Here is a 109,665-nt window from a genome sequence, read left to right as displayed (position 1 = left end):
CGTGGCCCTTTTGTTTTAATCTGAGACCCTCTGGGGGCCCTTCACGGACGCAGGGATGCGATCAGACGATGAGCAGCCGAGCGGTCCGCCGCGGCGTGAATTCCTGGCATTGTGCTTCAGACCGGGTCCGGCTCCCCCATCTCCGCGACCGGCCCGTCCAGCTCCTCGTGCCGCGAGGCGAGCGTCCCCGCCAGGTGCACCAGCTTCACGTTCAGCTGCTGCGAAGTCCGGCGCAGCAGGTCGAACGCCTCCTCCGCGTCCAGTCCCCGGCGCGCCATGATGATGCCCTTCGCCTGGCCGATCACGTCCCGGCTGTCCAGCGCGCGCCGCAGCTGCGCCTGGTTCAGCTCGCTGCGGGTCACCGCGTCCGTTTCGGCCACCGCGAGGCTCGCGTGGCTGGCCAGGAGGAGCACGACCTCGCGGTCGGCGTCGCTCAGCCCGCCGGGAACGCGGGAGTAGAGGTTGAGCGCACCGGAGAAGCGGGGCACGGCGTCGTCGACCAGTGCCGTGGCCAGCACCGCGCGCCAGCCCAGCTCGGCCGCCGCCGGGGACCATTGCGGCCACTGGCCGTCGCTGCGCAGGTCGGGGCATTCGAGGAATTCGGGGCGGTCCGGCAGCGCGGCGTCGTGGCACGGGCCTTCGCCCAGCTTGTACTGCAGCACGTCCAGCCCGGCGGCCTTCGGATCGGTGTAGGCGGCGGTGTGGAAGTTCCCGTCCGGGCCGCGCAGCGTGATCGACACCAGTTCGGCGGCGGGCACCAGCGACGCGGTCGCGTCCACGATCAGCTGCAGGACCTCGCCGACGGTCTGCGCGGCCAGGAGCATCTCGGTGAGCGACCGGAACCGCCCGCCGGACAGCCTCCGCGACTCGTCCTCGAACGCCATCGCGGCGGACGCGGAATCGGCGACCGGCACGCCCTCCTCTTCGAGCACCTGGCGGGCCACCCCGCCTTCCCGGCAGGCGAACACCGCTTCGCTCGGCTTGGCCGTCTCGCGCAGCGCGGCGAGGTCCTCGCTCGAGAACGAGGTCAGCTCGCTCACCTCGAAAACCACCATCCGCGGTTCCGCGGACAGCACCTCGCCCACTTCGGAGCGCAACTCGCCCGGGTCTCCGCTCAGCCGCACCACAGCCGAATAGTCGACCGACGCTCCGCTTCCTCTTTCCACGATTCCCTCCCCGCCAGCACGGCCACCCGGCAGGCGCGCCTGCCAAAATACCCGGGTCGCGGACCGGACGCGCACCCCTCCGCCGGTGCGCGCGGCCGGACGACCGGAGCCGTGACTCCCAGTGCCGGCCACGTCGCGTTTCACGGACTTCCGGGCACGGATCCGGCCCCTCCGGAAAACCGGAGGGGCCGGACCGGGCCGGTACGGCTAACCGACCTCAGCGGCGAGGTCGCGCGCGGCGGCGCCCGCTCCGACGGCGTCGGCGAGGCGTTCGACCACCCGCAGCTCCTTGTCGAGGCCGAGAACCCGCAGCGGCCGCAGCACCGCGCGCTGGCTGGCCACCAGAACGAACGGGACTCCCGCCGCCCCGGCCGCCCGCGCGGCGCGCATCAGCACTTCGAGCCCGCTGACCGAGCAGAACGTCACACTGGTGACGTCGACGATCAATGCGCGCGGCCTCAGGGCGGTTTCGTCGGACAACGCGTCGCGAAGCCGGGTGGTGGAGCGAAGATCCAGTTCCGCGGACACCGTGACGACAGTTTCGCCGGCGGTGGCGGTGATCAGGGTGCCCGCCGGTTTCCCCGGCAGGTAAGCAAGCGTTTCGTGCATCGAGCCCTCCTCGCAGATGCGAGACCGGGCCGATGTGCACGGCCCGGCCCTGGACCCGGGACAACGGGCCACATCGGGACAGGCGACGGCACGTGGGCTGAACCGCTCCTGCTCCGACCGTACCGCAGCGCACTGCCCGCGACCACCCGGTGCGTGGATCCAGCCGAAGACACTGTGGACGATCCGGGCGGTTCCGGACGCCGCTTTCGCCGCCAGCTTCGGAGCGGCGTCACCCTGGAATCGTCCCTTGCCAGCGATTCCGCATGGTCCACAATGGACTTCACTATAACCGCCGCACCGGCGCGGCTGCCGGTTTCCTTGCCGCGAGCGTTTCAGCCGGACCGGCCCGGGTACCCGAACAACATGGCGACCACCCATGCGACCGCGAGCCCGGACTTGTCCGAACTGCCCCCGGCCGACGTCCGCCCCCAGCGGGCGTCGGCCCGCGACACCGGGCGCGTCGTCGCGCGGGTGGTCGCCCCCACGGTCGGGATCGGAGTGATCAAACGCCGCCCCGGCGCGATGGCCGCGGCGCAGAAACTGCGGCTCGACCGCTCGGCGATCCGGCTGCTGCGCGATCTGCGCGCCCGCTACGGCCCCGGCCCGCTCGATCTGCCGGTGCCCGGCCGGTCGTTCCGCCTCGTGCTCGACGCGGAGCACGTCGGCGCGCTGCTGGCCGGCACCCCCTCGCCGTTCAGCCCGGACACCACGGAAAAAGCCGCGGCCCTGCGCCACTTCCAGCCGCACGGCGTGCTGATCTCCAGCGGCGCCACTCGCGCCCGGAGGCGGAAACTCAACGAAACCGTCCTCGAACCCGGCCGCGCCGCACACGACCTCGCCGGGTACTGGGCGGAAACGATCCGCACCGAAGCGCACGAAATGCTTTCCGGTTTCCCCGACCTGGACGCGACGCAGTTCACCGAACATTTCTGGACCATCATCCGCAAGATCGTGCTCGGCGGCGACACCACCGCCGACCGGCGCGTGACCGCTCTTCTCGACCAGCTGCGGCTCGACGCGAACTGGGCGTTCGCGCATCCGCGCCGGGACGAGCAGCGCCGCCAGTTCCAGGCCCTGCTCGACCGTCAGCTCGGCCTGGACCGCCCGGGCAGCCTCGGCGCGGCGATGGCGAACCAGCCGGCCGACCCGGAAGCCGACCCGACCGGACAGGTTCCGCACTGGCTGTTCGCTTTCGACGCCGCCGCGATCGCCACCCTCCGCACCCTTGCTTTGCTGGCAACGCATCCCGACGAACTGGCCGAGGCTCGCCGGGAAGTCGCCGAAGCAGATCTCTCGCAGCCCCAAGAACTTCCGTATCTGCGTGCCTGCGTCCTGGAGTCCATCCGGCTCTGGCCCACCACGCCCGCGCTGCTGCGGCAAAGCGACGAAGACACCGTTTGGGGCCCGGCGGGAACGACTTTTCTGATCTACACGCCGTTCTTCCACCGCGACCCGGAAACCTTGCCGTACGCCGATTCCTTCGTCCCGGACATTTGGACGGACGGCCGGGCCCAAGCCAATCCGGCGCTCGTGCCGTTCAGCGCCGGGCCCGGCGTGTGCCCGGGCCGCGACGTCGTCCTCTTCACCGCCTCGACGTTGCTCGCCAATTTGCTGCGCCTAACGGGCTTCGCGCCGCGAGGCACCGCCGCCGACCTGCAGCCGGGGCGGCTCCCCGCGACGCTCAACCACTTCGGTATCCGATTCGCGCTGTCCTGAGGCTTACTTCAGCCGTTCGAGCAGCGCGTCACAGAACGCGGGCAAGTCGTCCGGATTGCGCGACGTGATCACGCCGTCGTCCGTCACGACTTCACGGTCCACCCATTCCGCACCGGCATTGCGCAGGTCGGTCTGCAACGACGGCCACGACGTCACGGTCCGGCCGCGAGCCAGCCCGGATTCGGCCAGCAGCCACGGGCCGTGGCACACCGCCGCGACCGGCTTGCCCGCGGCGGCCGTTTCCCGGACCAGCGCCACCATCGGCTCGCTGGTGCGGATCTTGTCCGGCGAATACCCGCCGGGCACCACGACCGCGTCGAAGTCCGCCGCAGCCACGTCGTCCACGGCTTGCTCGGTGGTGATTTCGGTGCCGTGCAAGGCGGTGAGCTTCTTGCCCCGCGCCAAACCGACCACCACCGGCTCGTGCCCGGCCAAGCGCAACCGCTCGCACGGCACCAGGAATTCGTCGTCCTCGGTCATCTCGTCCACAAGCACTGCCACGCGGGCCATGCTGGTCTCCTCTCTGAACGGGGTTCGCTCCCGCCCGGTTACCCGCCGTCCGGCCGGGCCATGCCGGCCTGTGCGGTGTCCCACGACGCCCGCGGTTCCGCGATGCCCATTCCCGCGCGTCATCGCGGAACCGCGGGAAAGCCGCGTCAGCTGGGCCGGTCGACGTCGCCGCGCCACGACCCCGTTTCGCGTCCGCGCTGTTCGATGAACTGCTTGAACCGCAGCATGTCCCCCTTCACGCGCCGGTCCAGGATGCCGAGCTTGTCGGCGGCGTTCTCGGCGAAGCCCTCCGGGTCGATCTCCATCTGCGCGGTGACCCGTGTCTTGGTGTCGGCCAGCCGGTGGAAGGTGATCACCCCGGCGTGGTCCGGCCCGGAATCCGAGCGCCACGCGACCCGCTCGTCCGGGTGCTGTTCGGTGATGGTCGCGTCGAATTCCCGGCCGACGCCGCCGAAGCGGGTGACCCAGTGCGTGTGCGTCGCGTCGAGCTGGCGGATCTCCTCGACGCCCTCCATGAACTCGGGGAACGATTCGAACTGCGTCCACTGGTTGTACGCGGTGGACACCGGGACGTCCACGTCCACGATTTCGGTGATCGTGCTGCTCATGCAGTCCTCCTCGCGATCGGGTACCGGGCCCGGGTGCCCGGGACGCGGCGGGGCGAAACCGGCGCGATTGCCCGGCCGCGCTCCGGGTACCCGTTCAGCGGAAAGGAGGCGCCCATGCGAGTCGTGATCGTCGGCGGCGGGTTCGCCGGATACCACGCGGCGCACAAGCTGCTGCGGACTCTCGGCGACCGCGCCGAGATCGTCGTGCTGAACCCCACCGACTATTTCCTGTACCTGCCGCTGCTGCCGGAGGTGGGCAGCGGGATCGTCGACCCCCGGCACGTCGCGGTGTCCATTCCGGACACTTTGCGCGGCGTGCGGCTGGTGCTGGGCACCGCGGAGTCGGTCGACTTCGCTTCCCGTACCGTGAAGTTCACCGATCCGGAGGACCGCGAGGGGAAACTGCACTACGACCGGCTGATCCTCGCCGCGGGGAGTGTCAACAAGCTGCTGCCGATCCCCGGTGTCGCCGAATGCGCGCACGGTTTCCGCGGCCTGCCCGAAGCCCTGTATCTCCGCGACCACGTCACCCGGCAGATCGAACTGGCCGCCGCGACCGACGACCAGGCCGAGCGCGACGCCCGGTGCACGTTCGTGGTCGTCGGCGCGGGCTACACCGGAACCGAGGTCGCCGCGCAAGGCCCGCAGTTCACCGCCGCCCTCGCGCGCCGCCACCCGGAACTCGACGGGCAGCCGATCCGCTGGCTGCTGCTGGACATCGCCGACCGCGTGCTGCCCGAATTGGACCCCCGGCTCGGCGCCACCGCCGACCGGGTGCTGCGCGAGCGCGGCGTCGAGGTCCGAATGAAGACCTCGGTGGACCAGGCGGACGTCGAAGGCGTCACACTGACCACCGGCGACGAGGTGCCGACGCACACCCTCGTGTGGTGCGTGGGCGTCCGTCCCGATCCGCTGGTCTCCAGCCTGGGCCTGGAAACCGTGAAGGGCAGGCTGGTCGTCACTCCGGAACTGAACGTGCCGGGCCGCGACGACGTGTTCGCCTGCGGCGACGCGGCGGCGGTTCCGGATCTGACGCGTCCCGGCGAAACCACCCCGATGACCGCGCAACACGCGCAGCGGCAAGGAAAACTGGCCGGGCACAACGTCGCCGCGTCGCTCGGCGTCGGCCACCGACGCCGGTACCGGCACCACGACCTCGGCTTCGCCGTCGACCTCGGCTCGGGCCAGGGAGCGGCCAATCCGCTGCACATCCCGCTGGCCGGCCTTCCCGCCCGGCTGGTGACCCGCGGCTACCACCTGCTCTCCCTGCCGGGAAACCGCCTGCGCACAGCCGCCGACTGGGCGCTGGAAGCGCTCGACCGGCGGCAGACCGTGCAACTGGGCCTCGTCCGTTCCGGCGCGGTGCCGCTGGACACGGCCTCGCCCGAGCTGCCCCGGACCCGGTGACGCCGCCCCGAACGACGGGAGGAAGAAATGGACACCCACGAACTGCGCACGCTGCTGACCGACGGACCGTTCGTCTCGGTGCACTTCGACGAATCGCACGACACCGAGGACGCGGCGAAGCAATTGCGGTTGCGGCTCAAGGAAATCGAAGCCGCGCTCGAAGACCAGGGCGCCGACCGGCCGACCGTCGAGGCGGTCCTCCGCGCCGCGGAGGAAAGTTCCCCGCCGGTCGGCCGGGCCGGGCGCACCATCGTGGCCGCACACGGCTCCGTGCTGCTCGACCGGCGGCTCGCGGCTCCGCCGCCGGCGCAGGAGGCGCGCTACTCCGACCTGCCGTACTTCCTGCCGACGGTGAGCCATCTCGACGAAATCCCCGCGCATCTGGTGGTGCTCGTCGACCGGACCGGCGCCGACATCGAGGTGCACCGGCCGGACGGGAGCGTGGAAACCGAGACCGTGCGAGGGCAGGACCATCCGGTGCACAAGGTGCGCGGCGGCGGTCCGGCGCACCGCGACATCCAGTCGCACGCCGAACAGACCGCTCACCGCAACCTCACGGAAGTCGCCGAGCACGTCGCGAAGGCCGCCGAACGCGTCGGGCCGCGAGCGATCGTCCTGGCCGGCGAAGTCCAGGCCCGCACCGAATTGCACGAGCGGCTGCCGGAACCGGCCCGCTCGCTCAGCGCGGAGGTCGACGCGGGCGGCCGCGCGTCCGGTGCGGATCGGTCCGAACTGGACCGGGCGATCCATGAACTGCTTACCGGGCAACGGCTCCGCGAACTGGACGACCTGGCCGAACGCTTCCGCGCCGAAGCGAACCGGGAATCGGCGCTGGCGGTCAGCGGATTGTCCGCCGTCACCGCCGCGCTCGCGGAGGCGAACGTGGCGACGCTGCTGGTCGGCGACTCCGGCGAGGCCAGCGTGTACGCCGGGGCGGAACCGGCTCAGGTAGGCGTGGCCAAGCCCCGGCTGGACGCGCTCGGGGTACCCGATCCGGCCCGCCGGCGCGCGGACGAGGCTCTGCCTTACGCGGCCGTGGCGGTCGGCGCGGACGTCGTGGTGATGGACGAGCGGCTCGACTTGACGGACGGATTCGGGGCGTTGCTGCGCCATCCGTGACGGCGCGGCCGCGAACACGGCCGGGCCCGGGTGTCGAGGCACCCGGGCCCGGCTTTCTCTTGTGCCCAGCGGGAAATCAGCGCAACGCGGGCAGCAGCTCCCGCTGCGCGAACTTCGCGAACTCCGGCTGGTGCTCCGCGCCGCCGATCTGCACCAGCGCCAGGTCGGTGAACCCGGCCTGCGCGAACTGCTTCGCCGCCTCCACGATCGGCCCCGCGTCCGGACCGCACGGGATCCCCGCCGCCACGTCGTCCTCGCGCACGTACTGGGTCGCCGCGTCGAACGCCCGCGTGCCCGGCAGCTCGGCGTTCACCGGCCAGCCCGAGCCGAACCAGCGGAACTGCTCGTGCGCCCGCCGGATCGCCGCTCCCCGGTCCAGGTCCCAGCAGACCGGCAGCTGGCCGATCTTGCGCGTCGGCGGCCCGGGCCGGGCGTGGTCCCAATCCGTGCACAGGTCCGCATCCGGCTCGACCGCCACCATCGCGTCGGCCACCGGCGCGAACCGCTGCACCGACTTCGGGCCGGACACCGCGATCGCGATCGGCACCCGCGTCGGCGACAAGTCCCAGAGTTTCGCCCCGTCGGCCCGGTAATGCTGTCCCGTGTAGGTGAACGTGCCGCCGTCGAACAGCCCGCCGATGATCTGCACGGCCTCGGCGAGCCGGTCGTGCCGCACCGACACCGACGGCCAGCCCATGCCGACGACGTGCTCGTTCAGGTTCTCCCCCGAGCCGAGCCCGAGGGTGAACCGGCCGTCGGACAGCAGCTGCACGGTCGCCGCTTTCTGCGCGACCACCACCGGGTGGTACCGCATCGTCGGGCAGGTGACGAGCGTCATGAGTTCGATCTGCTCGGTCGCCTGGGCCACCGCGCCGAGCACGCTCCACGCGTAGGGCGCGTGCCCCTGTTCGGCCAGCCACGGCGAATAGTGGTCGCTGCAGGCCGCGAAGTCGAATCCGGCCTGCTCCGCGGCGGTCGCGCAGGCGACCAGCTCGCGCGGCCCGGTCTGTTCAGTCATCAAGGTGTAGCCGATGCGCATGTTCTCCCCGTTCGACGGGCTCTGCTTCACGGGGCGCCAGCGCTTGCCGGACAGGCGCGACCGCCCCGGAACCTCTTTCCGCCGCCCGGATACCCGGTCTCGGCCGGGTTCACCCGCGCCGTCTGTCCGAAAGAGACGCGCGGGTCAGGAAGCGGCCAGCGCCGCCTCGACCGTCGGGTACAGCGGCAGGCTCTGTTCCAGCCCGGTGAGCTGGATGGGCCGCAGGGTCGCCCGGCCGGAGGCGACGATCCGCAGGACGGCTCCGGCCGCCCGGTCCTGGGTCATGGTCACCAGCGCGGTCAGCCCGGCCGAGGCCAGGAACTCCACCGCGGCGAGGTCGACCACCAGCACCGGCGGGGCGGCAGCCAGCGCCTCGTCGACCGCGGCGGTCAGCAGCGGCGCGGTGACCATGTCGACCTCGCCGCGGACCGTCAGCACCGCGGCCGGGGGCCGGTCGTCCCGCTCGACGCGGAACGCGGGCGCAGGATCGCCGCGGGGGTCGGTCGGCTCGTCCATCGTCATGGTCCCGTCGTCGTTCGCCCCTGCCCTGCCGGCAGGCCAGCCACTACCCCATGATGCCCGTCCCGCCACGGCGGCGCAGGCGCGCGGGGATCGGTCCGCTTCGTCCGGTTCCGCGGCCGCATTCCCGGCCGCGCGCTTCCTTACGCCATTTGCCTTACCCGTTGCCTTCGAAGCGATCAATTCAGTGACAAATTCACCGTCGGGCTCGGAAATACGCGTGGTTCCGGATTTCCCTGCCGTTCCGATGTTTCACTCGTCCGAGTGAGGGTATCCAGGCAGTGAGCACGACCAACGCCCTCATTCCCCACCGAGAGAAGAAAGACGAGGTTCTCCCCGTGATTGTTCTCGGCGTCATTTTGCTGGTGATCGGGTTCATCACCTCGATCCAGATTTTGTGGACCATCGGGATCGCCTTGGTGGTGATCGGAGCGATACTCGCGGTACTCGGCGGGACCGGGCGCCGGATCGGCGGCCGCGCGCATTGGTACTGATCCCGCGAAAGCGATAAGGCGGGTCAGGGCTCCGGGCTTCGGAGCCCTGACCCGCTTCGTTCAGCCGAGCGCCGCCATCTCCCGCGCGGCCTGCACCGTCGTCAGCCCTCGCTCGCGGGCGCGCGCCAGGACCGCCTTTGTCGTGTCGGCGATCGCGTCGATCTTCGCGTTCGCCGCCGCTTCGTCCATTCCGAGTTCCTCGCGGCCGACTGCGTGAATGATTCCTCCGGCACTCGCGACGACATCCGGAATCCACGTGATTCCCCGGTCCCGCAACACCATCGCGGCTTCGTCGGCCACGAGCTGGTTGTTCGCCGGCCCCACGATCAGCGACGCGCCGCAAACCGCCGCCGACTTCGCCGTCAGCAACCCGCCCGTCGCGGCGGGCACGAGCACGTCCAGCCGTTCCCGCACCAGGTCCGCCGTCGTCCAGGCAGCGCCGAGACGCTCCGCGACCGGCCGGAGCCCGCTGTCGACGTCCGTCACGACGACCTCCGCGCCGCGTTCGAGCAGCGACTGGCAGACAAGCCGCCCGACGCTCCCGAACCCGATCACGCCCACGCGCTTCCCGGCGACCGAGCCCGGCTCGACACCGGCCTGAAGCGCCGCCAAGACTCCTCGCGCGGTCGCCGCGCTCGACGTTCCGCTTCCGCCTTGCGCCTCCGGACGGCAGAACGCCCAGCCGTGCGCGAGACGGTGAATCTCCGCCATGTCCTCGGACGTCGACCCGATGTCCGGCCCCGCGCGGTAGCGCCCGCCCAGCGCGGCTATCGCCTCGGCGATGTCGTGGATCAGGTCGCGCCTCCGCACCGAGGCCATCCCCTCAGCGGGCAGCGCAGCCACAGTTTTGCCGCCGCCGTAAGGAAGTCCGGCCAGCGCACACTTCATCGTCATGGCCGCCGACAAGCGCAGTGCGTCGTCCGCCCCGTCCCGCCACGAGCGATACGGCTTGATCCGGCACCCGCCGATCGCGGGCCCCCGCGCCGTCGAATGGATCGACACGGAGATCGCGACTCCGGACCGTGCGCCGCGGACGACCCGCAAGGCCTCGCCAGTGAAACTCTCTGTTCGGTTCACGAACGCCACCCTGCCTCTTCCGCCGCCCTGCACGGTGTCGTGACGGTGATATGTTCGGCAAATGCCGGAACTTCCGAACCTGGATCGGATCGACAGCCGCATCGTCCACGAACTCCAGCAGGACGCCCGCATCCCGATGCGCGACCTGGCCGACCGCGTGGGCGTCGCCGCCTCCACCTGCTCCGACCGGATCGGCAGGCTGCAGGCCCGCGGGGTGCTGACCGGTTTCCACGCCGAGGTCGACCTGCCCGCGCTCGGCAGGTCGGTGCAGGCCATGGTGTTCGCCCAGATCCGCCCGCTCAGCCAGCCGATCATCGACCGGTTCCGCCGCGACGCGCTGGCCATGCCGGAGGTGATGGCCGTCTTCGTCCTGGCCGGCGGCGACGATTTCCTGCTGCACGTCGCGGTCCCGGACGTCTCGCGGCTGCACACGTTCCTCGTCGAGGATCTCAGCAGCCGCAAGGAAGTCGTGCAGTTCCGCAGTTCGATCGTGTTCGACCACAGCCGGAAGCGGGCGATCGAAAACCTCGCTGAGGAACAGTGACGTCCGGCTCGCGCACAGTCAGGAGCATTGGAATTCGACCGCGACGGGGCGGTCCGGGCAATGCGGGCATACGAAGAGGTACACGTCCCCGCAGTCGCCCAGCATCAGATCCAGCCGGCCGGACGTGCTCCGGTCAGCAGGGAGGACCCTCTCCTTCACCGTTTCCGGCGCCACCGCCACCTTCGCGCCGTCGTAAAGGCTGTAATAGGCCTCAGCGGTGTCGAACTCTTCGTCGAGCCCGATCTCCCGGCTCGTGGTCACCCCGGTGACCAGTGCGAAGCGCACCTGCTTCACGAAGGTCGCGACCGCCTGTTCCTCAAGCGGCATCCAGGTCTCCCACCCCGCGCTGCTGCTCTCGCAAGAGGAGACGGTGAGCAGGTGGTCCATGCGATGCCCGCGCTCGCAGTCCGGCCAGTACGGGGACTGCACCCAGCCGATCCAGCCGCCGACCTTCGAACCCGGCGCGACCGACAGATGCTCGAAGTACGTCCAGTCCTTGTCTTTTTCCCACTCCTCGATCCGGGCCCGCACCCCGGCGGAGGGCAGATCGTCCCAATGCGGGAATTCCGTCACCCGCTCCGGCGAGATCCGGCACGGCGACGGCAGGCTTTCCTCGTCGCTGAGCTCGAGATCCGGCTTCGCCGCCGCGCTGACCTCGGTCACGCTCGCCGAGTCCCGCCACCGCACCAGCGGCCTCGGACCGTAGTGCGGCTCGTGGTCGGTTGGGCACCACAGCACCTGGCACACGTCAGTCCCGTCCGGAAACGGCAGCTCCGGGATGTCCCGTGCGTAGAACTGCGCGACCGGCACCATCGGCAGCGAGGCGGCCGGGTCGTCGGCGAACTCCGTGCGGCGCAGCTCGCGAACGGCCGTTTCCAGTCTGGCGAATTCGTCGTGGAGATCGCGCGACCCAGGATGCTCGTACATCTCCGCCCGGACTTCCCCAGCCGCTCCTGCAGCCGCTCGCCCTCGGCGCTGGTCAGCGGCCGCGGGTCGGGATGGTCGATCGAGCACACCGGCCACGCCTCGTCCGCGGGCCACAGCAGCGGACCGCCCAGCGACGAATCCCGCACTGTCACGGTGTCCTGCCACGGATGCAGCCGCACCGTCGTCCGCTCCAGCCCGGCGAGTTCCGGAAACACCTTCGCGACGTCCACCGGTTTGCGCGGCGTCGTAAACCCCGTCACCCTGACCTCCCCTGTCAGTCCCGCGCCGAGCCTAGCGGCCATTGGGCTGACTGGGCCGCAGAGACCTTCGTCTCCGAAACGCTGGGGCGCTGAGGGGGGGTTTCCCGCCGCGTGCGTCCGAACAGCCTAATCGCGGCCTCCCGCCGTAACACCGGGTCCTCGACGCCCGACTCCGGTCGCGGCGGCAACGTTCCGGGCGGAAAGGCCAAGCAATGCCACAGATACGGCACAGCGCACAAGTTCTGATCTCAGCGGCGCTCGTTGCCGCACTAGCCGGATGTTCTGGGACGGCACCGACGACCGCAGCCCCTCCGCCCGCGACGAGTCCGGCCGCCGGATCGACCGCAGCTCCTCCGACGACCACGAAACCGGCCGCGCCTGGCGTCTTGTCGGGGATCGTCGTCGCGAGTTGCGGCGAAGCCACCACTTCGGGCGCGACGCTGACAGTCGCCGGTTATCAACCGGACAGCGGACAGACGACCGCAAGCTCGGCCTTTCACCTGGACGTGCCGGGAACGCCAGGCCCGTCGCCGCGAACTTCCTGTTCGAGCCTCACGCTCCGCCCCGACCTTTTCGCGGAAAACGGCACCGCCCAGCGGAACGGGTTCGACCACGACTTCACCCGGCTCCTGGCGACGCAGCAGGACGCGGCGAAGAACACCAGTCTGGGCTGGCTGGACGCGCACGGCGCCTACACCCAGCTTTCCCCCGCCGCGTCCGCGGACGATCTCGTCACCACATCGGACGAGTTCCCGAACTACCACGCCGCCAGCAACCGCGTCTACTTCTGGCACACGACCAAGAACACCTCGACGCTGACGTCGGTCGACCCGGACGGGAAGAACTCCCGCGACGAGTCCGCGCTCGCGAAGAAGTTCGACCAGGAAGGACTGACCGCCGAGTCGCTGGGCGGCCCCGGCAAAGCGAAAGCCAACCTGGCCGCCAGCACCGCGCCCGTGCTGACCGTGCACCGCACCGTCAACCGGGCCGGGACGCTGGGCGCCCTCGTCACCCCGCGCCCCGGACTCGTCCTGGTGGCCCCCGAACATCTCAGCGACTACAACAACTCCACCGACGGCGGGCTCTTGATCACCGGAGACGCGGCCAGCCAGATCAGGGCCGACACGTTCGTCACCGACACTGTCCTGATCGGACACGCCGGCAAGCAGCTCTACCGCCTCGACGTGACCGCCGGGACGGTGAAGCCGACCCTGCTGTTCGAGAACGACAAACTCGAGATCGGCGACGCGACTCCAGCACCGGACGGCACCACGATCGCCTTCCTCGGCCGGACCGAAACCGGCTCAGCCCTGTACACGGTTCCGCTTACCGGCGGCACGCCGAAGAAGCTCGCCTCGTTCGGTTACCAGGCAGCCATCCTCGACTATCGGCCGTGACCGACCGGCTCGCGGTCAGCCCAGGTCCGCCTCCGGGCGGATTTCGATCGCCGTCCCGGGCTGGTGCAGTTCCAGCACCACCAGTTCGTTCTTGCCCTTCCGCCACAACGACTTAGGTGCGTACAGCGTCTTCTGCGGTCCGATCTTCCAATACCGGCCGAGGTTGAAGCCGTTCAGCCACACGACGCCCTTCTCCCAGCCGGGCAGGGCCACGAAACCGTCCGCCGGGGCGTCGACCATCGCGATGGCGCGGTGGAAAACCGGGCCGGCTCCGGGTTTCGCGGAGGAGAACCGCAGCCGGGAAAGGTCGTCCAGCGGCAGCGGCCGGATCTCCCAGCCGAACAGTTTCTGCTGGGTGTTCATCGCGACCCAGCCGTCGATGCCCTTGCGGTCCGCGAGGTACGGCCCGTAGTTCACCCGGCCCATGGTGTCGACCAGGATGTCCAGCCGCGTCCGCGGTTTCTCCAGTTTCAGGTCCAGTGTCGCGTCCGGACGGTTGCGGTCCAGCACGCCCAGCTGCACCCCGTCGGCGAACACCAGCGCCCGGTCCGCCAGGCCGTGGATGTTCAGCGGGCCGGAATGCGGGCCTTGCACGGTGGTGCGGTAGTGGATCAGGCCGGTCGACTGGCCCAGCCGTTCCATGGACACCGGTTGCGCCGAGCGAACCACAGTGGACAGTGCGGGCAGCGAGTCCAAAAGAGACACCGAGCCGGAGGGAGTCGCTGTTTGCGCCGGCAGCCGCGGCGAGCGCGCGGGCGGAGGAACGACAGGTTGCTTGGTGTACTTGGCAAGGACGGCTTGCAGCGCGGTGAACTTCGCACCCGTGTCGCCTGCCTCGCCGACCGGGGAATCGTAGTCGTAGCTGGTCACGGTGGGCTGGTATTGCAGGCCGGAGGTGTTGGCGCCAGCAGTGAAGCCGTAGTTGGTGCCGCCGCAGGCCATGTACAGGTTCACGGACGCGCCCGTGGCCAGCAGCTGGTCGATGTGCGCGGCGGTTTGCCGGGGATCGGTGGTGTGGTGCGCTTCGCCCCAGTGGTCGAACCAGCCGTCCCAGTATTCCGCCATCATCACCGGGGCTCCGGGACGGAACGCTTTCAGCGCGGCGACGCTCGGAGCCGGATCGCCGTCGCCGGTTCCGACCTCCAAGGTGCCCGGCAGCTCGCCGAAGCGCATGAAGAACTCGGACGCGCCGTCGGCGACGAAAAGAAGGCTCGTTATGCCGCGCGACCGGAGGCTGTCCCGCAGGTGCGCGAGATAGCTCGTATCGTTGCCGTAGCTGCCGTACTCGTTTTCGATCTGCACGGCCACAACCGGCCCGCCGTGCTGCGCCTCCAGCGGGGCGAGCTGCGGGATCAGCTGGTCGTACCACGCGTCGACAGCCCGGAGATAAGCCGGGTCGGCGCACCGCAGTTCCATGTTCCGATCCGCGAGCAGCCAGGCGGGCAGGCCGCCGAATTCCCATTCCGCGCAGATGTACGGGCTCGGGCGGACGATGACCTGGAAGCCGAGTTCCCCGGCGAGCCGGATGAACGCCGCGAGATCGCGGGGACCGCGGAAATCGGCCCGGCCCGGCGTCGGCTGGTGGAAATTCCAGGCCACATACGTTTCGACGGTGTTGAGGCCGAGCGCTTTGAGCCGCGACAGCCGGTCGCGCCACTGGTCCGGGCGCAACCGGAAGTAGTGGATCGCGCCGGACACGATCTGGAACGGCTTGCCGTCCAGCAAAAACTGGTCTCCGGACACGCTCAGCCCGCGCCGTCCGGCCGCGCCCGCCGGTCCGGCGAACACCGTGCTCGCGGCGACCGCGGCCGCGCCGCCGAGAAAGCTCCTCCTGCTCACGTCCATCCCTCCCCCGCTCAGCCGACCGTCGCCGCGCGGGCCTGGACGAGGAACGTGTCGAGCACGCCGTCGCCGACGAGCGCCTGCCGCACGCCCCACCGGTTGCTGTTGCCCGTTTTCACCGCCTCCGCCCGCCTTACCAGATCATCCGCGGCTGCGGTAAGACGCTGAGCCGTGACGTCGTCACCGCGGGCCGCCGCGGCGAGCGCGTCCAGCCGGGTCACCATCGCGTCGCCCCACAGCGCTGTCGCGTCGAGCCACGGGCCTGCTTCGCTCACGAACGCGCTCTGCACCTGTCCGCCCCGGATCACCTGGGGAGCGTTGCGGATCTGTTCCGCGTACGAACGCAGTTTGCCCAGCGCACGGTGGTCGCCGGCGTTCCAGCGCTGCCAGAATTCGGCGGTCTTCGCGGCGAGCACAGGCGCCTGCGGCTGCCACGGCGTGGGACCGAAGACCGGTGCCAGGTGTTCGAGGTCCGCGAACACCTTCAACGCCGCCGTCGCGCGCTGATCGCCGCCCGCGAGCCGGGCCAGCGCCTGCGGCCACGACCGCTCCGGCGAGTAGCCCGCGTCGTTCCAGGAGAAATCGGCGACCCCGAACTCGGCGACCTCGCTGGCCGCTTCCTGGTTCATCGGATTCGAGACGATCCCGTTGAGATATTTCGACAGCCCCGCTTCACGATGCGCGTACGGCGCGAGCAGCAGCCGTCCGGCGGACTGCTCGTAGTCGTTGACCGGGTAGTTGTCCCAGAGGAACACTTTCCGCCCGTACACAGTGGACACCTGCTGGGCTTCGTCGTTCGTCACGCTCGGCGGCACCACCGCGGTGCCGGTCCATTGCACGACCACGGACGGATCGAGGTTCTCCCGCAGCTGCGTCTTGTACGGCGAATCCTTGAGGTCGCTGTACTCCGTCGGCACGGTCTGCAAAGGACGGACGCCGTCGTGGTTCTTCACGAAATTCTTGGTGATCTCGTTGAGAAGCGAAACCTGGGCCTTGCCCGCGGCGGCCTGGCCGGGAGCACCGAACGCCGTCTGGTCGCCAGCGCAATTCCACTTGGTGTAGGAGATGTCGTCGAACGGCAGCGAGAACGACCGCACACCCAGGTCGTACACAGCCTGGAATTTCGCCTTCACCGCCGCGACGTCTTGCGGCGAGGAGAAGCAGATCGAGACGCCGGGCGACAAAGCGTAGGTGAAGTCGACGTGGTTCGCGTTCGCCGTCCGCACCAGCTCGCGGAGTGTGTCCAGTTCCTGTTGAGGATACGGATCCCGCCACTGCGCACGCAGATACGCGTCGTCTTTCGCGCTGTAGATGTAGGTGTTCGCCTTGGTCTCGCCAAGGAACTTGATCTGCCGCACGCGGTCGTCGTTCGTCCACGGTGGACCGTAGAAGCCTTCGATCGACCCGCGCAGCGCCATGTTCGGCCAGTCCCGCACCGCGACGCCGCTCACCGCCCAGCCGTGTCCACTTCGGACGAACAACTGCCGCAGTGTCTGTACGCCGTAGTATTGCCCAGCGCCGTCCCGGCCGTTGATCGTCACCCCTTCGCGCCGCACGGCGAGCGAATAGCCCTCCGCTTGCGTCGGCGCGTCCCCGCCGTTGCCGAGCCGGATGACGAACCCGCGCTGCGAACCCGCGCTGATCTTCTTGACCCCGTGTTGTTTCAACAGGGAAATCAGCAGGTCCTTGGCCGGGCCGTCCGTGCTGCCGTCCGTGACGAGCCCGACCGAGGACGGCAATGGCACGTCGGCGGTGTCGCGGCTGATTTGCTGCGGCGTCGGGGAAACGACCGGTACCGAACCTGGCTTGGCGGCAGCCGGCTGGACGATCGTGAGAGCACTCGTGGCGACGACAGCGGCGAGCCAAGCTCTGCGGCGTAGAGTCATGACTTCCTCTCAGGCGGCGGGAACAGTGCGGTACAACGCGAAGGTAGCCAGGTACGGCGTCGCCCGCGACTGCGTGACGACCACACGCAGGTGGCGGGCGGTGACCGGCGACGAGAGGGTTGCGAGACGGTTGGCTCCGACAGTGGTGACGGTCGCGATCGTGCGCCAGGCACCGTCCACTTCAGCCTGTACGGTCGCGCCCTCGACGTGCTGGCCGCGGGTGATGTCCTCTCCCAGCCGGATCTGGTCGAAGGTGACCGCCTTCGGCAGCACGACATCCATCGTCCCGGCGAGCGCACCGCGCAGCGGCGACCACGACGTCGTGAGCGAGGAATCCGTGACCGCGCTCAACCCTCGCGCGCCGACGGCGAGATTCTGAGCTTGTGTCCGCGCGATAGCTTGCCCGAAGGACGCCAACGCGGCGCTGTCCGCCGGAGCGATCCGGCCGTCCGGACCTGGCGGAACGTTCAGCAGCAGCGAGGCGTTGCGCCCCACCGACGCACGGTAGAGGTCGACGAGCTGCGCGGGCGTCTTCGGCTGTTCGTCCGGGTGGTAGAACCAGCCCGGCCGGATTGATACGTCAGCTTCGGCCGGTGCCCATTCCAGGTACCGCACCGACGGATCGGCGAGCACTTGCCGCGAGCCGAGGTCGGCGCCCTCCGCACCGCCGACGAACAACTCCTCGTTGTGCGCGGTGTTCGGGTCGCCCGTGGTCGGTAGCGCGCTCCACTCGGTCTGACGGGCCTGGCCCTTCTCGTTGCCGACCCAGCGGACCCCCGCGGGCCCGGCGAACGTGACCGTGTCCGGCGACAGCGCGTGGATCATCCGGAACCACGTCGTGAAATCGTAGGTTTCGCTGATTCCGTTGCCGCGCCAGGGATTCGCGCCGTCCAGCCACAGCTCGTCGATGGGGCCGTACTGCGTGAACAACTCGTATATCTGATTCAGGTAGTAAGTATTGTAATCGTCCTCGGTGACGGTGAACTTCGGCAGCTTCCCGGCCGCGAGCGCCGCGGCGCGGTCGTCGTTCGGGACCAGCGACGGGATCGTGCGCACCTTCGCCGCGCTGCCAGTGCCGTACCGTCCCTGACCGGCAGGTGTGTTCGTACGGTCGTCGTAGGTCGCCTGCTCCTCGATGCTCAACGGCTGTCCCGCCGCGACCTTCGCCTCGACCCGCTTCACCTGGTCCGCGAAGAACTGCGCAGGCAACTCGGCACCGTCCGCCGGCGACAGGTAGACGCCGACTTTCAGCCCGGCTTTCCGCGCTGAATCAACGTAATCGCGTAAGATATCACCGCGCGGATTGACGCAACCAGCGGCGCGGACCTGCCAGTACGCAGAGGGATCCTGCGCCCGGCCGTTCTGCGCAGCCGCGCGAGCCTTCGGCACCGTCTCGTCAGTGCACCCAGGCGTGACCCACCACGGGCTCGCGACGACAGAGTGGTTCGTGTACCGCGTCGGATAGAGGACAAACCCGTCGTGATGCTTCGCGGTCAGCATCACCTGCGTCACGCCGGCCGCCTTCATCGAGCGCATCCACTGCTCGGTGTCGACTACCGCGGGCGCGAACGTCGACTCCTTTTCTGCGCCGGAACCCCATTCCCGGTCGGTGAAAGTGTTCATGCCGAAATGCGTGAACGCGGTGACCGGCCGCTGCTGCCAGGCGACCTGCCCGGCGCGCGGCACCGTCGCGGCGGCTTTGGCGAGGATCCGGTCCATGCCGTCGCACGACTGCACAGTCTGGATCGCGGCCGGGCGGATCGGCCCGTGACAGCCAGCTGTTTCCGCAGTACTGATGGCAGTGGGCACCATGCCTCCTGCCGTCAATACCGCGGCAAGCGCCAGGCTCGCGGGAATCGACACGGTGGTCCTCCTGCCGGATCCGTGACCGAACGGTGACGGCGGGGAGCGTAAGACGGGCATCCATCGGATGTCTAGACCTAATCGGCGGAGACGGTCCTGCTTTCACCCAGGCGCCGAGGCTTGGATCAGCGCTGTTCCAAGCCTCGCGCTCGCCTCTCTGCCGATTCAGCGGCGGAGGCCCAGTGATCTGATGGATCGCCGTGTAGTACCACGGTCATCTAGGTAAGGGGTAACCCATGACAACCACCTCGGATGAGATACCAGTTCCGGCGGCACTGACCAGCACCGTCCAGCGCTGGCAGGAACAGGGCTCGCCAGCCCAACCGCCTGTCCGCTGGTCCCTCGCCGCCTGGCGCAAGCACTTCCCGAACCAGCACGCGTTCCTCGACGCCCTGCCCGAGCGCATCGACCGGACCGAAGCCACCCGCCACGCGGCGCACGCGGCGACCCCGGAGGGTGCCGAACAGGCTTTCCTGACCGCGATGATCTGGGGCTACGGCCGGGTCGGCTACGGCCCTTGGCGCACGGCCCGCGTGCTCACCGAGAACCCGCACGCCGTCGACCGGCTGGCCGAGGTCGCGCTCGTCGCGCGGGAACACGGCGGGTTGGCGGCCTTCCGCGACCTGGCGGACAAACCGCTGCGTTACCTCGGGGTGGCTTTCGGCACGAAGTACCTGCGCTTCGTCACGGCCGCGCAATCCGCGGACAGCGCCCCGATCCTGGACGCCGTGGTGCGCCGCTGGCTGTCGACACACACCGGCCTGCGCCTGATGATCGACGAGTGGCGGCCCGCCGTCTACGAAAAGTACGTGGCGCTGCTGGGATCGTGGTCCGCGCAACTCGGCCTGACCGCGGATACCGTGGAGGAACTGATCTTCCGATCCGCGGTCAGCCGAGAGGGTTCAGGCCAGTGGAGCGAGCCATGGGCGAGTTCGCCCGAGCCGCCGGATTCGGCCGAGGCGCAGGCACAGGCCGCCCTCCTCGACCTGGAGCGGTTGTTCGACACCGCCGATCCCGGTCCGGCGCGGGAGGCGCGGCCGCATCTGGACGAGCTGGAACGCATCATCCGGCAGGGCTGGACCAGTTGAGGAGAACACCAGGCGGGCAGCTCGAACTTCTGCCTCGCCTGGTGTCTCAACGTCCTCGTTTCGCCGTGCCAGATCAGCCGTTCAGAAAGCGCTCCAACTCCCCCGCCACGAACTGCGGATTCTCCTCGACCAGCCAATGCCCCGCGTGCGGCACATCCGCAGCCTGGACAATGTCGGTCAGCCGCGGCGCCACCGTCCCCCGGATAGCGTCAAGCTGGCCTTGGGCGGCCAGAAGCAGCGTCGGCACCTTCACCGGTGCCGCCGCCACGGTGTCGCGGACATCCTTGTCCAGCGCCCGGTAAAGCTCGAACCCGCCGGACAGCACCGTGGGACGGCTGTAGGTCCGGGTGTACTCGTTGACCTCGGCTTCGGTGAACGGGGACCGCTCCGAGGTGCCGCCGAATGCTGTCCCGCCGAAAGAGACCTGCGGGTAGAACAGCGCGAGATATTCCCGGACGTCATCGCCGACAACTGCTTCAGGAACACGGCGCTGAGAGTGGAAAGCGATGTGCCAGCTCAAGGTCCGGTAAGTCGCCGCGTTGATCGCGGGCCCGGGCAGCGGCAGATCGAAATAGCCGAGACGGGCGGTGTCGCCGGGGAATTGGCTCGCGTACTGGAACGCGACCGCCGCACCGAAATCGTGCCCGATGACTGCGGCGTTCTTGATCTTGAGCCGTTCGGCGACCAGGGTGTGCACGTAGCGTGCCAGGGTGGCTTTGTCGTATCCGCTCGGTGATCCGGTGCTGTCGCCCAGTCCGGGAAGGTCGATCGCGTAGACGGTGTGGTGCTTCGCGAGAGCAGGCATGACCGGCCACCAGCCGTACCAGGTCTGGGGCCAGCCGTGGATCAGCACGACCGGGGTTCCGCTGCCACCGGCGACGTAGTGCATCCGAACGCCGTCGACGTCGGCGAACTCGTGTCGGAAGGTGTTCTGGAACGCCGGATCGTTCTGGGTGGCGGCGGCATAGGAAGGAACCTCAGCGGAGGTCGGCGTGGAACAGGCCGCGGTGCCGATCGCGAGCACGACGGAGAGAGCAAGCGCCGCGATCGAGCGAAACAGCGGCCGGGATGCGGTGATCATGCGGCCCAGTTTCGCCAGCCCGGCCCGGCGATGGCACGGAAACTTGCCGTTCCGGCAAGGTCGCGTCCGATGCCCGTTCGATCAATTCCTTTCAGTCGAACAGGCAAGGAGCGATTCAGCGCGTTTCGGCCCGGGTAGCGATCTTGCAGAGACGATCGTCAGCCCGCACGATCGCCGGAACCGGAGGGATTGTTCCATGAACATGCGGAAATTCGCGGCCACCGCGGCGGTGTGCGTCGCCACCACCGGCGCTTCGCTGCTGCTCAGCGGCACCGCGTTCGCCAGCCACCTCGAGTACAAGGGACCGTACGAAACCCCGGACGACTGCGTCCACGCCCTGCGCGCGCTTCCGCCGGACCCCACAGTGGACGGTGCCGAGTGCATTCCCATGAACGGCAAGCATTACATCGAAATCTCGCATACGAACTGAGTTTTCCTTGGTGTCCCCGGCTTTTGAGCCGGGGACACCCGTTCGGTCATAAGTCCGTGAACCCGGGCACCGCGCTCGATCCTCTCCGCGCCCCAGCCCGCGCCGCGCTCCCCCGCGACCGCGGAGCCGATCCAGTCCGGCGCGGGAATGCCGCAAAGCCGCGAGTTTGAACGTCAGGATTTCCAGCGCCACAAGGACTTCCTGCAGATCCGCGACGTCGCTAGCGGTGAACTCCCGCACCGCCGCCCGGACCGTCCACTATGGCTAGTGCACGCTCAGCGCGGATTCGTCTTCCGCCACGCGGCGTAATCCTTCACCGCCGCCCGAACATCGAACTCCGGCGCGAAGCCCGTTTCCTCCTGGAGCCGGGAAATATCCAGGTACGGCCCCGTTTCCCCTCCAGGCTGCAACTGGTCCGGAACACCTGGCACCACTTCCGCCAGCGCCTCCGCGAACTCCCGGTTGGTCACCGGCCGTCCGCTCGACACGTTGTACGTGTGATATCTCAACGAAGGCGCCGTGGTCAGCAAAGCGATCGCGCGGCCGGCGTCCGGTGCGTAGCAGCAGTCGAAGCCCTCATCGGCGACCAGCGGGCGCGGGGTGGCGCCGCACAGGCCGGCGTTGAGATACGACGGGATCGGGAAGAACGGCGATTCCGGGTCCACCAGCGGTCCCCAGACCGTCCCGATCCGCAGCACCACCGGCTCCACGCCGCTCCCCTGCAGACTGTGCGTCGTCAGCGGTTCGACGGCTTTCTTGAACGCCACGATCAGATGCGGCAGGTCCGCGGTCGGCAGTGGCAGATCCTCGTGCCAGCACGGCTCGTCGCGTCCGATGTACACGCCCAGGCTGCTCGCCACGGCGAACCGCCGCACCTGCCATGCCCGGGCGGCGTCGAGGGCGTTGGTCAGCCCGGCCAGGTCCGTCCGGAAGAACGCGACCGGGTCGTCGCCCGGGATGCTGCCCGCCAGGTGGACGATCGCGCTGATGTCGTACCGGTCGCCGAGGGCGAGGAACGCGTCCCGGTCGGTCACGTCGAGCGTTTCCACGGCGACCCGGCCGGCCAGGAACGACGGGACGTCCGTCCGCCGGTGCCCGGTGACCAGCACGTCTTGCCCGAGATCGGCCAGCGCCCGGGCCGTGTGCGCGCCGATCATGCCGAGTCCGCCAGTCACGAGGATCACCGCGGCACCCCGCACTGGGCGGTCGAGAACTTTGTCATGCCGCGACGCTACGACCCGGCCGTCCTCCGGTTCTTGAACAAAACGCGCATCAGAAGTGCGTGCCGCCGTCGATGCGGACCTCGGTGCCGGTGATGAACGCGGCGTCCTCGCTGGCGAGCATCGCGACCACCGAAGCGACCGTCTCCGGACCGGCGAAACCCTGGCCCAGAGCGGGAAGCAGCTTGCCGAGCAGGGTGAAATCGGCGTCCTCGGGGAAGCCGGGGCCGACGCTCTGCTTGCTCTCGCCGCTGCCGTCGGTCATGCCTGAGGAGATCGAACCGGGCTGCACGGCGGTGAACCGGATGCCGTCCTTCGCGTATTCGGACGCGAGCGCGTGCGTCATCGACTGGATGCCGCCCTTGCTCGCCGCGTACGCCGCCATGTACGGGTGCGCGAACATCGCTGACGTCGAGCTGAAGTTCACCACCGCCGGGCCGTTGCCTTCGCGCAGCGCCGGGATCGACTCGCGGATCACCAGGAACGTGCCGACCAGGTTGACGCGCAGCACCTGCTCGAACGCCTCGACCGGCATCTCGTGGGTGTGCGCCGACCGCAGGATGCCAGCGGCGTTGACGACCGCGTCCAGCCCGCCGAGCTGCTCGACCGCCGACGCGACCCCGGCCTTGACCGACGCCTCGTCAGCGACGTTCACGACCACAGTGCGCAGCCGGTCCGCCGCGTCGCCCGCCTTCTCGACAGTGTCCGCCAGGCCCGCTTCGCTGATGTCCGCGGCGACGACGCGGCCGCCCTCGGCCAGCATCCGCAGGACCGTCGCCTGTCCGATGCCCGAGCCTCCTCCGGTGACCAGCACGCGGCGTCCTTCGTAACGGTTCATGGTCCGCTCCCTTCTCCTGCCGTCAGTCTACGCCTAAGTGGCAGACTGTGCCACCTTGGCGAGTCGTGCACTATTGACAGTCTTCGAGTAGCGTTGTCGCGGTGAGCGGAAAGACCCCGACCCTGACCGAACGGCGCAAAGCGGCGACACAACTCGACATCGCCCGCGCCGCCGCGCGCCTGTTCACCGAACACGGCGCCCAGGGGACGACCGCCGAAGCGATCGCTGCCGCGGCGGGCGTCGCGCCGCGCACCTTCTACCGCTACTTCCGGACCAAAGAGGACGCGGTCGCACCGCTGCTGGTCGTCGGAGCCGATTCGTGGCGGGAGCATCTCGCGGCCACCACGGAAGGAACCCCGCTGCTGAAGGCGGTCGAGGACGCGATCCGCAAGACGATCTCCGCCGCCGACGCCACCCCGGAGTTCACCTGGACGCGCGGGCTGCTGCGGGCCGCGAGCGGGGACGACTCGGCTCTGGCGGCCGTGTGGCACCGGGTGAACGGCGAATCCGAGACCCGGCTCCGGCCCGTGCTGGCACGGCTGGCTCCGGAGACGGACGAGGTGACTGTGCACCTGGTCGCGGCCGCGGCGACGGACGCGATCCGGATTTCGCTCGAGATCTGGGCTGGAACCGACGAGAAGGCCGCGCCGGCGGAGTTGGCGGTGCGGTGTTTCCGCAGGTTGTCCGGCGGGCTCGACGTTTCGTGAGCGCTGATCCTTCAGCCGCCCCGCGGCGCAGGTGAGTCATAGGTTCAGCTCAGGCACCTGATCGACGAGTCCCACGGTCGGCTGCCCGCCGCCGATCGGCATCGCCGGGAATGGCCTCGCTTGGCCGCGGACGTGCAGACCCTGCCGCCGGCTGACCCGGGATGCTGCGCGGCAGCGGATCCTCGGTGACCTTGCACCAAGCCCGCAGGTTCGCCGGTTCGGTCCATCGCCGGAGGGCCTCGGCGACCTGCCGATGGACATAGCCCGCGTGGCTGCACGTCTCGTGCCAGGAACTCCGGCGTTGGTCCGCCGTCAGCGGCCGCCCGAACAACTCGTCCCGCAGCGCGAGCTGACGATCAACGTCGTGCTGGACAGCCGAAGAACCGTCGAGGCCGGCCGGGGTGCGGTCCGCGCAGAGCGGGCACGGGCATGTCCACAGCTGTCCGATCTCCGGTGTCTCGCCGAATATCTTCGCGCAGGTCTCGATCCGGTGATAGCTGAGCAGGCGGGGCACGAACACCGAAGGACCGCCGAGGCGGCCTCCGGAGCCCGGGTAAAGGTGCCGCAGCGAACTCCTCGTGCCCACTGCGGCTGCATACGCGCCATGGCACAAAAGGCCTACAGCAGAGATGTCGCAGCGCAGCACCAGCACCGGAACCGCGCAGTCGGCCAGGAAACGCAGAAATGCGCGCAGCACGCGTTGAACCCCGAACGGATCGGCCCGGTGCTCAAGAACGACAGCAACGGGAACGCCGTGCCGGTTGATTTCCCTCGCCAGTGCGGCGGCGATCGGCCCGCTGTCGAACCACCAGGCAGAGAGAGGCAGCAGCGCGACCGCCGACGTCTCCCTCGCCGCAGCCTTCAGGATCCCGCGAAGGCCCGGCCAGTCGCGCGCTGCGACATAGCCGGAATCAGTCAGCGGCAGCAACCCGAGATTCCGCTGCGTCTGACACCACGCAGGATGCGTCCCAGTTCCGGCAAGGACACGCCGCTTTCCGGCGTAGCGCTCGGCATCGCACAGAACCGGCCCGTCGAATCCTTCCTTGCGGAGCGCCTTCACCGCGTCCGCCGCCGACCTCCCCGTCAAGACGAGCCCGGTGTCATGCGCGGCGCAGACACCAAGCAGCGTCCTGGACTGCGCGGGCCGACACTGGATCAGGAGCTTCCCAGCGAGCCCTGCCAGCGTCGTGTCCATCCGTCCACGGTGACGCAAGCCGGCCCTCGCGGTCACTCGCCGTCGCCTGCCTGCCGACCTCAACCACCCCGGAGGCGCACACCGCCCTCACCCAGCGCAGACCCCTGCCGCCCTGTGAGTGATCCCGAAGAGCCTGCCACTGTGCCGCCGCCGGAGCGGATTCGTGCACGACCTCGATCTCGCCGACCAGGTGCGCGTTGAACTCCGTCAGTTCCTCGGCAGGAACCCGCAGCTACAGGATCGTCTCGCCGCCCGCCTGCCGCACCGGGCAGAAGATCGGCTGCTCCGGTAGCCGCGCGCGCCAGCCGGACCGGCGCGCCAACTCCAGTTCAGCCTGGCCGGTCGGCCACCACCAGCTCCGTGGTCGGGCTGTCCATCGTGCCCCTGTCGACGGCACGGATATCCGCCGGGCAAGAGCACCGGCAACTGGTTTTGCCTCGGCCAAGGCGAGTGATCCGGTCTACCAAACCGCGACCCGGTCACCCCAGCTCGATCCGCAACGTCCAAATCGGACAAACAACCACCGTCCAGACCCGACGTCTCAACGGACGCCGCAAGTTCAGCCGCAAGGGACAGCCGCGAGCCCGCATCGTTCCCGCCCGCACCCTTGACAACCCGCCACCCGCCGCGCTTATGGTATACCAAACAACGAAGGGTGTGCGCGATGAAGCGTTCCGCAGTGGTGGCCGCGGTGGCCTTCACCCCCTACGTGGCGATGATCGCCGGGCTGCCCTGGTTCAGCGGCGGCGGCCGGATCTGGTTCCTGCCCGAGATCGGGTTCTGGATCCTGCTCTGGGTGGCCCTCACGCCCGTGTTCCTCGGCGTCGCCGACCGCATCCGGCGCCCGAGCGCCGCCGAAACCGAGCAGGAGCAGCGATGAACGCGGGCGCGGCGGTCGCGCTGGCCGTGGTGGCGCTGGCGGTGGTCATCGGACTGGCCGCGCGCGGCCGGAAGCAGATGGACCTCGAACAGTGGACGGTCGCCGGCCGGTCCTACGGGACGCTGTTGTTCTGGGTGCTCGCCGCGGGCGAGACCTATTCGACCTTCACCTATCTCGGCGCCTCCGGGTTCGCCTACGCCAACGGCGGCGCGGCGTTCTACATCGCCGGCTATGGCACGTGCGCCTTTGTCCTCTCCTACTTCTTCCTCCCTCCATTGTGGAGGTACGCGAAGAAGCACAACCTTGTCACGCAAGCGGATTTCTTCACCCACCGGTTCCGCAGCCCGTGGTTCGGCGCGCTCACCGCGATCGTCGGCGTGGCGTTCATGATTCCCTACATCGAGGCGCAGCTGCTCGGCCTCGGCCAGATCGTCGAGACGACGACCGGCATCAACCGGGTCACCAGCATGGTGCTCGCGGTGGTGCTGATCGCGGTGTTCGTCTACGCGTCCGGCATGAAGGCCGCCGCGTGGGTGTCGGTGCTCAAGGACATCCTGCTGATCGGCACCGTGCTGGTCGTCGGCATCGCCATTCCGGTGCACTACTTCGGCGGCTTCGGACATCTCATCGACACCGTGCAGGCACAGCACCCCGGCTTCCTTGGCGTACCAGCTCCGGGCAGCCCGCTCGGCGTGCCGTGGATGATGTCGACCCTGCTCGTCACGAGCGCGGCGTTCTTCATGTTCCCGCACGCGCTGGCCGCGATGTACACCGCGAAGTCCGAGCAGACTATCCGCCGCAACGCGATTTACCTTCCGCTGTACCAGATCCTCATCGCGCTGACGCTGTTCGTCGGCTTCGCGGCGATGCTGGTCGTGCCCGGGCTGAAGGGCAGCGCCACCAACGGCGCGCTGCTTTCGCTGACGGTGAAGACCATGCCGTCGTGGGTGGTCGGCCTCGTCGGCGGGGCGGGTGCGCTCGCCGCGATCGTGCCGATCAGCCTGCTGCTCCTGCAGTCCGCGACGCTGCTGGCCCGCAACGTCTACCAGGGCGTCCTGCGTCCGAAGACGAGCGAACTGGGCGTGTTCCGGCTGTCGCGCGGCCTGGTCGTCGTGGTGACCGCGGTGGCGCTGGTGTTCGCGGTCTTCCAGCCGGCGCTGCTGGTGAACCTGCTGCTGACCGGCCAGAACGGCGTGTCCCAGTTCTTCCCGGCGATCGTGCTGGGGCTGGTGTGGCGGCGGCTGACCAAGGCAGGCGCGGCGACCGGGCTCGTGGTCGGCGTGGCGATCGTGGCGTGGACGGTCCTTGCCTCGAAGAACACCTTGTGGGGCCTCAATCCGGGGCTGCTCGCGATCGTCGTCAACGTCGTGCTCACGGTCGGCGTCAGCCTCGCCACCTCCGAGCGGCGCGAACCCGCAGTCCGCGCCGAGGCTGCGGAGGGAGTGGCGTGAACCTGTTGCTGCGCAACGTCCGGCCCGGCGGCAGCGATCCGACGGACGTACTGGTGCGCGACGGCCGGATCACCGGGTTCGGACCGACGAACGCGGAGATCCCAGCCGATTTCCCGGTCGAGGACGGCGGCGGCGCACTGCTGCTGCCCGGCCTCGTCGACGCGCACTGTCACCTCGACAAAACGCTCTGGGGCCTCCCCTGGGTGCCGAACACTTCGGGCTCGGCCCTCGCCGACCGGATCTCGAACGAACAGCGCCGCCGCAAGGAATTCGGGCTCCCCTCGCCCGAACCCGCGGCCGCGCTGCTCGGCGCGATGATCGCGAACGGCACCTCCTTCGTCCGCACGCACACCGATGTCGACCCCGAACTGGGGCTGTCCGGCATCGAGGCGGTGCGGGAGGCGGCGGCGCGGCATCGCGGCCGGGTCACCGTCGAGCAGGTCGCCTTCCCCCAGGGCGGCCTGCTCACCCGGCCCGGCACGCTGGCTCTGCTGGAGCGGGCGGTGGCGTCCGGCGTGGAGAACGTCGGCGGCATCGACCCGGCGGGCTACGACCGCGATCCGCGCGGGCATCTCGACGCGATCTTCGACATCGCCGCGCGGCACGGCTGCGGCGTCGACCTGCATCTGCACGACGAAGGTCCGCTCGGGGCCTGGGAAATCGAGCTGATCATCGAGCGGACGAAGGCGCTCGGGCTCGCCGGAAAGGTCGCGATCGGGCACGCGTTCGGCATCTGCGGCATCCCGGACGCGCAGCAGGACCGGCTGCTCGAGGGCCTCGCCGAACAGCGGATCACGCTGACCACCGCGGCGGTCTACGACCGTCCGGTGCCGCCGCTGGCCAAAATGCGGGCCGCGGGAGCGAACGCCGCGTGCGGCAACGACGGCATCCGCGATTTGTGGGGTCCGTACGGCGACGGGGACATGCTGACCCGCACGATGCACCTGGCGTACCGCAGCTCGTTCCGGACCGACGCGGAAATCGAACTCGCGCTGCACGCGGCGACGTACGGCGGCGCGAAAGCGTTACGGCTCAAGGATTACGGCCTGCGGATCGGCGACCACGCTGATTTCTTCCTGGTAGACGCAACGTACCCGGCCGAAGCCGTCGTATCCCATCCTCCGCGGCGGCTCGTGGTGAAGCGCGGGGTTATCGTCTCTCGGCGATAGCCCCTGCTACTCCTGGAACGCCGGGAAGGTCGGAGGGAACAACTCCCCCGCCTCCCGGCGTTCGACGTCCCGCTCTGAATACGCGGCGCGCATCTTCTCGAACAACGCCTGCGCGCGACGGCGGAGGTCCTGCTCGTCGACTCCGGGTACACGTCCGTCCACCAGCACCGGCCTGCCCGCGACGACGGAATGTGTTGCCTGGCGGGCGGTTCCGCTGAGCAGGAAAGTGCGGATCGGATCGTCCCGCACACCGTCGCGCAGGTCGCCGACGTGGAACGCGACGAGGTCCGCCTGCGCGCCCGGAGCAAGCCTGCCGAGATCGTCGCGGCGCAGCGCGCGGGCGCCGCCGAGCGTCGCCGCTTCGACGTACCACTCGGCCGGAGCCGCGTCGGCTCGGTCGGCCATCACCTTCGCCAGGTGTACGCCGACGTCCATGCCGCGCACCAGGTCCGGAGGGAAGGAATCCGTGCCCAGACAGAGGTTTACGCCTGCTTCGCGGTAGTCGCGGAACGAGCGCAGAGCGTGGCCGTAGCGGAAGGACGTGAGCGGGCAATGGATCACCGACGCGCCAGTCGCGGCCAAGGTCGCGACGTCGCCGCGGTCCTCGCCGTGGACGTCGGGATGGCGGTCGAGCACTTGGCCGTGCGGGATCAGCAACCGGTCATTGAGCAGGCCGGTGCGTTTGAGCAGGTCCAGCGGCGTTATGCCGTAGCGGTCCAGGATCAGTTCCCGCTCCAGCATGCCTTGCAGGCAGTGAAGGCGCACCAGGACGTCGCGCTGCCGCGCCGCGTCCGCAGTGGCGCGCATGAGGTCTTCGGTGAGCGTCTCGATGCGACACGGCAGCAGCGCGCCATTGACGAGCGGATCCCACAGTTCCTTTGCATGGTCGAGGAACCGCAGCGCGTCGGCGAACCCTTCCTCGCCGCGGCGTTCGTCGAAGGCCACTGTGCGCGTACCGTCCACAGTGGCCACATTGACGCCGGAACGGTATGCAGGGCCCAGGTATCCGCGTAGCCCGAGATTTCGCGAGAAGTCCGCCATCGCGACGAGTTCCTCGTACGGCTCAGCCCACGACGAATGGATCTCCGACGCGATCGGCATGAACGTCGTGATGCCGTGCAGCGCCAGTTGAATGAGCGCGTACTCGCGAATGGTCTGCCGTTCTTCCGGCGTGAAGACGTCGCGGCGGCGGTGCGCGAAGTAGTCTTCGGACCACTGCAAGCCTGGTGCCCGGTCGGCTGTGGCCCAGGAATCGAGGACGAGATGGTCCACATCGGTCAGCGCGTCGAGGTCGATCAGACCCGGGAGCACGAGTGATTCGCCAAGGTCGACGTCCCGGTCGGTCGTTCCGGCATACCGCGGGCCGACGTAGGCGACGACGTCGTCCTCCCAGACGACCTCGCCGTTCTCCAGCAGGACGTGCCGCCCGTTCTGGTGGGCCAGCACATGGCGCGCACGCCAGCGAGTACGCATCGGATTCCTTCCGGTCGGTGCATTTAGGTATACCAAAAGGCGGAACCTGGCGGCCAGGCCTTGCCGGGCACCGGTTTTTCCGGGAGCCTGGGGGAAGGTTCGCCGATACTGTCGGTGACGACAGCGGGAGGGATCGGATGGAGCCGGGGTTCGCGTCGGAGTCGGAGCGCGTGACGGAACAGCTGCGCGACGAGATCCTCGACGGCACGCGGGCTCCCGGAAGCAAGCTGGTCGAACGGGATCTGGCCGCGGAGATGGGCGTGAGCCGGGTGCCAGTGCGGGATGCGTTGCGCGCGCTGGGAAACGAGGGTCTGGTGACGCCGCGGCCGCGGTCGTGGTCGGTGGTGCGGGAGTTCACCGCGTCGGATGTCGCGGACCTCAACGAGGTGCGCACGGCCTTCGAGGGCCTGACTTTCCGGCTCGCCGCACAGCGCCGCACACGCGAGGGCCTGGCGCGACTGCGGGAGGTGCTGGACGAGGAGCTGCGCGCCGCCCGCGCCGGCGACGCGGTCGCGGCCCGCCGTGCGGCCGCGGACTTCCACGAGGTCGTGACGTCGCTGTCGGCGAACGAACTGCTCGGCGAACTGGAGCGGACGCTGCGCAGCCGGATGCGCTGGCTGCTCGGCCAGCACGACGACCTGGAGGCCATGGCGGCGGAACACGAACTCCTCTACGAGGCGATCGTGGACCGGGATGTCGAGCGGGTGGAACGGCTGGTGCTGGCCCATCTCGCGACGGGAAGAAGCGAGGCGGCGCGGCGGCTTCCGGCGGAGGAATCCGCTTCGACGGGGTGAGCTGCGGGGGTTGTCGCGGTTCGGAGAATCCGGGCTTCGCAGTTTGACGAGCCGCGGCGGCCCCCGGGCGGCGGGGCCGGACTGGGCGAGGTGCCCGCGTTCCAGGGCGCACGTTGCCGGGACACCGGCGAGGCAAGACAAATCGCAGCGGGGTCCTTGCCGCGCGTGATTCTCCGCGAACTGGGGATCGCATCCTGGCGGAATCCGTCCGAGGCCGCCGTACCGGCTTCGGCGGAACCCCCGGTCGAGCTTCCTTGCCTGGTCCCGGCGAGGCTCTCGGCCCCGCCGGGACCCCGCCGCGTTCAGAGGTCTACGACCGCCAGGCCGTCCGCTACCACGACGCCGTCGTGCAGCACCGTGCGGTCCTTCCCCCGGTCCATCACCGCGCTCGTCGGGGTTTCGCCGTCCACCAGGACGAGATCCGCGCGGTCGCCGACCGCCACGCCCGGCCGGTCGGAGATGCCCGCCAGCCGGGGGACGTCGTGGCTCATGATCGACGCTCCGCCCATCGTCGCGACCACCAGCGCCATCTCGATCAGCTCGTCGCGACGGAAGCCGTGGGTGAAGGCCAGCTGCCAGGTGCGGTCGAGAAGGTCGCAGTTGCCGTACGGGCTCCAGTAATCCCGCTGGCCGTCCTCCCCCAGCCCCACGCGCACGCCCGCGGTCGTCAAGTCCGCCAGCGACAACTGCCGGTCGACGGACGGCGCGACGGTCGCCATCGCGATGTCCAGTTCCGCGAACGTGTCGATCAGGCGGCGGCTCACCGCTTCCGAAACCGAGCCCAGCTCGTACGCGTGCGACATGGTCACCTTGCCGCGCATGTCCAGCGCGCGGACCCGCTCGATCACCAGGTCGGTCGAAAACACGCCGAGATGCCCCGGCTCGTGCAGGTGGATGTCCACTTCGACGCCGTATTTCTCGGCCAGCCCGAACACGACGTCCAAGTGCCCCTTGGGATCTTTGTCGAGCGAGCAGGGATCGATCCCGCCGACCACCGACGCGCCCGAACGCAGCGCGGCCTCCAGCACGTCGGCCGTACCGGGTTCGCGCAGGATGCCCGCCTGCGGGAACGCCATCACCTCGACGTCGGCGTGCCCGGCGAAGCGTTCCTTGGCAGCGAGCACGGCGTCGAGTTTCTCGAGCTGACAGTCGACGTCGACCTGTGCGTACGTGCGCACGCGGGTGGTGCCGTTCGCGATCATCCGCTCCAGCGTGCCCGCGACGCGTTCCGGCAGCGGTACCTCGGCGTCGCGCCAGTTCTCGCGGTCGTTCAGCATCATCCCCCACACGCCCGGCGCCCCGGTGTGCGGCCGGAACGGCAGGCCGATCCGCGTCGAGTCGAGGTGGACGTGCACGTCGCTGAACGACGGGAACAGCAGCCGCCCGCGCCCCTCGACCGTGTCCGGGCTCGGTGCCGCCGCCGGGTCGTGCGGGCGGACCGCGGCGATCCGGTCGCCGATCACCTCGACGTCGCTGCGCTGACCGCCCCAGGGGCGGACGTCACGGATCAACACGGAGAGCACCTTTCTCAGCGGGGGCGCTTTTGGTATACCAAGGATACAAGACCCGGACCCGGCGCGTCCGGCGCATAAGATCATCGGCATCAGCACGCAGCCGGAGGACCGCCGATGAACGAGACGCCGCCCGTGGACGATCGGTACCGGCTGGATCCGGACTGGGCGTGGCTGGTCTCCCCCGCAGGCGTCGTCCTCGACGGCGGTGCCCTGACCTTCGTGCGCCAGATGAGCACGACGGAGGTATTCCGCGTGTTCGACCTCGACCCGGGCTCGGCGCGAATGCTGACCGCACGGGAAGCGCTGACCGACCCAGTCCTGCAAACCGCCGGGTTCCTCGACGGTCCGCAATGGATTCGCGTGGCCGAGTCCGGCGACTGGACGGTCGTGATCGAGTATTTCCAGCAGAAGACGCACGTCGACGGCATCTCGAGCCACCTGGCCCGGCACACCGATGTCGTCTTCATCGCCGCCAACGAATTCGATCCCGCAGTGGTCACTTACCGCTCGCACGGCGAGTTCGTCTTCACGTTCATGTGCGGCGAGCCATACGACTCCCGAGGCGGGACTCGCGCGCACATGTTCGACGACGAGATGTCCGAGGCCGGTCTCCTCAATTTCGGGTCGTGCCCGCCGGTCGGCGACGCGTCGATCGCGATGATGGCGATCCTGAGCAGGCACCTCGGATTCGGCTTGAGGCCGGAAACAGTCACCGGCCCGCTCCCCACCGCCTATCGCAGGTACCGCTACGCGCCGCCGCACCCGGCAGCACCGCTCAACCGGCAAGCAGCCGCAAAAGCCGAGCAGTCTCCGAAGCCACCGCGGTCCGCCCGAGCCGGACGTACTTCCGCGGATCCACCGCCTCCGGCTGCTCCGCCAGGAACTGCCGGACCGACCGCGTGAACAGACCATTGAGATGAGTTGAGATATTAACCTTCGTCATCCCGCTCACCACCGCACCGCGCAGTTCTTCGTCGGACAGCCCCGAAGAACCGTGCAATACCAACGGAACCGGCACGGCCTCGCGCAACCGGGCCACCAGTGACCGATCCACCTGGGCGGTCCGCTCCACCATCGCATGGGACGTGCCCACTGCGACCGCCAGCGCGTCCACTCCGGTCGCGGCGACGAAATCCACCGCCTCGCCGGGGTCGGTGCGAGCACCGGGTGCGTGCACGCCGTCTTTTCCGCCGACCTCGCCCAGTTCCGCCTCCACCGCCACGCCCGCCGCGTGGCACCGGTCGGCGATTTCGCGGGTCGTGCGCAGGTTTTCCTCGTATGGCAGGTGCGATCCGTCGTACATCACGCTGTCGACGCCCAGTGCGATGCCCTCGCGGATCAACTCGGGGTCTTCGATGTGGTCAAGGTGCACCAGCACGTCGACGGAGGCGCGGCGGGCGATTTCCCTTGACGCCACGGTGATCGGGGCCAGGCCGCCGTGGTAGCGGACGCAGTTTTCGCTGATCTGCAGTATCACCGGCAAGCCGGCTTGTTCCGCGCCCGCGGCGATGGCCTCGGCGTGTTCCAGCATGATCACGTTGAACGCGCCCACGCCGGCACCGCGCTCGCGGGCGGCGGTGAGCATCCGGGGCAGGTCGGGGCGGGTGATCATGCGGGGGCTCCGTTCAGGAATCGGCGGTAGGCGGACAGATCGACCTCGCCCGCGACGGGGCGGAGGACGGCCGCGGCACCCAGGGCGGCGGCAGTGCGCAGGGCTTCGATCAGGGGACGACCGTCGGCGAGGGCGGCGGCCAGACCGGCGGTTGCTGCGTCCCCGGCGCCGGTGGGGTTGCCGTGCACGCCGGGGATGGCGGGAACGGCCAGGACATCACCAGCGGCGGCTGAGTCGCTGGCATCGGCTGGGTTGCGGTGCTCGCCGGGGACGGCAGAGATATCACCTACGGCCGTTGAGCGCGCAGCAGCGGTCGGGCTGCCGTGCACATCAGGGACAACAGAGATATCACCAGCAGCCGAGCGCCCGACACCAGTCGAGTTGCCGTGCACGCCAGGGGCCATTGAGATATCACCAGCCGCCGCAGAGCGTCCAGCGCTGGTCGGGTCGCCGCGCGAGCCGGGGACAGCAGAGATATCACCCGCCACCGCTGAGCGCTCAGCACCGGCCAGGTTGCCATCCACCCCAGAGACAGCAGAGATATCACCAACACCGCCGCCATAGTGATTGCCGCGCGCACCAGGCACGGCAGGAACCATCCGGGCCCCACTCGGCGTATAGGCGGCGATACCGTCGACCCCGCGCGAGACCACAACCAACCGCGCACCAAGGCGCAGAAGCGTTGCCGCACCGGAAACTTCGTCCGCAGCGGAAGTCGCCGCGAGCAGTTCGGCCCGGTTCGGCTTCACCACCGCACCGGCCCGCGCGGCAGCCAGCAGCGCCGGTCCGGACGCATCGACCAGCGTCCGCACTCCGGCGTCCCGGGCGATGCGGACCCAATCGGCCACCAGGTCCGGCGAAGCACCCCGAGGGAAAGAGCCGGAAATCACCAGGAATCCGGCCCCAGCCAAGTTTTCGGCCAGGCGCTCGCCGAAAGCGCTCCATTCCGCTTCGGACACTTCCGGCCCGGGCTCGGCATAGACGGTCGGGTGACCATCTCCGGTCACCGTTACGGTCGTGCGAGTCTCGCCGGAAATGGGGACGGCGTCGAAAGGCACGTCCAGCGCGGTACGGAGCCACCGCCCCGCATCCCCGCCCAGCGGGAGCACTGCCCGGACGGGAACGTCCAGCGCGGCGAGCACACGGGCGACGTTCACACCCTTGCCGCCCGGGCGTCGCTGCACCTCCAGCACCCGGTTCGTGTCGCCGGGCGCGTGGACGCCGATCCGGTAGGTGACGTCGACGGCCGGGTTCGGTGTGAGGGCGACGATCATCAGGCGAGGATGACCGAGCGCGTCAGCGAACGCGGGCGGTCCGGGTCGAGGCCGCGCCGGGCGGCGAGTGCGACGGCGAAGCGTTGCGCCACCACGAGGGCGGCGAGCGGGTCGAGGTCGTGGTGCACGAAGCGCGCGCCGGTGCGGGCGACGTCCTCGGCGAGTCCGGCGGGGGCCGGGCCCAGCGACCAGACGAGACGGCCTGGTTGCGCGATCGCGATCGGGCCGTGGCGGTAGTCCATCGCGGGGTAGGACTCGGCCCAGAATTGGGCGGCCTCGCGGGTTTTCAGCGCGGCCTCGCAAGCCAGGCCGACTGCGGCGCCGCGGCCGACGAAGGTGACCTGTTCAGCGTCGAGGAGATCGTCAATGGGTTCGGTCAGCGCTTGCGCACAAGCTGTAGCGAGCTGGTCGATGTCGTCGCCGAGACCGGCGCGCAGCAAGGCGAGCGCGGTGGTGGCGAACCGCGTCTGCACGACGGATTGTTCGTCGGCAAAGGAAAGTTCGACCACCTCGTCCGCGAGCGCGGCGGCGGGGCTGTCGCCGACCGCGGTGATCAGCACGGTGCGCTGCTCGGACATGGCGGTGAGCAGGTCGATGATCTCGGTCGTGGTGCCGGAGCGGGAAATCGCCACGACGCGGTCGTACTCGCGCGACGCCGGGTATTCGGAACCGGCGAAGGCGTCGGTGATCCCGTGACCGCGTTGCTCGCGGGCGACGGCATAGCTCATCGCGATGAACCAGCTGGTGCCGCAGCCGACGACCGCCACGCGTTCGCCCGGCTCAGGCAGGACTGCGGACGGGGCGAGGGCGGCTGCCGCGCGCCACATCTCGGGCTGGGAAGCCAGTTCGGCGGCCACGAAGGAGCCGGGGGCATCCGGAAGGGAGGACACGGGATGGAGGCCTTTCGATCCAGGGCGGGAGCGCGATCGCAGCCGTCACCCTACTTGAGTGTTTTTGATTGGTCTATGCGTTATAGCGCAGATTCAATCATCCAGTCGAGCGGTCCGCGATCTAGGATGAGCGGCGACCCGCCTCCGACCAGGAACGAGAGACCGGCATGACGCCCCAGCAACGCCTGAACGCCCTGCTCGAATTGGTGAGCGAACGGGGCAACGTCACGATCGCGGAGATCGGCGGCGCGCTCGGCATCTCCGCCGCGACCGCGCGGCGGGACCTCTCGATCCTCGCCGACCAGCGGCTGGTCACCCGCACCCACGGCGGGGCCGCCGCGCTGGGCACCGGCTACGAACTGCCGCTGCAGTACAAGATCGCCCGGCAGGCCGAGGCGAAGACCGCGATCGCCGCCCGCGCCGCGGACCTCGTGCGCCCCGGCGAAACCGTCGGGCTCAACGGCGGCACCACGACCACCGAAGTCGCCCGCGCGCTAGGCAAGAGCGAGCGGTTCGTGCGCGCCGACGGCGAAACCGGGCTCACCGTCGTCACCAATGCGCTCAACATCGCTTACGAGCTGTCCGTGCGCGCACAGGTCAAGATCGTCGTGACCGGCGGCGTCGCCCGGCGGCAGTCCTACGAACTGGTCGGCTCGCTCGTCTCGGAAGCGCTCTCCGCGTTCGCCCTGGACACCGTCATTCTCGGCGTCGACGGCCTGAGTTCCCAGTACGGCGCGACCACCCTGCACGAGGGAGAAGCCGACGTCAGCAGGCATTTCAGCCAGGTCGCGCGGCGCGTGATCGTGGTGGCCGACGCGACCAAGCTGACCAAGGCGACATTCGCCCGCATCTGCCGGCTCGACGCGATCGACGCACTGGTCACCGACGCCGAGCCGCCCGCTTCGTTCGCCGCCGACCTGGCCGCGGCCTCGGTGGAGCTGGTCGTCGCGCGGTGAGCGGACCCGCCGCCCATTGCGCATTTCTGATTGATTTGCCATCATACAGATCAATATCACGCAGAGGTGAGGTGGCGACGTGGTGAACCGCGGAGTGCTGCGGGTCGGCGTGGCCGGTGTCGGCCTGCGGGCCGGGATCGCCCGGCACGTAGCGGAATCCGGGGTCGCGGCGAAGCTCGTGGCCGCTTCGGATCCCGACGAACGGGGCCGGGCGCGAGCGCGCGAAATGTTCGGCGCGGTCGAGATCGTGCACGGACACCAGGACCTCGCGAATCTGGTCGACGCCGTGATCGTCACGTCGCCGGACTGGACGCACGCCGAGATCGCCGTCGACCTGCTCCGCGCCGGAGTGGCGGTGTACCTCGAAAAGCCGCTCGCCACCACGCTTCCGGACGCGGACGCCGTCCTCGCCGCCGCACAAGAAACCGGCACCCCGCTCTACATCGGACACAACTTCCGGCACGCCGCCGTCGTCCGCACCCTGCACGACGTTGTGACGCGCGGCGAGATCGGCGAGGTGAAAGCCGTGTGGTGCCGCCATTTCGTCGGCAACGGCGGCGACTACTACTTCAAAGACTGGCACGCCGACCGCAGCCGCGTGAATTCGCTGCTGCTGCAGAAAGCCAGCCACGACATCGACGTCATCCACTATCTCGCGGGCGGTTTCACCCGTCGCGTCACCGCGATGGGCGACCTGGCCGTCTACGGCGGGATCACCGACAGAAGCGGCCAGGGCGACCGGCTCGCCGACGACTGGTTCTCCTTCGAAAACTGGCCCCCCGCCGCGCAAACCGGCCTCAACCCGGTCGTCGACGTCGAAGACCTGTCGATGGTCCACATGCGACTCGACAACGGCGTCCTCGCGAGCTACGAACAGTGCCATTTCACGCCGGACTACTGGCGCAATTACACCGTGATCGGTACCGAAGGCCGCGCGGAAAACTTCGGCGACACCGGCGGCGGCGTGGTGAAAGTGTGGAATCGCCGCCGCGAATGGTCGTCCGCCGGAGACCGCGAATACCCCATCGACGGTGTCGCATCAGGACATTCCGACGCGGATCTCCGTACCATGACTGAGTTCCTGCGCTACGTGGTGCACGGCGAACCGCCGGAACTGTCGCCGATCGCCGCGCGCGAGGCCGTGGCGACCGGCGCGCTCGCCACGCAATCCCTGCGTTCCGGCTCCGTGCCGATCGACATCCCGCCGCTGCCCGCCCAGGTGGCCGCCCACTTCTCCCCCGCTCCCCCACCGGAAGGAACCCGCAGATGACCCCGCCCGCCCGCCAGCCCCGACCGCACAGCTAGCGCAGGGAAGAAAGGAATCCCATGCGCGTGCGAACACTGACCCGCCGCGGATTTCTCCGCGGCGCGGCAGCCATGGCCCTGGTGCCCGCCGCGGCGGCGTGCGCCCCGGCTCCCGCCGCCACGTCCGGACCGGTGACGGTCGAAATGTGGCACGGCCAGAACGACACCGGCCTCAAAGTCCTCAAGCAACTGGTCGCCGCGTTCCAGCGCGAGCACCCCGACATCCGGATCGACCTCGGCGGCGGCGTGCTCGCCGACGCCATGCTGCAGAAGGTGACCGCGGCGCTCGCGTCCGGTTCCTATCCGGACATCGCCTACATCTTCGGCTCCGACCTCGCCAGCATCGCCCGCAGCCCGCGAGTGGCCGACATGGACGACGTCGTGCGCGGCGGGGCCCAGTTCTGGAAGCCCGCCCTCGAAGCGGTCACGGTGAACGAGCGGGTCCGCGCGGTGCCCGCGATGCTGGATTCGCTGGCCGTCGCCTGCAACAAGAAACTGTTCCAGCAGCACGGGGTTCCGCTTCCGGACGGCTCCTGGCGCTGGCAGGACTTCGTGGACACCGCGAAGAAACTGACCGACCGGAACCAAGGACAGTTCGGCACTGCCTGGCCCGGCGCGGGCGACGAGGACACCGTCTGGCGGTTGTGGCCGATGATCTGGGACCTCGGCGGCACCATCGTCGGGCAGGACGGCCGCAGCATCGGTTTCGCCGACAGCGGGGTGCAGGCGCTCGAAGTGATCCGGAAGCTGGCCGCCGACCGCAGCGTCTACGTCGACCCGAAGCCCGGCTCGGAGCAGATGTACCAGGCCTTCGCCTCGGGCCGGATCGCGATGGTGCCGACCGGGCCGTGGCAGCTGCCCGACATCGCCGACGCGGGACTGGACTACCAGATCGTTTCGCTGCCCACGTTCACCGGGAAGCCGATCACCATCTCCGGGCCGGACACCTGGACGGTGTTCGACAACGGCGAGCGGCGCCTCGCCGCGGCCAAGACGTTCCTGCGGTGGCTGACCGCGCCCTCCCAGGACGTCGTCTGGGACGTCGGAGCCGGCAGCCTCCCGCTGAGCGCCGAATCGCAGCGGCTTCCGGAGTGGCAGCGGAAAACCCAGGACACCGCGGGGCTTTCCGTGTTCGTCGAGGCGCTCGACAACTCGCACGTCCGCGCCAACCACCCCGCCTATCCGCAGGTTTCGCAGGCCGTCGCCGCGGCGATCGTCTCCGTGCTGCTCGGGCGCGCCACCCCCGCCGACGCCATGCGCGACTGCGCTTCCGCGGCCAACGCCGCCCTCGTCATCCCCCGTTAGGACCCGCTCATGTCCGTACATCCCGGCCCGATCACCGTCGCTCCGGCCGCCGCGGCGAAGAAGACCCGGCGCCGCCGCGAGACCGCCGCCGCCTGGGCCTACCTGAGCCCCTCGGTGATCGTCATCATCGGCCTCGGGCTGATTCCCGTGGTGTGGTCGCTGATCCTGTCGTTCCAGGCCGACGACCTCGTCACCCCGTCCCGGTTCGTCGGCGTCGACAACTACGCCGCGCTCGCCCAGGACCCGCACTTCGGCCAAGCGGTCGGCAACACGCTGCTGTACACGGCGTTATACGTCCCGCTGAGCATCGTGCTCGGCCTCGCGCTCGCGCTCGCCTTGAACCGGCGGGTGCGGTTCATCGGCGCGTACCGGACGTTGATGTTCGTCCCGTTCGTGCTGTCGGCCACCGCGCAGGGCGTCCTGTTCTCGTTCATCCTCGACCCCGAATTCGGCGTCGCGAACTCGCTGCTGCACCGGATCGGCCTGAGCCCGCAAGGGTTTCTCACCGACCCGTCGCAGGCGCTGCTGATCCTGGTGGCCATCACGCTGTGGAGCGGCACCGGGTTCTGCATGGTGGTTTTCCTCGCCGCGCTGCAGGACGTGCCGCCGTCGCTCGTCGAAGCCGCGCGGCTGGACGGCGCCGGCCCGTTCCGGATCCTCCGGCACGTGACGCTGCCCGCGGTGCTGCCGGTGACCACGTTCCTGACGCTGTGGCAGCTGATCAATTCGCTGCAGGTGTTCGACCTGACCTACGTCACCACGAAGGGCGGGCCGCTCGGTTCGACCACGGTGATCGTCTACTTCATCTGGCAGCAGGCGTTCCAGAACTTCACCGCCGGGTACGGCGCCGCCGCGGCCTACGTGCTCGCCGTCGTGCTGCTGGCGCTCGGGCTGGGCGTCCGGTTGCTGCGCCGCAACAAGGAGGTCCGATGACGACGCGCGCGCACGCCGCTCCGGTTTCCGCGTCTCAACTGCCCGGCGTGATCCGCGAACGCAGGCGCTGGCGGCTTCCGTTCAGCCCCTGGCATCTGCTGCTCGCCCCGCTGGCCCTGCTCTTCGCGGCTCCGCTGGTGTGGCTGCTGCTCAGTTCGGTGATGAGCAACGCGGAGATCAACCGGTTCCCGCCGTCGCTGTGGCCGTCCGGGATCGACTTCTCCGGCTACCGGTACGTGCTGGAGAACGCGCTTTTCCTGCGCTGGTTCACCAACTCGCTGATCGTGTCGGTCGTGACCGTGGCGGCCAACCTCGTCTTCGGCTCGCTCGGCGGCTACGCGTTCGCGCGCATGCGGTTCCGCGGGTCGAAGGCGATGCTCGGCCTGATGATGGCGACGATGGCGGTGCCGTTCCAGCTCACCATGATCCCGACGTTCCTGGTGATGAAGAAGCTCGGCCTCATCGACTCGCTCGGCGCGCTGATCGTGCCGTCGCTGGTCACCCCGTTCGCGGTGTTCCTGCTGCGGCAGTTCTTCCTGTCGCTGCCGCGCGAACTGGAGGAGGCGGCCTGGATCGACGGCTGCTCGCGGCTGCGGGTGCTGGTCCGGATCGTGCTCCCGCTGTCGCGGCCGGCGCTGAGCACCGTCGCCGTGCTGACCTTCCTCACCACCTGGAACGACCTGACCTGGCCGTTGATCGCGATCAACCACGACACCCAGTACACCCTGCAATTGGGCCTGACCACCTTCCAGGGACAGCACCACACCAACTGGGCCGCGGTGATGGCCGGGAACGTCATCACCGTGCTGCCGGTGCTGCTGGCCTTCCTGGGCGCGCAGAAGACGTTCATCCAGTCCATCACCTCCAGCGGTCTCAAAGGCTGAACCGAGACATAGAGGAACCACGCATGCCGCACCATTTCGACCTGCTCGTGCTCGGCGACGCCAACCCCGACGTCGTCCTCGGGCCGCTGACCGGGGAGCTCGACTTCCGGCAACGGGAGAACCTCGTCGGCCACGGCTCGCTTACGCTCGGCGGGTCCGCCGCGATCACCGCCGCCGGGGCCGCCCGGCTCGGGCTGAAGGTCGCTTTCGCCGGGCGGATCGGCGACGACGCCGCCGGACGTCTCGTTCGCGACCTTCTCGACGAGCGAGGCGTCGACACTCAGGCGCTCACGATGGATCCGTCGCTGCCGACCCCGCTCACCGCGATCCTCACCCGCGACGACAGCCGGGCCATCGTCACCAGTTCCGGAGTGCTGGACGCGATCTCGGCGGCGGACGTCCCCGCGCACCTGCTCGCGAGCGCCCGGCATGTCCACGCCTCGTCGTACTTCCTGATGCCCGCGCTGGCCGCCGGGCTGCCGGAGCTGTTCCGCACTGCCCGGGCGCACGGCGCGACCACCTCTTTGGACACCAATGACGACCCGGCGCGGCAGTGGGATCCCACCGGCATCAAGCTGGTGCTTCAGGAGACCGACTTCCTCCTGCCCAATGCCGCCGAAGCCCAGCAGCTGTCCGGAAAATCGAGCCTGCCCGATGCCGCGGAACACCTCGCGGCGCACGGTTCGACCGTCGTCGTCAAGAACGGCGCCGACGGCGCGCTCGCCCACTGTCGCGGCGAAACCGTCACGGTTCCCGCGTCCCCGATCACCCCGCTCGACACCGTCGGTGCCGGCGACAGCTTCAACGCCGCGTTCCTCGCCGCGACGCTGCGCGGGCTGTCGCTGTCCGACGCGCTGCGGGCCGGGGTCGCGGGAGGCGGCCGTTCGACGCTCGCGCGCGGCGGGATCGACGGCCAGCCGACCTGGAACGACCTGCTCCACCTCGCTGAACTCACTGAAACGGAAAGCGCATGACCACCAAGATCACCTTCATCGGCGCCGGCAGCGTCGTGTTCACGCAGGGCCTGCTCGCGGACCTGTTCGCCTATCCCGAACTGGCGCAGGTGCACGTCGCGCTGCACGACATCGACCCGGAACGCCTGCGCACCGCGCACGCGGCGGCCGGGCGCATCGCCGAAGCCCGCGGGGCCAAGCCCGTCCTCACCGCGCACACTGATCGCCGCGAAGCCCTTGCGGGCGCGGATTTCGTCATCAACATGGTCCAAATCGGAATGGGCGAAGCGACCCGCGTCGACTTCGACATTCCCGCTCGCTTCGGAGTGAAGCAGACCATCGGCGACACCCTCGGCGTCGGCGGGATTTTCCGCGCCCTGCGGACTTTCCCGTTCCTGCGCGAACTCGGCGCGGACATCGCCGAGGTCTGCCCGCAAGCATGGCTGCTGAACTACACGAACCCGATGGCGATGAACGTGCAGTACCTCTCCGAAACGCTCGGCTCGGACCGCGTGGTCGGCCTGTGCCATTCGGTGTACTGGACGGTGCACGACCTGGCCGCGCTGCTGGAAGTGCCGCTGTCCGAGGTCACCTACCACGCCGCGGGCATCAACCACCAGGCCTGGATCCTGCGGCTGGAGCACCAGGGCGCCGACCTGTACCCGCGGCTCGCCGAACTCGCCGAGGACCCGCAGCTGCGGCGGCGCGTCCGGTTCGACATGTTCCGCAGGCTCGGCTACTACCCCACCGAAACCAGCGAGCACTCCTCCGAGTACGTGCCCTGGTATCTCGGCCACGCCAGCGAAATCGAGCGGCTGCGGCTGCCGATCGGCGCGTATCTGGACGTCGTCGCGGAGAACGAAGCCGAATACGAGCGCACCCGCCAGGCCGTCGAGCGCGACGAACCGCTGACCGTCGAAGGCACCAACGAATACGCGCCGCAGATCATCCACAGTGTCGTCACCGGGACACCGCGCACCGTTTACGGCAACGTGCTCAACCGGGGCCTGATCCCGAATCTCCCCGAGACCGGAGCCGTCGAGGTGCCGTGCCTCGTCGACGCCACCGGGATCCGTCCCACGCGGGTCGCCGCGCTGCCCCCGCAACTGGCCGCGCTCAACCGCACTTACCTGAGCACCACCGAACTCGTGGTGCGCGCGGCGATCGAGAACGATCCGCGGCACATCCGCCACGCGGCGATGACCGATCCCGCCACCGCGGCCGCGCTTCCGGTCGAGCGGATCTGGGAGCTGTGCGACGAAATGGTGCTCGCGCACGGCGACGCGCTGCAGCCAGGATTGCGCGAAACACTGAGCAGCTAACGAGTCTTGACGGCCCGGCGCGGTGATCCGCTAAACTTCTGGTGCCTGCCGGACGGGCAGGCGCCAGAAGTACGCCCAGCCGGTAATGCAGGTTCACTGCGAGCCCGGACCCAGTCGCCAGGATGCCTTCGCCCGCATCCGAGGCGGGGCCGTACTCACCATCGCTGGAGTCACCAGATGCCTTCGCTTCCTGGTCGGATTTCTCGCGGTACCGCGGCGGCCGCCCTGCTGATCGGCAGTTCGGCGTGCACCCTCGGAGCCAGCGGCACGGCGGAAAGCGCGCCGCTGCCCTCGCCGCAGAGCCAGGTCTCCGACGTTCCGCTTCCGGCCCCGCACGCCGGGTTCGACTACCAGATCGGCGGCCCGTACCAGCCCCCGGCCGGCGTCCAGGTCGTCAGCCGGGACCACAGCGCCCCGGCGGCGGCCGGGCTGTACAACATCTGCTACGTCAACGCTTTCCAGGCCCAGCCCGATGCCGAAAAGGAATGGGGCGACCTGGTCCTGCGCGACGGCGACGGCAACGTCGTCAAGGATCCCGACTGGAACGAGGCGCTGCTCGACCTGCGCACCGAGGACAAGCGGGGCCGGATCGCGGACAAGGTCGGCGGGTGGATCGACGAATGCGCGGGCAAGGGCTACCAAGCCGTCGAGCCGGACAACTACGACAGCTTCACCCGGTCCCAAGGCCTGCTCAGCGCGCGGAACGCCCAGGACCTCGCCAAGCTGCTTTCCGCGCACGCGCACGGAAAGGGCCTCGCGATCGCCCAGAAGAACACGTCGGAACTCGCCTCGTCGCGGGCGGACAACGGGCTTGACTTCGCCGTCGCCGAGGAATGCGGCGAGCAGGACAATTGCGCGGAGTACACCGAGCATTTCGGCAACCAGGTGATCGTCATCGAATACACCGCGGACGGCTTGCGCAACGCGTGTGCCAAGTGGGGCAGCACTCTCAGCGTCGTCCGCCGCGACCGGGACGTCACGCCGAAGGGCGATTCCGCCTACGTCCGCGAAACCTGCTGAGACTTCCGCCACCCTGCCAGCGCCGCCGCGCGGCTGCTGGCAGGGTGGCGGAATGGACGACGAGTATCCGTTCGACAACGCGAGCGCCCCGGCGACCGACCGGATGTCCGCGCTGGAAGCCAGCTACGACGCGACGACCGTGGAGCACCTGGGAAATCTCGGGGTCGGCGCGGGCTGGTCCTGCTGGGAGATCGGCGCGGGCGGCGGGTCGATCGCGCGATGGCTCGCCGGACAGGCCGGGCCGGACGGCCACGTGCTGGCCACCGACCTCGACACGCGGCTGCTCGCCGATCTCCCCGCGAACGCCTCGGCGGTGCGCCACGACGTGCGCGCGGAACCGCTGCCGGACCGGAAATTCGACCTGATCCACGCCCGGCTGGTGCTGATCCACTTCCCGGAACGCGACGAACTGGTGGCGAAGCTCGCCGGCGCGCTCGCGCCCGGCGGCTGGCTGGTGCTCGAAGAGATCGAGCCGCGCGGGCAGACCGTGCTCGAAACGCCCGGCGAGGCGAGTGCGAGGGTGTTCGGTTCCGTGCAGGGCCGGATCCTGGACCTGCTCGAACAGGCGGGCAGCGACGTCGAGTGGGCCGGACGGCTGCCGGACGTGCTCGCCGGGGCCGGATTGCGCGAGGTCGGCAGCGCGCGGGTGACGACGCGGTGGCCGGGCGGCGGGCCGGAAATCCGGTTGCTGGCCGCGAATTCGGTGGAGCTGGCCGAAAAGCTGGCCGCGGACGGCGTGGCGCCCGAAGAACTTGAGCAGTTCCGGCGGGTGCTCGCCGATCCGCGGTTCACCGTGTCGTCCTATCCCCTGGTGTCGGCCTGGGGCCGCCGCTAACGACGGCGCGAGATCGCCACGCCGGCCAAGCACAGCGCCCCGCCGACGAGTCCGTACGCGGTCGGGGCCTCGGCGAGTAGCAGCCACGACAGCAGCACGGCCACCGCCGGAACGGCGTAGCTCACCATGGTCAGCCGTCCGGCGTCGGTGCGGCGCAGCGCGTACGCCCACGCGGTGAAGCCGACCGCGGTGGGGAACACTCCTAAGTAGACGCTGCCGAGCACCGCACCGGACGGTGCCACCTGCAGTTCGTCGACCAGCTGCGGCGTCCAGGGCAGCAAGACGACGGTGCCGACGACGCAGCCGAGCCAGATCGCGGTCAGCCCGTCGACGTGGCGCAACGTCACCTTCTGGACCATGACTCCGGCGGCGTACAGCACGGCGGCCAGCAAGCACAGCAGCACGCCTGCCCAGTCGTTGCTTCCGGTGGCTCCGGTCGCGATCAGCGCGGCCCCGCCCAGCGCGACGATCGAGCCGACGACGAGCGAGCGCGAGAAACCTTCGCCGAGGAACTTCCCCGCCGCGACCGCGACCATCAGCGGCGCGAGGTTCACCAGCAACGCTGCCGTCCCGGCGTCCACGTGCCGCTCCCCCGCGTTGAGCACGACGGTGTACGCGGCCAGCCACAGCACGGCGTACGCCGCGACCAGCAGGAATGCCTTGCGGGACAGCCGAACGCGAACCGCGCCCTTCGCCACGACGAAGACAGTGAGCGCGACAGCCGCGACGCCGAGCCGCAGCAGTGCCAGCGGCGCCGGGGACAGCGCGTGGCCCACGCTGCGGATGGCGACGAACGACGAAGCCCACAGCATCACGGCGAGCCCGGCGGCGGCCGCGATCTTGCCGAAGTCGGTCTTGCCGGCGGGCTGGACAGTTTCCACGAGATCGGTCACCTGACCATCGTCGCCGCGCTCCGCTGTACAGCACAAGCGATGAGTTCTGTACGTCCGTTAAGAAGAGCTGTACGCTCGGAGCATGCTGGACCTCCCCCGGCTCCGCGTGCTGCGCGCAGTCGTCGCGTCAGGATCGATCCGCGCGAGCGCCTCCGCGCTCGGCTACACGCCGTCCGCGGTGAGCCAGCAAATCACCACGCTGCAACGGGAGACCGGGCTGCAGCTGTTCGAACGCTCCGGCCGCGGCATCGAGCCCACCGAGGCCGGGCGGACCCTCGCCGCCGAGGCCGAGGCGCTGTTCGAGGCCTTCAGCCGGGTCGAGCAGGTGGTCAGCGAACTGCGCGCCGGACGCGTCGGCCGGTTGTCGATCGGCTACTTCGGCTCGGCCGGATCGACGTGGCTGGCCCCGACCGTCGCCGCGCTGCGCGCCGAATTCCCCGGCCTGCGGCTGGACCTGATGCTGACCGAGTTCACGCCGGGCGATCCGGACATCGACATCTTCGTGGAGGAAACCGGGGCCGAGCACCCCGGGTCCGTCGTCGTGCACCGGCTCGCCGAGGACCCGTACCTGGCGGTCGTCCGCCGCGACGACCCGCTCGCCGGGCTGCCGGAGGCGCCGCTGGCCGCGCTCGCCGAACGGCACTGGGTCGACAACGACCTGCGCGAGGGCCCGTGCCGGCAGGTGCTGCTCAACGCCTGCACCCAGGCCGGGTTCTCGCCGGGTTTCGTCGTCGAAACCCACGACTACCGGACCGCGATGTCTTTCGTGGCAACGGGAATCGGGCTGACCGTGGTGCCGGAACTGGGGATCGGCGAACTGCCGGACGGCCTGACGACCGTTCCGCTCGTCTCGCCCACGCCGGTCCGGCACCTCAGTCTCGCGGTGAAGAAACCGATCGCCGAGCATCCCGCTGCCCGGCGCGCGGTGGAACTGCTGGAAAGCCTGGTGTGCACGGGGAGAACCACCGTCGACGCGTAACCGTGGGGGCAATCAGAGTCCACGAAGGACTCCTTCACGGACTTTCCGGCGCGATCCTCGGCGAAAAAACAGCTTTCCCCGGTAACGAATCCGCCACATTCGCGGCGCGAATGCGCGACCGCCGCCCGAACGGACCAGCCGGGTCCGGGTTCGCGCCGGACGAGGGGTGGAAGACGGCTCACCGGAACGGGTTGATGGCCTTCCGCCAATTTCCCCGGCCGTTTCCGCGCCGACCTGGGCGGCCGACCGGAAACCGACTTCGTTACACCCCGAACGGGTAGGGGTGACTCACGCGCAGTCCTCGTTTTTCCACCCCGAACCCGCCGCTGTCACCCTGACGAGGAGCGGCGAACCCCCGGGTTGGCGGATTGGCCGGGGCACCCCCCTCGTGCGGGAATGGTGTCACCGTCCGACATCGCAGTCGCCCGGTTTTTTCCCGGGGAAAGGGAAGGGTTCGCTTTCATGGACGTCCGGTACGAGGCTTTTTGCTTCGCCGATCCGCTGTTCTTCGACGAACCGCGGGAAACCCCGGGCGCGGCCGGCGACCTGGCCGCGGGCCTGCCGGAGCCGGGGCCCGGGTGGACGGCCGAGGCCAGGGGGATCTGGCGCTCGCTGCGCCCCGCCGGGCTCGAACTTCCCGCCCAGGGCTGGAAAATCCACGTCTCCGCAGGTCTGGACAACGCGGCGGGCGTGCTGGCCCGGGTGCATCGGTACTGTGTGGAGCATCGGGTCGCGTACAAGCACCTGCGCTCCCGGACGATCCTGCTGAGCCGCAATTCGAAATACGCGCCGCGCGAGGGAAGCGGCAAGCTGATCACGATTTATCCGGACTCCGGCGAGGCTTTCGCCCGGATACTGCACGACCTTTCCGCCGAGCTGGAAGGCGAGCACGGGGCGTATATTCTGAGCGATCTCCGCTACCGCGAAGGCCCGCTTTACGTCCGGTACGGCGGATTCGCCGAACAGTGGACCGAACACGCCGGGACCCGGGTGCTCGCGATCCGCCGCCCGGACGGCACGCTGGTGCCCGACCGGCGGGAACCGTCCTTTTCCGTGCCGGACTGGGTGCCGATTCCGGCCTGTCTGTCCGAAAGCCTGGCCGCGCGCAAGAACGGGGCCCGTTTCCCGTACCGGGTGACCGGTTCCCTGCACTTTTCCAACGGCGGCGGCGTCTATCTGGCCGAACGGGAGGCCGACCGGAAGACCGTCGTGCTGAAGGAGGCCCGGCCGCACGCCGGGCTGGACCGCAGCGGCTCCGACGCGGTCGCCCGGCTGAACCGCGAACGCGAGGTGCTCGAACGGCTGGCGGACGTCCCGGGCATCCCGCGGGTGTACGAGCAGTTCACCGTGTGGGAGCACCATTACCTGGCGATGGAGCACCTGCCCGGCATCTCGCTGAGCAACTGGCTCGCCCGGCATTACCCGCTCACCAGCGGCTTCCGCGGGGAGGCGGATCTCGCCGCCTACCGCGACCGCGCGCTGGCCGTGCTGGCCCAGGTCGAACGCATCGTCGCGGACATCCACCGGCACGGGATCGTGTTCGGCGACCTGCACGGCAAGAACATCCTGGTGGACGAGCACGACCAGGTCTCGCTGATCGACTTCGAACTCGCCGCCGGCGCCGGGTCCGGCGACCGTCCCGGGCTCGGCGCGCCGGGCTTCCGCGCTCCCGCCGACCGGCACGGTTTCGAGATCGACGAGCACGCGCTCGCCGCGCTGCGGCTCTGGCTTTTCCTTCCGCTGGTGATGCTCCTGGAACTCGCTCCGGGAAAACTGCGCGGGATCGCGGACTTCGCCGAGCAGCGGTTCGCCCTGCCGGACGGATACGCCGACCGCGTGGTGTCCGTGCTCGCCCCGCGCACCGGAGCACCCGCCGCCGCGCACACCGCGCTGGACGAGCCGCGGCCGGACTGGTCGCTGGTGCGCAAGCAGATCGCGGAAGCCATCCTCGCGAGCGCCACGCCGGACCGCGCCGACCGGCTGTTCCCCGGCGACATCGAGCAGTTCCGCTCCGGCGGCGCGGGTTTCGGCGTCGGAGCCGCGGGCGTGCTGCACTCCCTGCACATCGCCGGGGCCGGCCGTTATCCCGAATACGAGCAGTGGCTGCTGGCCTCGGTGCGCCGGCAACCGCCCTCGCGGCCCGGCTTCTTCGACGGCAGTCACGGCATCGCGTACGTCCTGGAGGAATTCGGCTACGCGGAGGAAGCGGACGAACTGCTCGCCGCCTCGCAGCCGCTGGTCGGCCAGACCACCGAGCACGGGCTGGAAGGCGGGCTGGCCGGGATCGGCCTCACTCGCCTGCACTTCGCGACGGCCCGCGGCGACAACGAGTTCGGCCGCCAGGCCCTGGACACCGCCGTACGGCTCGCGGAAGCGCTGGAAACCGCCGCGCCTCCGGGCCGCTTCGCCAGGGCCGGGCTGATGAGCGGCTGGTCCGGCCCGGCCTTGCTGTTCCTGCGGCTGTACGAGCACACCGGCGAGGCGTCCTGGCTGGCCCTCGCCGACCGCGCGCTCGAACGCGATCTGGAGGAATGCGTCCCGGCGTCCGACGGATCGCTGCAGGTCCGCGACGGCACCCTGCGGACGTTGCCGTACGCCGCCATCGGCAGCGCCGGCATCCTGCTGGTCGCCGAGCAGGTCGCCCGGCAGCTCCCGGAGTCGGCGGCGGCCCGGAGCCTGCCCGGGCTGCGGGCGGCGTGCCGCGGGGAGTTCGTGATCCACCCCGGCCTGCTGTACGGCCGGTGCGGGCTCGCCGCCGCGCTGGCCTTCGCCGACCGGCCGGACAGCGAGGCCGTCGACCTGCACCTGGCGCGGCTGTCCTGGCACGGCGTCCCGTACCACGGCGGGCTGGCCTTCCCCGGCAACCAGCTGCTTCGCCTGTCGACCGATGTCAGCACCGGCAGCGCGGGGGTCCTCCGCACGCTCGCCGCACTACTGGACGGCGCGGAACTGCTGCCCTTCCTGGGCTCCGCACCGTCCCCGCACACCTCCGGCCGATGAGCGCCGGCGGACCCCGAGAGAAGGGAACACCCATGGAAAACGTCCTGGAACTGCAGGCGCTGGAGGCCCCGGAAGCCCTCGAAGGCCAGGGACTGGACCACCACGGCCACAGCCACTACAGCGCGTGGTGCGGCGACAGCACGCTCAGCCTGCTTCTCTGCTACTGACCGCGCGGGCGGGGCGGGAACGGCGCAGGCCAAGTGCGCCGTTCCCGCCCTGTTCATTCTGCCCCGGCGGCCCGCGCCGGGGCGAGCGCGCCGCCCGACAACCACGCGAGGAATGCGCCATGGCCGGATCCGCCGATCGCCTGCTGGTTTCGGCCGCGCTGCTGGACCGTCCCCGGCTGGCCGCGGTCGTCGTCCTGTCGCTGATCTCCGCCGGCGCCGGGCTGCTGCTGCCGGGCGCCCTCGCTGCCGCCACCGACGCGGTGCTCAGCGGGCGAAGCAGCACCGGCGCGGTGGTATGGCTGCTCGCCGTGGGCGCCGCGGAGATCGCCGCGGACGCCCTGATGACGATCTTTCCCGCCCGGCTGACCAGCAACGCGAGCGCATGGCTCCGCCGCGGGGTCACCGACCGGCTGCTCGCGCTGGGCACCCGCTCGCCGTTCGCCCCCGGCGACGCGGTCAGCCGGGTGAGCGGAGACTGCGCGGCCGCCGGGGGCGTCGCCGCGGTCGTCGTGCAGCTGGTCGCGACCGGGCTGATGTCCTCCGGCGCGGTGGTCCTGCTCGCTCTTCTGGACTGGCGGCTGGCGCTGGTGTTCCTCGGCAGCCTCCCGTTCGCGCTGCTGCTGGCGCGGTCGCACCTGCGCGGCACTGCTAAAGATGTGCTTACCTACCAACAGGTTTCCGGCGAACTGTCCGCCAGGCTGCTCGACGCGGTCACCGGACTGCGGACGATCGCCGCGTCCGGCACCGCCGACGCCGAAGCCGCCCGGGTGCTGCGTCCGCTGCCGCGGCTGAACCTCGCCGGCCAGGGCATGTGGCGCACCCAGGCGCGGATGGTGTGGCGAGCCGGTCTCTTGCTCCCGACCGTGGAAATCCTCACCCTCGCCGCCGCCGGTTTCGGCGTTCTCGCCGGACGTTTGAGCGCCGGAGACGTCCTCGCCGCCCTCGGCTACGTCGCGCTCGGGCTCGGCCTGGTCACGCAGATCCCCTTGCTCACCACGCTTTCCCGGATCCGCTCGGCCGCCTGCCGCATCACCGAAGTCCTCGACACCGAGCCGCCGCCGCGCGGTGTTCTCGGGCTGGTGCCCGGAAACGGCACCCTGGAACTCCGCGGCGCCACCGTGCCCGGCGCGCTGGCTGAGATCGACCTCACCATCCCCGGCGGTTGTTTTGCCGCTCTGGTGGGCAGTTCCGGTTCGGGAAAGTCCACTGTGGTCTCTCTGCTGGCCGGACTCCGCAGCCCCGACGCCGGACAGGTGCTGCTGGACGGCCGCGACCTCGCCGTGCTGCGCCCGGAGGAACTCCGCGCCGTGGTCGGGTATGCGTCGGCCGAACCCGCGCTGCTCGGCGACACTGTCGCCGACGCTGTCGCTTACGGTTCCTGGGCCAGCGTCCCGGCGGTGGACGAAGCCTGCCGGACCGCGCGCATTCACGACGTCCTCGTGCGGTTGCCGCGAGGTTACGACACTGCGCTCGCCGAAACTCCGTTGTCCGGCGGGGAAAGCGCCCGGGTCGGCCTCGCTCGCACGCTCGCGCGGAACCCTCGGGTGCTCCTGCTCGACGACGCCACCGCCAGCCTGGACACGGTCACCGAACGCGCGGTGACGGCCGGACTGGGCCGCCGGACCCGGGTGGTCGTCACGCACCGGGCCGCGATGGCCGCGCGGGCGGACATGGTGGTGTGGCTCGCGGCGGGACAGGTCCGGGCGGTCGGGCCGCACGCGCGGTTGTGGCAGATGCCGGGTTATCGCGCGGTCTTTACGGAGGAGACGTGACCGGCTCGCTGTGCTCGGGGGAGTTTCTTGCCGGGCGACGGTTCGACGAGGCTGGGCCGCGCGCTCGGGCTGTGGCTGAGTTGATGTACTGGGCTGATGGGGCGGGCATGGGTGTTGTGTGGCGCAGCACAGCACACCCGCACCGCGCACACGACGCAACCACCCCCGTCGGACCACGGCACACCTCCACGCCGCGGCTGGACACGAGGCGAACCCGTCCCTCAGTGCGCACGGAGCGGCCATGAGCGTCGGTCGCCTCTACTGGAACGCCCTCGCCGGGCAATGGCGCGGCGGGCTGGTGCTCCTGGCCTGCTCCGTCCTCGAAGGACTGCCCGCCTTTTTCTCCGGACGGCTCGTCGAACTGGCCGTCAACAGCGGATTCGCCGCGGGCAAACCAGGCGTCGGCCTCGGCTGGCTCGGCGTGTTCGGCCTCGCCGCCCTCGCCGGTGCGTTCGGGTCCCGGCTGGTGTGGCGGCAGCTCGGCAAGGTGGTCGAACCGTTGCGCGACGCGCTGGTGACCGCCGTCGTCCGCGGGGTGCTGCACGATCCCGCGCCGCCGCGCAGCGGGCCGGATGCTCGCGGCGTCGCCCGGATCACCCAGCACGTCGAGGTCGTGCGCGACGCGACCGGCGGGCTTCTGGTGCAGGCCCGCGGCATGCTCGTCACGACGGCGGCGGCGATCGCCGGACTGGTCACCGTCGCGGGGGCGCTGGCGTTGCCGGTCGTAGTGCCGGTGGTGCTCGCGCTGGCCGGATTCGCCGCGCTGCTGCCGTCACTCGCCCGACGACAACGCGCGCTCACGCTGGCCGACGAAGGCACCGCAGCCACCACCGGCTCGATCTTCGCCGGGATGCGGGACGTCGTCGCCTGCGGAGCCGAACCGGTCGCCGCACTGACCGCCGACGACGCGGTGGATCGCCAAGCCGCCGCCGCGGTGCGGGTAGCCAGATCAGCGGCGCTGCGGTCGCTGATCGTGGCGCTCGGCGGGTTCGTCCCGCTGGTGCTCGCGCTCGCCCTCGCGCCATCGATGGTCGCCCGGGGCGAGCTGAGCGCCGGGGCGGCCCTGGGCGCGCTCGTCTACCTCGCCACCACCTTGCAGCCCGCGCTGCGCGGACTCGCCGCCACCGCATCCACGGTCGTCCTCCGCTTGCTCGTCGCCCTGCGCCGCCTCGCCGAAACTACCGCCCGGCCCGAACCCTGCCCAGCGACCGAGAGCCCCGCCGGGCTCGGCCTCGCGGTGCGCGGCCTGACGTTCCGCTGGGGCGCGGCCCCGGAACCGGTGGTCCGCGGCCTGAACCTCGACCTGCGCCCCGGCGAGCACCTGGCCGTGGTCGGCCCGAGCGGCATCGGGAAATCGACCCTCGCCGGGCTGCTCACCGGCCTTTTGGCACCGCAGCACGGCGAAGTCCGGCTGGGCGGCGTGCGAGTCGGCGAACTGGCCGACCGGCCCCGGCACCTGGTTCTCGTCCCGCAGCAGGCCTACGTTTTCGCCGGAACCGTGCGCGAAAACCTGTCCCTGTTCCACCCTGAAGCCTCCGACCGCCGCCTCGTGGCAGCCGCCGAAGCCGTCGGCGCCGCGCCGCTGCTGGCCCGGCTGGGCGGTCTCGACGCCGAACTCGGCCACGGCGCGGAGGGGCTGTCCGCCGGGGAAGCCCAGCTTCTCGGGCTGGCCAGGGCTTATGCCGCACCGGCCGGGGTCGTCGTCCTCGACGAGGCGACGTCCACTTTGGACCCGGCGGCGGAGGTCCGCGCGGAACGCGCTTTCGCCGCCCGGGGAGGGACTCTGGTGGTGATCGCGCACCGGCTGTCGTCCGCGGTCCGGGCGCACCGGGTGCTGCTGATGGACGGGCAGGAGACGCTGCTGGGACGGCACGACGAACTGCTCGCCGCGGCACCGCGGTACGCCGAGATGATGCGGGCTTGGCTGCCGGAGCAGCCGGGGTCGCGGCTGGAGGCCAGCTGAGCCGGAAAACCCGCCGCACGACGGGGACGAGCGAGATGCCCGACCCACCGCTTCCCGCAGCGTTGGTTCGACGCCGCTGCGAGCAACCGGCGACCTCCCAGCCGCGCGGCGGGAACTGCCGCCAGGCCAGCGAAGTTCCGTCGCCGGTGAAACCCCGCTCAGACCTTGCGCGGCACCGAAGCGATGAGGTCCTTGCTTCCGTTGCGGCCGAGGTAGATGTCGACCTTGCTGAACCCGCCGGACGGCCCGGGTTCGGTCCAGCCGAAGTTCCGCTGGTCGTTGGAGACGGTGCGGGTCTGGACGTCGAACAGGGTGCCCGCCTGCCGGAATTCGAAGGTGACCGTGGTGCTGCCCGCCGTGGGGTCGTCGCGGACGAATCCGGAGACGCCGACCGAGCGGTTGTACCAGGTCAGCGTGCCGCCGGTGCGGCCTCCGCTGATTTCGCCGCCGAAGTCCGACGTCGGGTAGCCCGCCGCGTTCGCGGTTCCCGCGCCGGCGAGCGCGGCTGCCGCGGACAGGACGAGACCGATGGCGATGCGTTTCATGACATTCCCCCAGTGATGGCCGATGCTGGGCGGAATCGTACTTCGCCGCGGGATGCGGTGCGGGATTATGCGTGAAGTCGCCGGACCGCTCAGTCCTCCGCGCTCCCCTGCCGGTGCCGCAATCCGTCCAGTACCAGGGTGATCACGCCGTCCGCGTCGGCTCGCCAGCCCGGGCGATCATGGGCCGCGCTGATGCCGTGCAGTGCCATCAGGACAGTGCCCGCACCGACGTCGGCGCGAATCGCGCCGGAAGCGGCCGCGGCGGAGACCAGGTCGGCGACCGCCTCCTCCAGCGCGCGGCTGCCTTCGGCGAGCGCGTCCGCTCTCGTGGCCATGAGAGTGGCGAGCGTACGGGCGAGGCCGTGGTGGGCGTCGAGGTAGTCGATCATTCCGCGGAGGAAGGCGGCCAGCGCGTCGGCGGCGGGCAAGGTGGCCTGTGCCTCGCGGGCGCGGGTGCAGAGGGTGGCGACTTCCTCGTGGTAGACCGCCTCGGCAAGTGCCTCGCGGGTGGGGAAATGGCGGTACAGCGTGCCGGTGCCGACCCCGGCCAGGCCAGCGAAATCGTCGAAGCGCAGGTCGAAGAACTCCCCCGCGGCGAAGAGTTCCCTGGCCTTGGCGAGCAGGGCGTCGCGGTTGCGCCGGGCGTCGGCGCGCAGGGGTTTGGCGTCGGGCATGCGGGACCTCTCGGTTGACAAGTGGAGATTATCTCCATATTTTCGCAAGTGGAGACAATCTCCATTTCTAGGGTAGCCCCTGAGGTGCGGCAGTGAAAATCCTGATGTTCGGCCGCGGCGTGATCGCCGCGATGTACGGCTGGGCCCTCGACAGGGCCGGGCACGAGGTCGAGTTCTACGTCCGGCCCGGCCGGGCGGCGGAGTACGGGGCCTCGATCGCTCTCGATTTCCGCGACCTGCGGGGGCGGCGGGTCGTCGAGAACTGGCCGGTGCGTTATCGCGAGGAACTCGAGCCGGGGCACGGGTTCGACCTGATTGTGCTGAGCGTGCAGCATTATCGGCTCGCGGAGGCGGCGGCTTTTCTGGCACCGCGCGTCGACGATGCCACGGTGCTGGTTTTCGGCAACGTGTGGTCCGAACCGTCGAGCGCGATCGGCGATCTTCCGATCGAGCAGGTCGCCTGGGGCTTCCCCCAAGGCGGCGGCGGGTTCGGCGAGGACGGCGTGCTCCGCGGGATGCTGACGCCGTTCGCGGTGTTCGGGACTCTCGGCGAGCGTCGCGAAACACCGACCGCACGCGAGCGGGCCGTCCGGCAGGTGTTTCGCGAGGCCGGGTTCCGGCTTCGCGAGCGACCGGACTTCCGCGGCTGGCTGTGGGTCCATTTCGCGGCGGACGCGGGTCTGCACTCCCAAGGCGTGCGGGTGGGCTCGCTGAGTTCGCTGGCCGGGTCGCGGGCCGATCTGCGCGAGGCGTTCCTGGCCGACCGCGAGCTTCTGCCGCTTCTCGAAGCCCGCGGCGTCGACTTGCGGCGGCATCGGATCGGAGTGCTGCCGTTCCGTGCGCCGGCCTGGCTGACCGCTCCGGTGTTCGCCTGGCTGCTCGCCCATTTCGCACCGGCGCGCGCGAGCTTCGAGGCGCACTCCGACCCGGATGCCCGGGAACCGCGCGAGGTCTGCCGGGACGTGCTGGCGGAGGCGCGCCGGCTGGGCGTCCCGGTGCCGCGGCTGGAAGCGGCGGAACCGTACTTCGCCCGGGAAGCGGCGGACTGAGGCCGCGGCGTTCCCGCCAGGCAGCCGATCGGGCCTGGCGGAAACCAGGTGCGGGTTCAGACCACTCCGGCCGCGATCAACTGTTCCCAGATCACCCCCTGGTCCACGACCTCGACGCCGAATTTCTCCGCCTTCGTCAGTTTGCTCGCGCCGACGTCGGCGCCGGTGATGAGCAGGTCGGTGCTCGCCGAAACCGACGACGCGGTGGTCGCGCCCGCGGTCTCGCACAGGCGCTGGAAGGTGGGACGCGGCACTTTCTCCCCGGACCGCGGGTCGCTGATCGCGCCGGTGACCACCACGGTCTTGCCCTCCAGCGGCGCGCCCGCGACGACCGCCGGCGGGAGGTCCTCCTCCAGCACGTCCAGCGACACCCCGCGCTCCCGCAGGCGTTCGAGTTCCGGGCGCAGCCGGGTCAGGTGTTCCACCAGCGAGGCCGCGACCTTCGGCCCGATGTCCTCCACCGCCACGAGCCCGTCGACGCCCGCGTCGAGAACCTCTTCCAGCGAACCGAATCCCGCCCGGCACAGCCGCGCGGCGGTGCCCTCCGACGCCATCGGGATCGCGAGCCCGATCAGCGCCCGGCGCAGCCCGACCCGGCGGCTGGCGTCGATCGACTCGATCATCCGCGTCGCCGAGACCTCGCCGATGCGGTCGAATTCCAGGAGGCGTTCCTTGGTCAGCCGGTAGAAGTCCGACGGGTGTTCCAGGTCCCCGGACTCGGCCAGCCGTTCGATCCACACGCCGCCGATCGCGTCGATGTCCGCGGCCGCCCGCGAAGCCCAGTGGATCAACCGCCGCACGGTCTGCGCGGGACAGGAAACGTTGGTGCAGAACAGTTCCCGGCTGTTGCCCTGTTCGGTGAGCGGCTGCTCGCACGACGGGCACGCCGAGGGCGGCACGATCTCCCGCTCCGCGCCGGTCCGTTTCGACTCGTCGAGCACCCCGGCGACGAACGGGATCACGTCGCCTGCCCGGCGCACCAGCACGGTGTCGCCGATCTTGATGCCGCGGGCGCGGATGACCTCCTGGTTGGCCAGTGTCGCGCGGGTGACCGTGGTCCCGCCCACGAACACCGGCTCCAGCCACGCGACCGGGGCGATCTTGCCGGTCTTGCCGACGTCCCAGACCACATCGGACAGTACGGTCGTCTTCTCCTCCGCGGCGAACTTGTACGCCAGCGCCCCGCGCGGCGAACTCGAACGGGTGCCCGCCGCGGCGTAGGCGGCACGGTCGGCGAGCCGCAGCACGGCGCCGTCGATGTCGTAGTCCAGGTCGTTGCGCTGCTGTTCGATCGTGGTGATCACCGCCTGCGCGGAGGCCGCGTCGTCGCAGCGGCGCATGTCCGCCGCGGTGAACCCGAGCGACAGCAGACCGCTGCCCAGATCGGTTTCCGCGCTGCCGGGCTCGGTGTCCAGGTCGAAGGCGAAGAACCGCAGCCTGCGCTCGGCGACCGCGGCCGGGTCCTTCGCGCGCAGGGTGCCCGCCGCGGCGTTGCGGGGGTTGATCAGCGGTTTGTCCGGGTGCGCGGTGTTGTAAGCGGCGAACGTGGAGCGCAGCATCACCGCCTCGCCCCGCACTTCGACCCGGCCGGGGGCGCTGACCTGGTGCGGGATGCCGTCCGCCAGCGCCCGGACCAGCATCGTCACGTCGTCGCCGGTGGTCCCGTCGCCGCGAGTGACCGCTCGCGCCAGGCGGCCGTCCTCGTACACCAGCGCCAGCGACAGGCCGTCGAGCTTCGGCATCACCACCACCGGCTGGCCGGGGAACCGGTCGAAGAACGCCTCGACCTGCTCCGGCCGCGTCGCCTTCTCCAGCGACAGCATCGGCCGCGAATGCCGGATCGGCGCGTGCAGCACCGCCGGACCGCCCACCTGGTCCAGCGGATTCGGGTCCGGGGCCAGCTCCGGGCTCGCCTCGATCAACCCGCGCAGCTCGTCCTCGATCGCGTCGTACTCCGCGTCCGCCACCATCGGCGAACCCCGGTAGTAGGCGTCGCGCAGCACGACGACCTGATCAGCGAGCTCCTGAATGCGTTCCCGAACGTCCACGGACCGGAACGGTACCTGGAGCCACCGACAAAACCGTGCTGCGACGCAAACCGGGCGGGCACGGCAGCCGTCCGCTCGACTCGGAACAGCTCGGCTGACGCGGCGAGGAAAGACAAGACTGTTCTTTCCCCGGATCTCCGCGCACCCTCGATGCCATCGATCACCCGACAGCGGGGAGTTCCGGGGTGCCGGCCGAAAACCGTGTTCAGCACGAGCTTGTCCTTGAGCAGAAGTATGTGAGCAGCCTCTACCGCAGGCTCGACGCGTTGCGCGAGCAGGCGGCGAGCGGCGCCGAAAGCCCGGACCCGGAGGCGGCGGCCCGCTGGCGGGCGGAATCGGCCCGGCTGGAAGCCGTCGAGGACGGGCTTTGCTTCGGGCGGCTCGAAATGCGCGACGGGAGCCGGACGTACCTCGGCCGGTTGGGGTTGTTCGAGGACGGGGCCGACGAGCCGTTGCTGCTCGATTGGCGGGCGCCGGCGGCGCGGCCGTTCTACACCGCGACCATGGCGGAGCCGCACGGAGTGAAAAGGCGGCGGCGCATCACGACTCGGGGACGGACGGTGACCGCGCTCGACGACGAGCTGCTCGACCCTGACGCCGCCGACACCGGTGCCCTGGTCGGAGAAGCCGCGTTGATGGCGGCGCTCACGGCGGACCGGACCGGGCGGATGGGCGACATCGTCACGACGCTGCAGGCCGAGCAGGACCGGATCGTCCGCGACGGGTTCGCGGGCGTGCTGGTGGTGCAGGGCGGTCCGGGGACCGGAAAGACCGCGGTGGCGCTGCATCGGCTGGCGTATCTGATGTACACGCGGCCGCAGTTGCGCACGCGGGGGGTGCTCGTGATCGGTCCCAGCGACGTTTTTCTCGAGTACATCGGGCAGGTGCTGCCGGGGCTGGGCGAGCAGGCGGTGGCGACCGCGACGATTGCCGGGTTGCGGCCGGACGTCGAGGTCAGCGAGGCGGATCCGGTGGAAGTCGCGGAGAGGAAGGGGCGGGTGGAGGCGACGGAGCGGATCGCGGCGGCGGTGTGGGACCGGGTGGGCGCGTCGTGCGACGCGGTCGAGGTGGGGTTCGAGCAGCAGACGGTGCGGTTGGCGCCGAGCGCGTGGCGGGGTGCGGTGGAGTGGGCCGCCAGCAAGGGGTTGCCGTATCAGCAGGCCCGGTTGGCATTTCAGCAGCGCATGGTGGAACTTCTCGCGCAGCAGTTGGCCGAGCAGATGGAGAACGTGGTGTTCACCGAGAGCGGCGAGGCCATCGACGGCGGCAGTGCGGACGGGCGGCTGAGTGCGGCGGATCTGCGGGCGCTGGCGGCGGCGGGAGTGGTGCTCGGGCCGGAGCAGGACGACGGGCCCCGGCGATTGCTGGACGAGGCCGACATCGCTGACCTGCGCAAGGCGCTGCTGGCCGACGCGGGGGTCGGCCAGGTACTGGATGAACTGTGGCCCGCGCTGACTCCGGAGGAAGTGGTGGCCGAGGTCTTCGGCGAGCCGGACGGGGGCTGGAGCGCGGCGGACGTTCCGCTGCTGGACGAGGCTTCCGCGGTGCTCGGCGAACCCGCGCCGGTCTTCGGGCACGTGGTGGTCGACGAGGCACAGGAACTGTCCGCGATGGCGTGGCGGATGGTGCTGCGGCGCTGTCCGGCCAAGTCGATGACTGTCGTCGGCGATCTCGCGCAGACCAGCGATCCCGCCGGTGCGACGTCGTGGGAGCAGGTGCTGCGGCCGCACGTGGCGGATCGGTGGCGGCTGGCGGAGCTGACCGTCAATTACCGGACTCCGGCGGAGATCATGGCGGCCGCGAGCGAGGTGTTCGCTGCGCAGCACCCGGGCCTCCGGCCGCCGAAGTCGGTGCGGACGGCTGGCGAAACGCCGTGGCGTCAGCAGACCACGCTTGCTGAGATGGCACAGGTCGTCGGTGGTATTGCTGACGAGCACGGTGAGGGACAGCTGGCGATCATCACTCCCCCGTGCCATCTCGCCTCGATGCGGAAGAGCCGCGGCGCGGTCACGGATCCGGTGGTGGTGCTGACCCCCGCGGAGGCCAAGGGGCTGGAGTTCGACGCGGTGCTGATCGTCGATCCGGCCGTGATTCTCGACGCTCCTTTGGGGCGCAACGATCTCTACGTCGCGATGACGCGCGCGACCCGGCGGCTGGGGATCGTCCATCTTGGACCGGCGCCGGCCGGGCTGGCGCGGCTTCGGGAACGCGGGTGACCGGGGTCAGGAAGCGGCGTCCGGGTCGAGTTCCTCCAGCGTGCGGGCCAGCCGTTTGACCATTGTCCGTCCTTCTTGGACTTTCAGCCGGGGGAATTCGAACCCGAGGACGCCCTCGCCGGTCACGCCGACGCGGCACCGCAGTGCCTGCGCCATGCCGGGAACCAGCTCGGGATCCGCCACCCAGGCGAGCTGGCCGAGCTGCCACGAATGCAGCAGCTTCCCCGGTGCGGCGCTGATGACGCCGCCGACGGAGAACACCGCCAGCCGGTGCGAGGTGAGCGAGAGGATGACCCGGCCGGGAATGGGGATCGGCACTTCCGGTGCTTCGGCCCGGCCGCGCCGCGCCGCGAGCGCCATGCCCGCCGCGCCCGCGACTCCGGCAATGCCCGCCGCGCCGGCGACCATGGTGTTCCGCACTCCGCCGATCCGGAAGGCGAGCATGGTGTACAGCACGCGCTCGCCAGGGACGAGATCTCCGGCGAGTTTGCTCTGGGCCTTCTCTTGCAGCGCCACGGTCCTGGCCTTCCTCGGTTCGGCAGTGCGATGCCAGGAGGCTAAGCAGGCCGGACACGGCCGGACACGGGATTTTCGCCGACAGGACGGCGCGGCTCACCGGTCGAGCCATTCCAGCAGGATCTCCGCCTGCGCGGACGGATCGCCGTCGTCCGGGCGCAGCACGACGTCCGGGCTGCGGGGCAGCTCGTACGGATCGTCCACGCCGGTGAAGCCGGCGATCTCGCCCCGCCGGGCCTTCGCGTACAGGCCCTTCGGGTCGCGGGCCGCGCAGGTCTCCAGCGGGGTGTCGACAAAGACCTCGGCGAAGCGCAGCCCGGCCTCCTCGTGGCTGCGCCGGACCGCGTCCCGGTCCGCGCGGTACGGGCTGATCAGCGTCACCACGGCCACGATGCCCGCGTCGGCGAATAGTTTGGCGATTTCACCGGTCCGGCGGACGTTCTCCCGGCGGTCTTCGGCGGAAAAGCCCAGTCCGGCGTTGACGCCGTGGCGCAGGTTGTCCCCGTCCAGCAGGTACGCGGGGCGGCCGGAGGCGACCAGCCGGCGTTCCACTTCCGCGCCCACAGTGGACTTGCCCGAGGCCGACAAGCCGGTCAGCCACACGGTCATGCCCGCGGTGGCGCGCCGGTCGCGGGTGATGGCCGGTTCGTGCCAGACGACGGCGGGCGCGGTTTCCGCGGGCCCGACGATCATCCCGGCGGCGACCGTCTTCTTGCTGGCCTCGTCGACCAGCACGAAGCTGCCGGTGTCCCGGTTGCGGCGGTACGGGTCGAAGTGCAGCGGCCGTTGCGTGCGCAGGCGGACGCGGCCGATTTCGTTCAGGGCCAGCGAATCGGCGGACTGGTCGCGGTGCAGGGTGTTGATGTCCAGGCGATAGTCCAGCCGGTTGACGGTAGCGGCGACCTCGCGCGTCGTGTGGTGGACGGTGTAGCGGGCGCCGGCCGAGAGGGAACCGTGTTCGGTCAGCCAGCAGACCATGGCGTCGAGTTCGGCGGCGACGTGCGGGCGGTTGTTCGGGCGGCAGATCAGGTCGCCGCGGACGATGTCGAGTTCGTCGGACAGTTCGACAGTCACGGCTTGGCCGGCGAAGGCTTCCTCGATCGCCGAGCCGCCGGGGCCGCGGACGGCGGCGATCGTCGTGCTGAATCCGGACGGCAGGACGGTGACCTCGTCGCCGGGTTTGAAGACTCCGCCCGCGATGGTGCCCGCGTAGCCGCGGAAGCCTTGGCCGCCGGCGAAACCGTGGGCGCGGATGACGTACTGCACCGGCAGCCGGGCGTCGATCAGATTGCGGTCCGACGCGACGTGCACCTCTTCGAGCCGGTGCAGCAGCGCGGGTCCTTCGTACCACGGCATTTCCGCGCTGCGGTTGACGATGTTGTCGCCGTGCAGCGCGGAAACCGGGACGAAAACGAGGTCGTGCACGTCCAGTTTCGCGGCGAAGCGGCGGAATTCCTCCGCGATCTCGACGAACCGCTCCCGCGCGTAGCCGACCAGGTCCATTTTGTTCACGCAGACGACCAGGTGCGGCACGCCGAGCAGGCTGGCGAGGAAAGCGTGCCGCCGGGACTGTTCGAGCACGCCCTTTTCCGCGTCCACGAGGACGAGAGCGACATCGGCGGTCGACGCTCCGGTGACCATGTTGCGGGTGTACTGGATGTGGCCCGGGGTGTCGGCGATGATGAATTTCCGGCGCGGAGTGGCGAAATAACGGTAGGCGACGTCGATCGTGATGCCTTGTTCGCGTTCGGCGCGCAGTCCGTCGGTGAGCAAGGCGAGGTCGGTCTGGGCGTCGCCGCGTTGCGCGCTGGTTCGCTCGACGGCGGCGAGCTGGTCCTCGAAAATCGCCTTGGAGTCATACAACAGCCGTCCGATCAGCGTCGACTTTCCGTCGTCGACGCTTCCCGCGGTGGCCAGCCGGACGAGGTGGCTCATCAGAAGTACCCCTCCTTCTTTCGGTCCTCCATGCCGGTCTCGGAGATCCGGTCGTCCGCGCGGGTGGCGCCGCGTTCGGTCACGCGGGTGGCGGCGACCTCGGCGACGACCTCCGCCGGGGTGGCGGCGGTGGATTCGACGCAGCCGGTGCAGGTGGCGTCGCCGACGGTGCGGAAGCGGACGGTCGCGGTGAACGGCTCCTCGTCGCCGGGGAGGCGGTGCAGGAAGCGGGTGTGGGCCAGCAGCATGCCGTCGCGGCGGACGACCGGGCGGCGGTGCGCGTAATAAAGCGGCGGCAGGCCGATGTTCTCGGCCTCGATGTAGGTCCAGATGTCCAGTTCGGTCCAGTTGGACAGCGGGAACACCCGGATGTGCTCGCCCTTGCGGTGGCGGCCGTTGTACAGCCGCCAGAGTTCCGGCTGCTGGTTCCGCGGGTCCCATTGGCCGAATTCGTCCCGGAAGCTGAACACCCGTTCCTTGGCGCGGGCCTTTTCCTCGTCGCGCCGCGCTCCCCCGAAAACCGCGTCGAAGCCTTGTTCGCCGATCGTCCGCAGCAGGGTCGCGGTCTGGAGCCGGTTCCGGCCCGCGCGCAGGTCTTCCGCGACCCGGCCGCGGTCGATGTCGTCCTGCACGCGGCCGACGACGAGCCGCGCGCCGAGCCGGGTGACGACCTCGTCCCGGTATTCGATCACCTCGTCGAAGTTGTGGCCGGTGTCGATGTGCACGAGCGGGAACGGGACCGGCGCGGGCCAGAACGCCTTGCGCGCCAGGTGCAGCATCACCACGGAGTCCTTGCCGCCGGAGAACAGCAGCGCGGGCCGGGCGAAGGTGGCCGCGACCTCGCGGAAGATGTGCACGGCCTCGGCTTCCAGGGCTTCTGGGTGGGTCAGTTCGTACGACGTCTGCGGTGCGGTCATCTGCGGCTCTCCGCGGTTTCGGTGGTCCGGCCGGTCTCGGCCAGCCGGTCGAGCAGGGTGCGCACGGGAAGGTCGAGGTCGCCCGAGACGAGCGACAGCGCGGTCAGCCATTGCCGCAGCACGGCGTCCGCCTCGCCGGGGGTGAAGCAGTCGGTGGCGTAGTCGGCTCGGACCTGCCAGCTCTTGCCGTCCGCGACCGCGTAGTGCAGCCAGTCGAATTTCGCCGCCGCGCCCGCGACGTACACCCGCTCGCAGCGCAGGCCCGGGAGCGTCAGCTGGCTCGGTGCTTCGTCCAGCACCAGGCAGATCCGGCCCAAATGCTTGCCCGACAGCACACCTCGCTCCCGGGTGACGCCTCCGCCGAGCAGGGCGTACGGCACGTTTCGGTGCCGCAGGACGGCCAAGGAGGTGCGTTTCGCCCCAGCACAAACCTCACCTGCCGTGGCTGTCGAAGGCACCTGATATCTCACCGGCAGCAGGTCGGTCAGGCAGCCGATGACGTCGTCGAGGTCCGGATCGCCTCGGCGGGACATCGGAGTGCCGATGACGATGTCGCCGTCGTTCTCTGCGGCGGCGGTGAGCGCCAGGCAGGCGCTCATCAGCACGTTCGCGGTGGTGCGCAGGGAACGGGCGGCGGCCCGGACGGCGTCGCCCAGCTCGGCGGAGACGGTGGCGCGGACGCAAGCGCACTCGGTGCTTCGCCGGTCGGGCAGCGGACGCGGGTACGGCGGCAGCTGGGACATCGGCTGCGCGCCGTTGAGATATGAGGACCAGAAAGTGAGATCTTCGTCGGCGATCCCGGCCGCTCGCTGACGGACGGCGTGCTCGCCAAGGGTCAGTGCCGGGGCATCGCCGGCCCGCCCCGTATACAGGGCGGACAACTCGCGGTCGATCAGCACCAGCGAGGCGTCGTCCACGACCACGTGGTGGATCTGCAGCAGCAGGACGTATTCGTCCGGGGCACAGTCGTACAACGTCACTCGCGCCGGTGCCTCGGCGAGGTCGAGAGGTCGTTGCCCAGCGCGGCGCAGCACGTCGTGCAGGTCGCCGCCCGGCCACGGCAGGCGTTCGAAAGGCAGTGTGCCGACCGGATCGATGAGCTGGACCGGGCCGGTTTCGTCGAGGGTGAACCGGGTGCGGAACGCGGCGTTCCGGTCCGCCAGCGCCTGAAACGCGCGCTCCAGGGCTGGGACGTCCAGCGGGCCGGAGATGCGCTGCGCCCAGGTTTCGAGAAACGGCGAGGGCCGGCCCGCGAACTGGTCGGCGATCCAGATCGCTTCCTGTTCGAAGGTCTGCGGGAAGACGTCCGTCATCGGTGCTCCAGCGCTGACAGGTCGACTTTGCCGTTCTCCCGGCGAGGAAGTTCTTCGACCGCTTCGAATCTTGCCGGGATCGCGTAGGCGGGAAGGAGCGAGGCGAATTCCTTGCGCGCCTCTTGCGGGGACAACCGGGCTCCGTCGGACAGCGTGTAGACCAGCGCGATGTGCGCGACCCGGCCGTCCGCGTCGGTCCGGGCGACCGCGGCGCAGGTGCGGATCTGCGGGACCGCGGCCGCGGCGGCTTCGATGTCGCCGAGTTCGATGCGGTTGCCGTTGAGCTTGATCTGCCGGTCCCGCCGCCCGCGATAGTGCAGGATTCCCTGGTCGTCCACCACTCCGACGTCGCCGGTGCGGTACTCCCCCGGTCGCGGGAACCGTTCGCGCGACAGCCGTTCGTCGCCGAGGTATCCCAGTGCCACGCCCGAACCGAGCGCGACGATCTCGCCTGGTTCGCCGGTCGGGGCGAGCGAACCGTCCTCGCGCAGGATGACCACCTCGGTGCCCGGAACCGGAATCCCGGCCGGAATCCCGCCGGGCACGCCGACATCGGACGGTCTCATCCGGTGCACGGTCGTCAGCATGCCGTTCTCCGCCGGGCCGAAACCGTTCCACAGCGAGATTTCCGGGAAGCGCTCGAGGAAGATCCCGACGTGCCGGGGCGATTGCTTCTCGCCGCCGACATAGAGCGTCCCGACGCCTTTGAACGCAGCGAGATCCTCGTCGACGATCAGGTTGAACAGCGAGGTCGTGAGCCAGACCGTGTCCACGCCCTCCGCGGCGACCAGCTCGCGCAACCGGCTCGGCAGAAGGTAGCTTTCCTCGACCACGACTGACATACCACCGGTCGTCAGCTGGCCCCACAGCTCAAACGCGTACATATCCCAGGACCCCGGCGCGACCTGCGGCGTGCCGTGCCCTGGTCCGAAGCCCGGCAAGCCGCCCGGGCCGAACATCCTGGTCACCGCCCGATGCGGCACCAGGACGCCTTTAGGGACGCCCGTGCTGCCGGAAGTGAAGAACACCATGGCGATGTCTTCCGGCCCGGACGAAACCGGTGTGGCTTGGGCCCCCAAGGCGATCTCGGCCAGCGGCACCGGCTCAAGCGGGCAGGTGACGCCCAACCCGGTGCCCGGACGGCCGACGACGACCGGATCGTCCACTTGGGACAGAATCGACGCGACCCGGTTCTCCGGCCAGCGCGGGTCGACCACGGCATAGGCGGCGCCCGCCATCAGCACGCCGAGCTGGACCGCGACCAGCTGCGCGCCGCGCGGCAGCACCAGCGGAACGACGTCGCCCGGCCGCACTCCCTCCTCCGCCAGCCGGTGCGCCACGGCTTTCCCCGCCGCGACCAGCGTCCGGTAGCTCACCCGTTCGCATCCGTGGACCAGCGCGACCGCGTCGCCGTCCTGCCGGGCGACCGCGCCGTGGACGCTCACGGCGCGCCCTGCCGGATCTGCTCGACGAAATCGGCCAGCTCGTCGTGTTCGAGCAGCACGGTGGGGTCGAGCCGGCAGCCGATCCCGCCCGCGATGCGGGCGCAGATCCGGATCGCCGCGAGCGATCCGCCGCCGAGGTCGTAAAAACTGTCGCGCCTGCCGACCAGGTCGACGTCCAGCACCGCCGCCATGATCGCGGCGACGCGCTCCTCCAGTTCGTCGGCGGGGCGTTCGTACTCCGCCGGCGACAGGGCTACACGGCTTTCGGGCACGGGAACTCCTCTTCGCAGCACTTTCCGGGCAAACGCGGAACTCAGTCCGTTCCGGGGATCGGTTCGAGCGGGGCGGCCTTCGGGGAATGACCGGCCTGCTCGGCTTCCTTCAGCCCGCGCGTCGTCACGCGCGACGCGAACACGAACGCGGAGATCGTCAGCCCGATCGCGGCCGCGACGAAGGTGGCTCCCGTCCCCTGCCAGCGGGCCAGCGCGCCGCCCAGCAACGCGCCCACCGGCACGACGCCGAGCACGATCAGCCGGTACGCGGCGGTGACCCGGCCCAGCAGTTCGTCCGGCACCGCTGCCTGCCGCAGCGTGCTGACCACGATCTGGTTGAGCGCCGTCGCGATCGCGCTCAGGAACATGAGGATCTCGACCAGGACCACGCTGTGGGTGAGGCCGAGCGCCGCGTAGCTCGCGGCGGGGACGAGGGCGGCGAGCCAGGTGACCGGACCGCCGCCGAGCAGCGGCACCGCCCTGGCCGCGATCAGCGAACCGAGGATGGCTCCCACCGCGGGCACCGCGATGAAGAACCCGTACCAGGAGGTCGTCACCCCGAGCGGGCCGGTCGCGATCAGCACGAGCAGGCTGGCCGTGGCGGAGGAGAAGAAGTTGATCGAGGCGGAGATGAACGCGACCCGGCGCAGCAGCCGGTGGTCCCAGAAGTACGACCAGCCTTCCTTGATGCTGCGCACGACGTCGCCCGCCGAATGCGTGCCGCCGCTCGTGTCGTTCGCGGTGGGCAGCATCCGCGGCAGGGTCACCAAAGCCAGCGCGGCGAGCGCGAAAAGCCCGGCGCTGGTGGAAAACACCAGCACCGCCGACATCGCGAACAGCGCCGCGCCAGCCGGCGGCCCGATGAAGCTGTGGATCGCCGACTGGGTGGCGAACAGCCTGCCGTTCGCCCGCTCCAGGTCCTTGCGCTCGACCAGCCTCGGCGGGACGGTCAGCGCGGCGTTGTCCACCAGAGTCTCGGCGGTGCCGGTCAGGAAGACGGCAAGGTAGAGGATCGCGATGCTGTGCAGGTGCGCGACCAGCATCGCCACCAGCAGCAGGAAACCGGCCGCCCGGACCGCGTTCCCCCAGACCATGATGAACCGCCGGTCGACCCGGTCGGCGAGCGCCCCGGCAGGCAGGGTGAACACCAGCCACGGCAGGAACTGCGCCACGGTGAGCCCGCCGATCAGCAGCGGGTCCCTGGTCACCACCACGGCGAGCAGGGGCACGGCCGCGATCACCAGGCCGTCGCCCAAGTTCGACAGGACCTGCGACATCCACAGGCGGGTGAAGCTACGCCCCAAACTCATGTGCACTCCTCTGCGATTCTTGCCCGCTGACTGCTTCCGGTGTTCCGTTCCTCCCGTCGAGCGCCGCCCTGATCCGGTCGTAGTACGGCAGCTGGTCGCGTTCGTATCTCTCCGCGACCGGCTGGAGTTCGGCGGGCAGTTCCTGCCGAGTGCGGGCGGCGACGCCCAGCGCGGTCGACGCGCTCGCCCCGGCGTGCCACCGTCCGGTGGCGCCCCAGCTCGGCGGCGGCTCCTTCCGGAACGCGAGCGAACCGGGCACGAACGGGATTCCCGTCGCCGCGCAGTACGCGGTCATCTCGTGCTCGGGGTCGCGGACCATCCGGTCGCCGTCGACCAGGTGCATCGGCATCCCGGCGGCGCGGACGGTGGCCACGACGTCCCACAGGTTCCGGAAGCCCATCGCCTGCGACGTCGCGTCCGCTTGCAGCACGAGGTGCGAGCGCACGGTGTCCCGGGGGTTCCGGATCATCGCCGCGTGACGGCACCGGCGCACGAAAGCCGGGTTCGCGCCGAGCCGGTCGAAGGGAAAGTCGGTGGTGTCCTTGAAGAACACCGGCCGCCCGGACGCGGTTTCGAGGAGCGCGGCCATCACCTCGTCCTGGCTCGTGCAGGTCCGGCCGCCGACCTCCGCGACGCCGAAATCGCAGACGCGCGAGAACGGTTCGTGGACCACCAGGAAATCGCCGCGCTCGTACATCGCGCGCTCGAACGCGGTCGAGCGCGACCGCGGCACGCACCACAACGCCAGCAGTTCGGTCACGGCTTCGCCTCCAGCAGCGAGTTGTCCAGTTCCCGCAGTGCCGTCCGCAGGATCCGGACGCCCGCGAGGTATTCCGGGATCGCGATGTGCTCCCCGTCGGTGTGGTTCTGCTCCGGGTCGCCGGGGCCGTAGGTGGCCATCGGGACCGTCCAGGATCGGCTCAGCGTGTTCATGTCGCTGGTGCCGGTTTTGAGGCTGTACCGGGGTTTCCGGCCCTCGATGGCGATGGCGCGGGACAGCGCCCGGACGCACGGCGAGCTCCGCGGCACGACCACCGGCGGGACCTCGTACGCCAGCGTCACCGCCGCGTGTTCGCCCAGCACTGCCGAGACCTGGCGGCGCAGCTGGTCGGGCGAAATCCCCGGCGGAGTGCGGAAAGACAGCGAACAGCTGCTGGAGAACGGCTCGAAGCGGCCGTTCTTGACGACCATGCCGACGTCGGCGAAGTGCGCGTTGCCGCGCGTCGAAAAGACGTCGAGAAGCCGGGCCAGCGCCGCGATCAGCGTCTCGCTCGACTTCAGCTCGGGCGTCGCGGTGTGCGTGCGCGTCACCTCGCACCGGACGTCGAGCTGGACCATTCCCTTGTAGCCCACGGTCACCGTTGACGCCCCGCTCGGCTCTCCCACCAGCACAGCGTCCGGTTCGGGCACGGTCTCGCGGACGTGCTCCGCGCCGCGCGACGACAACGCCTCCTCCTCGACCACGCCGACCCAGTGGACGCGCAGGCCGAGGTCGCGGCTGGTGAGCGCGGCGACGAGCATCGCGATCAGCGGTCCCTTGGCGTCGACTGCGCCACGGCCGCGGATGCGGGTATCGCTGTGCTCGAACGGCACTTCGCCGGGAACGGTGTCGAGGTGGCTCAGCAGCATGACCGTGCGCGCGCCGCTGCCGACCACCGCGTGCACGTTTCCCACGGCGTCAAGAAAACTGTCCGCGCCGAATCCCGCCGATGCCTCCCGCAGCCGCTCGGCCAGCCGCCGCTCGTCCCCGGAGACGGACGGGATCGACACCGCCTCGGCCAGCAGCGCGACCGCCGCGCTGTCGACCAGCTCGCCCTCCCGCGTGCTGAAATCCTGAATCGTCATGCCGGGCCCAGCCCCTTCCCGATCAAGGTTCCGCCTCCGCCGAGCGCTTCGGTCAGCGGCGCTCCCCCGCGTCCGTCGCAGATCTGCACCGCCCGCAGTCCTTTGCCGAGCGCCTGCGTCGCGGCGGCGACCTTCATCCGCATTCCGCCGCGGAGAGCCGGGACCAGCTGTTCGGCGTCGGCCACGCTCAGCGCGGCGACGGTGGACGACGGATCGTCCGGACAGGCCAGCAGCCCCGCCGTGTCGGTGAACAGCAGCAGCCGGTCCGCGCGCCAGGCCGCGGCGATCTCGCAGGCCATCCGGTCGGCGTCCACATTGGTCGGCTGCCCGTCGGCGGTCATACCCGGCGGACAGACGACCGGCACCATTCCCAGCGCGTGGACGGCATCCAGCAGGCTCGGGTCCACGCTGACGATCCGGCCGGCCAGGTTGTCCCGCACCACCCGGGTGCGGCCGTCGGACACCGCGCGGATCGCCGCCTTGCGCTCGGTGCGGACCAGCCCTCCGTCCATTCCGGACAGTCCGACGGCCGGGACCCCGCGCTGCCGCAGCGCCGAGATCAGCCGTGCTTGCGTCCGCCCGCGCAACGCCATCATCGCCGCGGTGAGCGTCGCCGCGTCGGTGTATCTCGTCTGCATGCCGTCCGGGGACCGCAGGGTGCGGCGCGGCAGGCCGAGTTCGCCGAGGGTCTGGTCGATGTCCCGGGATCCGCCGTGCACCACGGTGATCCGGTGGGTGCGCCACAGCGCCGCGAGGTCGTCGGCGAGGCCGGTCCCGCGTTCGTGGAGGCTGCCGCCCCATTTCGCCACGATTCTCATCGCGCTCACACCGGGTGCAATCCGGGGAAGGCCAGCCCGCTGGTCTCGGGAAGGCCGAGCAGGAGGTTCATGCACTGCACAGCGCCGCCGGCCGCCCCCTTCACGAGATTGTCGAGGCTGGCCATCACGAGCGCGCTGCCCCGGTTGTCCACGGCGATGCCGATGTCGCAGTAGTTCGAGCCGAGCAGCACCTTCGGGTCCGGATACCGGAACGCTCCGCGCGAGCTGGTGAGCAGGCGGACGAAGGGTTCCGAGCCGTAGTCCTCCCGGTACAGCCGCACGAGTTCCCGTTCGCTCAGCTCGACCGGCACTCGCGCCAGCGTCTGGACTCCGCGGACCTGCGGCGTCGCGGTGACCGTCATCGAGGACTCCACGCCGAGCGCCTCGGTCACCTCCGCTTCGTGCCGGTGGCCGAACGGCGCGAACACCCGCAGCACACCGCTGCGAAGCGCATGGGAGTTCGAGGTGTCGGCGGACGCTCCGGAGCCGCTGCTGCCGGTCCGTGCGTCGACCTGGACCGAGCGGAGGAGACCGCGCTGAGCCAACGGCGCGAGGCTGAGGATCGCGCAGGTGGCCATGCAGCCGGGAACCGCGACGCGATCCGCGTCCACGATCTGTTTGCGGTGCAGTTCCGGCAATCCCCGGACGAACGCGCCGTCTCCCGCGCGATTCCAGCCGTAATAACGCTGCATGAGCTCGGCGTCCTCGATCCGGAAGTCCGCGGTCAGATCGACGATCTTCGGCGCGTACTCGCTGATCTCGCCGAGGATCTTGGCGGTGGAACCGTGCACGCCCGCCAGGAACACGAGGTCCACCGGCTCCAGGTCCGCGCGCTGCCGGTACCGCAGGCCGCTGCCGCGCAGCGGCGGATGCGCGGTCTCCACCGCCCGGCCCGCGTGCGTGTCCGAGGTGACCGCCACGACCTCGACGCCAGGGTGGTGCACGAGCAGCCGGAGCAGTTCGCCGCCCACGAACCCCCGGCCGCCCACCACCGCGATCCGCTTCACGCCGTCCCCCTCTCTTCGAGGACGGCACCCGCGCACAGGTCGACCATCCGGGCCGCGACGTCGATGCCGGTCGCGCTCTCGAAACCGCGGAACTCCGGCCGGGAATTGACTTCGAGCACCAGCCGCCGTCCGTCCGCGCCCTCGACCAGGTCCACGCTCGCCACCCGGGCGCCGACCGCGGCCGTCGCTTCGAGGCACAGCCGGCGCACCTCGTCGTCCGGTGCGAGCAGTTCGACTTCCGCTCCCCGCGCGACGTTGTTGCGCCAGTCGGCGCCCGAGCGGACGATCGCGCCGAGGAAATCGCCGTCGGCCACGATGCCCCGCAGATCCGGCGAACCGGGCCGGACCGCCTCCTGGACGATCGCGGTCCGCATCGCCGCCGACGGCAGTTCCGCGCAGTGTTCGAGCACGGCCTCGGCGGCGTAGCGGTCGTTGATCAGGCTGACCCGCTTGCCCCACGACGCGCCGAGCGGTTTGACGACAACCGGGTAGCCGATCGCTTCGATCGCCAGCAACCCCGCTTCGGGTGTCTGCGCGAGCAGTGTCGCCGGCGTCGGGATCCCGGATTGGCGCAGCCGCAGGTACGTCGACCATTTGCTGCCGCAGATCCGGCTCGACTCGGCGTCGTTGACCGGGTACGCCCCGAAAGCTTCGAGCGTCTCGGCCATCAGCAGCGCGCGCTGTGCGGAGATCTCGCGGTTGAGCACCGTCAAGCCCGGCAGCCGGTCGAGCTGCTCCGGCGCGAACGACATCGCGCGGGGGTCCAGCCGGTGCACCGCGAGCCCGCGATCGTCCATTTCGGACAGCAGGCGGCGTTCCTCGTAGCGGACGACCGACAGCACGATCCCCAGCGCCCCGGCGGTCATTCGCCCCAATCCTCTTCGGACTCGGGGGCGATCGCGAGCTTCAGCGGGGCGGTGGAGAAGATTTCCAGCTCCGCCGAGCATTTCGGGCAGCTGACGATCTCGCCCGGGTAGCTGTCCGCCTGGATCTGGACGTCCCCGGCGCAGCTGAGGCATTCGGTGAGCATGTGCGTCCCCTTCCCTGTCGGTTGAAGTTCTCCGGTGAAAGCCAGCACCCGGCGGAGAACGGAGGCGGCGTCGAGCCCGCCGGAAGCGAGCAGGTCCGCGTGCGAACCCGGGGCCAGGAAGCCGTCGAGACCGATCGGCAGCCAGCGGATCCCGCGCGCCCCGGCCGCCGCGGCGACCTGCGCGCCCATGCCGCCCGAGGGCCACGCTTCTTCCAGCGTGACCAGCCACTGGCATTCGCCGGCGATGAGGTCGGCGACCGCGGCGGCCGATTCCGGATCGACTGTGTGCGCGTTGACCACCTGGGCGCGGTAGCCCTCCGCCAGCAGTCCGCGCGCGACTTCCAGCGCGGTCAGCAGCATCTCCGGTCCGGTGGCGACCAGCGCGACGTCCTGCCCGGCGCGGACTTCCTGCGGGACGCCGAGCTCCGGTTCGGCCAGCCCGCTGAAGACCGGCGAATCCTTGCGCCCCAGCCGGAGGTAGGTCGGCCCGTCGTACTCCAGGCACTGCTCCAGCAGCGAGACTGTCTGCCGCGCGTCGGCCGGGACGACGACGCGCATGTTCGGCAGCGCGTTCATCAGGGCGAGGTCTTCGGCGCAGTGGTGCGTCGGGCCCAGCCAGCCGCCGCTCACACCGCCGTGCGTGCCGACGATGCACACCCGCCGCCGCGGATAGGCGATGTCGAGCTTGACGAATTCGAAGGCCCGGCTCGCCGAGAAGGCGGCGAAGGTGCAGACGAGCGCTCGCCAGCCGAGGTGTTCGGCACCCGCGGCGAGACCCACTGCGGCGGATTCCGCGATACCGACGTTGAGATATTCCATCTCCGGAGTTGGTATGACAGTCCCGGTGTCGGTGTCGACCACGAGCACGTTGTGCCGTATCGCCAGCTCCGGCAACGCGCTCGAGAAGGCGGCCCGGGTGCTCTTGCGCTCGGTTTTGGTTTCAGCCACGGCGCGGCCCTCCCCGCCGCATCCCGGCTTCGACCCGCCTGCGCTTCTCCGCGTCGAGCCGGACGAAATGCGACACCGCCCGCCCGGCGAGGAGCCCCGCGCCGTTCCCCTTCACCGTCCGGCACACCACTGCCGCCGGCTCTCCCGCTCCGGCTGCTTCCTCCAACGCCGCGCAGAGCCCGGACAGGTCGTGCCCGTCCGTCTCGACGGTGTGCCAGCCGAAGCCGGACCACCGTTGCGCGGCCGGGGCGCCGTCGCTCACCTCGTGCACGGAGCCGGTCTGCTGGAAGTCGTTCGCGTCGACGACCACGACCAGGTTGCTCGCGTCGGACGCCCGGCTCACCTGCGCCGCTTCCCACACCGAACCCTCCTGCAACTCGCCGTCGCCGACGAGCACGAAGGTGTTCGCGGGCGGTGCGGCCGCTTTGCGCTGCGCCCAGGCCACGCCGTTCGCCAGGGCGAGTCCGTGGCCAAGCGAACCGGTGGCGAATTCGACGCCGGGGACCGCGACGTTGCCGTGGGTCGCCAAACGGCTGCCGGGACGGCAGAAGGTACCGATCTCCTCCGGGGGGAAGAACCCGCGTTCGGCGAGCGTCGCGTACAGCGCCATCGCCGAATGTCCTTTGCTCAGGACGAAAACGTCCCGGCCTTTCCACTCGGCGTCGGCCGGATTGATGTTCATGACGTGGAAGAACAGGGCGACCAGGATCTCCACCGACGACATCGAACCGCCGAGATGACCGCCCTCCGGCCCGGCGCACATCTCGACGATGTGCTCGCGGACGCGGTCCGCGCGGGCTTCCAGAGCTTCGAGATCCGGTTTGCGCACAGCTGTGGTCACGAGACCGCGCCTCTCTCCAGAACCGCGAGATTCGCCCACACTTTCTCGACGGCGTCGGCGAACCTCTGCAGCAACGGCCCGGCGTCCGGCGGCAGATGCCGTTGCTGGACGGTGAAACTCCGGTCGATGACATCCTGGGTGACCGGCCAGGCAGGCGGCTGCCGGCAGAGGGACCGCAGCGCGGGCTGATCGGGCAACGGCATCATCTGGTACCGGGTCGCGGGCACGCCCTCGGCCCGCAGGGCCCGGATCAGCAGCGTCCGGGCGGCGGCCGTGCTCAGGTCCGGGAAAAGCCGGTCCAGGTCGACGACGAAGCGCAGGATGTGCCAGGCGTGCTCGTAGCCCTCCGGCTCAGCGGGACACACCAATCCGGGCAGATTCCGCAGCCGGGCAAGGAAAGCCGCGACGTTCTTCCGCCGCGCCGCGTGATACGCCGGGAAGCGTTCCAGCTGGCTGGCGGTGTACGCGGCTTGGACGTTGCTCAGCTTCGCGTTGAAACCCAGGCGATGGCTCACGTAGCGGCGCGGCTGGTCCGGCCGGATCAGCTCGCCGAACTGCCGCAGCTGGACCAGGCTGTCGGCGAAACTGTCGTCACCGGTGACGATGAGGCCGCCCTCACCGCAAGTCGGGAGGTTTTTCGTCATCTGCAGGCTGAAAGTGGCCGTATTCCCGAACGCACCGCATGGGACGCCGTGATAGCGGGCTCCGTGCGCCTGCGCGGCGTCCTCGATCACCGCGCAGCCGTGGCGGCGCGCGAGGTCGGTGATGGCCGCGATGTCCGCGCTGAGGCCGTGCAGATGGACCGGGACGACCGCCTTGGTGCGTTCGGTGATCGCCGCGCCGAAACTGCGCGGCGACATCGTGAAGGTGACCGGATCCACGTCCGCGTACACCGGTGTCGCGCCGACGTGCGTCACCGCCATCGCCGTCCCGACGAAGGTCAGCGCGGGGACCACGACCTCGTCGCCCGGGCCCACGCCGTGGGCGAGGAGCGCGAGTTCGATCGCCGTGGTCCCGTTGCTGACGGCGACGCAGCGGCGCACGCCCAGAAACTCGGCCCAGGACCGTTCCAGCCGCTCGACCGCGGTCAGCCCCTCCCGGTCGGACACGAGGACGTTCGACTCCAGCACCGCGAGCACCGCGGCCCGGTCCGCGTCGGTCGTCCTCGGCCAGTCCACCGGCGCGAGCGACGGCAGGACCGGTTCCCCGCCGGCGAGCGCCAGCTCCCCACCGCTTCCGGCACTCATCTGGCCTCAGCCCACCCTCTCGACAGCGCGAGCCGCCATTCGACAGCCAATTGCTCGTACGCGTGCACCAATTCGTCGCCGCGGCGCTGAATCAATTCCGGCACCCGCGCCAGTTCCGCCGCGTGCGCGCTCAGCAAGCGCAGGTTCGACCACGCCGACAGCACGCTGTCCGCGGCCGCGGCGATCCCGGACAGATACGGCAGGCGCGTCCGGCGCGCGAACTCCTGCGCGAGGCGGCCGTGCAGGAACGCCTGTGCCTGCATCGCCCAGCCGAACGTGTAAGCGGGCCGCAGTTCCGCCGGGTCGCCGCTGCGTTCCCGCAGCCGCTGCACGAACCGCCGCACCCCGGCCCCGCCGGTCCACACGCGGTCCGATTCGCTTGCCGCGCCGAGGTTCCAGCGCTCGAGATTGCCCGTGAGCGCCCGGCCGAAATCGTCCGCGGTCAGCACCCCCGGCTCGGAATCCACGCGAACCGTCAGCAGCCGCCCCGCGATTTCGCTGCTGGAAAAGAAGACGTCCTGGTGGTCGGCCGGATTGCCGGAGGTCCACGCGTTCACCAGGTGCTCGGCGGGCAGCCACCCCTGGAAGCGGGGCGGCTGCGCGTCGGACACGTAGAACTCGGTTTCCCCGCCGGACTTCCGCCAGGCCGGGACCACGACGAGGTGCGCGGCGTGGACGTCGTGGTAAGCGGGGCGGAACGGGAGATGGTAATTGTCCACCGCGACGATCACGCTCGAATGCTTTTCGATCACTTCGACCAGGTCGCCGGCATTCCTTCCCGACGTCCATTCCGATTCCACGTCGTGATAGGGGCACAGATCGGCCGCCACGCCTCGGCTGCTTTGCGCGGGACGGTAGAACTCCTCGCACATAGTGTCCTCGGGCGCGAACGCGAATTCGCACGCGAGGCCGAGCACCTCGACCGGGCGCAGGCCGTGCTCCAGCAGAATGCTGCCGACCGTGGTCTGCAGGCAGCTCAACGGATCCTCGTACCATTGCGGGTAGGTGCCCGTCGCACCGTCCCAGCCGCGTTGTCGTAGCATGCCGAAAACCTTTCCGAAACAGTGGTTCAGCGGCCGAGCAGCGTCATCGCGAACAAATGCACCGCCGGGTTCTCCGGCAGCGAAAGCGCGCAGAGCGGCTGCCTCCTGGTGACCGGGACGCGCTGGCACCACAGGGTGATGCCGATGCGTTCCTGCACGTGCTGCGGATAATGAATGGTGTCGGTGCGCAGCGCGAATTCCTCGCCGTAGTCCGACCGGCCCTCCCACAGATCGGAGAGCTCGAACCGGTCGCGGCTCGCCGATCCGTCGGCGAAATGCCAGGTCACGTAGTCCCGGACGCGCCGCTCGCCGCAGCCGATGACGTACAGCCAGTCCCAGCGCCGCCGCGGGACCTCGATCCACTGGCCCGAGCAGACCAGGTTGTCCGGGCCGCTCCCGTCCAGCCGGGTGCTGCGCAGCGGGACGCCGTCGACGACCCGCTCCAGCGGCCCCGGCTGCGCCGGGATCGAGTTCCGCCAGACGTTCAGCCGCCCGTCGGCGAGGTTGTCCGGCGTAGTCGCCGCCTGGTTGTTGAGAAACGGTTCGAGCGGGAGCATTTCGTGGACGGTCACCGGAGTTCCTTTCGCACCAGTGCTCTGCGCTGCAGCCGGGGTTCGACGACGGCGAACCCGCACGCCTCGAAGGTGCTGACCCGGCCGTGGAAGCTGTAGGGGTCGAAGCCGGACGCCGGGTCCCGGTCGTCCTCGGGGTACGCCTCGATCAGGTCTGCCTTCTCCTCGCGCGCCCATTCGGCCGCGCGGTCGATCAGCTGCCGGAGCAGGCCGCGGTGCCGGTGCTCGCGCGCCAGGTAGACGCAGACGATCGACCAGATCCGTTCCGGGTCGTCGCCCGGGAGCAGTTTCGCCGCGCGGGACCGCTGCAGCCGTGGGAACCCGAGCCGCGGGCCCGCGCCGAGCCAGCCGACCGGGACGCCGTCGACCGTGCCGAGCACGCCGACCCGTTCCCCGCCCTGGACCAGTTCGCCGAGCGACTCCCGGCGCGCGGCCGGGCGGCACGCGGAATAATCCTTCGAACCCAGCCGGAAATACATGCACCAGCAGTATTCGACGAGCCCTTTCGGCCCGAAGAACTCGTCGAGCGCGGGCCAGTCTTCCGGTCCGGCCACGCGCGTCACCAGTTCGCTCATCAGTCCTCCTTTTCGCGGCATCCCCGTCTCCCCGTCCGGCCTAGTTCCAGCGGACCGCCAGCGGCAGGCGCACGACGCCGTTCAAGAAGTTCGAGACGAGATGCCGCGGCGGCCCCGCGAGGGAGAAGGACCGCACGTTTTCCCGCCACAGATCGAAAAACGTCTTCAACCCGGCGACGGCCACGTGCTGGCCGACGCACCGGTGCACGCCGAGCCCGAACGCGAGATGCCGGTTCGGGGAACGGTCGGGGACGAACCTGAACGGTTCCGGGAATACCTCCTCGTCCCGGTTGGCCGAGGCGGGCCAGGCGGTGACCAATTCCCCCGCCCGGACCTCGGTTCCGGCGAGCGTAGTAGTGGCCGTCGCGCGCCGCAAAACGTGGTTGATCGGGCTCGCCCAGCGCAGCGCCTCGTCCGCGAACCGCTGGTCCGTGCGCTCCTGGCGGGCGAACCACGACCAGAGGTCGCCGTCGCCGGCCAGCAGGATCAGGATCTGGTTGATCGTCTGCGGCACCGTCGGATTGGCCCCCATCAGGAACGCGTACGCGTTCAGCAGCGCGACGTCGCGGCCCGGGTCCCCGACCACGTCGGCGGCGAGCGGGCACCGGCCGCTCACCGAATCCTCGGGCGGACCGGATTCCAGCACCTCGCCGAGTACGGTCATGATCGTCGTGTGGGCCTCGAAAAGGTCGATCCGGCGCTGCCGCTCGGAGCGCGGAACGTCGGCTCCGCCCATCGCGCGGACCGTCGCCCGGCCGGTGACCGGCCATTCGCTCTCCGGAATGCCCATCAGCGGGCCGGTGATCGTCATCGGCAAGGTGATCATCTCTTCGCAGAAGTCGAAGGTCTCCTTGCCGCGGACGGCGTCGAACAGTTCGCGCATGCGCGCCTCGATCCCCGCCTGGAGCCGTTGCGTGGCCGGCACCGTCATCAGCGGGGCGAAAACGCGCTTCAGCTCGGAATGCAGCGGCGGGTCGGTGAGGTGGATCGCCGCCCCCGCCGCGACGTCCCCGTCGCCGCGCACGCTGAGCATGGTGCTGTAGGCCGAGGAGAACGTCTTGTGGTCGCCCAGAACCGCTTTGACGTCGGCGTGCCGCATCGCCGCGAGGAACTGCTGCCCGTCCGGAGTCCGCTGCCGGTGCAGGCCTCCCTCGGCACGCATCCGCTGCCATACGGCGTGCATGTCGTGGGCGGAGTACAGCGATTCGTCGTAGATCTCCGGTGAAGCCCCGTCCGGGGCCTCGGAAACATCGAGGGCGACTCGCATGAAAACGTCTCCTTTGCGTGAAAGTCAGGCAGCGAGCCCGAGGTTCTCCGCGCACCGCAGGTAGAACCGCGAGGCGACCGACCATTCCGTGATGCCCTGCGCGCCCAGCACCTGCATCGAGGCGCGGACCGCGCGCACCGCGGCGTCCTGCTCGACCAGTTCGAACCGCCGGAGCGCCGCGTCGTCCAGCTCCGGCAGGGTGTCCGCGATCTCCTGCAACCGGATGCTCACCGCGTGCAGTTCGGCGTAGGAACGGATGAGCGGGAACATCAGCGCGTCGATGTCGGCCAGCTTGCGGCCGAACTGCTCGCGGCCGGCAGCGTGTTCCCAGGCGGTCCGGAACAGTCCGATGCCGAGACCCAGCACGTACGCCGCGTGCCGCACCCGGCCTTCGCGCGACCCGGGCTCGCCGGGCGGACGGTAGGCGTTCTCGAACCCGAGGTACCCCAGGCTCAGGCTGATCGAGCAGCCGACGGCGAGCCCGAGGCCGAGCCCGCCGTCCTCCTCCGGGGTCTCCACCTGGTCGAAGCCCAGTTCCGCCAGCGTTCCCGCCAACGCCGCGCGGCGGTCGGCCGAGTAGCTGAACAGCGGTTTCGCCTTGATCGCGGCACCGACCGGTTCGAGCACCTCGACGACGGTGGCGGCGAGTTCCCCGCCGAACCGGTGCAGGATCTCCCGGCACCGGGTGGCACAGTCCTCTTTGAGGTCCACCGAAAGCGTCGACAGCATGATCTCCGACGAACCGGCCGACAGGGTGAGCCCGGGAGATTCGGTCAGCCCGGACACCAGTTCCTCGCGGACCAGGCCGTCGTGCGGCCCGGTCCGGAGCGTCCGCCAGCGGCGCAGCACCTCGTGCCCGACCTGCTGGCACGTCTCGCTGGTGTACAGCTTCGCCACCGCGGTGTCCGTCGCGGTCGCGTCCGGGCGGAGGAACACCTCCGTGGCCGCGCGGGCGACGGTCGTCGCGCATTCGACCTGTCCTTCGAGCAATTGCAGCTCGTCCGGGCCGACCGCCGCCGCGCGCAAGGCTTTCAGCCACCGCGCCGCCCGGACGACGTGGTCGATCCCGGTGCGCTCGATGGCCAGTGCGCCGTCGAGCAACGCCCAGCCGCGGCCCTCCTCCCCGATCCGGCGCCAGCTTTCGACCTCGACGTCCCGCAGCCGTACCCGGCACATCTGCTCGGGCTGAATGGTCTCGACCAGTTCGACAGTCACGCCCTCCGCCGCGAGGTCGATGACGAAAAGCGTGATGCCGTCGTACTTGTGGCCGTCGTCCCCGGTGCGCGCGGCCACCAGCGCCGAACCCGAGATGTGGCTGTAGATGCTGAACACCTTGACGCCGTTGAGGACGTAACCGTCGCCTCGGCGTTCCGCCCGCGCGCGCAGCGACGCGAGATCGCTGCCCGCTCGCGGCTCGCTGTAGAGCACCGTGGCGAATTCCTCGCCCCGGCTGATTCGCGGGAGCAGGTCGTGTTTCAACCGGTCGGAACCGGATTTCAGGACGAAGTAGCCGACGATCTGCACGGTGAGCGCGTACACCAGGTCCGGCAGCCCGGTGGCGATGAACTGTTCGAACAGCTCGATCCCGACCTTGGTCGGCAGGCCGGAGCCGCCGAATTCGACCGGCCAGTCCGGCGTGAGCAGCCCGCGCCTGCCGAGTTCCCGGTAGGCCTCGGCGATCGCTTCCGGTTCCATTTTCCGGGCGCGGAGAACAAGATCGCGCCAGTGCGGCGTCTCGACCAGCTCTTTCAACGACGCGTGCAGTTCGGGCCCGGCGCCGGTGCCGACCTCCGGCCTGCTCGCCGGGAGATCCAGCGCGCTCCGGATGATCTTTTCGATGGTGGCGAGGGTGTCGGCGTTCCGCAGCAGGCCGTAATGCTCGCCGGGCAACTCCTGGAACTCGACCTCGCCTGAGGACACCGTGCGCCAATCCCGTTTGTACGACTCCGCCGCGCGCACCACCACGACATCCAGATCTCCCGGCGTCGGCCGCCATTTGCGGAGAAGACGGCTGTTGTGCCCGAAAATCCGGAGGCGCTCGGAGAAGGTCTCCTCGTCCATGCCGACGATCTCGGCTGCCTCAGCCGCGCTGCCCGCTGGGAACTCGCCGTCGTGCCCGCCTGAGCGCAAGGCGTCGCGGACGAACCATTCCAGCTCCTCGGCCGGGGTCGACTCCTCGTACTCGACCGTCGACCACGTCGAATCGAGCAGCACCACCTTCGGCCGTTTCCCGCGCGCGGCAAGCAGATTGGCGATCTCCCAGGCCAGCGCGCCGCCGAACGACCAGCCGCAGACCAGGTCGACGTCCGGGCAGTGCTCGTCGAGGACCCCGGCGTAGCGGCGCGCGAGATCCTGCATCGACTCCGTCGGTTCGCCGCTGTCGACCACTTCCCGCGACGATTCCAGGCCCCAGCAGCGGTAATCCGGGAACCGCCGCACCAGCGGCTGGTAGGTCAGCAGGCTGCCGCCGACCGGATGCGCGAACAGCAGGCTCTTCGCGCCGGGAGCCGACCGGCTCAGCTCGACCAGTCCCGGCCCGCCCGGCGCCTCGGACCTCGCGCTGAGATAGCTGCTCAGGCGTTTGCCGTCCCCGTCCATCTCTCCTCCTTTCCGGATGCGCTCGCACTCATTCGCCGGCCAGCAGCCGGGCGACTTCCTCTTCGGTCATCCCGGCGATCGCCTTTTCCAGTTCCTCCGCCGGCAGCGAGGCCAGCCGGGCCCGTTCGACCTCCAGCGCCATGCTCTGCACGCTCGAATCGTTGAAGAACGCGGCGAGCGAGATCGTCGCCGAGAACAGCTTCTTGATCTTCGAAACCAGCTGCGCCGCTTGCAGGCTCGTGCCGCCGAGGTCGAAGAAGCTCGCCGTCTTGGGGAAATCGGTGCGGCCGAGGATCGGGCCGAACGCGTCGGCCAGCATGGCCCGTTCGAGCTCGGTGAGCGCTTCCGCGGGCGCGGATTCCACGGTGTAATCGGCGTCCGGCAGCGCTCGTTCGTCGATCTTCCCGCTGCCGTTGATCGGCAGTTCGTCCAGCAGCACGAAGGTGGACGGCTGCATCGTGGACACCAGCCGCTTGCGGCAGTACTCCCGCAGCGAGCTTTCGCTCGCCTGCCGCGATCCGCCGGTCGCGCAGTAGGCGACGATCCGCTTCTGCTCCCCGTCCTGGCGGACCTGCACGTGGACGTTGCGCAACCCCTCGGCGGCGCGGAGCACGCTCTCGATCTCGCCGACCTCGATCCGCACCCCGTTGATCTTGACCTGCCGGTCCCGCCGCCCGACGTACACTAGGCGGCCGTCCCCGTTGTGCCGTACCAGATCCCCGGTCAGATACACCCGCGCGGACGGATCGGGCCCGACCGGATCCGGGACGAACTTCTCCCGGTTGTCCTCGTCGCGGCGCCAGTAGCCCGGCGTCAGCCCGACCCCGCCGAGCGCCAGCTGCCCGATGACGCCCTGCGGCACCGGCCGGTTGTGCTCGTCCAGCACGTACGCGACGTGGTTGTCCATCGGCCCGCCGATCGGCAGCCCGGCCGGCGGCAGCGGCTCTTCCAGCTCCTCGACGACGCTGGTGACCGTGCATTCGGTGACGCCGTAGCCGTTGAAAATGCGCCTGCCCTTGCCCCACGCGCGCACCAGCTCGTGCGAGAAGGCCTCGCCGCCGACGAACACGATGCGCAGGTCGTGCAGCGGAGCCGGATCGAGCAGCTTCATCACCGACGGCGGCAGGTCGGTCACGGTGACCCGGTGGTCTTCCAGGAACTGCTGGACCTCCGCCATGCTCAGCCGCATCACCGACGGCACGACGTGCAGCGACGCCCCGCTCAGCAGCGCACCGAACATCTCGAACACCGACACGTCGAACCCGCAGGACGCGTAGCCCAGCACGCGATCGGCCGGGCTGAGTTCGAACAGCGTCTGGACGTTCCGGATGAAGCCGAGGATGTTGTCGTGGGTGATCAGCACGCCTTTCGGCTTGCCGGTGCTGCCCGAGGTGTACATCAGGTAGGCGACGTCGTTCCCGCCGCGCGCGGGTTCGGGCAGGTTCGCCGGAACCGGCGCGTCGACCGGCAACCGGCATTCCGCGCCTGGTGAGATCCCAGCTGTCGTCGCGTCGCATACCACGCAGCGCAGGTCGGCGTCGTCGATGATCGCCTCGATCCGGCCGCGCGGGTTCATCGCGTCGATCGGCACGTAGACCGCGCCGAGCGCGAGCAGCGCCAGGACCGTCGCCGAGAAATCGGCCGACGGTTCCAGCGCGACGCCCACCCGGTCGCCCGCGCGGACTCCGGCTTCCGCCAAATAGCCGCGAAGCGCGTCCACCCGTTGGCGCAATTCCCGGTACGTAAGATCTTTCCCTGGAGTGCTGACGGCCAGCCGGTCCGCGTGCTCGTCGGCGACCCGGCAGAACCGCGCGAAGACATTGCCAGTCGGGGCAGGCGCCTGCGTGCCGATGCCGAGCCGGGCTTGGACCCGGCGGGATTCGGTGTCGCGCGCCCACAATTCGCGCATGCTGACGTCCGGTTCGGCGATCGCGCCGCGCAGCAGCCAGACGAACACCCGCTGCATGGTTTCGATCGTCGCCCGGTCGAAGATGTCGGTGTTGTAGACGGTGTGCACCTCGAGGTCCGGGCCGCTGCGCGCGATCGTCCACTGCTGGAAGAACTTCGCCTGCGTGGTGGGGACCTCGACCTCGGTCGCGGAGATCCCGTCCAGCCGCATCGGCTCGGTCCACTCGTTCATCGTCAGCGTGTACTGGAACAACGTGGACCGCGACGGATCGCGCCGCACCTGCGCGCTCGCGACGATCTGCTCCAGCGGCAGATAGCCGTGCGCCTGCGCGCCGCGCAGCCGTTGCTGGACCCGCTTGAGCGTTTCCTGGAACGTCTCGTCCGGGTCGAGGTGGAACCGCAGCGGCAGCATGTTGATGAAGAAACCGAGGGTGCGCTCGCATTCGACCTCGGCGCGGTTCGCGCTGGGCATGCCGAAAACGACGTCGCCGGACCCCGAATACCGGTGGTAGAGGCAGGCCATCACGGTGGCGTAGACGGTGATCGGGGTGGTCGCGAGCGACGAGGCGAGCCGGTTGGCCTGGGTCGCCAGGCCCTCGCAGGTCTGGACCACCGCGCGGCCGAGGTAGGTCACCGCGGGCGGCAGCGGGCGGTCGCCGGGAATGTCCATCACCTCGACGTCGCGCAGCGCTTCCGCCCAGTGGTCCGCGCTGGCCTGCCAGGCGCCGGCGCGCATCTGCTTGCGCTGCCATTCGCTGAAATCGGCGAACTGGACGGCGGGAGGTTCGACGAGCGGCACGGTTCCGGCGCGGCGCGCGTTGTATTCCTTTTCCAGTTCCTCGAAGAAGATCGCGGTCGACACCCCGTCGAAGACGATGTGGTGCACGACCAGGCCGAAGTAGTGCAGATCGGGGCGGACCCGCACGAGATCCGCGCGCCACAGCGGGAATTCCGTCAGCGTCATCCCGACCTCGGCGAGTTCGTCGAGCATCCGGCGGGCCTGCGCCTCCGTGGGCGCCGACGAGCGCGGGACGACGATCTCGGGGTTTTCGACGATCCCCTGGAAGAACTCGTCGTTCTCTTCGAGCACATAGGTTCGCAGCGCCTCGTGGCGGCGGACGATGCTCGCGAAGGACTCGGTGAGCGCGTCGGCGTCCAGTTCGCCTTCGAGGCGGAACAGGAAGGCGACGTTGTAGGTCGATTTTCCGGTGGCGAGCTGGTCCACTACCCACAACGTGTCCTGCGAATACGACAGCGGCACGTTGCCGCGGTCCTGGCGGGGACGCGGTCCGTCGGTGATCTTGGCGCGTGCACGGGCCAACATGTCGGCAAGCGACTTCTTCTTGCCCTCCGCGGTGCTTTCGTGCACTGTACTCACCCGTTGCTCCCTTCCCGGTGCTGAGCGGAATGCGATGCCCCGCCGACGCACTGCGGCAGGAGCGAATGCCGGTCCGGTCTCCCTCCGGTCCTTTTCCGGTTCACAGGTTCAGCGGCGGCAGCAGCGCCGCCGGATCGGTCAGCCAGGCCCGCAGCAGCCCGCCGAGGCAGTCGGCGAGCGGCCCGGCCACCGTGCGCGAGCGCGGGCTCCAGGCGTAATGCCCGCCGCCCAGTTCGACCCGGAGGAGGAACCGGGCGACGCAGGCGCGGTCGGACTCGCGGCCGAGGCACTGGTCGGTGCGCACGACCTGGTAGGTGGTGGCGAGATCGGGAAGCCCGAGCGCGGTCGCGGCGTAGCCGCCGCCCGCCCGGGCGTAACAGGCCAGCCCGGCGTGCAGATTCGCCGCCGCAAGGCGAGCGCCGAGCAGGTGCAGCACCCGCGCGGCCTGTGCGGCAGCGCTCGCCGCCGCGGTGCCCGCCGAAGCCGGGTCGGCCAGGCCGCTGTCGCGGCAGAGGGTCACGAACGCGACAGCTCGCGCGCCGTCGAGGATCGCGGTGGGACGGCCGCCGGTGAGCCGGTCGGCCAGTTCGACCGCGGCGGTGGTGGCGACGAGATCCGAGCCGCGGCCGAGCCACTGCGCGAACCCGCCGTCCGGGTTCTGCAGCCGCGCGATCCACCGGCGCAGGCGGAGTTCGTCCAGCCGGTGCCCGCTCGCCCGCAACGCCTCGAAAGTCCATTGCGTGCACCGGACTTCCGCATCCTGGCCCGGCATGTAGACCACGCCGTCCCCGGCGGCCGGCTGCGCGTCCCGCAGCCAGCGGACCAATCCCGGTGCGGGGGAACCGGAACGGACTGACGTGAGCAGGCCAGCCGCGGTGGCGAGGCTGTCCCCCGCCGCGTCCGGGCTCCGGTAGGTGTAGCCGCTGCCCGAAAGCCGGCACCGCGCCAGCGCTTCGGCCACCGCGTCCGCTTCCGCGGCAGGCAGGTCGTGGCCGAGCGCGGTCAGCGCGCCGACCGCGGAAAAGCACGCCCAGACGTCGGAACGGCCGTAGCCGGGCCAGCGTTCGTAGCCGCCGCCGGGCAGCCGCCGGTCCCCGATCCACGCGAGCGCACCGGCCGGATCGGGCGGTTGCGCGCCGAGGACGCGCAAGGTCAGCACCGCGCGGAAGGTCGCCCACAGGCAGACGGCCGAACCAGGCGCGAACCGGAAGCCGCCTTCGACGGCCTGCTGTTCGCACAGCCACGACACCAGCGGCCCGGTGCGCCACGGCAGCGGCGCGGCCGTCACCGCCCGCCACGCCCGCACGCCGTAGTAGCAGGCACGGGCGTCCGAGGTGTTCGAGCCGGGCTGCCAGGCGAGGCCGCCGTCCGGGCCTTGCAGCGCGGCCAGCCAGCCCGCGTGCCGCGTCGGTTCCGGCGCGGCGGCACCGGTGATCTCGACCAAAGTCCTTGTGGCGCACCAGGTCGCCCATACGTCCGGCGGGCGGCCGGCGGCGAGTGCGAACCCGCCCTCGACGGTGCCGGTGCCGGAAACCCATTCGGCGACCCGGGCGGGTTCGTCGATTTCCTCGCCGAGATCCCGCAACGCCCGGGTGCAGCAGTAGGTGGCCCAGCCGTCCGAGGGCAGGCCGCGCTGCCAGGTGTACCCGCCGTCGCTGTTGCGGCGCGACCGCAGGAACCGCGCGATCCCAGCGGGTTCGGCCGGAGTGCGGCCCAGCCGGCGCAGCGTGCGGACCGCGGCGTAACTGCACGACAGATCGGCTTCGCCCTGGCTGAGCCCGCCGTCGGCCAATACCGCTGGGGCGGCGGTCGCGGTCATCGCACACCTGCCGCATTGGTCCGGTTTTTCCGGATCGGCGGGAATTCCCGCCGGGCGGGCCCGGTTCCGCGGAAAGAGCGCCGGTTCGGCCTCATGGCGAAACGACCTCCTTCCCGGCCGGGGTCGTTCCCGGCCGCTCCACTCTTTCCCGGCGGGGGCGGCGGGCGCATGGGTGCTGCGCACCCAAAGAGTCGCCGTCCGTCCACTGCGGGCGCCTAAGAATGTTTCCGGCTGTGACTAAACGATTTCAGGCCGTGCGCACAATTGCGCCACAAGGTGGAACGGCGGTATTTCTGCCCCCACGAAAGCGGGCGCCTGCGTATAGCATTCCGCCCCGGGGGAGCAGACCGGCACCGGGCGAAAGCCGTCGCCCGCGAGCCGTTCGGCTGAAGGGGTGGAAATGCTCATCGGACGGGAGAGCGAACTGGCCGGGCTGGCCGGGTTCCTGAACGCGGCGAAAGCGTCCCGCGGGGCCATGGTCGTGCTCACCGGCGAACCAGGGATCGGGAAAACCTCGGTGGCGGAAGCGGTCGCGGAACAGGCACGCGCGGCGGGCATGGTGGCCGTGCGCGGGCGGGCCAGTTCGACAGGTCCGGCGATCCCCTTCCGTCCGCTGGCCGAAGCGCTGCTTTCGCTGGCGCGCACCGAACGCAGCCCGGACGACGAACTGCTCGCGCCCTACCTTCCCGCGCTCGGGCGGCTGGTGCCGGACTGGGCGCGGCCGGAGCCGAGGGAGACGTCGCTGCTCGTGCTCGCCGAGGCGATCCTGCGGCTGACGTCGTGGTTCGGCCGCGACCGGGGCTGCCTGCTGGTCGTCGACGACCTGCACTGGGCGGACCGGGAAACCCTGGCGGTGCTGGACTATCTCGCCTCGAACCTGCGCGAGCAGCCGGTGCTGGTGCTGGCCACCGTCCGCGTCGGCGCGTCCGCGGCCGCGGAACTGGTGAAAACCCTGGCCCAGCGCGGCGACGCGACCCCGGTCGAACTCGACCGGCTCGACCGCGCCGGGGTGGCCGAACTGGTCGCCTCGATCCTCGGCTGCCCGCCCGGCGACGTCAGCGCGCCGGCGGCCGAGCACCTGTACTCGCAAAGCCGCGGGAATCCCTTCGCCGCCGCGGAACTCACCCGGTACGCGGTGTCCACGAAGGATCTCGTGCGCCGTCCCGCCGGCTGGCAACTGGTGGGAGGGAAGCGAAAACGCGTGCCGCTCAGCCTCGTGCAAGCGGTGGAACAGCGGGCGCTGCAACTCGGCCCGGACGGGATGCGGCTGCTGTCGGTCGCCGCGATCGTCGGCCGGACTTTTCCTTTGCCGGTGGTGCAACGCTGCCTCGGCCTCGACGACCGGACCCTGCTGGCGCACGTCCGCGCCGCGGTCGCCGAACGCCTGCTGACCGGCGGCGACGGCACTCCCGGCTGGTACTCCTTCGAACATCCGCTGACCGAGGAAGCCTTGCTGTCGCTCACCACCCCGGCCGATCAGGTCACCCTGTCCGAAAGGGTCGCCAGCGCGATCGCCGAGCTGTACCCGGGGCTGCCCGGCTCCTGGTGCCACCTCGCCGCCGATCTGCACCGCCGCGGCGGCGACCTGCCCGCCGCCGCCCGGCTGTACCTGGAAACGGCCCGCCGCGCGTTGCACGCGGGCGGACCGGCCACCGCGGTCGCGGTCCTGGACAACGCGCTCGACATGCTGTCCGGGGAAAACCGCTGGCGCGAGCCGCGCGGGGAGCTGCTCGAAGCCCTGCTGACCGCGCTCGCCGAAGACGGCCAGTTCGACCGCGCCGCCGAGGTCGCCGCCGAACTGCGGCTGGGAAATCCCTTGTGGGACACCGAAAGCCAGATCCGCCAGCAGGTCCGGATGGCATGGGCGGCGCAGGTGGCCGGCCGGTGGGAAGACGGCGTGCGCCAGGTCGCCGCCGCGCGCGCCCTGCTCCCGCCGGAGTCGCCCGAGACCAGAACCGCGGCGATCGACGTCGTCGACGCTTACCTCACCTCGTGCCGCACCGGCGCGGACGCCGGGCACGTCAGCCGCAGCGAAGCACTGGCCCGGCGGGCGATCCGCGGCGTCGATCCGGCGGAGGATCCCGAGACGGCCTGCAAGGCTTGGTACGCAATCGGTTTCAGCACCCGCGGCCGTTCGCTGGCCGAATCGGACGAAGGCTACCGGCGCACGCTGGCACTGGGCACCGAACACCAGCTGACCACCTGGCGCAACCACGGCCTCATCGGACTGGGCGCGAACGCCTGGCTCGCCGACGGCGACGTCTCCGCGCTCGAATACGCCTACCGCGAGACGCTGCGGTCCGGCTGCATCACCTTGGCCAGCAACGTCTACGCCAACCTCGCCTACGCCGCGATCCTGCGCGCGGACTACGGCCAGGCCGAACGGATCCTCACCGCGAGCCTGGCCGAATGCGGGCGGCTGCGGCTGCATTCGGTGATCCGGTACGCGCTGATGCTGCGCGCCGTGCTCGCCGCCCACCGGGGCCGCTGCCAGGAGATGCGGACCGCGCTGCGGGAATTCCGGGCCGCCGGCGGCGAAAACTCCCGCGAAGCGCCGCTGGCCAAAGGATTGGCCGAACTGTTCTGCGCATTGCTCACCGAAGATCGCGAAGGCGCACGGGCCCGGTCCGCCGAATTGACGGCCGAATACGGCGGACTGGAAGCCTATTTCCACTTCTCCGGTACTTTCGGATTAGTCCATTTGCTGGACGCCGTGGACGGCACCGGCGATCCGGCCGGAACGGAACAGGCGGCAGGCACCCAAGTCGGCCGGATGCGCTGGAACCGGCAATTCCTCGGTTTCGCCCGCGCAGTGCACCACGGCCGTGCCGGTCGGCCGGAAGCCGCCGAGCGGGAGATGGACACCGCCGTCGCCGCTTCCGCGGTCTTCCCGACCGCGCGGCATCTCGCCCTGCGCTTGGTGTCCGAAGCCGCGCTCGCCGACAGCTGGGGCAAACCCGGCCAGTGGCTCGCCGACGCGGAGAACTACTTCCACGGAAGCGTCGACGTGCTGGCCGGGGCCTGCCGTTCCCTGCTGCGGCGGACGGGCGCCCCGGTGCGCTACCACAACTCCGGCACCGAACGCATCCCGCCGAAACTGCGCGGCATCGGCGTGACCCGGCGGGAGTTCGAGGTACTGCAGCTGATGCCGGAGCGGCTGGGCAACCGGGCGCTGTCGCAGCGGATGCACATCTCGGTGCGGACCGTGGAGAAGCACGTGGCGAGCTTGCTGGCGAAAACCCAGGCCCCGGACCGGACCACGCTGTGCGAGTACGCGACGGCGGTGCTGGGCGATTCGGCGCCAGGCTGAGCCGAGGCCGTCTCCCGCGCCCGATTTTCGGCGGTTTGTCCCGCCAGGCACACTCTGAACCACAGCCGCTTCCCACGCGCGGCTTTAAGCGGCTCGTCCCGCCGGGCAGGCTCGGCTGGTCTGACGGCGCGCACCTGCTTCCCGCGCAGCTCGTGCGCGAACCGGGCACGCTCTTCGTTCCGGAGGCCGGGCGCCCGCAGCGGACACCCGGCCTCCGGAACTGATGCGAACCCCTCCCCCGCGGACCGCCCCGGCCTCGCGCCGTCCGCTTCAGCCGAGCCCGGCGACCGTGCTCGGATCGCCCGCCATCGCCGCCACCGCGACCGCGCCGACGGTCATCCCGGTCAGCACCGCCGAGCGCACCCACTGCCGCTGCCAGGCGGGCAGAGCCCGTTCGGCCTCGGCGGCGGTTTCCTCCGCTCCCGGTGCGGGCTGGACGTCCTCGTGCATTTCCGGTTCTCCTTTCCGATGGATTCACTCAGGGTGTTTCAGGACCTTGCCCCCGGCTCCAGAAGGGAAAGCGCCGGGACCCGGCCGGCGAACCCGAGCCGCAGCAGGCCGTGGCCGATTCCGGCCAGGCCGGGCAGCAGGCCCGGCGACGGGACGGCGCCCGGGGTCCCGCAGGCGAGTTCCCCGCGCGGGAGCCGGACCGGTGCGCCGATCGCCCTGGCCGCGTCGAGGACGCCGAGTTCTCCGTGGCACAGCGAATGATCGGGCGACGGGACCCGTCGCTCCAGCGCGGCCCGGAACTGCTCGGCCAGGCGCTGGCCGGGATCCGCGAGGACGAGACCGGCCAGACCCGTGCACCAGCCCAGCCCGGTCGTCGGGCCTTCGCCGCCGGGCGAAACACGACCGGCCAGCCGCAAGGCCCGCGTCACCCCCGCCCGGCCGAACAGGAATCCCGCCGTCGGCAGCGGAGGAAGCCCAGCAAGCCGCGCGCCCAGCTCTTCGACGAGCGCAGCCGCTTCCGACGAGCCAGTGTCAGCTGCCACCGCCGAGACGGCGAGCAAGGCCCCAGCCACGCCGTCGGCGACATCCGCCGCATCGGTGGCCCGGGCCGCCGTCGCGGTCGCCCGCAAGGCTGCCGGAACCAGGCTGTCGAAAGCGGAATCCGCCAGCAGGCCGGCCAGCCTCGCTACGGTGTAGGCGATTCCTCCGGCACCGGTGAACGCGCCCGGCCCGACGCCGACCGCCAGCGACGCGTAGCCGTCCAGCAGTTCGAGCAGACCGGGCAGAGGCCGGACCGCGCGGGCCGCGGCGTCGAGGAACCGGTCCTGGCCGCTGATCTTTCCCAGCTCAGCGAGGAACAGTGCCACTCCGCAATACCCGCTGCCCAGCGAAGCGCCCATCTGCCGGACGCACCAGCCGCCGTCCTCGGCGATTTCCAGCGAGGGCCAGTTGATCCGCACCGCATCAGCGCTCGCCCGCCGCAGCAACTCGTCGCCGATGCCCACTGCCAGGTCAAGCACGCGTGCCGGATCGGGCGTCTCGACGTCAGCCTGGTGCCCCGGGAGCAGGCGGTGCCCGGCGAACGGCGTCATCGTGGCGATCGCGACCTCGGCGAACCACACCTGGGTGCGGAGGTCCCGCTCCCCCAGGCTGGCGATCCTCGCTCGTGCTGCGGTGAGACCGTCGGTCTCCATCACTTCCGGCAGCCAGGTCCCGGAAGTGGTCCGGACAGCACGGCTGTCGGCCGAAGCGGCGAAATACGGAATGTCCCCGGCAAGCAGATCCGCCCGCGACGCGTCGGCGAAGCGGGAGAGGTGCGGGTACGCGGTGACCTCGTCAAGCGGGGCGAACGCCTTCGCGCGGCCGTCCACCTCGCGCAGGAACACCGGTTCGGTGGATTCGCGGAGCATCTCGGCGTACCACTCGCTCGCCCGGGGCACGATCCGCAGCTCGACGCCCGCGAACCGGTCCAGACCGCAGAGCAGCGTGTCGCGGTGTGCGGCGAGCAACCGGTAGGCGGTGCGGAAGCCGTCCAGGAAATCACTGCGATAGGCCGCCGGATCGACGTCCGGAGCCGGGAAGTTCCGTCCGCCGGCGTAGGGGGCGGGGCCGCGGGCCAGGCGCATCCGGTCGGTGCCCGCGTCAGCCCAGCCGGGCAGGTCCTGCGGGAACAGACCGGGACGGCCGCCGAACGCGGACAGGTCCAGCCGTCCGTGCGGGCCGAGCACCGGGCGCGGCAGGACGAAAGTGTTCAGGACCGACGTTTCCAGTGCCTCCAGTGCGGGATCGGAACCGCCGTCGGTGCACGGGGTCCAGCGCGGCTGGAAGAGCGTTTCGACGTCCACCACGACCGGATGCCCGCCGGCCGCCACGACGTTCTCCGCGTGGATGTCGGTGGCGCCGAGGACGTGCAAGAACGCGAGGTGCGCGCCCAGCCTGCGGTAGAACTGGCCGACGTCGGCGGCGGGCCGGGCGGGGATGTATTCGACCCAGCCGTATCCGGGGCGCTCCAGAACCGCCGCACCGGCCGGGGCGAGGTCGCCGAGAAGCGGGGCGAGGTCGGCGAGCAGGTCGTTCCAGCGCGCGTGCAAGCCGACCGGACGCGGGCGGTAGACGACCCGGGTGCCGGAGCCGAACCTGACCTCGCTGACAGTCCGGCCGCCGCAATGAGCGTCTCCCCGGCCGAAAACCACGGTGGCGACCCGCCCGGGATCGCTGCCGAGGAACCTGGCCAGCAGAGCGCGGTCGTGGTCGAGCCGGGTGAGCAGTTCCTCCGCGGCGGCAACGGCGTTGCGCACGAGACCGGAGAGAAGCTCGGCCAGGCCTGGGTACTGGACCAGGACGTCCGGCAGCGGATCGCTTGCCAGGAAAGCAGCGAACCCGACGCGATCGCTCTTGAGGCGGGCGACGAGAGCCCGGCCCGCGGACGCGCACAGACGGTCGCTGAGCCAGTCCGCCATTCCCTTGCCGACCGCAGCGAGTTCCATCGCGTCCGCGCCGGGCACGGCGGCGCGCAGCTGGCTCACCGCGGCGTCGACCACCGGCTGCGCCACAGGCCGGAAGCACCGGGCACCTTCATCCGCGCCGGACGGTTCTGACCCCGCTCGCGACATGGGCCGCAGCCTGCCACGCGGAGGGCCGGGACACATGGGTGCGGCCTACCCATAAAGCGGCGTCAGTTCTGCCTGGCGGCCTGGGCGCGTTCGCGGGCTTCGAGGATTTCCGGCACGTGGCTTTCCGCCCACTCGCGCACCGCGCGCAGCGGGACCAGCAGGGACTGGCCGAGGTCGGTGAGCCCGTACTCGACGCGGGGCGGTTGTTCCGCGTAGTCGACCCGGGCGAGCAGGCCGTCCTCCTCCATCGCGCGCAGCGTCTCGGTCAGGACCTTCGGGGTGACGCCCTCGATTTTCTCCGCCAAGGCGGTGAACCGCAGCGGGCCGTGCTCCAGCGCGTTGACCACGAAGACCGTCCACCGGGCCCCGATCCGGTGCAGCACCACCCGGGACGGGCAGCGGGCGGACATGACGTTGTAGCGCACGGCGATTCCTCCGGTTCCGGTTACGTTGAAGTACCTGGTTACTTTTCCATAGCCTACTTCCGCCACGGCAACCGACGAAACGGAGAAGGACCATGGGCAACCGGCTGGCCGGTCAAACAGTGCTGGTGCTGGGCGGACGGCATCTGGGGAAGGCGATCGCCGCCGCCGCGGCCGACGAGGGCGCGCGGGTGCGCGTCGCGTCCCATCGGCCCGGCGGGCTGCACGTCGACCTGCGCGACGAGGCGACCATCGCCGCCGCGGCCGCCGAACTCGGCGAGGTCGACCACCTCGTCAACACCGCGGCCTCGCCGCACGCGGTGCCGGTCAGAGAACTCGACCGGGACAAAACCGTCGACGCTTTCACCGCCAAGGTCATCGGGCCGTTGCTGCTCGCGAAGCACTTCACGATCCGGCGGTCGCTGCTGCTGTTCTCCGGCCAGGTCGGCTGGCGGCCGGCGCGCGGGAGCGTCGTGACCGGCGTGACCAACGGGGCGGTCGCCTTCGCCGCGCAGCACCTCGCCGCCGAACTCGCGCCGGTCCGGGTCAACGCGCTGTCGCCGGGAATCATCGACTCCGGGGCCTGGGACGCCAAGGGCGAAGCCAAACCGGACTTCCTCGCGACCGCCGCCGGGCGGACCCTCGTCGGCCGCACCGGCACTGTCGCCGACGTGACCGACGCGGTGCTCTGGCTGCTGCAGGCCGAATTCCTCACCGGCGAAACCATCCGCCTCGAAGGCGGGCGGCCCTGACCGCGACGGGAAACCGGTGCCGGCGGGCGAAAACCCGCCGGCACCAGCGGTTCACCGGCGCTGGGAGAACGGGGTCAGCGAGTCCCAGAGTTCGCCGCAGTGGTGCTGACGCGGGATCTCAGTGGTGAGCTGGCTGTCCCCGGCGGCGTTGAGCGACATGACGACCGGGTTGTCCTCGGTGTAGGGCTCCCAGCTCGGGGTGCCGTCCACGGTGGGATCGCCGGTGCGCGCGAAGCCGGTCCACTGCGCCACCAGCTGGTCGGAGAGCGCCTTCTGGTTGGGGTTGAGCTGCATTCCCGGCGGCGGGGTCAGCAGCATCCCTTCGGAGACGTGGTACGCGCCGTTCGGTTTGGTGCGGTCGACGAAGAACGCCGGCGGAGCGTCGGCGTCGTCCATCTGGTAGGCGTACACCGGGATGTGCCGGGCCAGCCGTTCGTCGTTCACCAGCGCGGGACACACCGAATTGGAATCCGCGACGATGGTCCGGAAAGCGAGGAACGGGGCCGGCGCGGGGAAACGCTTCAGCGGATATGTCTCGCGGACGTCCTGCGCGTGGTCGCCGTATTGCTGCGCCACCATTTTCTCGTAATCGGCCGGCGTCGAAGCGGACGGCAGCTGGACCTCGTCGCGGTCCACGCCGTGCATCAGCGCCACGTCGTTGACCTTCCCCCGCTCGAACGCTTCTCCGGGCGACATCGGCAGCGTCGTCCCGTTCACGATCGGCGCGATCGTGCCGCTGTCCGGCTTCATCCCGTTGCCCGCCTGTTTCAGCAGGGTCTGCACGGGCACCTGGCGCAGGCAAGCGCCGGCGTCGGCCTCGCACCCGAGCGCTTTGGCGAACCGCGCCCCGGCTTGCTGTGCCTGCTCCTCGTCGGGCAGCTCCGCTTTGCAGTCCTGCGGCTGCCACTGGATGTCTTTGCCCAGCAACGAGTTGTACTCGCCGCTTTGGCTGATGCCGCGCTGGAACAACCCCGCCGCGGTCGGCGAAACGGTGTGGTCGCACACGCTCGAACCGCCCGCGGAAGCGCCGTAGATCGTGACGTTGTGCGGATCGCCGCCGAACTTCGCGATGTTGCGCTGCACCCAGCGCAGCGCGGCCTGCTGGTCCTGCAGCCCGTAGTCGCCCGCGTGCTCGCCGAACGCTTCGTGGGCCAGGAACCCGAAAATCCCGAGCCGGTAGTTGACCTCGACGCTGATCACGCGGCCCTCGGTCACCAGCCGGCTCGCGTTTTGCGCCTGCAGCAGAAGGAATCCGCCGCCGTGCAGCTGCACCATGACCGGAAGCGGTCCGTGCCCGGCGTCCGCGGGCACCCGGACGTTCAGGTTCAGGCAGTCCTCGGTGTCCGATCCCGGGCCGAGGCCGGGCAGCTGCGGGCACGCGTTGCCGGGCGCGGTCGCGGGAAACGTCTCGGTCCGCTTCGCCGGCCGCCGCGGCGGGGCCCAGCGCAGGTCGCCCACTGGCGGTGCGGCGAAGCGGATCCCTTCCCACGACCGAACATCCGGTCCGGCGATCCCGCACACCGGTCCGTCGTCGGTCGCCACCGTCGTGTTCGGCGAGCACGCCGGCGCGGGCGGCGCGGCGCCGCCCCGGTCGCTGGCCATGGACGCCGAACCGGCCAGCGACGTCGCCGCGAGCGCGACCGCCGCCAGTGCGGCGCCCGCCTTTCCGTCGAGTCTCATCCGTCCTCCTCAACTCCCGCCTCGCCGGAAGGGCCGGACGGAGGGCGCGAGACACGACGAACGGCATCCGCGCACCGAACGGGCGGCCTGCCGGCATGGGCTCGACCTCGCCGATGGCCGCCGCGCGGCCACCGGGCCACTGCCACGGGAACGGCACGGACCGCTCGTTCCCGCCTGGCCCCAGTCTGGGCGTCGCGGGAAAAGGCACAACCTCCGTTCGGTCGCGCGGAAACTGTCAAATTCCCGGGCAGAATGGTCTTTGTCGGGGATGCGGATTCCGTTCGCCGGATATCGCCGATCCGACCCGGCGGCGACACTGGAATCCGCAGGCGGAAACGGCGAGCGTCCGGCCCGCTGTCCGATTCGGGCCTCTGCCTTTCCCTTCGGGACCTTCGGCCCTCCCCGCCCGCAACGGCGCGTCCCTACCGTTGGCAGGACCTCGAAAGCGAGTCCCGGATCACCGAGGCGTGCCGGAATCCGGGAACGAGCCGGGCGGTCAGCAGGGTTGCCCGCCCGGAAGGCGGCGCAGCGGGCACGCCTCGCCGGCGTTCCACTTCAGTGCCGCGTCGAGCTGCCCGTCCGACAGCCGGGCCCGGTGGGCGAGTTCGGGCAGCGAAGCCCGCGCGGCGGATCGGCTGGCCTGGCAGAGCAGGCCGAACCACCACTGCCCGTCGACCCAGTTCTCGCGGGCGTGTTCCACCAGCAGGGTCATGTGCTCGTCGCCGCACGCGTAGACGAGGCGCTGGCCGTGCCGGGCGAAATCGGCGGAATCGACGCGCGAGGAATCGGGAACGAGCGCGGTCTGCAGCTTCCCGGGCGGGATCTGCTCGCCGCAGTGTTCGCACGCTTCCCGGCGCGGAACGCGGAAAGCCATTTCGGGAGAGGGACGCGACATCAGACACTCCGAACAGTCACGGGTTCCATGTCGCAGATGTCAGAAAGCCAGGGGCTGGGGCACGCGGCATCTGCACGTTCCCCGGCGGGGCCCCCGTCGTGACCCGGCCAGGGAAACCCACCGTAACCGCCGCCGCCCGGCGTTGCCAAGACGTCCGTTGGGGCCGCCGCACCCGCTCGCCCGCGTTTCCGGTGCACAGAGCGGGACCGGCGGCGTCGTTCCGGGTGGATTCCGGTGCGCGCGGGGGTGACGCTTCGCGCCCGGGACTCAGTTCGCGCCGCGGCCGCCGAGAACCTGCTCCGGCCGGAGTTCGCTGCGCACCACCGCGCCGGCCACCTCGCTGAGCCGCTCGTTGTTCCCTCGGCTGTAAGCGCGCAGCCGGTCGAAAGCCGTCTCCATCTCCAGCCCGCCGGCATGCGCCAGCACGCCCTTCGCCTGTTCGATCACGACCCGGCTGTTCAGCGCGTACTGCAACTGCTCGGTCAGCAGTTCCCCCCGCCGGATGGCGCGCTCCTGCAGGATCCCGATCGTCGCGATGTCCGCCAGCGCCCTGGCCACGCTCAGCGCCGGACCGGACACCGGGGCCGCACCGCGGCCGAACAGGTTCAACGTGCCGATCACCTGCCCGCGCAGCCGCAACGGCAGCGCCTGGACGGACCGGAATCCCGCCGCGGCCGCCTCCGGGGCGAAGACCGGCCACCGGGCCGTCTCCCCGGTCAAGTCCTCGATCCGCACGGACTCGCCGCTGCGGTAGGCGTCCAGGCAGGGCCCCTGCTCGGTCTGCAGCTGCAGCAGCTCCAGCGCCCGGCTGCTCTCGTCCGACGAAGCCGCGACCTCCAGTCCGCCGCGCTGGTCCGCCAGCAGCAGCCCGGCCGCCGAGGCCCCGAGCAGCGTGACGCAGTATTCCGCCAGCCGGTGCAGCAAATCCGCCACGTCGTATTGGTCGACCAGCGTGTCCGCCATGTCCACGAACGCGCGCAACAGCTCGTTCTCGCTGGATGACGCGACCACGCCCGCGAACCTGTCGTTCATCGGTGCCTCTTCCCTCTCCTCGGCGGCGTCCGCACGCCTGCCTCGCCGGCAGCCCAGCGGTCCGCCCGGCTTTTCACGCTTCGAGTTCCCTCGGGTGCAGTCGCCGCGCGACGAGGTCGCGCGCGACCTCGTCCAGCAGTCTTCCCTTGGAATACGCGTACGCCCGCAATCGGGCAAGTGCCTGCTCCGCCGGAATGGTGAACTCCGCGATCACCATCCCGGTCGCCTGGTGCACCGCGGCCCCTTCCCGGACCAGCCCGTCGCAGGCTTGCCCGGCGCGTCCCTCGGAGACCACGGCCAGCAGCACGCTGGTCACGAGGTCGGTCCCGCGCAGGATCGTCGCCAGCTCCTCGTCCGAGAGCAGGCCCGGGGCGCGCCGGTAGGTGTCCACCGAGCCGAGCTTCACCGCCCCGTGCCGCAGCGGGAACGCGAATATGCCGCGGAACCCGGCGGCCCCGGCTTCCGTGGCGAACACCGGCCACGACGCGGGAAGACTCTGGGACAGGTCCGGGACCAGAACCGGCCTGCCGGTCTCGAACGCTTCGAAAGACGGACCCTCGCCCAGGCTGAACTGCACCGTGTCCAGATGTTCGACCGCCGGATCGCTGGCGAGCACGAGCATGCGGTGCCTTCCCCCGACCAGGAGCGAAACAGCGGCACCGTCGACCGGCATCAGCTCGACGACCGACCGGCACACCCCGGCCAGCGGCACTGTGGCGTCGCGGCCTTCGCGCAGCGCGGCCAGCAGCTCGGGGAGCAAAGGCGAAACCGCCTCGGCGAAATCCCCGACTTCCGTCACTGCCCGTTCACCGCCTTCCCGGTTCCAGCACCTGCCGAGTTCCGCGGCAGCGTCGAACGGCCTCCCCACCTTACTCCGGCCCGGCCGCCCACTGCCGCGGGCTCCGTTCCGTCCGCAATGGACAGTCGCCGCGCGCGAAGGGCCGCCTGCCCTCCCGTCCGAGAAGTCCACAGTGGACAAATGAAGGCACGCTCCGGCGCCGGTGGCCTCCGGTGCTTTCCCTCGACAGCGGAACCCGAGGGCGCGCAGAGGACTTCCGGCCCTTTTTCTCCCCGGCCCGGCCTGCGACGGTGGACGCGGAACGGAGCTGACATGACCGAGACCCCGCGGCAGTGGACACTCGCGATCGCGTTCGACCGGACGGTGCACTACACCCGAGCCCAAGCGGTGCTGCGGACCGCCGACGGGGACGAATTCTCCGGCCACGGCCTCGCGCACGGCACGGTCGAGGGACGCGGGCTCACGCACGTGGCCGGCTACCTCGCCGCCGGGCGCGCCCTCTGCGATCTCTCCCAGGAACTGCTGGAAGCGGTCGCCATGGACGTCGACGCCGAGATGAGCAAGCTCAGCGCGAGGGTGCCGGCCAGCCGGAGCGCGGACCACCGCCCGGACGCGCTCCGGGCGTGACCTTCCCGCCCGTTCCCCCGGCCAGCCAGGCGAAACGCCCTCGCGCGGCCCCGCTCCGCTTCGCCGCGCCCGCGTGCCCGCGCTGGACGTGTGCGGTGCGATCCCGCCCGGAACCGCCGGAAGCAGCCGCCGTCCGCTCCGGCTCAGTGCAACGACGCCGACCAGTCCAGCCGCACCCCGCCTCCCGGACGCGCCCCCACCGTGAACTCCCCGCCCGCCGATTCCGCCCGCTCCCGCAGATTCCCCAGCCCGCTCGGCGAAACGTCCCGCGGCATTCCCCTCCCGTCGTCCGTCACCGAAATCCGCACCACCTCGTCCCGCACCGCCACCGAAACCGACAGCGCTGACGCGCCCGCGTGCCGGACCGCGTTGCTGACCGCCTCCCGCACGACCGCCTCCATGTGCTCGGCCAGCTGGGCGGGCACCGCGTCGAGCGGACCGGCCATGCTGACCGCCGGGTGCAGCGGGGCGTCGTCGGTGAGTTCCGCGATCGCGTCGTGCAACCGGTTGCGCAGCCGGACCTCGCCCGCCGCGCCGCCGTGCAGATCGAAAATCGCGGTCCGGACCTCGTGCACGATCTCGTGCATCTGGTCGATGCTTTCCTGCAGCCGCCGCTGCACCTCCGGCGCCTTCGTGCGGCGCTGCGTGCTCTGCATCCCCAGCCCCACCGCGAACAACCGCTGGATCACGTGGTCGTGCAGATCCCGCGCGATCCGGTCCCGATCCGACAGCACATCCCGCTCCCGCGCCGCCCGCTGCTGCGTCGCGAGCTGCAACGCCAGCGCGGCCTGGTCCGCGAACGACGCGAGCACCGGCAGCTGCGCCGTCTCGAACGCGGGCGCACCCGGCTCTCGCACAGCGATCAGCACCCCTGAGGTGTGATCGCCAGCGCGCAACGGCACCACCAGCGCGGGACTGCGGCCGTGCGGCAGCGGCAGTTCGGCCATCCGCCGCGGAGTGCGGTCCCGGAACACCGCGCCCGGCACCGTCCCCGCGACGGGCATCCGCAGTCCGATGAGGTCGTCGCCGCCCGCGCACACGGCGACCGTCAGTTCCGCTGGATCGGCGTCCTCTTCGTCGTCGGCGTCGAGCCTGCCCGAGCCGGGCAGGGCGAGCATCGTGACGTCCGAACCGGTCAGCTCCAGCGCGCGCCCGGCGATCAGCTCGAGCGCGTCCACCGGATCGGCGCCGCCGAGCAGTTCCGTCGTCACCTCGCTGGTCGCCCCCAGCCACCGCTGCCGCAGCCGCGTCTGCTTGTACAAATGCGCGTTCTCGATCGCGATCCCCGCCGCGGCCGCCAGCGCCTGCACGATCACCTCGTCGTCGTCGGTGAACGCCGCCCCGTCCTTCTTCTCGGTGAGATAGACGTTCCCGAACACCTCGTCGCGGACCCGCACCGGCACCCCGAGAAACGAATGCATCGGCGGATGATTCGCCGGAAACCCCACCGAGGCCGGATGCGCCGAAATCTCCTCCAGCCGCAACGGCCTCACGTCGTCGATCACCAGCCCCAGCAGGCCGTGCCCCTCCGGCAACGGCCCGATCCGCTCCCGGGTCCCGGCATCGATTCCCCGGTACACGAACTCCGCCAGCGTGCCGTCGTCGTCGAGCACGCCGAGCGCGCCGTAACGGGCCTCGCCGAGTTCCGCCGCGGCCCGCACGATGCGGCGCAGCGTGGCGTCCAGTTCGAGCCCGGAAGCGACCGCGAGCACCGCGTCCAGCAGGCCGTCCATCTTGTCCCGGGTGCCGATCAGCACCTCGATCCGCTCCTGGAGATCGCGCAGCGTGTCCCGCAGCCGCAACTGCGACGGGCTTCCGGACAGCTTCCGGGAGCCCTCTCCGGTTTCCGGCATCAGACCTGCTTTCAGCGCTCGGCGTCCGCAGACAGATGACTTTCGCCCCTGTGCGGCCCCCGACGGGGGAAGCATGCTGAAGCGAATGCTCGCGCACGACACAGTGTCCCGCCTTTCGCTGCCCCGGAGAAAAAGATGACCCTTCAGGTGGCGCCGTCCGGCCTGCTCAGCGCCGAACAGGTGGTGTCGGTGCTGCGGTGCGCCACGCTCGCTCCGTCCACGCACAACACCCAGCCCTGGCTGTTCAGCGTCGGGCCGGACGACATCGGCGTGCACGCGGACGCCGACCGCACGCTGCCGGTCGCCGACCCGGACCGGCGCGAGCTGCTGCTGTCCTGCGGGGCCGCGCTGTTCAACCTGCGCACCGCGATCCACGCGGCAGGCGTCCACCCGGCCGTCGCCTATTTCCCCCGCCGCGGCGACCCCGACCTGCTCGCCCTCGTGCGGCCGCGGGCCGCCGCCGCGACCGACCGCAAGCTCGCCTCCCTCGCCGAGGCCATCCCCCGCCGGCGCACCAACCGCACGCCGTTCGTCGCCAAACCGGTTCCGGCCGGCGCGCTCGGGGCTCTGCGGCACGCGGCCGAGGTCGAGCACGCCTGGCTGCCGCAGCTCGACGAGGACCAGCTCGCCGGGCTCAAGGAGCTGATCCGCGAAAGCCACCGCCTCCAGACCCAGGACGCGGCCTTCCGGTCCGAATGGCAGCGCTGGACCGGACGCGGGCGCGGGCGGCGCGACGGCGTGCCGTTCTCCGCCGGAGGAGCCGTCACCGCGGACGACAGCTGGGTCCTGCGCGATTACGGCGGCGGCACCCGCGCGCCGGGCGCGCCGCCGCTGGTGGTCGTGATCGGCACCTTCGGCGACACCCCGACCGACCGGCTCCGCGCCGGACAGGCCATGCAACGCGTCCTGCTCACCGCCACCGCCCACGGGATCGACGCGTCTTTTATTTCCCAGCCCGTCGAAGTGCCCGCCATCCGCGCCAAGCTCCGCGACCTGCTCGGCGGCGGGCTCTGGCCGCAGATCGTGCTGCGCCTCGGCTACGGCGCCCCGGTTCCGCGGACGCCGCGCCGGGCGCTGGAGGACGTCCTCGTCGCGCCGTCGCCGCTCAACGTCTGACCGCCGCCAGGACGGTCGCGCAGTTCCGTCGCGAGCACCGCCGCCTGCGTGCGCCGCTCCAGGCCGAGCTTCGTCAGCAATCGCGACACGTAGTTCTTCACCGTTTTCTCCGCCAGGAACATCCGCTCGGCGATCTGCCGGTTCGTCAGTCCCTCCCCGATCCAGCCCAGCAGCGTGCGTTCCTGTTCGGACAGGTTCGCCAACGGCCCGCGCTGTTTTTCCGCGCTGTCGCGCAGTTTCGTCATCAACGCGGCCGCCGCGTGCGCGTCGAGCAGCGATTTCCCCGCCCCGACGTCCCGGACCGCCGAGATCAGGTCGGTCCCCGTGATGTCCTTGACGACGTAGCCGCTGGCGCCGGCCAGCACGGCGTCGAGCATCGCCTGCTCGTCGGTGTAGGAGGTGAGCATCAGGCAATTCACGTCCGGCGACCGGGACCGCAGTTCCCGGGCCAGTTCGACGCCGTTGCCGTCGGGCAGCCGCACGTCGAGCACCGCCACGTCGGGACGCAGCGCCGGAATCCGGGCCAGCGCCTGCGAAACGTCGCCCGCTTGGCCGACCACAGCGATCTCCGCGTCCTCTTCCAGCAGGTCGGCGACCCCGCGCCGGACCAGCTCGTGATCGTCCACCAGGAACACCCGCAGCATCGGTCTCTTACCACCTCCAGGTTCGTTCGTGCACCGCGGTCCGGTCCCGGCCGGAAATCCTCATTCCCCCGGCGGCGGCTGGGATTTCACCGGCACCGACCAGCTCAGCCGGGAACCGCCGGCCACGGTCAGCGTCCCGCCGCGGCGGCTCGCCTGTTCCGCCAGCGCGGCCAGCCCGGGAGCCGCGGACACCGCGACGTCGCCCGCGCCCTCGTACCGGACAGTGACCGTCGTCTGCGCGCGTTCCGCCTGGATCTCGACCTCCACCGCTTCGGCCGAGGTGTGCCGGGCGACCAGCCGCAGCGCGTCGGCGAGCAACGGCACCACGACGTCGGACGGCACCGGATCGAGCTTCCCGGTCAGCTGCGTGGACACCGCCAGCCCCCAGTCCTCCCGTGCCTTGGCCAGCACCCGCAGCACCTGGTCGCGGGTCGGCTCCGGAGCGGGCGGCACCACGTCGTCCAGCCGGAAAACGGCCTGCTGCACGTGATTGATCACGTCGTCGAGGTCGGCGATCGTCTCGCGCAGCCGGGTCGCGACCACCCCTGATCTCGCGAGCCCCGCCGAGGTCTGCAGCGACAGCCCGGCGGCGTAGAGCCGGCTCAGGATTTCGCTGTGCAGCCGCGCCGCGATCCGGTCGCGCTCGTCGTGCAGCGCGGCGTCCTCGCGTTCGGCCCGCGTCTGCGCCAGTTCGAGCGCCACCGCGACCTGGCCGGCGAACCAGGCGGCGATTTCCAGGTCGTCGGCGGTGAACGCCGGACGGCCGGCCATCCGGGCGGCGGTCAGCACCCCGGCCACCGTGCCGTTCCCGGCGAGCGGCACCAGCATCACCGAGCCGAGGTCCAGAGTCAGCACGGACGGCACCGCCAGCCGCGACAGCTCGTCCGGCCACGAAGCGATCCTGGGTTCGCCGCTGGCGAGCACCGTGCCGGACACGGTGGACTCGATGAGCAGTTCCCGGCCGGCCAGCTGCTCCGCGCCCACCCCGGCCACGCGCTCGACGCGGAGCCAGCCCTCCCGTTCCGCCGGGCGGCTCAGCGAGACCAGGTCCGCGGACGCGAGCGCCCGGGCGTAGTCCACGACGCGGCCCAGCGGATCGCTGACGTTCGCCGACAGCAGCTCCCGGGTCACCGCGGCGGACGCGCGAAGCCATTCCTGCTGATTGCGAGCGGTCTCGTACAGCCGCGCGTTCTCGATCGCGCTGCCCGCCGTCGCGGCGAGCGCGAGCGCCAGCTGCTCGTCCTCCTCGCCGAACTGGCCCTGTTCCGCGTCCGCGAGATAAAGATGGCCGAAAACCTCTCCGCGCACCCGGACCGGGACGCCGAGGAAGCTCGTCATCGGCGGATGCCCCTCGGGGAACCCGGTCGAGCGGGGATCGTCCTGCAGCCGGGCCAGCCGCACCGGCCGCTGGGCCTCGACGACCGCGCCGAGCAGGCCCTTGCCCTCGGGCGGGCGGCCGATCCGCTCGACCGCCTCGGCGGCCATCCCGGTGTGCACGAATTCGATCAGCCGCCCGTCCGGCCCGACGACCCCCAGCGCCGCGTACCGCGTCCCGACCAGTTCGCGGGCGGACTCCACGAGACGGCGCAGCAGCGCGGGCAGCGCGAGGCTGCCGGTGATGGACTGGGTCGCGCGCAGCAGCCCGCGCAGCCTGCCCTGCGTGCTGATGACCTCCTGGGCGCGTTCCACCAGCTCGCCGAGGAGCTGGTCCAGTTCCGTCCTCGGCTGATCGGGAAAAGTCAGCCTCGCTTGTTCGGGTGCGTCCCGCTCGTTCACCCCGGCTCCTGCCCTTGCTGCCCCCGCGTCCCGGCCGCGCGGCGCCACCGGCAATTCAGTCTTGCGGTTCGCGCGAGGGGCCGTCAAGCGCGGGAAAAGGGCGTGGCGGCGATTTTCGGCGGTGCACGGGAAAACGAGCGTGCCGGGTTCTCTCCCGGACGGGAAATCGTAACGGGGAACGGCCGCGGCCGCGCCGGGAGCCGCTGCGGAGATTCCGTTGGCAGCACGGCGGAAACGAGCCCTTCCGGAGTTGCGCCACCAGGCCGGGCGGCGTCGTCGCCCTGCCGCGGCGGGCGGGTGCGAACGGCGGCGGAATGGTACGTCCGGGGGAAATTCCGGTCATCACGGCGGACCGGGACGAAATTGCCGGTTGCTCCATTCGGGCATTCCCGTATTCCCGCAGTTGTTGTCATTTCGCCAGCTATTCGCGCGCGGCGCGCTGGTCCGTTCCGTGCGGTCAGCGCCGCGCCTCCGGCCGCACCACGAGGACCGGGCACGAGGAGTGGTGGATCAGCGCCTGGGCGGTCGACCCCAGCAGCATCCCGGCGAACCCGCCCCGGCCGCGGCTGCCGACGACGACCAGCTGGGCCCGCTCCGACTCGCCGAGCAGCGCCTGCCGCGGCCGGTCGCGGACCGGCTTCCGGCGCACCTCGACGTCCGGGTACTTCTCCTGCCAGCCGTCGAGCCGCTGCGCGAGCAGCCGTTCCTCGACCGGCCCGCTCCGGGTTTCCCGCTCCGCCGCCGGGCGCGCGGTGCGCTCGATCGCGTCGCAGACGACGTCGGCCCAGGCGTGCACCGCGACGAGCGGGACCTCGCGGAAACTGGCCTCCTCGAACGCCGCCGCGAGCGCCGCCTCGCTGTTCGGGCCGGTGTCGACGCCGACCACGACCGGTCCCTCGAGCGGAGCGGGGCTGTCGCCGCGTCCGGGGACCACCGCCACCGGGCAGCCGGCTTGGCTCGCCACCGCCGCCGTCGCCGCGCCCGCCAGCATGCCGGTGAAACCGTCGGTGCCGGTGCGGCCGAGCACGACCATCCGGGCGTCCCGCGACCGGTCGATCAGCAGGGCGGGCGCGGAGTCGGTGTACACCTCGTTGCGGAACAGGAGCGAGTCGCCTTCCGGAATCTCCCCGGCGCACCCGAGGCCGGGCACGTCAGGCACGTCAGGCACGTCGCCGAAAAGCGGTTCCGGCCCGGCGGGCGCCGCGGTCTGCAGGCAGTGCACGAACTCCAGTTCGAGATCGCGGCCCGCGGCGAGCCGGGCAGCCCACCGGACCGCTTCGGCCGCCCCGTCCCATCCGCCGATCCCGACGAGCACGGTGCGGGACCGGACGGTCATCTGCCCGCCCCGTCGCCGGCCGCGTCCGCTCCGACGACGCCGGGCACGGCGAGCGCCAGCAGCGTCGCGACGTCGCGGTCGGCTTCGTCGTCGTACCGGTCGGTGATGTGCACGATCCCTTCGTGCACCTCGACTTTCCAGCGGCCGGTCCCGCCGTAGGCCTCGAGCCGGTGCCGCACGTCCGCCGCGATGGCGGTGTCGGCGCGGGCGAGAACGCGGACCACGTCGCCGCGCGTCACGATGCCGACCACCCGGGAATCCTCGACGATCGGCATCGCCTGGGCCTTCGCGTCCACGAGCGCCCGGCACAGCTCGGAGAGGTGGGCTCCGGGCGGCATCCCGGCGGCGGGCGAGGTCATCACCGCGCCGACGGTCGTCTCGATCGCGCCGGGACGGCGCCCCCGCCGCTCCGGGGCCCGGCCGCGGCCGAGGTCGGCCTGGGCGAGGATGCCGACCAGCCGCCCGTCGTCGTCGACCACCGGCAGCGCGGGGAAGCCGCGCTCGGCGAGAATCTCGGCAGCCTCGTCGGCGGAGGTCCACGGACGCACCGTCTCCGCGGGCGAGGACATCAGGTCGCGTGCGAGCATCCGGCCCGTCCTTTCCCTGGCACCCGCTCGAACGTAGGCGAGCGGCGGGCCGGGCACGCCGGTCCGGAGTCACCGGTGCGAGGGACCAACGTCCTCAGTGCCGCGGCGGGCCGTTCCGCCGTTCGGCGCAGGGGATCTCCGGTCGGCCTCGGTGAGCACGACCGCGTCCGGGCCGGGGAAGACCGTCGAGACGTAGCCGCCGAGGAACCAGCGGACCGTGAACGGCGGGCCGCCCTCCGGGGTGCCGACCGCGACGATGCGGCCGTGCTGCTCCGGGAAGTCCGCCCGGGGGCTCTTCACTCTCAGCCAGTCGCCGGGCTGCGCGCGCATCGCTCCTCCTCGGTTCGCTCACTGGCGTGGGGAAAGTTCCGCTGCGGCAACGTGTTCTGCGGCCGGGGCGAGCGACCTGACGAGCCGGGGCCCGGCGTGGCCGCGCAGCCGGGAGGCGATGGGGTCGTCCCGGCGGACCAGCGGATCCCGGCCAGCTCGCCGCGGTCGGTCACCAGGACGCCGCGGAGACGGTCGGCGTCGAAATCCACTGGGACGACCGGTTTCGTCATGACGGCGTGCACCCGCGGTCCCGGCCCGCCCGTCCGGAGCCCGGCCAGCGCGTGCGCCTCGGTGCAGAGGCCGACGAGCCGGTTCTGGCCAGGTCGTGATGTCCCGTGCCCGCAAGGCTTTCTCCCGCTTCTTCACCGGACCGCCCCGCGGACGACCGCGACCGGGCACCCCGCGTGCGCGAGCAGCCGGTTCCCGGTGGCCCCGGGCAGCCCGCCCGCGACCGCCTCCGGGCGGCGGCTGCCGATGACGACCAGCTGCGCGCCCTCGACCGCCAGCAGCGCCCGCCCCGCCGAACGCTCCCGCACCGCCCGGACCCGCACCGCGACCTCCGGATACTTGTCCGCCCACGCGGCGATGCACTCGCGCAGCGCCCGGTCCTCCGCGACGGCCCGCCCGGGTCCGTCGCACTGCCGGTCGCACCAGGCGCGCACCGCGACGAGCGGCACCTGCCTGCTCGCCGCGGCTTCGAAAGCGAATCCCCCGACGCGCTCGTCGCCCGCCACCCCGACCACGACCGCCCCGCCCGGAGCCGCGCGCCCGCGCACGACGACCACCGGGCAATGCGCGGCCGCGGCCACCCGCAACGCCACCGAACCGATCGCCGGCCCGCGCCGCCCGCCGAGCCCGTGCGAACCCAGCACCGCCAGCGACGCCGACCGCGACCTTTCGACCAGCAGATCGACCGCGGGCCCGGCCCGGACCACCGGCTGGGTCGCCACGCCCGGCGCCGTTTCTTCGGCGACCTGCGCGGCGCGGCTCAGCCATCGGTGCGCGCGAGCGAAGCACTCCCGCGCATCCTGGTTCGCGGCCAGGGTGCCTGCCTGGAACAGCTGAAGCAGGCAGTCGCGGCGCATCGCTTCCGCGGCCGCCCAGCGGACCGCCCCGAGCGAGGCTTCCGACTCGTCGACCCCGACGAGCACCGTGCTGCCGGGTTTGTTCCGGGGCACTGGCCGTCTCCCCCTTCCGCTCTTGTTTCGCCGCTGGTTCCCGCGGCGGGGTCCACGGTGGCCCAGACGGGAGGACACCGTCAGGGGCTGAAGTCCCTTCCCGCAGGGACGAAAGCGCTCCTCCGGCGCCAGTCCGCAGTCCGGCCGGCGAAGGCGAATCGGTTCCAGAGGAGAGCTTCAGCCCTCGCCTTGGCGGGGGGTCACCAGCCTCGACGGTGCGGGTCCGTGAGGGGAACCCTGAGGG

93 protein-coding genes are annotated in these 109,665 nt (G+C 70.6%); 33 read left to right on the top strand and 60 right to left on the bottom strand.

Features of this window, described 5'->3' with window-relative positions; all coding sequences use genetic code 11:
• Positions 1-116: 116 nt before the first annotated feature.
• Positions 117-1,166, bottom strand: coding sequence for a GAF and ANTAR domain-containing protein (locus tag ACWGIC_RS16575; RefSeq protein WP_452076792.1), 1,050 nt, complete (start codon positions 1,164-1,166; stop codon positions 117-119).
• A gap of 207 nt (positions 1,167-1,373) precedes the next feature.
• The gene (locus ACWGIC_RS16570; RefSeq protein ID WP_452076791.1) at positions 1,374-1,775 is read right to left on the bottom strand and encodes an STAS domain-containing protein; all 402 of its coding nucleotides are present in this window, start codon (positions 1,773-1,775) and stop codon (positions 1,374-1,376) included.
• Between the two features lie 153 nt (positions 1,776-1,928).
• On the opposite strand from ACWGIC_RS16570, the gene ACWGIC_RS16565 reads away from it, so the two are divergent.
• Positions 1,929-3,491 (top strand): cytochrome P450, encoded by a 1,563-nt coding sequence (locus tag ACWGIC_RS16565; RefSeq protein WP_452076790.1) that lies wholly within the window; start codon positions 1,929-1,931, stop codon positions 3,489-3,491.
• Between the two features lie 3 nt (positions 3,492-3,494).
• Here ACWGIC_RS16565 and ACWGIC_RS16560 read toward each other — a convergent pair whose 3' ends face one another.
• Positions 3,495-4,001, bottom strand: a complete 507-nt coding sequence (locus ACWGIC_RS16560) for a type 1 glutamine amidotransferase domain-containing protein (RefSeq protein WP_452076789.1) — start codon at positions 3,999-4,001, stop codon at positions 3,495-3,497.
• Positions 4,002-4,147: 146 nt separating this feature from the next.
• Entirely contained in the window at positions 4,148-4,609 is a 462-nt protein-coding gene (locus tag ACWGIC_RS16555; protein ID WP_452076788.1) for an SRPBCC family protein, read from the bottom strand.
• A 114-nt stretch (positions 4,610-4,723) separates the two neighbouring features.
• On the opposite strand from ACWGIC_RS16555, the gene ACWGIC_RS16550 reads away from it, so the two are divergent.
• Together ACWGIC_RS16550 and ACWGIC_RS16545 are read left to right on the top strand one after the other, a co-directional pair.
• Positions 4,724-6,016, top strand: a complete 1,293-nt coding sequence (locus ACWGIC_RS16550; RefSeq protein WP_452076787.1) for an NAD(P)/FAD-dependent oxidoreductase — start codon at positions 4,724-4,726, stop codon at positions 6,014-6,016.
• 27 nt (positions 6,017-6,043) lie between these two features.
• Positions 6,044-7,135, top strand: a complete 1,092-nt coding sequence (locus ACWGIC_RS16545; protein WP_452076786.1) for an Rv2629 family ribosome hibernation factor — start codon at positions 6,044-6,046, stop codon at positions 7,133-7,135.
• 76 nt (positions 7,136-7,211) lie between these two features.
• Here the strand turns inward: ACWGIC_RS16545 and ACWGIC_RS16540 are convergent, their stop codons facing one another.
• On the bottom strand, positions 7,212-8,174 hold the full coding sequence (locus ACWGIC_RS16540) for a TIGR03557 family F420-dependent LLM class oxidoreductase (protein WP_452076794.1): 963 nt from the start codon (positions 8,172-8,174) through the stop codon (positions 7,212-7,214).
• Positions 8,175-8,318: 144 nt separating this feature from the next.
• Positions 8,319-8,696, bottom strand: a complete 378-nt coding sequence (locus ACWGIC_RS16535) for an STAS domain-containing protein (protein ID WP_452076785.1) — start codon at positions 8,694-8,696, stop codon at positions 8,319-8,321.
• A gap of 278 nt (positions 8,697-8,974) precedes the next feature.
• On the opposite strand from ACWGIC_RS16535, the gene ACWGIC_RS16530 reads away from it, so the two are divergent.
• Positions 8,975-9,187 (top strand): hypothetical protein, encoded by a 213-nt coding sequence (locus tag ACWGIC_RS16530; protein WP_452076795.1) that lies wholly within the window; start codon positions 8,975-8,977, stop codon positions 9,185-9,187.
• Between the two features lie 60 nt (positions 9,188-9,247).
• On the opposite strand, the gene ACWGIC_RS16525 is transcribed toward ACWGIC_RS16530, so the two are convergent.
• A complete protein-coding gene (locus tag ACWGIC_RS16525) occupies positions 9,248-10,264 on the bottom strand; it encodes a Glu/Leu/Phe/Val dehydrogenase dimerization domain-containing protein (protein WP_452076784.1) in 1,017 nt (338 codons plus the stop codon).
• A gap of 61 nt (positions 10,265-10,325) precedes the next feature.
• Between ACWGIC_RS16525 and ACWGIC_RS16520 the strand changes: the two genes are divergently transcribed.
• Complete coding sequence (locus ACWGIC_RS16520) at positions 10,326-10,808, top strand: Lrp/AsnC family transcriptional regulator (RefSeq protein WP_452076783.1); 483 nt, start codon at positions 10,326-10,328, stop codon at positions 10,806-10,808.
• An 18-nt stretch (positions 10,809-10,826) separates the two neighbouring features.
• Here ACWGIC_RS16520 and ACWGIC_RS16515 read toward each other — a convergent pair whose 3' ends face one another.
• Entirely contained in the window at positions 10,827-11,735 is a 909-nt protein-coding gene (locus tag ACWGIC_RS16515) for a hypothetical protein (protein WP_452076782.1), read from the bottom strand.
• Positions 11,736-12,381: 646 nt separating this feature from the next.
• Between ACWGIC_RS16515 and ACWGIC_RS16510 the strand changes: the two genes are divergently transcribed.
• Complete coding sequence (locus tag ACWGIC_RS16510) at positions 12,382-13,392, top strand: hypothetical protein (protein WP_452076781.1); 1,011 nt, start codon at positions 12,382-12,384, stop codon at positions 13,390-13,392.
• A 15-nt stretch (positions 13,393-13,407) separates the two neighbouring features.
• Here the strand turns inward: ACWGIC_RS16510 and ACWGIC_RS16505 are convergent, their stop codons facing one another.
• The 3 genes from ACWGIC_RS16505 to ACWGIC_RS16495 are packed head-to-tail and all read right to left on the bottom strand — an operon-like array spanning position 13,408 to position 18,983.
• Positions 13,408-15,237: a beta-galactosidase gene (locus ACWGIC_RS16505; protein WP_452076780.1), complete on the bottom strand. Its 1,830-nt coding sequence runs from the start codon at positions 15,235-15,237 to the stop codon at positions 13,408-13,410.
• An 11-nt stretch (positions 15,238-15,248) separates the two neighbouring features.
• A complete protein-coding gene (locus ACWGIC_RS16500) occupies positions 15,249-17,120 on the bottom strand; it encodes a beta-N-acetylglucosaminidase domain-containing protein (protein WP_452076779.1) in 1,872 nt (623 codons plus the stop codon).
• 9 nt (positions 17,121-17,129) lie between these two features.
• A complete protein-coding gene (locus ACWGIC_RS16495) occupies positions 17,130-18,983 on the bottom strand; it encodes an alpha-L-fucosidase (RefSeq protein ID WP_452076778.1) in 1,854 nt (617 codons plus the stop codon).
• 236 nt (positions 18,984-19,219) lie between these two features.
• Here ACWGIC_RS16495 and ACWGIC_RS16490 point away from each other — a divergent pair, with 236 nt between their 5' ends.
• On the top strand, positions 19,220-20,071 hold the full coding sequence (locus ACWGIC_RS16490; RefSeq protein WP_452076777.1) for an 8-oxoguanine DNA glycosylase OGG fold protein: 852 nt from the start codon (positions 19,220-19,222) through the stop codon (positions 20,069-20,071).
• A gap of 73 nt (positions 20,072-20,144) precedes the next feature.
• Here the strand turns inward: ACWGIC_RS16490 and ACWGIC_RS16485 are convergent, their stop codons facing one another.
• Positions 20,145-21,152: an alpha/beta fold hydrolase gene (locus tag ACWGIC_RS16485; protein WP_452076776.1), complete on the bottom strand. Its 1,008-nt coding sequence runs from the start codon at positions 21,150-21,152 to the stop codon at positions 20,145-20,147.
• A gap of 196 nt (positions 21,153-21,348) precedes the next feature.
• Between ACWGIC_RS16485 and ACWGIC_RS16480 the strand changes: the two genes are divergently transcribed.
• Positions 21,349-21,582 (top strand): hypothetical protein, encoded by a 234-nt coding sequence (locus ACWGIC_RS16480; RefSeq protein ID WP_452076775.1) that lies wholly within the window; start codon positions 21,349-21,351, stop codon positions 21,580-21,582.
• A gap of 275 nt (positions 21,583-21,857) precedes the next feature.
• On the opposite strand, the gene ACWGIC_RS16475 is transcribed toward ACWGIC_RS16480, so the two are convergent.
• Both ACWGIC_RS16475 and ACWGIC_RS16470 read right to left on the bottom strand, forming a co-directional pair.
• Positions 21,858-22,766, bottom strand: coding sequence for an NAD-dependent epimerase/dehydratase family protein (locus ACWGIC_RS16475; RefSeq protein WP_452076774.1), 909 nt, complete (start codon positions 22,764-22,766; stop codon positions 21,858-21,860).
• Between the two features lie 88 nt (positions 22,767-22,854).
• Positions 22,855-23,640, bottom strand: a complete 786-nt coding sequence (locus ACWGIC_RS16470; RefSeq protein ID WP_452076773.1) for an SDR family NAD(P)-dependent oxidoreductase — start codon at positions 23,638-23,640, stop codon at positions 22,855-22,857.
• A 101-nt stretch (positions 23,641-23,741) separates the two neighbouring features.
• On the opposite strand from ACWGIC_RS16470, the gene ACWGIC_RS16465 reads away from it, so the two are divergent.
• Positions 23,742-24,347: a TetR/AcrR family transcriptional regulator gene (locus ACWGIC_RS16465; protein WP_452076772.1), complete on the top strand. Its 606-nt coding sequence runs from the start codon at positions 23,742-23,744 to the stop codon at positions 24,345-24,347.
• 49 nt (positions 24,348-24,396) lie between these two features.
• Here ACWGIC_RS16465 and ACWGIC_RS16460 read toward each other — a convergent pair whose 3' ends face one another.
• Positions 24,397-25,542, bottom strand: a complete 1,146-nt coding sequence (locus ACWGIC_RS16460; protein WP_452076771.1) for a hypothetical protein — start codon at positions 25,540-25,542, stop codon at positions 24,397-24,399.
• 664 nt (positions 25,543-26,206) lie between these two features.
• On the opposite strand from ACWGIC_RS16460, the gene ACWGIC_RS16455 reads away from it, so the two are divergent.
• From ACWGIC_RS16455 to ACWGIC_RS16445, 3 genes are read left to right on the top strand one after another with little or no spacing between them, the layout of a single operon-like run.
• Positions 26,207-26,422 (top strand): hypothetical protein, encoded by a 216-nt coding sequence (locus tag ACWGIC_RS16455; protein ID WP_452076770.1) that lies wholly within the window; start codon positions 26,207-26,209, stop codon positions 26,420-26,422.
• On the top strand, positions 26,419-27,873 hold the full coding sequence (locus tag ACWGIC_RS16450; protein ID WP_452076769.1) for a sodium:solute symporter family protein: 1,455 nt from the start codon (positions 26,419-26,421) through the stop codon (positions 27,871-27,873). Before ACWGIC_RS16455 ends, ACWGIC_RS16450 begins: the two co-directional genes overlap by 4 nt.
• Complete coding sequence (locus ACWGIC_RS16445) at positions 27,870-29,042, top strand: amidohydrolase (RefSeq protein ID WP_452076768.1); 1,173 nt, start codon at positions 27,870-27,872, stop codon at positions 29,040-29,042. The genes ACWGIC_RS16450 and ACWGIC_RS16445 overlap by 4 nt, the downstream gene beginning before the upstream one ends.
• Before the next feature lie 6 nt (positions 29,043-29,048).
• On the opposite strand, the gene ACWGIC_RS16440 is transcribed toward ACWGIC_RS16445, so the two are convergent.
• Positions 29,049-30,515 (bottom strand): chlorohydrolase family protein, encoded by a 1,467-nt coding sequence (locus ACWGIC_RS16440; protein ID WP_452076767.1) that lies wholly within the window; start codon positions 30,513-30,515, stop codon positions 29,049-29,051.
• 137 nt (positions 30,516-30,652) lie between these two features.
• Here ACWGIC_RS16440 and ACWGIC_RS16435 point away from each other — a divergent pair, with 137 nt between their 5' ends.
• On the top strand, positions 30,653-31,309 hold the full coding sequence (locus tag ACWGIC_RS16435; RefSeq protein ID WP_452076766.1) for a GntR family transcriptional regulator: 657 nt from the start codon (positions 30,653-30,655) through the stop codon (positions 31,307-31,309).
• Positions 31,310-31,611: 302 nt separating this feature from the next.
• Here the strand turns inward: ACWGIC_RS16435 and ACWGIC_RS16430 are convergent, their stop codons facing one another.
• The 4 genes from ACWGIC_RS16430 to ACWGIC_RS16415 form a co-directional block, all read right to left on the bottom strand.
• Positions 31,612-32,823 (bottom strand): amidohydrolase family protein, encoded by a 1,212-nt coding sequence (locus ACWGIC_RS16430; RefSeq protein WP_452076765.1) that lies wholly within the window; start codon positions 32,821-32,823, stop codon positions 31,612-31,614.
• A gap of 775 nt (positions 32,824-33,598) precedes the next feature.
• On the bottom strand, positions 33,599-34,435 hold the full coding sequence (locus ACWGIC_RS16425) for a class II fructose-bisphosphate aldolase (protein ID WP_452076764.1): 837 nt from the start codon (positions 34,433-34,435) through the stop codon (positions 33,599-33,601).
• Positions 34,432-35,709 (bottom strand): 1-phosphofructokinase family hexose kinase, encoded by a 1,278-nt coding sequence (locus ACWGIC_RS16420; protein WP_452076763.1) that lies wholly within the window; start codon positions 35,707-35,709, stop codon positions 34,432-34,434. The genes ACWGIC_RS16425 and ACWGIC_RS16420 overlap by 4 nt, the downstream gene beginning before the upstream one ends.
• Positions 35,709-36,536, bottom strand: a complete 828-nt coding sequence (locus ACWGIC_RS16415; RefSeq protein WP_452076793.1) for an SIS domain-containing protein — start codon at positions 36,534-36,536, stop codon at positions 35,709-35,711. The genes ACWGIC_RS16420 and ACWGIC_RS16415 overlap by 1 nt, the downstream gene beginning before the upstream one ends.
• Before the next feature lie 230 nt (positions 36,537-36,766).
• On the opposite strand from ACWGIC_RS16415, the gene ACWGIC_RS16410 reads away from it, so the two are divergent.
• The 9 genes from ACWGIC_RS16410 (at position 36,767) to ACWGIC_RS16370 (ending at position 46,112) form a co-directional block, all read left to right on the top strand.
• Positions 36,767-37,555 carry a DeoR/GlpR family DNA-binding transcription regulator gene (locus ACWGIC_RS16410; RefSeq protein ID WP_452076762.1) on the top strand — a complete coding sequence of 263 codons (789 nt, stop codon included), beginning with the start codon at positions 36,767-36,769 and terminating at the stop codon, positions 37,553-37,555.
• Positions 37,556-37,634: 79 nt separating this feature from the next.
• The gene (locus ACWGIC_RS16405) at positions 37,635-38,825 is read left to right on the top strand and encodes a Gfo/Idh/MocA family protein (RefSeq protein ID WP_452076761.1); all 1,191 of its coding nucleotides are present in this window, start codon (positions 37,635-37,637) and stop codon (positions 38,823-38,825) included.
• 56 nt (positions 38,826-38,881) lie between these two features.
• Positions 38,882-40,165, top strand: a complete 1,284-nt coding sequence (locus ACWGIC_RS16400; protein ID WP_452076760.1) for an ABC transporter substrate-binding protein — start codon at positions 38,882-38,884, stop codon at positions 40,163-40,165.
• A 9-nt stretch (positions 40,166-40,174) separates the two neighbouring features.
• Positions 40,175-41,098, top strand: coding sequence for a carbohydrate ABC transporter permease (locus ACWGIC_RS16395; protein ID WP_452076759.1), 924 nt, complete (start codon positions 40,175-40,177; stop codon positions 41,096-41,098).
• Positions 41,095-41,982, top strand: coding sequence for a carbohydrate ABC transporter permease (locus ACWGIC_RS16390; protein WP_452076758.1), 888 nt, complete (start codon positions 41,095-41,097; stop codon positions 41,980-41,982). Before ACWGIC_RS16395 ends, ACWGIC_RS16390 begins: the two co-directional genes overlap by 4 nt.
• A gap of 23 nt (positions 41,983-42,005) precedes the next feature.
• Entirely contained in the window at positions 42,006-42,956 is a 951-nt protein-coding gene (locus ACWGIC_RS16385) for a carbohydrate kinase family protein (protein WP_452076757.1), read from the top strand.
• Positions 42,953-44,257, top strand: a complete 1,305-nt coding sequence (melA, locus tag ACWGIC_RS16380; protein ID WP_452076756.1) for an alpha-galactosidase — start codon at positions 42,953-42,955, stop codon at positions 44,255-44,257. The genes ACWGIC_RS16385 and melA overlap by 4 nt, the downstream gene beginning before the upstream one ends.
• A gap of 177 nt (positions 44,258-44,434) precedes the next feature.
• Positions 44,435-45,277: an endo alpha-1,4 polygalactosaminidase gene (locus tag ACWGIC_RS16375; protein WP_452076755.1), complete on the top strand. Its 843-nt coding sequence runs from the start codon at positions 44,435-44,437 to the stop codon at positions 45,275-45,277.
• A 52-nt stretch (positions 45,278-45,329) separates the two neighbouring features.
• On the top strand, positions 45,330-46,112 hold the full coding sequence (locus ACWGIC_RS16370; RefSeq protein ID WP_452076754.1) for a class I SAM-dependent methyltransferase: 783 nt from the start codon (positions 45,330-45,332) through the stop codon (positions 46,110-46,112).
• Here the strand turns inward: ACWGIC_RS16370 and ACWGIC_RS16365 are convergent.
• Complete coding sequence (locus ACWGIC_RS16365) at positions 46,109-47,005, bottom strand: DMT family transporter (protein WP_452076753.1); 897 nt, start codon at positions 47,003-47,005, stop codon at positions 46,109-46,111. The two genes, ACWGIC_RS16370 and ACWGIC_RS16365, sit on opposite strands and share 4 nt — an antisense overlap.
• 82 nt (positions 47,006-47,087) lie before the next feature.
• On the opposite strand from ACWGIC_RS16365, the gene ACWGIC_RS16360 reads away from it, so the two are divergent.
• The 5 genes from ACWGIC_RS16360 to ACWGIC_RS16340 all read left to right on the top strand — a co-directional run bounded on the left by ACWGIC_RS16360 (position 47,088) and on the right by ACWGIC_RS16340 (position 54,886).
• Positions 47,088-47,984 (top strand): LysR family transcriptional regulator, encoded by an 897-nt coding sequence (locus tag ACWGIC_RS16360; protein WP_452076752.1) that lies wholly within the window; start codon positions 47,088-47,090, stop codon positions 47,982-47,984.
• A 462-nt stretch (positions 47,985-48,446) separates the two neighbouring features.
• Positions 48,447-50,984 (top strand): class III lanthionine synthetase LanKC, encoded by a 2,538-nt coding sequence (gene lanKC, locus ACWGIC_RS16355; RefSeq protein ID WP_452076751.1) that lies wholly within the window; start codon positions 48,447-48,449, stop codon positions 50,982-50,984.
• Between the two features lie 32 nt (positions 50,985-51,016).
• Complete coding sequence (locus tag ACWGIC_RS16350; RefSeq protein ID WP_182894993.1) at positions 51,017-51,151, top strand: class III lanthipeptide; 135 nt, start codon at positions 51,017-51,019, stop codon at positions 51,149-51,151.
• 119 nt (positions 51,152-51,270) lie between these two features.
• Positions 51,271-52,923: an ABC transporter ATP-binding protein gene (locus ACWGIC_RS16345; protein ID WP_452076750.1), complete on the top strand. Its 1,653-nt coding sequence runs from the start codon at positions 51,271-51,273 to the stop codon at positions 52,921-52,923.
• A 241-nt stretch (positions 52,924-53,164) separates the two neighbouring features.
• Complete coding sequence (locus tag ACWGIC_RS16340; RefSeq protein WP_452076749.1) at positions 53,165-54,886, top strand: ATP-binding cassette domain-containing protein; 1,722 nt, start codon at positions 53,165-53,167, stop codon at positions 54,884-54,886.
• 158 nt (positions 54,887-55,044) lie between these two features.
• Here ACWGIC_RS16340 and ACWGIC_RS16335 read toward each other — a convergent pair whose 3' ends face one another.
• Together ACWGIC_RS16335 and ACWGIC_RS16330 are read right to left on the bottom strand one after the other, a co-directional pair.
• Positions 55,045-55,431, bottom strand: coding sequence for a hypothetical protein (locus ACWGIC_RS16335; protein ID WP_452076748.1), 387 nt, complete (start codon positions 55,429-55,431; stop codon positions 55,045-55,047).
• Between the two features lie 89 nt (positions 55,432-55,520).
• Positions 55,521-56,105, bottom strand: coding sequence for a TetR/AcrR family transcriptional regulator (locus ACWGIC_RS16330; protein ID WP_452076747.1), 585 nt, complete (start codon positions 56,103-56,105; stop codon positions 55,521-55,523).
• 92 nt (positions 56,106-56,197) lie between these two features.
• On the opposite strand from ACWGIC_RS16330, the gene ACWGIC_RS16325 reads away from it, so the two are divergent.
• A complete protein-coding gene (locus ACWGIC_RS16325) occupies positions 56,198-57,154 on the top strand; it encodes a ketopantoate reductase family protein (protein WP_452076746.1) in 957 nt (318 codons plus the stop codon).
• Between the two features lie 56 nt (positions 57,155-57,210).
• Here ACWGIC_RS16325 and ligA read toward each other — a convergent pair whose 3' ends face one another.
• Positions 57,211-59,202 carry an NAD-dependent DNA ligase LigA gene (gene ligA, locus ACWGIC_RS16320; RefSeq protein ID WP_452076745.1) on the bottom strand — a complete coding sequence of 664 codons (1,992 nt, stop codon included), beginning with the start codon at positions 59,200-59,202 and terminating at the stop codon, positions 57,211-57,213.
• A 236-nt stretch (positions 59,203-59,438) separates the two neighbouring features.
• Here ligA and ACWGIC_RS16315 point away from each other — a divergent pair, with 236 nt between their 5' ends.
• On the top strand, positions 59,439-61,418 hold the full coding sequence (locus ACWGIC_RS16315; protein WP_452076744.1) for a HelD family protein: 1,980 nt from the start codon (positions 59,439-59,441) through the stop codon (positions 61,416-61,418).
• Positions 61,419-61,424: 6 nt separating this feature from the next.
• Here ACWGIC_RS16315 and ACWGIC_RS16310 read toward each other — a convergent pair whose 3' ends face one another.
• From ACWGIC_RS16310 to ACWGIC_RS16205, 22 genes are all read right to left on the bottom strand, one after another.
• Positions 61,425-61,934 (bottom strand): hypothetical protein, encoded by a 510-nt coding sequence (locus ACWGIC_RS16310; RefSeq protein ID WP_452076743.1) that lies wholly within the window; start codon positions 61,932-61,934, stop codon positions 61,425-61,427.
• Between the two features lie 96 nt (positions 61,935-62,030).
• On the bottom strand, positions 62,031-63,869 hold the full coding sequence (cysC, locus tag ACWGIC_RS16305) for an adenylyl-sulfate kinase (RefSeq protein WP_452076742.1): 1,839 nt from the start codon (positions 63,867-63,869) through the stop codon (positions 62,031-62,033).
• Positions 63,869-64,786 (bottom strand): sulfate adenylyltransferase subunit CysD, encoded by a 918-nt coding sequence (gene cysD / locus ACWGIC_RS16300; RefSeq protein WP_452076741.1) that lies wholly within the window; start codon positions 64,784-64,786, stop codon positions 63,869-63,871. The genes cysC and cysD overlap by 1 nt, the downstream gene beginning before the upstream one ends.
• On the bottom strand, positions 64,783-66,099 hold the full coding sequence (locus tag ACWGIC_RS16295) for a condensation domain-containing protein (RefSeq protein ID WP_452076740.1): 1,317 nt from the start codon (positions 66,097-66,099) through the stop codon (positions 64,783-64,785). The genes cysD and ACWGIC_RS16295 overlap by 4 nt, the downstream gene beginning before the upstream one ends.
• Positions 66,096-67,544 (bottom strand): AMP-binding protein, encoded by a 1,449-nt coding sequence (locus ACWGIC_RS16290; protein ID WP_452076739.1) that lies wholly within the window; start codon positions 67,542-67,544, stop codon positions 66,096-66,098. Before ACWGIC_RS16290 ends, ACWGIC_RS16295 begins: the two co-directional genes overlap by 4 nt.
• Complete coding sequence (locus ACWGIC_RS16285; protein ID WP_452076738.1) at positions 67,541-67,816, bottom strand: phosphopantetheine-binding protein; 276 nt, start codon at positions 67,814-67,816, stop codon at positions 67,541-67,543. The genes ACWGIC_RS16290 and ACWGIC_RS16285 overlap by 4 nt, the downstream gene beginning before the upstream one ends.
• A 41-nt stretch (positions 67,817-67,857) precedes the next feature.
• Complete coding sequence (locus ACWGIC_RS16280; RefSeq protein WP_452076737.1) at positions 67,858-69,126, bottom strand: MFS transporter; 1,269 nt, start codon at positions 69,124-69,126, stop codon at positions 67,858-67,860.
• A complete protein-coding gene (locus ACWGIC_RS16275) occupies positions 69,110-69,886 on the bottom strand; it encodes a hypothetical protein (protein WP_452076736.1) in 777 nt (258 codons plus the stop codon). Before ACWGIC_RS16275 ends, ACWGIC_RS16280 begins: the two co-directional genes overlap by 17 nt.
• Complete coding sequence (locus ACWGIC_RS16270; protein WP_452076735.1) at positions 69,883-70,971, bottom strand: M20/M25/M40 family metallo-hydrolase; 1,089 nt, start codon at positions 70,969-70,971, stop codon at positions 69,883-69,885. Before ACWGIC_RS16270 ends, ACWGIC_RS16275 begins: the two co-directional genes overlap by 4 nt.
• Positions 70,968-71,789 carry a [LysW]-aminoadipate kinase gene (locus ACWGIC_RS16265; RefSeq protein ID WP_452076734.1) on the bottom strand — a complete coding sequence of 274 codons (822 nt, stop codon included), beginning with the start codon at positions 71,787-71,789 and terminating at the stop codon, positions 70,968-70,970. Before ACWGIC_RS16265 ends, ACWGIC_RS16270 begins: the two co-directional genes overlap by 4 nt.
• Positions 71,790-71,794: 5 nt before the next feature.
• A complete protein-coding gene (gene argC, locus ACWGIC_RS16260) occupies positions 71,795-72,796 on the bottom strand; it encodes an N-acetyl-gamma-glutamyl-phosphate reductase (RefSeq protein ID WP_452076733.1) in 1,002 nt (333 codons plus the stop codon).
• Positions 72,793-73,662, bottom strand: a complete 870-nt coding sequence (locus tag ACWGIC_RS16255) for a RimK family alpha-L-glutamate ligase (protein WP_452076732.1) — start codon at positions 73,660-73,662, stop codon at positions 72,793-72,795. Before ACWGIC_RS16255 ends, argC begins: the two co-directional genes overlap by 4 nt.
• Positions 73,659-74,774, bottom strand: coding sequence for a transketolase C-terminal domain-containing protein (locus ACWGIC_RS16250; protein WP_452076731.1), 1,116 nt, complete (start codon positions 74,772-74,774; stop codon positions 73,659-73,661). Before ACWGIC_RS16250 ends, ACWGIC_RS16255 begins: the two co-directional genes overlap by 4 nt.
• A complete protein-coding gene (locus ACWGIC_RS16245; RefSeq protein WP_452076730.1) occupies positions 74,767-75,615 on the bottom strand; it encodes a transketolase in 849 nt (282 codons plus the stop codon). The genes ACWGIC_RS16250 and ACWGIC_RS16245 overlap by 8 nt, the downstream gene beginning before the upstream one ends.
• Positions 75,612-76,862 (bottom strand): DegT/DnrJ/EryC1/StrS family aminotransferase, encoded by a 1,251-nt coding sequence (locus ACWGIC_RS16240; protein ID WP_452076729.1) that lies wholly within the window; start codon positions 76,860-76,862, stop codon positions 75,612-75,614. Before ACWGIC_RS16240 ends, ACWGIC_RS16245 begins: the two co-directional genes overlap by 4 nt.
• Positions 76,859-77,905: a BtrH N-terminal domain-containing protein gene (locus tag ACWGIC_RS16235; protein ID WP_452076728.1), complete on the bottom strand. Its 1,047-nt coding sequence runs from the start codon at positions 77,903-77,905 to the stop codon at positions 76,859-76,861. The genes ACWGIC_RS16240 and ACWGIC_RS16235 overlap by 4 nt, the downstream gene beginning before the upstream one ends.
• Before the next feature lie 26 nt (positions 77,906-77,931).
• Positions 77,932-78,477 (bottom strand): hypothetical protein, encoded by a 546-nt coding sequence (locus tag ACWGIC_RS16230; protein ID WP_452076727.1) that lies wholly within the window; start codon positions 78,475-78,477, stop codon positions 77,932-77,934.
• A complete protein-coding gene (locus ACWGIC_RS16225; protein WP_452076726.1) occupies positions 78,474-79,052 on the bottom strand; it encodes an N-acetyltransferase family protein in 579 nt (192 codons plus the stop codon). The genes ACWGIC_RS16230 and ACWGIC_RS16225 overlap by 4 nt, the downstream gene beginning before the upstream one ends.
• Before the next feature lie 40 nt (positions 79,053-79,092).
• Positions 79,093-80,319: a cytochrome P450 gene (locus ACWGIC_RS16220; RefSeq protein ID WP_452076725.1), complete on the bottom strand. Its 1,227-nt coding sequence runs from the start codon at positions 80,317-80,319 to the stop codon at positions 79,093-79,095.
• A 24-nt stretch (positions 80,320-80,343) separates the two neighbouring features.
• On the bottom strand, positions 80,344-82,917 hold the full coding sequence (locus tag ACWGIC_RS16215; RefSeq protein WP_452076724.1) for an alpha/beta fold hydrolase: 2,574 nt from the start codon (positions 82,915-82,917) through the stop codon (positions 80,344-80,346).
• Between the two features lie 28 nt (positions 82,918-82,945).
• Positions 82,946-86,203: a non-ribosomal peptide synthetase gene (locus ACWGIC_RS16210; RefSeq protein WP_452076723.1), complete on the bottom strand. Its 3,258-nt coding sequence runs from the start codon at positions 86,201-86,203 to the stop codon at positions 82,946-82,948.
• A gap of 100 nt (positions 86,204-86,303) precedes the next feature.
• On the bottom strand, positions 86,304-88,022 hold the full coding sequence (locus tag ACWGIC_RS16205; RefSeq protein ID WP_452076722.1) for a prenyltransferase/squalene oxidase repeat-containing protein: 1,719 nt from the start codon (positions 88,020-88,022) through the stop codon (positions 86,304-86,306).
• Positions 88,023-88,422: 400 nt separating this feature from the next.
• On the opposite strand from ACWGIC_RS16205, the gene ACWGIC_RS16200 reads away from it, so the two are divergent.
• Positions 88,423-91,332 carry a helix-turn-helix transcriptional regulator gene (locus ACWGIC_RS16200; RefSeq protein WP_452076721.1) on the top strand — a complete coding sequence of 970 codons (2,910 nt, stop codon included), beginning with the start codon at positions 88,423-88,425 and terminating at the stop codon, positions 91,330-91,332.
• 270 nt (positions 91,333-91,602) lie between these two features.
• On the opposite strand, the gene ACWGIC_RS16195 is transcribed toward ACWGIC_RS16200, so the two are convergent.
• The 3 genes from ACWGIC_RS16195 to ACWGIC_RS16185 form a co-directional block, all read right to left on the bottom strand.
• Positions 91,603-91,782, bottom strand: coding sequence for a hypothetical protein (locus ACWGIC_RS16195; RefSeq protein ID WP_452076720.1), 180 nt, complete (start codon positions 91,780-91,782; stop codon positions 91,603-91,605).
• Between the two features lie 38 nt (positions 91,783-91,820).
• Positions 91,821-94,334, bottom strand: a complete 2,514-nt coding sequence (locus ACWGIC_RS16190) for a type 2 lanthipeptide synthetase LanM family protein (RefSeq protein ID WP_452076719.1) — start codon at positions 94,332-94,334, stop codon at positions 91,821-91,823.
• Between the two features lie 122 nt (positions 94,335-94,456).
• Positions 94,457-94,819, bottom strand: coding sequence for a winged helix-turn-helix transcriptional regulator (locus tag ACWGIC_RS16185; protein ID WP_452076718.1), 363 nt, complete (start codon positions 94,817-94,819; stop codon positions 94,457-94,459).
• A gap of 92 nt (positions 94,820-94,911) precedes the next feature.
• Between ACWGIC_RS16185 and ACWGIC_RS16180 the strand changes: the two genes are divergently transcribed.
• Positions 94,912-95,568, top strand: coding sequence for an SDR family oxidoreductase (locus tag ACWGIC_RS16180; protein WP_452076717.1), 657 nt, complete (start codon positions 94,912-94,914; stop codon positions 95,566-95,568).
• 51 nt (positions 95,569-95,619) lie between these two features.
• On the opposite strand, the gene ACWGIC_RS16175 is transcribed toward ACWGIC_RS16180, so the two are convergent.
• The 4 genes from ACWGIC_RS16175 to ACWGIC_RS16160 all read right to left on the bottom strand — a co-directional run bounded on the left by ACWGIC_RS16175 (position 95,620) and on the right by ACWGIC_RS16160 (position 99,974).
• Entirely contained in the window at positions 95,620-97,248 is a 1,629-nt protein-coding gene (locus tag ACWGIC_RS16175; protein ID WP_452076716.1) for a carboxylesterase/lipase family protein, read from the bottom strand.
• 496 nt (positions 97,249-97,744) lie between these two features.
• Positions 97,745-98,143, bottom strand: coding sequence for a hypothetical protein (locus ACWGIC_RS16170; RefSeq protein ID WP_452076715.1), 399 nt, complete (start codon positions 98,141-98,143; stop codon positions 97,745-97,747).
• A 267-nt stretch (positions 98,144-98,410) separates the two neighbouring features.
• On the bottom strand, positions 98,411-99,175 hold the full coding sequence (locus ACWGIC_RS16165) for a GAF and ANTAR domain-containing protein (protein WP_452076714.1): 765 nt from the start codon (positions 99,173-99,175) through the stop codon (positions 98,411-98,413).
• A gap of 73 nt (positions 99,176-99,248) precedes the next feature.
• The gene (locus tag ACWGIC_RS16160) at positions 99,249-99,974 is read right to left on the bottom strand and encodes a GAF and ANTAR domain-containing protein (protein WP_452076713.1); all 726 of its coding nucleotides are present in this window, start codon (positions 99,972-99,974) and stop codon (positions 99,249-99,251) included.
• Between the two features lie 312 nt (positions 99,975-100,286).
• Here ACWGIC_RS16160 and ACWGIC_RS16155 point away from each other — a divergent pair, with 312 nt between their 5' ends.
• On the top strand, positions 100,287-100,601 hold the full coding sequence (locus tag ACWGIC_RS16155; RefSeq protein WP_452076712.1) for a dsRBD fold-containing protein: 315 nt from the start codon (positions 100,287-100,289) through the stop codon (positions 100,599-100,601).
• Positions 100,602-100,744: 143 nt separating this feature from the next.
• Here ACWGIC_RS16155 and ACWGIC_RS16150 read toward each other — a convergent pair whose 3' ends face one another.
• The gene (locus tag ACWGIC_RS16150) at positions 100,745-102,454 is read right to left on the bottom strand and encodes a sensor histidine kinase (RefSeq protein ID WP_452076711.1); all 1,710 of its coding nucleotides are present in this window, start codon (positions 102,452-102,454) and stop codon (positions 100,745-100,747) included.
• Positions 102,455-102,589: 135 nt separating this feature from the next.
• On the opposite strand from ACWGIC_RS16150, the gene ACWGIC_RS16145 reads away from it, so the two are divergent.
• Positions 102,590-103,570 (top strand): Acg family FMN-binding oxidoreductase, encoded by a 981-nt coding sequence (locus ACWGIC_RS16145; RefSeq protein ID WP_452076710.1) that lies wholly within the window; start codon positions 102,590-102,592, stop codon positions 103,568-103,570.
• On the opposite strand, the gene ACWGIC_RS16140 is transcribed toward ACWGIC_RS16145, so the two are convergent.
• The 6 genes from ACWGIC_RS16140 to ACWGIC_RS16115 all read right to left on the bottom strand — a co-directional run bounded on the left by ACWGIC_RS16140 (position 103,492) and on the right by ACWGIC_RS16115 (position 109,421).
• Positions 103,492-104,214 (bottom strand): response regulator, encoded by a 723-nt coding sequence (locus tag ACWGIC_RS16140; protein ID WP_452076709.1) that lies wholly within the window; start codon positions 104,212-104,214, stop codon positions 103,492-103,494. The genes ACWGIC_RS16145 and ACWGIC_RS16140 overlap by 79 nt on opposite strands.
• A gap of 60 nt (positions 104,215-104,274) precedes the next feature.
• On the bottom strand, positions 104,275-105,990 hold the full coding sequence (locus tag ACWGIC_RS16135; RefSeq protein ID WP_452076708.1) for a GAF domain-containing protein: 1,716 nt from the start codon (positions 105,988-105,990) through the stop codon (positions 104,275-104,277).
• A gap of 457 nt (positions 105,991-106,447) precedes the next feature.
• Positions 106,448-107,326 (bottom strand): universal stress protein, encoded by an 879-nt coding sequence (locus tag ACWGIC_RS16130; protein WP_452076707.1) that lies wholly within the window; start codon positions 107,324-107,326, stop codon positions 106,448-106,450.
• Positions 107,323-107,913 carry a CBS domain-containing protein gene (locus ACWGIC_RS16125; protein ID WP_452076706.1) on the bottom strand — a complete coding sequence of 197 codons (591 nt, stop codon included), beginning with the start codon at positions 107,911-107,913 and terminating at the stop codon, positions 107,323-107,325. The genes ACWGIC_RS16130 and ACWGIC_RS16125 overlap by 4 nt, the downstream gene beginning before the upstream one ends.
• Before the next feature lie 69 nt (positions 107,914-107,982).
• On the bottom strand, positions 107,983-108,243 hold the full coding sequence (locus ACWGIC_RS16120) for a DUF1918 domain-containing protein (RefSeq protein WP_452076705.1): 261 nt from the start codon (positions 108,241-108,243) through the stop codon (positions 107,983-107,985).
• 362 nt (positions 108,244-108,605) lie between these two features.
• Positions 108,606-109,421, bottom strand: a complete 816-nt coding sequence (locus tag ACWGIC_RS16115; RefSeq protein WP_452076704.1) for a universal stress protein — start codon at positions 109,419-109,421, stop codon at positions 108,606-108,608.
• Positions 109,422-109,665 lie beyond the last annotated feature (244 nt).

Source organism: Amycolatopsis sp. NPDC054798, from assembly GCF_053611505.1.
This window is presented reverse-complemented; position numbering and strand designations above follow the sequence as displayed.

What these genes read in the sequence shown, in the direction of transcription:
- ACWGIC_RS16570 (WP_452076791.1), bottom strand. Translation starts at nt 1,775, where the DNA reads ATGCACGAAACGCTTGCTTACCTGCCGGGGAAACCGGCGGGCACCCTG.
- ACWGIC_RS16560 (WP_452076789.1), bottom strand. Translation starts at nt 4,001, where the DNA reads ATGGCCCGCGTGGCAGTGCTTGTGGACGAGATGACCGAGGACGACGAA.
- ACWGIC_RS16555 (WP_452076788.1), bottom strand. Translation starts at nt 4,609, where the DNA reads ATGAGCAGCACGATCACCGAAATCGTGGACGTGGACGTCCCGGTGTCC.
- ACWGIC_RS16550 (WP_452076787.1), top strand. Translation starts at nt 4,724, where the DNA reads ATGCGAGTCGTGATCGTCGGCGGCGGGTTCGCCGGATACCACGCGGCG.
- ACWGIC_RS16545 (WP_452076786.1), top strand. Translation starts at nt 6,044, where the DNA reads ATGGACACCCACGAACTGCGCACGCTGCTGACCGACGGACCGTTCGTC.
- ACWGIC_RS16540 (WP_452076794.1), bottom strand. Translation starts at nt 8,174, where the DNA reads ATGCGCATCGGCTACACCTTGATGACTGAACAGACCGGGCCGCGCGAG.
- ACWGIC_RS16535 (WP_452076785.1), bottom strand. Translation starts at nt 8,696, where the DNA reads ATGACGATGGACGAGCCGACCGACCCCCGCGGCGATCCTGCGCCCGCG.
- ACWGIC_RS16520 (WP_452076783.1), top strand. Translation starts at nt 10,326, where the DNA reads ATGCCGGAACTTCCGAACCTGGATCGGATCGACAGCCGCATCGTCCAC.
- ACWGIC_RS16515 (WP_452076782.1), bottom strand. Translation starts at nt 11,735, where the DNA reads ATGTACGAGCATCCTGGGTCGCGCGATCTCCACGACGAATTCGCCAGA.
- ACWGIC_RS16505 (WP_452076780.1), bottom strand. Translation starts at nt 15,237, where the DNA reads ATGGACGTGAGCAGGAGGAGCTTTCTCGGCGGCGCGGCCGCGGTCGCC.
- ACWGIC_RS16500 (WP_452076779.1), bottom strand. Translation starts at nt 17,120, where the DNA reads ATGACTCTACGCCGCAGAGCTTGGCTCGCCGCTGTCGTCGCCACGAGT.
- ACWGIC_RS16490 (WP_452076777.1), top strand. Translation starts at nt 19,220, where the DNA reads ATGACAACCACCTCGGATGAGATACCAGTTCCGGCGGCACTGACCAGC.
- ACWGIC_RS16485 (WP_452076776.1), bottom strand. Translation starts at nt 21,152, where the DNA reads ATGATCACCGCATCCCGGCCGCTGTTTCGCTCGATCGCGGCGCTTGCT.
- ACWGIC_RS16480 (WP_452076775.1), top strand. Translation starts at nt 21,349, where the DNA reads ATGAACATGCGGAAATTCGCGGCCACCGCGGCGGTGTGCGTCGCCACC.
- ACWGIC_RS16470 (WP_452076773.1), bottom strand. Translation starts at nt 23,640, where the DNA reads ATGAACCGTTACGAAGGACGCCGCGTGCTGGTCACCGGAGGAGGCTCG.
- ACWGIC_RS16460 (WP_452076771.1), bottom strand. Translation starts at nt 25,542, where the DNA reads ATGGACACGACGCTGGCAGGGCTCGCTGGGAAGCTCCTGATCCAGTGT.
- ACWGIC_RS16455 (WP_452076770.1), top strand. Translation starts at nt 26,207, where the DNA reads ATGAAGCGTTCCGCAGTGGTGGCCGCGGTGGCCTTCACCCCCTACGTG.
- ACWGIC_RS16450 (WP_452076769.1), top strand. Translation starts at nt 26,419, where the DNA reads ATGAACGCGGGCGCGGCGGTCGCGCTGGCCGTGGTGGCGCTGGCGGTG.
- ACWGIC_RS16440 (WP_452076767.1), bottom strand. Translation starts at nt 30,515, where the DNA reads ATGCGTACTCGCTGGCGTGCGCGCCATGTGCTGGCCCACCAGAACGGG.
- ACWGIC_RS16435 (WP_452076766.1), top strand. Translation starts at nt 30,653, where the DNA reads ATGGAGCCGGGGTTCGCGTCGGAGTCGGAGCGCGTGACGGAACAGCTG.
- ACWGIC_RS16425 (WP_452076764.1), bottom strand. Translation starts at nt 34,435, where the DNA reads ATGATCACCCGCCCCGACCTGCCCCGGATGCTCACCGCCGCCCGCGAG.
- ACWGIC_RS16420 (WP_452076763.1), bottom strand. Translation starts at nt 35,709, where the DNA reads ATGATCGTCGCCCTCACACCGAACCCGGCCGTCGACGTCACCTACCGG.
- ACWGIC_RS16415 (WP_452076793.1), bottom strand. Translation starts at nt 36,536, where the DNA reads ATGTGGCGCGCGGCAGCCGCCCTCGCCCCGTCCGCAGTCCTGCCTGAG.
- ACWGIC_RS16410 (WP_452076762.1), top strand. Translation starts at nt 36,767, where the DNA reads ATGACGCCCCAGCAACGCCTGAACGCCCTGCTCGAATTGGTGAGCGAA.
- ACWGIC_RS16400 (WP_452076760.1), top strand. Translation starts at nt 38,882, where the DNA reads ATGCGCGTGCGAACACTGACCCGCCGCGGATTTCTCCGCGGCGCGGCA.
- ACWGIC_RS16395 (WP_452076759.1), top strand. Translation starts at nt 40,175, where the DNA reads ATGTCCGTACATCCCGGCCCGATCACCGTCGCTCCGGCCGCCGCGGCG.
- ACWGIC_RS16390 (WP_452076758.1), top strand. Translation starts at nt 41,095, where the DNA reads ATGACGACGCGCGCGCACGCCGCTCCGGTTTCCGCGTCTCAACTGCCC.
- ACWGIC_RS16385 (WP_452076757.1), top strand. Translation starts at nt 42,006, where the DNA reads ATGCCGCACCATTTCGACCTGCTCGTGCTCGGCGACGCCAACCCCGAC.
- melA (WP_452076756.1), top strand. Translation starts at nt 42,953, where the DNA reads ATGACCACCAAGATCACCTTCATCGGCGCCGGCAGCGTCGTGTTCACG.
- ACWGIC_RS16375 (WP_452076755.1), top strand. Translation starts at nt 44,435, where the DNA reads ATGCCTTCGCTTCCTGGTCGGATTTCTCGCGGTACCGCGGCGGCCGCC.
- ACWGIC_RS16370 (WP_452076754.1), top strand. Translation starts at nt 45,330, where the DNA reads ATGGACGACGAGTATCCGTTCGACAACGCGAGCGCCCCGGCGACCGAC.
- ACWGIC_RS16360 (WP_452076752.1), top strand. Translation starts at nt 47,088, where the DNA reads ATGCTGGACCTCCCCCGGCTCCGCGTGCTGCGCGCAGTCGTCGCGTCA.
- lanKC (WP_452076751.1), top strand. Translation starts at nt 48,447, where the DNA reads ATGGACGTCCGGTACGAGGCTTTTTGCTTCGCCGATCCGCTGTTCTTC.
- ACWGIC_RS16350 (WP_182894993.1), top strand. Translation starts at nt 51,017, where the DNA reads ATGGAAAACGTCCTGGAACTGCAGGCGCTGGAGGCCCCGGAAGCCCTC.
- ACWGIC_RS16345 (WP_452076750.1), top strand. Translation starts at nt 51,271, where the DNA reads ATGGCCGGATCCGCCGATCGCCTGCTGGTTTCGGCCGCGCTGCTGGAC.
- ACWGIC_RS16340 (WP_452076749.1), top strand. Translation starts at nt 53,165, where the DNA reads ATGAGCGTCGGTCGCCTCTACTGGAACGCCCTCGCCGGGCAATGGCGC.
- ACWGIC_RS16335 (WP_452076748.1), bottom strand. Translation starts at nt 55,431, where the DNA reads ATGAAACGCATCGCCATCGGTCTCGTCCTGTCCGCGGCAGCCGCGCTC.
- ACWGIC_RS16330 (WP_452076747.1), bottom strand. Translation starts at nt 56,105, where the DNA reads ATGCCCGACGCCAAACCCCTGCGCGCCGACGCCCGGCGCAACCGCGAC.
- cysC (WP_452076742.1), bottom strand. Translation starts at nt 63,869, where the DNA reads ATGAGCCACCTCGTCCGGCTGGCCACCGCGGGAAGCGTCGACGACGGA.
- cysD (WP_452076741.1), bottom strand. Translation starts at nt 64,786, where the DNA reads ATGACCGCACCGCAGACGTCGTACGAACTGACCCACCCAGAAGCCCTG.
- ACWGIC_RS16295 (WP_452076740.1), bottom strand. Translation starts at nt 66,099, where the DNA reads ATGACGGACGTCTTCCCGCAGACCTTCGAACAGGAAGCGATCTGGATC.
- ACWGIC_RS16280 (WP_452076737.1), bottom strand. Translation starts at nt 69,126, where the DNA reads ATGAGTTTGGGGCGTAGCTTCACCCGCCTGTGGATGTCGCAGGTCCTG.
- ACWGIC_RS16270 (WP_452076735.1), bottom strand. Translation starts at nt 70,971, where the DNA reads ATGACGATTCAGGATTTCAGCACGCGGGAGGGCGAGCTGGTCGACAGC.
- ACWGIC_RS16265 (WP_452076734.1), bottom strand. Translation starts at nt 71,789, where the DNA reads ATGAGAATCGTGGCGAAATGGGGCGGCAGCCTCCACGAACGCGGGACC.
- ACWGIC_RS16255 (WP_452076732.1), bottom strand. Translation starts at nt 73,662, where the DNA reads ATGACCGCCGGGGCGCTGGGGATCGTGCTGTCGGTCGTCCGCTACGAG.
- ACWGIC_RS16240 (WP_452076729.1), bottom strand. Translation starts at nt 76,862, where the DNA reads ATGAGTGCCGGAAGCGGTGGGGAGCTGGCGCTCGCCGGCGGGGAACCG.
- ACWGIC_RS16235 (WP_452076728.1), bottom strand. Translation starts at nt 77,905, where the DNA reads ATGCTACGACAACGCGGCTGGGACGGTGCGACGGGCACCTACCCGCAA.
- ACWGIC_RS16225 (WP_452076726.1), bottom strand. Translation starts at nt 79,052, where the DNA reads ATGAGCGAACTGGTGACGCGCGTGGCCGGACCGGAAGACTGGCCCGCG.
- ACWGIC_RS16220 (WP_452076725.1), bottom strand. Translation starts at nt 80,319, where the DNA reads ATGCGAGTCGCCCTCGATGTTTCCGAGGCCCCGGACGGGGCTTCACCG.
- ACWGIC_RS16215 (WP_452076724.1), bottom strand. Translation starts at nt 82,917, where the DNA reads ATGGACGGGGACGGCAAACGCCTGAGCAGCTATCTCAGCGCGAGGTCC.
- ACWGIC_RS16205 (WP_452076722.1), bottom strand. Translation starts at nt 88,022, where the DNA reads ATGACCGCGACCGCCGCCCCAGCGGTATTGGCCGACGGCGGGCTCAGC.
- ACWGIC_RS16200 (WP_452076721.1), top strand. Translation starts at nt 88,423, where the DNA reads ATGCTCATCGGACGGGAGAGCGAACTGGCCGGGCTGGCCGGGTTCCTG.
- ACWGIC_RS16195 (WP_452076720.1), bottom strand. Translation starts at nt 91,782, where the DNA reads ATGCACGAGGACGTCCAGCCCGCACCGGGAGCGGAGGAAACCGCCGCC.
- ACWGIC_RS16180 (WP_452076717.1), top strand. Translation starts at nt 94,912, where the DNA reads ATGGGCAACCGGCTGGCCGGTCAAACAGTGCTGGTGCTGGGCGGACGG.
- ACWGIC_RS16175 (WP_452076716.1), bottom strand. Translation starts at nt 97,248, where the DNA reads ATGAGACTCGACGGAAAGGCGGGCGCCGCACTGGCGGCGGTCGCGCTC.
- ACWGIC_RS16170 (WP_452076715.1), bottom strand. Translation starts at nt 98,143, where the DNA reads ATGTCGCGTCCCTCTCCCGAAATGGCTTTCCGCGTTCCGCGCCGGGAA.
- ACWGIC_RS16165 (WP_452076714.1), bottom strand. Translation starts at nt 99,175, where the DNA reads ATGAACGACAGGTTCGCGGGCGTGGTCGCGTCATCCAGCGAGAACGAG.
- ACWGIC_RS16155 (WP_452076712.1), top strand. Translation starts at nt 100,287, where the DNA reads ATGACCGAGACCCCGCGGCAGTGGACACTCGCGATCGCGTTCGACCGG.
- ACWGIC_RS16150 (WP_452076711.1), bottom strand. Translation starts at nt 102,454, where the DNA reads ATGCCGGAAACCGGAGAGGGCTCCCGGAAGCTGTCCGGAAGCCCGTCG.
- ACWGIC_RS16145 (WP_452076710.1), top strand. Translation starts at nt 102,590, where the DNA reads ATGACCCTTCAGGTGGCGCCGTCCGGCCTGCTCAGCGCCGAACAGGTG.
- ACWGIC_RS16140 (WP_452076709.1), bottom strand. Translation starts at nt 104,214, where the DNA reads ATGCTGCGGGTGTTCCTGGTGGACGATCACGAGCTGGTCCGGCGCGGG.
- ACWGIC_RS16130 (WP_452076707.1), bottom strand. Translation starts at nt 107,326, where the DNA reads ATGACCGTCCGGTCCCGCACCGTGCTCGTCGGGATCGGCGGATGGGAC.
- ACWGIC_RS16125 (WP_452076706.1), bottom strand. Translation starts at nt 107,913, where the DNA reads ATGCTCGCACGCGACCTGATGTCCTCGCCCGCGGAGACGGTGCGTCCG.
- ACWGIC_RS16120 (WP_452076705.1), bottom strand. Translation starts at nt 108,243, where the DNA reads ATGCGCGCGCAGCCCGGCGACTGGCTGAGAGTGAAGAGCCCCCGGGCG.